Below are 115343 nucleotides of genomic sequence, written 5' to 3' on the forward strand. Positions count from 1 at the left end.
TTTTATAGCTTTTATTTTGATTTTTTTATATTTAAATGCAGATAATTTTTGAAAAAAATTGATTGAAAAGATAAAAGTTAAAACAACTATTAAGAATTATTACAAAATATTATACAATACCCCGATATTTCTAAAAGCGTATCAAATGAGAGAATCATAATGAGCTGGATTGAGAAAATTCTAAGTAAAAATAATATATCGTCAGATCATAAAAAAGCGAATATTCCTGGTGGTGTTTGGACCAAATGTAGTAACTGTGAGCAAATTATTTATCAAGCTGAATTGGATCGTAACTTAGAGGTTTGTCCTAAATGTGATCATCATATGCATATTCCTGCACGTGTAAGATTATATCGGTTTTTAGATGAAGGTTCTGATGTTGAAATTGGATCTGAATTAGCGCCTAAAGATATTCTAAAATTTAAAGATACTAAAAAGTATAAAGATCGCTTATTAGCGGCTCAAAAAGAAACGCACGAAAAAGAAGCTATGGTTGTAATGAAAGGCACTTTATTAGGGATCCCTGTTGTGGTAGCTTGTTTTGAATTTGCTTTTATTGGTGGGTCAATGTCTTCTGTTGTGGGTGCTTTATTTACACGTGCAGCAGAACAGGCGATTGCTGATAAATGTCCATTAATTTGTTTTTCAACTAGTGGTGGTGCTCGCATGCAAGAAGCACTTTTTTCACTCATGCAAATGGCAAAAACAAGTGCAATTTTAGCTAAAATGCAAGATGAAGGTTTACCTTATATTTCGGTGATGACCGATCCTACTATGGGCGGCGTATCAGCGAGTTTAGCTATGCTAGGTGATATTAATATTGCTGAACCTAAGGCATTAATTGGCTTTGCTGGTCCAAGGGTCATTCAGCAAACTGTACGTGAAACCTTACCTGAAGGTTTTCAGCGTAGCGAATTTTTACTTGAAAAAGGTGCATTAGATATGATCATTCATCGTAAAGATATGCGTTCTAAAATTGCCAGTTTATTAGCTAAATTAATGAAATTACCAAGCCCTTTTTATGATGTCACCAATAACGAGACAAATTAAGTGAGCATTCAAAATAAGAAACCTAATGCTAAGTCTGATTTACAATCATGGCTTAGTTATTTAGAGCAACTACACCCTTTGGCCATTGATTTGGGGTTAGATCGTGTTAGAGCCGTTGCTCAAAGGCTTAACTTATTACAACCAGCTCCTTATGTATTTACTGTTGCAGGAACAAATGGTAAAGGCACAACGTGTAAAACACTTGAAATGATATTGCTTGCAGCAAATATGCAAGTAGGCGTGTATAGTTCCCCTCACCTTTTACGTTTTACTGAACGCGTACGAATCAATAATCAAGAATCGACCGAGCAAGAAACAATAAATGCATTTATTGAAATTGAAAATGCTCGAGGTGATATTTCACTGACTTATTTTGAATATGCAACACTTGCGGCTTTATATCAATTTAAGCGAGCCAATTTAGATGTTGTTATTTTAGAAGTCGGGTTAGGTGGGCGTTTTGATGCGACTAATATTGTTGATGCTGATGTGGCTATTATTACTTCGATAGCTATAGATCATGTCGATTATTTAGGTAATACTCGTGAAAGCATTGGTCGAGAAAAAGCAGGTATATTTAAGTCTAAAAGTATTGCTATTGTTGGGGAGCCAGACATTCCTCAATCAATTTTTGATGTTGCAAATGCTGTCCATTGTCCTTTATATGCGGTAAATCAAAATTGGTCTTATCAGCAAACAGATAAAAGTGTTTGGGAATTTTGTTCTGACAAATGTCAATATCCATCTTTAGTGACTCCTCATGTGCCGTTAGCAAATGCAGCCACTGCTATTGCTGCGTTAAATTATTCATCAATTAAGATTTCTCAGCAACAAATAAATGAAGGATTAGGTAAAGCAAGCCTAACGGGACGATTTCAAATCGTAAAAACTAACCCACTTGTTATTTTAGACGTTGCACATAACCCTCATGCTGCGCATTATTTAGCTAATCAGTTAAATTCTTTAAAAGCCGAAAATAAGCATATTGGTCGAGTCATGTTTGTAATTGGTATGCTGAAAGATAAGGATATCAAAGGTACTTTGTCGTTATTAAATGGGGATGCTTGGTATTGTGCATCACTTTATGGCGATCGAGGGTGTAGCTGTGATGTATTAAAACAATATTTAGTAGAGAATAATGCCCATAATGTTTTAACATTTGATCATGTTTGTGATGCTTACCGGGCAGCACTTCAAGATGCTCAAAAAAATGATATTATTGTGGTGTGTGGATCTTTTCATACTGTATCTGCAGTCTTAGCTGAAATTGATGATTAATTTTATGGAAAATAAAAAAAATAATAACAGCACTCCAAATAGGATCCGAAATCGATGGGTCGGTTTTGCCACTTTATTGTTAATTTTAGCAGCAGTTGCTCCATCGATTTTAACCGATAAATCCAATTTACCCACTTCTTCAACGCCTATTTTACAACCAGAAATTGTTAACCAGCAAAATCAAGTTATTACATCACCAACTGAATCTGGAAACCACCTTGATAATTCAAATAATGAGGTTGTTGATATTCCTTATATTCCGGAAGATGACCAAAATTCAAATACGTTATCTTCAAATAATATTTCAACAAGTGATGATAGTGTTTCATCAGTAAATAATAAGCCAGTAGTATCAAGTCAAGAAACTAAACCTTACATGATTCAACTTACTGCGTTAAAAAATAGACAAAAAATAGAAGAGCTTGTAGCTTTATTACGATTGAATAACTATAACGTTAGGCTAATTCCCAAAAATCCTGAACCTAATCAGCTTATTAAATTGCAGGTTGGGCCTTACGCTAAAAGAGAACAAGCAGAACAAGTTATTGTTGATCTAGATACTTTGACAAAACTTAAAGGTATTATAGTGGCGAACTAAATACAGTAACTATAATAAAATAAATTCTTAATATAAGATTGTGAGTGATTATGATGATGAATTGGGTTGATTTTACGATTATTGGGGTCATTGTTTTTTCTGCATTAATTAGCATTGTTCGAGGTTTTGTTCGAGAAGCTTTATCCCTTATCAGTTGGATACTTGCTTTTTTTATTGCTAGCCGATTTTATTCTCATATTACTCAGTATTTGACTTATTTTGATAGTGATGTGGTTAAAATTGCGGTTGCTATTGCTATTTTGTTTATTGCTACATTATTGGTTTGTACTATAGTGTCTTATATTATTGGTCAGTTGGTTCAAAAAACTGGGTTATCAGGTACAGACCGCGTTTTAGGGATTTGTTTTGGTGTGTTACGTGGTATTTTAGTCGTTGCTGCAGTACTTTTCTTTATTGATACTTTTACTCCTTTATCACAATCTCAATATTGGACTCAGTCTCAGCTTATTCCACATTTCCATTTTATTATTCGTTGGTTTTTTGATTATATCCAAAATTCGTCTTCTTTTTTAGCGCATTAGATTTGAGGTGATAGTTATATGTGTGGTGTTGTTGGTATCGTAGGATGTAGTACAGTTAATCAATCAATTTATGATGCTCTAACGGTGTTACAACATCGAGGGCAAGATGCGGCCGGAATTGTTACTATTGATGAGCAAAATCGCTTTCGTTTACGTAAAGCTAATGGTTTGGTTAAAGATGTTTTTCAAGAACATCATATGCAACGGCTTCAAGGTAAACTGGGTATAGGGCATATTCGTTATCCAACAGCAGGTAGTTCTAGCCCATCCGAAGCTCAACCTTTTTATGTTAATTCACCTTACGGTATTGCGCTTGCACACAATGGTAATTTGACTAATACCGACCAATTGCGAGATAAAGTATTTGAACTTGCTCGCCGCCATATCAATACTAACTCAGATTCAGAAGTCCTTTTAAATATTTTAGCTAATGAACTGGATAAATTTCCAACTTACCCGTTAACGGCTGATAATATCTTTCAGGCTGTTCATCAAGTACATAATATTATTCAGGGTGCTTACGCTTGTGTTGCTATGATTATTGGGCATGGGCTTGTTGCATTTCGTGATCCATATGGTATTCGTCCTTTAGTGATAGGAAAACGCGTACTTGATAATGGTAAAACTGAATATATGGTTGCGTCAGAAAGCGTTGCATTAGATATTCTTGATTTTGAATTAATGCGTGATGTTGAACCCGGGGAAGCTATTTATATCACTCAAGATGGTCAATTATATGCGCAACAATGTGCAGATAATCCTCAATACTACCCATGTATTTTTGAATATGTCTATTTTGCCCGACCAGATTCGCTAATGAATGGGGTATCTGTTTATCAATCTCGTATTTTAATGGGGCAAAAGTTAGGTCAAAAAATAGCGAGGGAATGGAAAGATATCGATATTGATGTTGTTATTCCAATTCCTGAAACTTCTTGTGATGCAGCACTCGAAATTGCACGTATCTTAAATAAACCTTATCGACAAGGATTTGTTAAAAATCGTTATATTGGCCGTACATTTATTATGCCAGGACAAAGTGCACGTAAGCTTTCAGTGAGAAGAAAGCTTAATGCTAATCGTATAGAATTCGAAGGAAAAAATGTTCTTCTGGTTGATGATTCAATTGTACGAGGCACTACTTCAGAGAAGATTCTTGAAATGGTACGCTCTTGTGGTGCTAAAAAAGTGTATTTGGCTTCGGCGGCGCCAGAAATAAGGCACCCTAATGTTTATGGCATCGATATGCCCGTTGCCAGAGAGCTTATTGCTTATAATCGTAACGTTGAGCAAATCGCTAAAGATATTGGTGCAGATAAACTTATTTTCCAAAACCTTGATGATTTAATTGCTGCAATACGAGAATTAAATCCTAACATTACTCATTTTGAATGTTCGGTCTTTGATGGCAAGTATATTACTCAAGGTATAAATGATACTTATTTGTCACTTTTAGAAAAAAAACGCAACGATGATAAAAAAGTGTTTTGCCAAAAAGAATCCGAAAATTTAGAAATTTATAATGAAGATCAATCGTATAATTGATTAGTTGAAGATATCTAAAAACAGATAAATTTTTGTTAATTTGTCTGTTTTTTTATTTATTTTCTATTTTTCCCTCTCGATATCTTTTCAATAACAAAAAAGTCATAAAAATAATATCATTATATATCAATTAATTATAACTTAATGTAAAAAAGCCTTTTAATAATTAAATCATATTAATCATTTGAAAAAAAACAATATTTGATATATTTACAAAAAAAAATCAAAAAAAAATAATAAAATCATTTTGATAAATGACAGTTTTGTAATATGATCCTAGCCAATAAGAGGTTTTGTAAAAAAATCCACAATTTTTAAATAAATTTAAGTATAGAAAAACAATAAATTTGAACCATAAGTGTACAAGGTTTGATGACAACTATGCTTATTGAGAATAAAAAAACTTGTTACTTTGTAGCAATGTTGCCGGTGAAATATAAGGAATAATTAAGATGAGAAACAATCTTAATTTAAAAGTTATCTCTGCGCTAATTGTTATAGCTCTAGGTTGTCAAACAACATGGGCTGCGGACAGTAACGTTTCTAGTCCAGTAACTGCTGTTGATAGCAATAAGATAATTGAATTAAAAGATGGTACTAAAGTTCGTGAAATGGTGAATAACCAACAACGTAGCTTATATCAAATTGCTTTGCTAAGTAGTATATCTATTGCTGAATTAAGAGCAATGAATGCTGGTCGTTATGATAAAAAAGATGTGGTTGAGATTGGGGAACGATTGGTTCTTCCTGAAAATTCGCCATTATTACCAGCGATAAAGAAAGTAGATCCTGATAGCCAAAATAAATATGCGAATTTGCCTAAATTAGGATCTGATGACACATATGATCCTAAAGTGGATAAAAGTGCTTTAGCCAGCCAAGTTGCATCAACAATTCAAACTTTAGCGAGTCAAGATTGGAAACAGATAACCTCTCCAGATAATGGCGGTTTGTCAGGTCATATAAAGAGTAGAGCTAAAGATTATGCTGAGGATTATGTCCGCAGTGGTGTTAGAAACCAAGTTGTTGATCCAATCAAAAGTGCAGCACAAGACTTTTTAGGTCGTTTTGGTACTGCGCAATTGCAATTCGATTTAAGTGATAAAGGTACGTTTAATAACGTCAATCTTAAATTGTTTAGCCCTTGGTTAGATACAGAAGATACATTGATATTTACTCAACTTTCTTTTCAAGAATATGAACATAATCGGCGTATTGGTAACTTTGGTATAGGTCAACGTTGGGATGTAGCAGATAAAAAGTGGTTATTGGGTTATAACGTATTTTTCGACCATGATTTTCAACGATCTCATAACCGTTTAGGGGTAGGTGCTGAAGCTTGGACCGATTACATGAAGTTTGCTGTTAACTATTATCATCCATTATCAGATTGGAAAGACTCCAAAGACTTTGATGATTATTTAGAACGAGCAGCTAGAGGATTTGATATCCGTTTCCAAGGCTATTTACCTCAATATCCACATCTTGGTGGTTCTTTAATGTATGAACAATACTATGGTGATAAAGTCGCATTGTTTGGCAAAGATAATTTGCAAAAAGACCCAAGAGCAATCACGGCTAGTATTGATTATACGCCAGTTCCGCTTTTTACGATCAAAGCTGAACATAAGCGTGGACAAGATAATAAAAAGGCAACTAAAGCTGAATTGACGATGAACTATCGTATTGGTACACCTTTAAAAGATCAACTTGATCCTGATATGGTTCAGGCTGCTCGTTCAGTTAAAGGTAGCCGTTATGATCTTGTCGATCGTAATAACTATATTGTGCTTGAATATAAAGATAAAAAAATGAGTGTCGATCTAGGACTTGAAGCACTTCAGTTACTTGAAGGTGAGTCTTACGGCGTTACTATTGGTGTACATAATGCTAAAGGTTTAAATAGCCTTTCATGGTCTGGTGACATGATGGAAATTGATGCTGGAGGCGGATTTTTATGCTCTACTGTTGGAATATGTACAGCTTCTAGTTGGATGACGCCTCCTGCTGATACAAATAATTGGAAGATTGTCGCGCCGAATTATGTTGATGCAAACGGTCAGCGTCACCCAATCAGTACTAATGGTAAATATACTTTATCTGTTACAGTGACTGATGGTAAAGGTAAATCGGCGACATCTAACTCTGTTACTTTCGAAGTTTTGCCTAATCCATCAATGCGCAAAATTGGAGTTTGGGCTGTAGATAAAGGTGGGAATAAAACTGCTTTAGCAATGAATCCAGCAGATGGGCAAAGTGCAATAACCGTATTAGCAACGTTAGTTAAACCAAAGGTTATTAATGGTTCAATTACCTCTGCACAAGATGTAATAGGTTTTAGTGATGATGATTTAATGAATCGTATTCCAGAAACTTTTGATGCAGTATTAAAAGGCTGGACAGCGACTAGTAATGGTAAGAAAATTAGTTTAATTAATGGTGTTTCTGGTAATGTTAGCTCTTGTCCGACACAAGAACCTTGTATTATTGTTAAAGGTTTTGAAAAAGTAAAAATGGGACAAAAAGCTTCTTCCAAGTCAGCAACAGCAGCAGGTACAGAGGTCATAGGTGATAGTTATCTTTTAGATGTTGCTTCTAACATTGAAGGTGTTGTTGAGTTTTCTATCACAATTGATCAGTTTGGGACATCGTTTAATAAAGCGACCGTAGATTTCTCCGGCGGTAAAGCAGGAATAGTAAAAGTTTATCGTAGTGATGGTGTATTAGTAGCAAGAAGCGAAGGTCATCTTCTTCAATTTGACCCAAGCGGCCCAAATGAGTGGAAAGTTGATTCTGAATATTATGTAAAAGCTTATCCTATGGGTTACGAAGATGAAGCACATGAAATTAAAAATCCATTTATAATTTGGTCATTAGTGGGTTCAAATGAGCTTGCATGTCCTGGTAGTAAGGCAACAAGTGCATTACCAGATTTTGTGAAGAACCCTAATGGACCTTGGTTTAATGTCGCTATGGGTGTTGATGCTCATTACACATTAAGAAGTTTAAGAACACAAAGTTATGCGTCTTCAGGGAAGAGTATTGAAAAGAGTGAAGGAGCGCCGACTTATTTGAATTTAGCAACACTTAATGCATCGCCACTAGCTTGTGCTGGGGATCAAGGATTTAAATTGCAAGTCGTTGTTAATTAATAATAGATTTTAGGTTGTCGAAGTTAATCGACAGCCTATTACTGGGAACACCAACCAAAGTGGTGTATTTATATAAATACAACATGTTAATTTAGAAATAAAATAGGAAGTTAAACATGAAAAATTTAACGTTAAAAAAAGTTGCATTCGGCTTATTATTAGCTGGTTATGCTTCAAGTAGTGCATTTGCTGCTGTACTAACAGCAGAGACATCAGCGCCAATTCATGGTAATGCGCCAATACTTTCAAAGACAAGTGCGGATGTAGACCATACTGTGTCCTTAACAATTACAACTGATGCCGCAGGTCAAACACCAATTGCAGATACAGATCAAGTTAAAGTTGGTCAGTATTTTAAAATTTCATATAATTTGAAAGATAAAGATGGTGATGTTGATAATAAAAACATTGAACAAACAGTTACTTTTTTCGTAAGACAAAAAGATGCTGCTGGTAATTTTGGTGATTGGAAAAAAATCAATACACTTGAAGGTTTAACATCAACAGCAACAACAAATGTAAATGGTGTGTCTCAAGGTACAATTATATTCAAGATCAATAGTGAATTTAGTGGTGCTGATGAAATTGGTTTCACCTTACAAGAACAGACAGAATTTGGTTTACCAAATACGAATAAATGGTTGAACGTATCTGATATCTGGTCAAAAGTGCCACCTGAAGTTGATGACAATAAGCCAACAAAACCTTCAGAGGAAAAACATGGTCCTGGTGATACCCCTCCTAGTAAAGGTCCTATCATCGATGATGGCTATAGAGTTGGTATTTTCAAATATGATACTGATGGTAATTTAGATTTAACTGTTAACTATACAGTTAAACCTGCGACAGGTGATGCTCCAACACCTAAATATTATGAAAAATATGGTGCTGTAGTATGGGACGACGCAAACAAGAACAATCTTCCTGATGCAGGCGAGTTAGTGAAAACATCTTCATATACATACACTTGGACGCTATCTAATGATCCAGCAGCAACAGCTGATTATCAGGATGCTGTAACCACTGAAGCTTTAACCGGAACCTCAACTACAACAGGTACGAATGATACAATCTATTTAGGTAGTTCAGACGGTGCCAAGAATAATAATGAGCTTTATAACACTAAATACAAAGCTGGTGCGCAAGGTTACTTGTTGAAAGTTGCAACAGACAGATAATATTATTCGTATTGAATTAATATAGTTCTGTTTTTTAATAGATTAAAAACCACTCTTATGAGTGGTTTTTTTATTAGTTTTTTGTAAGTTACTATCTTTATAGCATGCTATTTCTATTATAGAATAAATATCACAATCACTTATTTGATAATATTATGATCATTCCATGGCAAGAACTAGATTCAAATACGCTGAATAATTTAATTGAATATTTTGTGTTACGTGAAGGTACGGATTACGGTTTGCAAGAAATATCACTTATTGAAAAAGTAGATAATGTTAAATCTCAATTGATTGCGGGAAAAGCGGCAATTTTTTGGTCTGAACTGCACCAAACGATCGACATCAAGCTTGTTAAATAATCACTAAATTCCTTATAGCTTAGTATATAATTTATCGCTCAACTTTGTTATAGTGTGTAAATTGGAAATTGGATTGAGAGGAAGGAATAATGATTGGTAAACAGCACACGGATACAACATTAGAATGGTTTTTATCGCATTGTCATATTCATAAGTATCCCGCCAAAAGCACTCTCATTCATCAAGGCGAAAAAGCAGAAACTCTCTATTACATTGTAAAAGGCTCTGTTGCGGTATTAATTAAAGATGATGAAGGCAATGAGATGATATTATCTTATTTGAATCAAAATCAATTTTTGGGCGAATTAGGTTTGTTTGAAGAAGGTACAGAACGAAGTGCTTGGGTTAAAGCTAAAACAAGTTGTGAAGTGGCCGAAATTTCTTACAAAAAATTTAAGCAACTTGTTCAAGTCAATCCTGATATTTTAATGCGACTTGCAAGTCAAATGGCAAGCCGTTTACAAGTAACATCAGAAAAAGTGAGTAATTTAGCCTTTTTAGATGTTGCTGGTCGCATTGCTCAAACGCTATTAAATCTAGCCAAACAACCCGATGCAATGACTCATCCCGATGGTATGCAAATTAAAATTACCCGTCAAGAAATAGGTCAAATTGTTGGCTGTTCACGTGAAACTGTAGGTCGAATTTTAAAAATGCTAGAAGATCAACATTTAATATCGGCACATGGTAAAACCATTGTGGTTTATGGAACCCGTTAATTGATGATGGCTATATTTGATCAAAAAATTTATAAAAAGCTATATATGGATTGGCATACCTCATGATTCAACAAAGATCTATTCCCAATCATGTAGCAATTATTATGGACGGCAATGGTCGTTGGGCTCAGCAACGAGATCAATTACGTGCAGTTGGGCATAGGGCTGGTTTAAAAGCTGTTCGTAAAATTGTCAGTTATGCATCAACCTTAGGTGTTAAAGCTTTGACTTTATATGCATTTAGTAGTGAAAATTGGAAGCGTCCTCAAAATGAAGTTTCAGCATTACTTTCACTTTTTATTTACGCGTTAAATCGTGAAATGAAAAGCCTGCATAATAATAATGTAAAGTTAAATATTATTGGTGATATTTCGCAATTTAATGAACGATTGCAAACTATGATTATTAAAGCAGAACAACTAACAAAAAACAATTCTGGGTTAGTATTGAATATTGCAGCTAATTATGGTGGGCGATGGGATATTATTCAATCAACTAAAAAAATGGTTAAACGTGTTTTAGATGGTAAAATCACTTTAGATGATATTACCGAAACATACTTTGCTTCACAAATCAGTATGAACGAATTACCCGATGTCGATCTCGTTATTCGCACTGGCGGTGAGTATCGAATTAGTAATTTTTTGTTATGGCAAATAGCATATTCAGAATTTTATTTTACTGAAGTTTTATGGCCGGATTTTGATCAAACTTCATTTGATAAAGCAATTGATGTTTTTAATACCAGAGAACGACGTTTTGGTGGTATTCAAACAGAGGAACATTCATGTTAATTCAACGATTATTGGCTGCAATTGTGCTCATTCCACTGGTGCTAATTATACTTTTTTTTGCTCCATTATCCGTTTTTGTTGTTATTATGATGATAATTGGTGGTATAGCAGCATGGGAGTGGGCTCAATTCTTACACATTACTAACCAACAGAATAAATTGTTTTTCGCTCTTCTAATGGTAGTGATATTGGCTGTACTTTATTTTATCCCAATTTCAATTGAATTAAAATTAACACTCTATAGCGTAATATTATCATTATCCATTGTTTGGTGGTTAATTGCACTAATTTTGGTTATGACTTATCCCAAAACTGCACATTATTGGTTCAATTCTATTACATTAAAATTACTGTTTGCTTTTTTTACATTAGTGCCTTTTTTCCTTGGTATGGTGGGATTAAGGTCGGTCAATTATAGTTCAAATTGTTATACAGGAGCAACTTTGTTGTTATATGTATTTGTTCTTGTATGGGCTACTGATACAGGCGCATATTTTGCTGGACGAAGTTTTGGAAAAAGAAAATTGGCGCCAAAAGTATCACCCGGTAAAACAGTAGAAGGATTTATTGGTGGAGTAAGTCTGGCTGTAGTCATTAGCGTCCTTGCATATTTTTCGAATCTTATTAATATTAAATTTAATGTATTTTTTATTAGTTCATTATTGGCAATTTTGGTTTCAGTATTAGGTGATCTCACTGAAAGTATGTTTAAACGAGAAGCAGGTATAAAAGATAGTGGCAATCTGATACCTGGTCATGGTGGTCTTTTAGATCGAATAGATAGTTTAACAGCAGCAGTGCCTATTTTTACTGTATTATCTTTGCATTTACTATAAAAAGGTTATAGATTTTGCTTTGGTCACTGTTGTTATTTATCATTACTATCAGTATATTAGTGACTATACATGAATTCGGTCACTTTTTTATAGCTCGTTTATGTGGAGTTCGTGTTGAATGTTTTTCCATTGGATTTGGAAAAAAAATATGGTCGCATAAATTTTCAAGTGGAACTGAATTGGTTATTGCTATGATTCCTCTTGGTGGTTATGTTAGAATGCTAGATGGAAGATCGAAAGAATTAGCAACCATTGATAAAAGCTCGGCTTTTGATAATAAAAAACTATGGCAAAGAGCTGCAATCATATTTGCTGGTCCTATGGCTAATTTTGTTCTAGCGGCGGTAATTTATTGGGGTATTTTTTTACTTGGTGTGACAGTTTATCCTGTCAAAATTAAACAAACGATACCCAGCACGCCTGCATCGACAATAAATTTACCTGTCGATGCAGAGTTGAAAAAAGTAAATGATATTCAGATAGACAGTTGGAATGATGTAAATCTAGCTCTGATGTCGGTTATGGGGCAACATAATGTGTCTTTAACCTACTTAGTACCAACTAATAATAGTACAGACGAAATTAGAAAAACTGTCGATATTAGCCATTGGCGATTTGATGTAGAGAAAGAATCAGCAATTACAGCATTTGGTTTTATTCCTAAAGCATTGGAAATTTATCCAATTGTGAGTAAAATTGTGCCAGAATCTGCAGCTGAAAAAGCAGGATTACAAATTGGTGATAAAATTATCAGTTATAATAATAAACTTTATACTGATTGGGATGATTTTTCAGCTGAGATAAAAAAAGCAAATAAACTAACATTGAAGGTCGAACGGAAGAATCACGATGTTGAACTGCTTCTTACACCGACCATTCAAAAAAATGGAGAAGGTGTAGCGGGTTTATATCCTTCTTCAAACGCGGTAGTTAGGCAGTATGGTTTTTTTGAAGGATTAGGTAAAGGCATTGAGCAAACAGTATTAACAACAAAATTAACTGTAGGTTCACTTTATCAGCTAGTGACAGGTGTTATTGGGCTTAAGCATTTATCTGGACCAATAACGATAGCAAAAAGCGCAGGGCAAACAGCAAGTTATGGTTTCACGCCTTACTTATACTTTCTCGCTTTTATCAGTGTAAGTTTAGGGGTTATCAATCTTGTTCCATTACCAATGCTAGATGGCGGGCACCTTGTCTTATTATTATGTGAAAAGATTAGGGGAAAAGCTTTATCTAATATAACTCAGGAACGATTATTTCGTATAGGGTTTTTATTATTGATGGTAATAATGGGAATTGCACTATTTAATGATGTTTTACGATTGTGATGGGATGAGGTTATAAACATTTACAATGAAAATAAATAAATTACTTATAGCATCTTTGCTGTTTAGTACCACAGCGGTATACAGTTCCAACGCATTTTGTGTTGATGATTTTGTGGTAAAAGATATTAAATTCGAAGGATTACAACGGGTTACTCCGGGAGCTGCATTGCTTGAAATGCCTGTTCAAGTTGGTGATTATGTGAATGAAGCCGATCTTGGACGTATCATCAAATCACTTTATGCGAGTGGCAATTTTGATAACATTAGTGTTTCTCGTGATGGTGATCGATTAATTGTTCATGTTCAAGAACGGCCAACTATTGCAAGTATTACTTTTTCTGGTAATAAATCAGTTAAAGATGACATGTTAAAAAAGAATTTAGATAGTTCTGGAATTCGAGAAGGTGAAGCATTGGATCGTACAATGCTTTCAGGAATAGAAAAAGGGCTAGAAGATTTTTATTATAGTGTCGGTAAATATAACGCAAAAATCAAAGCTGTCGTTACACCATTATCTCGAAATCGTGTTGATCTGAAATTAGTTATTGCAGAAGGGAAATCTGCACTAATCGATCAAATCAATATTGTCGGTGCGAAAGCTTTTTCTTCTGAAGAGCTTATTGCCCGTTTTTCTTTGAGAGATGAAGTTCCTTGGTGGAATATGCTTGGTGATCGTAAATACCAAAAACAAAAATTAGCTAACGATCTAGATGAATTACAAAGTTTTTACCTCAATCGTGGTTATGCTCGATTTAATATTGAATCAACTCAAGTAAGTTTAACGCCAGATAAAAAAGGCATTTACGTCACCATTAATATTCATGAAGGTGAGCAGTACAAACTATCCGGTCTTGATTTTAAAGGTAATTTTGCTGGTCATAAAGATGCTATTGCTAAAATGGCAAAAGAAAACGTAACAATTGGTGAGCTGTATAACGGCAAAAAAATTACCGATGTTGAAGATAACATTAAACGTTTACTTGCTAATTTTGGTTATGCTTATCCCCGAGTGGCTATACAACCAGAAATGGATGATGCCAACCATCAGGTCAAATTAACTGTCATGGTTGATGTAGGCCAACGTTATTATGTTCGTAATATTAAAATCGTTGGTAACACTGTTACTAGTGAAAGTGTTGTTCGTCGTGAACTTCGCCAAATGGAAGGGGCTTGGTTAAGTAACGGTTTAGTTGAGCTAGGTAAAGATCGATTAAATCGACTTGGCTTTTTTGATACAGTCGAAGCAAACACTGAACGTGTTCCAGGCGTTGATGATCAAGTTGATATCATTTATAAAGTTAGTGAACGTAACACAGGTAGTATCAAATTTGGTGTTGGTATTGGCTCAGATAGTGGTATAAGTTTTAATGCCGGTATTTCACAAGATAACTGGTTAGGTACAGGTAACAGTGTATCATTTGATGTGAATACTACAGATACTGACAAAACTGCATCCATCTCAATTGTTGACCCGTATTTTACAGTGGATGGTGTCAGTTTAGGTGGAAGTATTTATTATAATACCTATAAAGCTGATGATGATAAAGATGAATCAGAATATTCGAGTAAAACATGGGGAGCCTCTGCTAATTTAGGTTTTCCAATTAGTGAGAATAATTTTGTTCGTTTTGGTACCGAATACGCAAATCATAAATTATCAGATATGAAAGCCCAATATGGTATGTGGCGATATTTTGATAAAATGGGCGAAAACACAAAAGATAAACACTCTATATCGTTTGATACCAATGACTTATTACTAAATGCATATTGGACTTATAATTCGTTAGATCGTGGCTTTTTCCCGACTGATGGTTTAAAAATAACCTCTAACGCTAAAATTTCTGTGCCAGTATTTGATAACCGTTTTTACAAGCTAGTTACTGACGCTTCTTATTATTTACCATTTGATTCTGAACATCATTGGGTCTTTTTAACTCGTGGCCGTTTAGGTTATGGTAATGGTCTCGGCGGTAAAGAATTACCATTTTATGAGAACTTCTATGCTGGTGGTTCAACAGTGCTTCGTGGTTTTAAATCAAATACTGTTGGCCCTAAGGCTGTATATTTCAATAACGGTAAAGGTTGTAGCGGTTTAGATGATACAAGTACATGTACAAGGTCTAAAGATGCGGTTGGTGGTAATGCTATTGCTTTTGCTAGTACTGAATTAATAGTGCCAACACCATTCATTGGTGAAAAATATGTAGATAATGTTCGTACCTCTGTATTTTTTGATGCTGGTACAGTATGGGATACCGAATGGGACTTTAAAGGACATGATATTCCGGATTATAGCTCTGCATCTGATATAAGAATGTCAGCAGGTTTAGCTGTGCAATGGATGTCCCCTTTAGGACCATTAGTCTTTTCTTATGCACAGCCGTTTAAAAAATATAATGGAGACTCGGCTCAACAATTCCAGTTTAATATAGGATCGACATGGTAATGTCATGTCAAAATTAATAAATAGACATAGGTGATAAAAGTGAAAAAAATTATTTCAGTTCTAGGTATAAGTGCTGCATTACTATTTACAGGTATGGCAAATGCAGAAGTAAAAATTGGTGTGGTTGATGTTATGTCAGTTTTACAAAAAATGCCACAACGAGAAACAGTAGGTAAAGCCTTGGATAAAGAATTTGAAGCAAGAGCTAAATCTCTGCAAGAAGAAGAAAAGAAAGCAGGAGATGCTGCTGCTCGTCTCAAGAAAGATGGTCTAACTTTATCTGCTTCTGAAAAAACTAAATTAAACAAAACAATTTCTGATTTTGAAAACAAAGCTAAAGCATTTTCAGCTGATTATCGCAAACGTGAAACAGAAGAAGCTGGCAAATTATTAACTAAAATTCAAGAAGCAGTTAAAGATATTGTTACTACTGAAAAGTACGATATTATTTTAAAAGCTGAAGCGACATTATCAGCATCAGATGCTGTAGATATCACAAATAAAGTGTTGGAAAAGGTTAGTAAATAATGTCAGCTTTTTGTTTAAAACAACTAGCTCAACAGCTTGATGCGAAGTTACATGGTGATGGTGAATTATCCATCACCGGTATTGCTTCAATGCAAAGTGCACAATTAGGGCAAATTACTTTTTTGTCTGATAAAAAATTGCAAAGTAACTTATTAGAATGTAAAGCTTCTGCTGTTGTGATGACAGAAGATAGTCTTGAATATTGGAAGGGGGCTGCTCTAATTGTCAAAAATCCCTATCTTGCTTATGCCAAATTAGCCCAGTTACTTGATACTACACCTGTACCTGCTGAAGGTATAGCAACGACTGCTGTAATAGATCCAACAGCTAAATTAGGTACTAATATTTCGATTGGAGCAAATGCTGTTATCGAAAGTGGTGTTGTACTTGGAAATAATTGTATTATTGGTCCAGGCTGTTTTATAGGAAAAAATACGACGATTGGCTCAGGGACAAAATTATGGGCTAATATCTCTGTATATCATAATTGTATAATTGGTGATAATTGTTTAATTCAATCCGGTACCGTCATTGGTGCAGATGGATTTGGATATGCTAATGATCGCGGTAAATGGATCAAAATTCCACAATTGGGCCGAGTTGTCATTGGTAACAATGTAGAAATTGGTGCTTCAACAACAATTGATCGTGGTGCACTCGATGATACAGTAATTGGTGATGGCGTGATTATCGATAACCAATGCCAAATTGCGCATAATGATGTAATCGGTGATCATACTGCGGTCGCTGGTGGCGTTATTATGGCGGGAAGTTTAACTATTGGTCGTCACTGTATGATTGGTGGAGCGAGCGTCATTAACGGGCATATGGAAATATGTGATCAAGTTACCGTAACAGGAATGGGAATGGTTATGCGACCTATTAAAGAACCTGGTGTTTACTCATCTGGGATCCCATTACAAGAAAATAAAGTATGGCGAAAAACCGCTTCATTGGTATTGCATATTGATGAAATGAATAAACGTTTGAAAGCGCTTGAGAAGAAACTATTAAATGTCTCGACGTAGGCGATTACGGTCGGTATAATGCTTGCCTATTTTATCAATTTTTTTAGCTCAATTATTAAGTTAAACTAATTTTGAGCAGATATTATTTAATAATTTTGAGGTATGAAGATGCAAGTTTCGGTAGAAACAACACAAGGTTTAGGTCGACGTTTATCAATTACAATTAAAGCAGAAGACATTAAAAAAGCGGTTGATAAAGAACTCATTAATACTGCAAAAAAAGTACGTATTGATGGCTTTCGTAAAGGAAAAGTACCTTTAAAAATTGTTGAGCAGCGTTATGGGGCGTCTATTTTACAAGATGCATTAAGTGATTTAATGCAACGAAATTTTGTTGATGCAATTATTCAAGAAAAAATTAATCCAGCTGGCGCACCAACTTATTCTCCTACTCAGTTTAAAGAAGGAGAAGATTATACCTATACAGTTGAATTCGAAGTTTATCCGGATGTAAAAATTAAAGATCTAGATAAAATTGAAGTTGAAAAACCTGTTGCTGAAGTAAATGATGCTGATATTGAGACAATGATCGAAACATTACGTAAACAACAAGGCACTTGGAAAGAGGTAGATCAATCTGCACAAGAACAAAATCGTGTTACTTTAGATTTTGTTGGTCAAGTTGATGGTACTGAATTTGAAGGTGGTAAAGCGGATAATTTTACTCTAGTTTTAGGTCAAGGTCGTATGATTCCTGGCTTTGAAGATGCAATTATTGGTCATAAAGCTGGTGATAAATTTGATATTAATGTCACTTTCCCTCAAGACTATCATGCTGAAAATTTAAAAGGTAAACCGGCTGTTTTTGCTGCAACATTAAACAAAGTTGAAGAGTTAGAATTGCCAGAATTAAATAAAGACGTTATCAAACGATTTGGTATTGCTGATGGTACTGTTGAAAGTTTACGTGCAGAAGTACGTAAAAACATGGTACGTGAGCTTAATGCAACTATTCGTAATAAAATAAAAGCGCAAGTCATTGATGGTTTAGTTAAGAATAATGAAATTGATGTTCCTAATGCGTTGATTGAACGCGAAATTGATGTATTACGCCAACAAGCAGTCTCTCGATTTGGTGGTAATGTGAAACAAGCAATGGAACTACCTAAAGAACTTTTTGAAGCAGAAGCGAAACGTCGCGTATCGGTGGGATTACTATTTGGTGAAATCATTGAAAGTAATAAACTTAAAGCTGATGAAACACGAGTAAAATCATTAATTGATGAAATTGCAACAGCTTATGAAGATCCAAAAGAAGTCATAGAATATTATCATAAAGATAAAAAGGCTATGGATAACCTTCGTTCTGTAGCGTTAGAAGATCAAGTTGTTGATTTATTATTAGCTAGCGCTAAAGTAACAGATAAAAATTACTCATTTTCTGAATTAATGAATCAGCAAGTAGCTTAGTTTTTATTATCTGTTTCATTTAATCAAAAAAGATCACTTTAGAGCCCAAATAAGGATTGTCTGTTTGGGCTATTTTGTTTAATTAGGAGATGAAAATGCCTTTAGAACCATATATGAGCGTTATTCCAATGGTTGTTGAACAAAGCTCGCGAGGAGAAAGAGCTTACGACATATACTCACGATTATTGAAAGAACGCGTTATATTTTTAACTGGTCAAGTTGAAGATAATATGGCGAATTTAATTATTGCTCAGATGTTATTTCTAGAAGCTGAAAATCCTGAAAAAGATATTTATTTATATATTAATTCACCAGGCGGTGTCGTCACAGCAGGCATGGCTATTTACGATACAATGCAGTTTATAAAACCAGATGTAAGCACTATTTGTTTGGGACAAGCATGTTCAATGGGGTCACTACTATTGACAGCTGGTACTAAAGGTAAACGTTATTGCTTACCTAATGCTCGGGTTATGATTCATCAACCATTAGGTGGTTTTCAAGGACAAGCTTCCGATATTCAAATTCATGCTCAGGAAATTTTACAGGTAAAAAGTCGATTAAATAGTATTTTAGCCAAGCATACCGGTCAAGATATCAGCGTGATAGAAAAAGATACCGATCGTGATAACTTCATGTCTGCCGAAAAAGCAGTTGAATATGGTTTAGTTGATGCCATATACAGTAAACGATCATAATAAATAATTTAGGTGGTAAAAGTGAATAAAGAAAGTTCTGAAAAATTACTCTATTGTACTTTTTGTGGGAAAAGTGAACATGAAGTTCGTAAATTAATTGCTGGTCCATCATCTATTTATATTTGTAACGAATGCATAGGATTATGTAATGATATCTTAAAAGAAGAAACTAAGAGCTTCCTTTCTCATGAAGAGTTTGTTAGTAAACCTTTACCGACTCCACATGAAATTCGAAAACATCTTGATGAATATGTGATTGGTCAAGATCGAGCAAAAAAGGTTTTATCGGTTGCTGTTTATAATCACTATAAGCGCTTACGTAGTCATGCTAGCCGTAATGATGTTGAATTAGGTAAAAGTAATATTCTATTAATCGGACCAACGGGTAGTGGTAAAACATTATTAGCTGAAACGTTAGCACGTTTTTTAGATGTTCCTTTTGCTATGGCTGATGCCACAACGTTAACTGAAGCTGGTTATGTCGGTGAAGATGTTGAAAATATCATTCAAAAGTTATTACAAAATTGTGACTATGATGTTGAAAAAGCTCAGCGAGGAATTATTTATGTCGATGAAATCGATAAGATTTCACGAAAATCTGATAATCCATCTATCACTCGAGATGTATCTGGTGAAGGCGTTCAACAAGCACTTTTAAAAATTATTGAAGGAACTATTGCTTCGGTTCCACCTAAAGGTGGGCGTAAACATCCCCAGCAGGAATTTTTACAAGTTGATACTTCTAAAATTTTATTCATTTGTGGTGGCGCATTTAGTGGTTTAGATAAAGTTATCGAAAATCGAGTTTCTACTAACACCGGCATAGGTTTTGGCGCTGATGTTAAAAGTACCAAAAATAAAGCAACTGAATCCGAATTATTGGCGCAAATCGAATCAGAAGATTTAGTCAAATTTGGTTTGATTCCAGAATTTATTGGACGATTACCAGTGATTGGGACATTGTCTGAACTGGATAAAGAGGCATTAATTAGTATATTGACTGAACCGAAAAATGCTTTAACAAAACAGTTTGAAACACTTTTTGATTTAGATGGTGTTGAACTTGAATTCACTCCAGAGGCATTAGCTGCTATTGCAACTAAAGCTTTAAAACGAAAAACTGGAGCACGTGGCTTGCGTTCAATTGTTGAAAATATTTTGTTAGATACTATGTATGACTTACCATCAAACAAAAATATTAAAAAAGTGATAGTTGAAAAAGAAACGGTTGAACAGTCGCAAACACCAAGTTTAGTATACCGAGATAATGTTGAGCTTTCAGCATAATTTTAGATATGCTTGTTAGTTTTTGACTCACAAGCATTAGTTCAAATAATTTAGGTATAATTACGTATAGATCGTATAGATATTGTCAAGATGTTTCAGGAATAGTATGTATTCAAATCATAAATTATAGACTTGAATATCTAAAAACGACCCCAATATCAACATAATAGGTTTTGTACTATTAGAGAGAATAAAATGAAAACAAAACAAACTAACCAAATGATTATGCCTATTTTACCATTACGTGATGTCGTTGTTTTTCCACATATGGTAATCCCTCTCTTTGTTGGTCGTAATAAATCAATACGTTGTCTTGAAAGTGCAATGGAAATGGACAAACAAGTTTTTCTTGTAACCCAAAAAAACCCTTCACAAGATGATCCTGAGATTGATGATTTATATGAAATTGGTACTGTAGCAAATATTTTGCAATTACTTCAACTGCCTGATGGCACAGTGAAAGTGTTAGTTGAAGGCGTCGAAAGAGCAAAAATTGTTGATATTGTCGAGCAAAAAGAAGATGATTTTTTCGTTGCTAGTATTCAACCATTGCATGAAAAAAATAAAGATAGTGATTTGAATGAAGCTTTAATGCGGGTTGTGCTTTCTAATTTTGATGATTATGCAAAACTGAATAAAAAAGTCACACAAGAAGTTGTTGATTCAATTCGATTAATCAAAGAGCCTTCTCAACTTGCTGATTCAATTGCAGCTACGCTATTTTTGAAAGTTGAACAAAAACAAGAGTTACTTGTTACCGCTAATTTAGAAAAGCGTTTTGAATTGCTTATCTCATTAATGGAAGCGGAAATTGATTTATTGCAAGTTGAAAAAAATATCCGCCAGCGCGTTAAACAACAAATGGAAAAAGCGCAAAAAGAGTATTATCTTAACGAACAGATCAAAGCAATTCATAAGGAATTAGGTGATATCGATAATAAACCTGATGAATATGAAGAACTAAAAGAAAAAATTACTAAGGCAAAGATGCCTCAAGAAGCGACTGAAAAAGCATTAGCGGAGCTTAATAAACTCAAAATGATGCCAGCAATGTCTGCTGAGGCAACAGTGGTCCGTGGTTATATTGATTGGATGATACAAATTCCATGGCATAAACGTTCGAAAGTCAAAAAAGATATTGAAGCTGCACAGAAAGTTTTGGATAAAGATCATTATGGTTTAGAGCGAGTTAAAGACCGTATTTTAGAGTATTTAGCCGTACAAGGACGAGTTAATAAAGTTAAAGGTCCAATTTTATGTTTAGTTGGTCCTCCAGGGGTAGGTAAAACATCGTTAGGTCAATCTATTGCTAAAGCAACAGGTCGTCAATATGTACGTATGGCGCTCGGTGGTGTTCGAGACGAAGCCGAGATTCGTGGCCATAGACGTACTTATATTGGTTCTATGCCAGGTAAATTGATTCAACGTATGGTTAAAGTCGGTGTCAAAAATCCGTTATTTTTACTTGATGAAATTGATAAAATGGCATCAGATATGCGGGGCGATCCTGCTTCAGCTTTATTAGAAGTGCTTGATCCAGAACAAAATAATGCATTTAGTGATCACTACTTAGAAGTTGATTATGACTTATCGGATGTGATGTTTGTTGCTACGGCGAATTCAATGAATATTCCTGCTCCTTTATTAGATAGGATGGAAGTCATTCGTCTATCAGGTTATACCGAAGATGAAAAATTGAATATTGCAAAGCAGCATTTAATTTCGAAACAGATTGAAAATAATGGATTAAAATCAAAAGAAATAGAGATTGATGATTCAGCGATTATCGGCATTATTCGTTATTATACTCGAGAGGCTGGTGTACGTAGTTTAGAACGAGAAATTGCAAAAATTTGCCGTAAAGTGGTTAAGCAACTAGCTTTAAACAGTAAGTTGAAAAAAGTAACTATTACGCAAGATAACCTTAAAGATTTCTTAGGTATTCAACGGTTTGATTACGGTAAAACTGATAATGAAAATCGCGTAGGGCAAGTTATTGGCCTCGCATGGACAGAAGTTGGTGGTGATTTATTGACAATTGAATCGGTAAGTGTTCCTGGTAAAGGAAAACTAACATATACAGGCTCGTTAGGCGATGTTATGCAAGAGTCTATACAAACGGCATTGACGGTTGTACGTTCTCGAGCAGAAAAATTAGGCATTAATAGCGATTTTTACGAAAAACGCGATATACATGTACATGTTCCTGATGGTGCGACACCAAAGGATGGGCCAAGTGCTGGTATTGCCATGTGTACATCATTAATTTCTACACTAACCGGTAACCCTGTCCGATCAGATGTTGCCATGACAGGTGAAATAACTTTACGGGGTGAAGTGTTACCTATCGGTGGGCTAAAAGAAAAATTACTGGCAGCACATCGCGGTGGCATTAAAACAGTAATTATACCAAAGGATAATGTTAAAGATTTAGAGGAAATTCCTGATAATGTAAAATCAGAAGTTGATATCAGACCTGTCCAATGGATTGATGAAGTGATCACCATTGCATTACAGAATAATCCATTTGGTATCGAACCACTGAAAAAAAACATTAAATTAAAACCTTCTTCAAAAAAGGCTACAAAAGTAGTGAAAACTAAAATTCCTACACATGCCCAATTGAATTAATAGTCCTTAAAATTAAAAAGATCAACTGATGTTGATCTTTTTTTTATCTCTTATAATTCCGATAATAGCCAATTTAACTAAATATGCTATACTTGCCAAATTAAAACTTAAGGTGTATGGAGAAAAGCAAGAAATGATGGATACAATCCGTAAAGCGGCAAATAATATTGTCGTTAAGATTATTTTTGCAATCATTATTTTATCTTTTATATTTACAGGGATTGGTTTTTTGGGGTTTGGTGGTAGTAACAAAGCTAACGATGCTACACTATATATTGCAAAAGTTGATGGAGAAGGTATTAGTCGAGCTGAATTTGAAGCACGCGCAAAAGAAGTTACCTCAACGTCAATGGGTGATCTTGCATTTATTAAACAACTTCGTCGGAACGTATTTTATTCTGAAATTACCAACTATTTAGCCTATAAATTTTCTCAACAACTTGGTGCAAATATAAGTAATGACCAAGTAAAAGAGTTTATAAGACAGCAAAGAGTATTTTTTGACAATGGTAAATTTAGTAATGAAAAATATTTAGACCTCTTAGCTGCCAATGGTTACACACCAGATACTTATGGTGAAGGTATAAGATCATCTTTACAACAACAACAAGTCATAGACGCTCTAATCAATTCGAGTTTTGTTTTACCTGTGGACTCAGAAATTTCTAAATTGAAGGAGCAAACTCGAACCATTTATACAGCAGCGATTAATCCCAATATTGTTAATCTCGATGATGTGAAAATTACGTTAGAGGATGAGCAAAAGTATTATGACGAACACCAAAGTGAATTTTATAAAAAAGAGAGAGTGAAATTTAATTATATTTTAAATGAAGAATATCAATATAATAAAAAAATTCATGTTAGTGATGATGAGGTAAAACAAGAATTTAATCACAATATTAAAGATTATACTTTTCCTGCAAAAAAATCTTATAGCGTTATTTATATCAAAGATAAACAACAGGCTGATGATATTGTTAATGAATTAGCATCAGGTAGCAGTTTTGAAAGTATTGCTAAAACTGTTAATCAAGATAATGCATCTCCATATGGTAAAAATGGTTCATTAGGTTGGTTTGTTGATGATGATTCTTTACCACAGGCATTTAAAGATGCACACTTGGATACAATAGGACAAATATCTAATCCTATTGCTGTTGATGAAGGATATCTTATTGTCAAATTAGATGATATTCAACCCGCTAAAGCAATGGATTTTGATTATGCTAAGTCTATTATCGAATCAAAAATTAAGCATTCGAAAATAAAAAATGCATTTGAAACTGTAGAACAGAAAATCCAAGCTGCAGTTAACAAAAATCCTAATTCATTAGAATTGATTGCTAAAGAGTCTGATTTACCACTATTTAATTCTGATTGGGCCTATTTTAATGATGTATCAACTATTTTACGTTATCCTGAAGTTAGAGATGTTGCTTTTAGTGATGAAATGATAGTTGATGGTAAAGTAACAGGTAAAGTGTCTGAAATGATAACCGTCGGACAAGGTTTAGATTTGTCTGATTTTGTCATTCAGGTGGTTGATTATCGACCAGAAGGTATTGCACCTTTTGATGAAGTTAAAGATGAAATTAATAAAAAATTACATCAAGATATTGCTAATAGCCGTTTCCAAGCTACTGTTAATAGCACAATGGAACAATTAAATGATAAAGGTAGTTCTGCAAATGTGCAATTTTCCAAAAATTATACCCTGCATCGTAATGACAATGATCTCGATGCGCGTGTTGTAAATATGGTGTTTGATCTGGTACCATCAACAACATCTAAACGCGTGTATGGCGTAGAATATTTAAATGATAAAAGTGCGACAGTTGTTGTGTTAACGGGTGTTAATACTCCTAGCGAATCGAAAGACATATCATCAGAATTATTACCATTATTCATGAATAATACCTATTATTATTTAGCTGAAGATATCCGTTCTAAAGCTAAAATTGAAATAATGCCGGATGCAAATTTGTGATGTAGTTCGTAAAATTACAGAAAATTTGTTTAATTTAGAAAAGTCACTTAGGTGACTTTTCTCATTTTTTAAATGATTAATGCCATATAGTTTTATTCAATGACATAGTAATAAAGCATATTAATTGCATAACTATATTTAAGAGGTTAATCAAATGAAACTATTTTCCCTAGTCTGTCTTTTATTATCGAGTCTAGCATTTTCTAATGTAAGTTTAGCTGATAAGTTACCTAATGAAGCAGCTAAACAAGATCAGCAACAAATAACTCAAGTCAATATCAATACCGCTTCGGCTGAGGAACTCACAAAAGTATTAACAGGAATAGGCGCAAGTAAAGCTAAAAAAATTGTTGAGTATCGTGAAAAATTTGGGCCTTTCGTTTCAGTAGAACAATTAAAAGAGGTATCAGGTATTGGTCAAGCAACATTGGATAAAAATGCTGGTAAAATAGCATTATAAGTTAATTAGGCAGTCGACGGCCAACCTCGTCGGCTGTTTATCTAGATGGCTTCGATTAATTATCTATAGGATCAACATCTATGCTCCACCTAACTTTGCTTGATTCATTCCATTTTTCTATTGCTATAATCAATTGGTCTAAAATCGTTTGAAGCTTTTGCCGATTAGTATGTTGTACTAATAACTGCCAACGATGATAGCCCGCTTTTTTGGCTTGATTTGCTGGCATAGGACCAAGTAACCATAAAGCGGGATCGTCACAATACATTTTTAACCACTCATATATGCGTTGTAAAAATGTTGGTGCATATTGATTATTACGATCTGCTGCACGAATTAATGTTTGGTAACTAAATGGCGGTAATAGGGTTTTTTGACGTTCTAACAACGTCTGTTTGGCAAACTCTTGATATCCTTGATGAAGCAAAATATTTAATAAAGGATGATCTGGATGATAGGTTTGTAAAATTACCTCCCCCGCTTTGGTCTCACGTCCTGCTCTACCAGATACTTGCGTATAGATTTGTGCAAATCGTTCTGTTGCCCGAAAATCACTTGAAAACAATGCACCATCAACATCAACAATACCAACTAAAGTAACATTCGGAAAGTGATGACCTTTAGCTAAAATTTGGGTACCAACTAAAATGTGGGCACCACCTTGCTCAATAGTTTGTAAATATGTATCGAGTGCACCTTTTTTAGATACAGTATCACGATCAATTCGACTAATTTTTATTTCTGGAAATAATATTGCTAATTGTTTTTCAAGTTGTTCTGTACCAAATCCAACAGGTACTAAGTGCGTTGAACCACATTTAGGGCATTGTTTAGGTACACCCCTTGGGGTATCGCAATAATGGCAGCTAAGTTTATTTTGCTGTTGGTGAAAGGTATACGGTCTATCACAACGTGGGCACTCAGCAATCCAACCACAATCATGGCATATCAATAAAGGCGAAAAACCTCGTCGATTTAAAAATAACATGACTTGATTGTTATTGTTTAAATGTTTTTTTATTTGTTCAATAAGTGGTTGAGATAATCCTGCCGATAGGACTAATCCTCTTATATCTAAAATAGATTGTTTTGCTAGCTGCGCATTTCCTGCTCGTTTAGTTAACTGTAATAATTGATAACGATGATTTTGGACATTATTCAAGGTTTCAAGTGACGGTGTTGCAGAACCTAGTAATATAGGAATATTATCGAATTTGGCACGAATAATGGCTAAATCTCTTGCATTATAACGCCACCCTTCTTGTTGTTTGTAAGAGCTATCATGTTCTTCATCAATAATTATTATGCCCAGATCTTTAAACGGTGTAAAAATTGAAGAGCGAGTACCAACGACAATGGCATTTTCACCATTCTTACTCCTTAACCAAACGTTCAATCTTTGCTTATCGGTTAATCCTGAATGTAAAATATCAATCGGTGCGTTAAAGCGTTGTTCAAAACGTCTAATTGTTTGTGGCGTTAAACTAATTTCGGGTACTAATACTAAAGCCTGCTTGCCTTTTGCTAAAATGCCAGTAAGGACATTTAAATAAACTTCCGTTTTACCTGATCCAGTGATCCCTTCTAACAAAAATACTGAAAAATGATCATTTTGTTGATTGATTGTATTAATGGCTTGGATTTGTTCGTTATTTAATACAATAGTATTACGATTAGTTGAAAAATTAGATTGCCATGGAATGTTATTTGGTTGTTGACTGATTTGGGTAATCAATTGTTTTTTTTGTAATTGATGATATATAGTTAAGCTTAAGTCTGAATCATGCAACTGGTTATTTCTAAATAAAGATAATAACAATTTTTGTTTTGGTGCTCTTGATAATGTATTTAAATCAATATTTTGACCTAATTGCGTCAGTTGCCATTGTTTAATTTCATCTTGGCAAGCTTTGCGACCTTGGCGTAACAAAATAGGCATAGCGTGAAATAAAACTTCGCCAACGGGATAATGATAGTAATTAGCTGCCCAATTTAATAATTTCCAAATTGAATTTGTAAACAACGGTTGCTCGTCAATTATTGAGACAATTGATTTTAAGTGTTCAATTTCAATGTCGGTTTGCTGATCTATTTTAACAATAATACCTATAGCAAAACGTTTACCAAAAGGGACTTTTACCCGCATACCCACTTGAGCAGGAGAGGTTAAAAAATAGTCATAAAGTTGGTAAAGCGGTACCGGTAAGGCTACATGAGCGATCAGCATTAAGTGTCACAATTAAAATTAATCAAGGTCAATATTGTACTGAGTTTTTATATAACTCGCAAAAGCTAGCTAACATCATTTGTTTTTTATGGATTTTATCTAATAAGTTATCGATTAAACTTTAAAATTTAAACGGTAACCTATTGATTGACATATGGTATCGTTTTATAAAATTTGTTATCCTCAGATTAGAATAAGTAATATTTTTTAAGGAATACAAAATGCCAGAAAACTTTTCACATATTAATCATAATGGTGATGCACATATGGTTGATGTGTCTAATAAACAAATAACGGCACGAGAAGCAAGAGCTGAATCACAGGTTTTGATGAACTCAGAAACACTAAACATGATTATTGAAGGTAAACATCACAAAGGTGACGTTTTTGCCACTGCTAGAATTGCAGGTATTCAAGCTGCTAAAAAAACTTGGGAACTTATTCCCCTTTGTCATCCGCTTTTACTGAGTAAGGTTGAAGTTAATATTGAAGCTGATATTGTTAATTCTTGTGTTAGAATTGAGTCCGTATGTCGATTGCAAGGTCAAACAGGGGTTGAAATGGAAGCACTGGTCGCCGCATCTATAGCGGCTTTAACGATATATGATATGTGTAAAGCTGTCCAAAAAGATATGGTTATTAGTCAAGTAAGATTATTAACTAAAACCGGTGGTAAATCGGGTGATTTTGCCATCTAATAATAAATTAGTCATAGTATGAATAGAATTATTTTTTTCGCTCAAATAAGAGAGCTCATTGGTGTTGAAAGTATCTTATTAGATGTTAGTCAACTGTCGGTATCTGATCTATTACAAAAATTAAGCCAGCAAGGCAATAAATGGTCAATGGCATTAACAGAAAAAACTGTATTATGTGCCGTTAATCAATCATTGGTCGATTTTGATTATATAATACAGCCTGATGATGAAATCGCTTTTTTTCCTCCAGTGACAGGCGGCTAAAAAAATGGATATTATTCAAGTTGGTGATGAACAAATAGATGTCATCAAATTAAATACTTGGTTATCTGAACTATCACAAGACGGTGCGGTTGTAACATTTATAGGTAAAGTTCGTTCACTTGACGAGCAGCCCCTTAGCCTTTTTTTAGAACACTATTCTGGCATGACAGAAAAAGTACTACGTCAAATTGTTAATCAAGCTCGTGAACGTTGGCAATTAAGTCGTGTGGCGGTTATTCACCGAGTAGGTGAAATAAGTACTAATGAACAAATCGTTTTTGTTGGAGTCAGTAGTGCCCATCGTGCGGATGCCTTTGCTGCGGCTGAATTCATTATGGATGTATTAAAAACTCAAGCGCCTTTTTGGAAAAAAGAACGTACAGGTAATGGGGACAATTGGGTCGAGCCTAAAAATTCTGATATACAAGCATTGAAAAAATGGCTTTAATCTCCATTTAATATATAATAGATAGAGTATGTTACATAATATTTTATAAGAGGTAAAGGATGGCAAATTATTCATCTAATAGTTCAATAATTGAAAAATCGACAAGTCGTGTACAAACCTATATGAGTCATGTTTACGGCTGGATGACTGTTGGACTATTATTAACAGCTTTAGTTGCATGGTATGCATCAACTAATCTGCAATTATTACAGTTATTATATCGAGGTATGTGGGTATTATTAATTGCTGAGTTAGGGCTAGTTTTTGTTATTTCTGGTTTTATCAATCGTTTATCTGGCGCAGCGGCAACCACATTGTTTATGCTCTATTCAGTTTTAAATGGTTGCACGTTTTCTATCTATTTTATAGTTTATACTTCGTCCTCGATTGCTAGTGTATTTTTTATTACAGCAGGCATGTTTGCTGCGATGGCTTTTTATGGCTATACCACTAAACGTGATTTATCAGCCTTCGGTCGCTTTTTATTTATGGGACTAATTGGTATTGTAATTGCCTCATTGGTTAATCTCTTTTTGCAAAGTGAGCCATTAATGTGGGCTGTAACTTACATTGGCGTGTTTGTTTTTGCAGGATTAACTGCTTATGATAATCAAAAACTCAAAGAGTTAGGCGAAAATATATCTTATGATGATCAAAATGTATTTAGACGCTTTGTCATTTTAGGTGCATTAACTTTATATCTTGATTTCATTAACCTGTTCATTATGCTGCTAAGGATTTTTGGCGATCGTCGATAATGGTATTTTTATTGATTTAGAGGGCTCTATTAAGAGCCTTTTTTTGTTAGTTGTTTATTAGTAATTTATTTTTTAGTCTTTTATATTAAAATTTTCGCAGAAAATACTGTGTTTTAATATAGAATACCTTTTTTTATTTCTTATATACTTAGTATTAAGTTTAATATTAGAGAATTACTGTGAAAAAATTATATTCCTTTGTTCTAATAAACATTTTTATTTCATCAATCATTGCCATTCGTTATTTTGTTGTTCCTGGAGCATTATTTAATTGGGCCGGAATTACCTTTTCAATTTTTGCAGTAATTGGACACTTTTTCTCAGTTTATTTATTGCTTTTAATTATTTGTATTCCGCTGCTTTGGATAAAACCATGTTTTCGTAATCTCATTTTGATAGTATTATTTGGTTTTTTTCAAATTGGATTATTTATCGATACTATTGTTTTTCAACAATACCGATTTCACATAAATCTCTCTGTTTTATCAATGGTATTTTCTGGGCAGGTGGTGGATTTTTCTTTATTCACTTATTGCTTAATGTTTGCATTAATTATTGCTTCACTTTGTCTAGAGTGCTTTATTCTTTATTGGATTAATAACAAATTTGCAATAGCACAGACTAAGTCTAAATTTCTACGTTTATCTACTATTTTTCTTATTTTTGCTTTTTTTATTAGCCATATTGTGCATATGATTGCTTTTTATTATGCTTATTCTCCAATTATGGTAGTAAAAGAATATATTCCCTTATATCGTCCGTTTACGTCCAAAAAAATAATGGAATTTTTTGATAAACAAGGGCAACGTAAAGTTATTTATGAAAAAGATGATGAACATACAGGTATCCATTATCCTAAACATACACTTGTTATTAATTCTGATAACAATAAACCTCAAAATATTATGTTTATTGTATTAGACTCCTGGCGTTATGATACGTTTAGTGAGCAAATTTCACCTAATACTTATCGTTTTACACAACAAAATAATGGGGTTATTTTCAATAATCATTATTCAACGGGTAACGCTACTCGGACGGGTATCTTTGGGTTATTTTATGGCATCCCTGGTACTTACTGGGATGCATTTTTGCGTAATAGTGTTCCATCTTTGTTCGTTACGACATTACAAAAAGAAAATTTTAATATTGGTATTTTTACCTCAGCTAAGGTGACTGCCCCAGAATTTGATCGGACAGTATTTGCAACAATTAAAAATTTAAGAATAAGTAGTCACGATGGCCCAGCTTCAAGTCGCGATAAACAGATCACAAATGATTGGTTAGCTTGGTATAAACAACGTGATACCTCTAAACCAAGTTTTTCATTTTTGTTTTATGATGCACCTCACGCTTATGATTTTCCAAATGATTTTGAGGTAAAATTTAAGCCAATTGGCGATCTTGATTATATGACATTAAATAATAATACTGATCCTGTGCCAATTTTTAATCGTTATAAACAAAGCGTCTATTATGATGATTATTTATTGCAAAATGTTTATGATGAACTACTTAAATCAGGAACGTTAGATAATACCTTAATTATTATTACTGGTGACCATGGTCAAGAAATGAATGATAATAAGCTTGGTTTTTGGGGGCACAATGGCAATTATACTGATGCTCAAACCAAAGTTCCGTTTATTATTATTGGCGCTAAAAATTTAGAGCAATTAAAAGATAATGCCGCTAAACTGACTAGTCACGAAGATGTAGTTCCGTCATTAATGAAACATTACTTATATGTGGAAAATGATATAAGTGATTATTCAACAGGGTATGATTTATTTAACCCAATCACTAATCGTAATTGGTTATTGATGTCAAATTATAGTTCCTATGCAGTTCGTACGCCGGATAATATTTATCTTGTTAATAGACTCGGTATTAGTCATTATATGGATTCGCACAATCACGAGATTGATGCAACGCCTAACTATAGCTATATCCAAGCGGCGATAGGTAATATGCGTTATTTTTATCAACCGGCTAATTAGTTAGTTCTCTATCCTTTTATTCAAAAGGATAGAGAAGAATTCTTAACGAACATCAGCGCAGTTTAAACAATAAATATAGCGATTTTGGCTATCGTGAAATTTATTCCATAAAGATACTTGTTGTTTTAACTGTTTAGCTTGTGGTAATTGATCGAAAAATATTTCAGCAGTTGATTTTGGCAGCATTGTTAGCATCTCAGAATAAAAACTATTGAACCAACTTACATCTGGTTTAAGCCAGTCAATTTTATAATCCGTTAAATTAGCTAATGTAACTGCTGTTTCAATAGCGTCATCAAAATCACCAAGTTTATCAACTAAACCAATGTTGCTTGCTTCTGAACCTAACCAAACTTGGCCTTGAGCTATTTTATCCACTTGTTCTGTTGACATATTTCTTGCTTTGGCAACTAATGAAATAAAGGTATTGTATCCATTATCAATATTCATTTGTATTAGTTGGCTCATTTCATCCGGTAGATTTCGAGTAACACTATTATTTGCAAGTGGTGATGTTGTTACACCATCATTGTAAACACCAATGTGAGATAATGATTTTTCAAAGGTTGGAATGATACCAAAAATACCAATAGAGCCGGTGATTGTATTCGGACTAGCAATAATGTAGTCTGATGCTGTCGATATCCAATATCCACCAGATGCAGCCATTCCGCCCATAGAAACTACTACAGGAATTTGATAACTGCGTAGTGCTTCTAACTCACTACGAATCGCTTCAGAGGCATCAACACTTCCGCCAGGACTGTTAACTCGTAATATAACAGCTTGAACATTTTGATTATCCAAGTTGTTACGGATATTTCTAAGCTGTTCAACAATATCTTGGCTGCCCGCTATATCAGTGTTATTTTCACTGTCAGTTATCGTACCATTGACAAAAACAACGGCGATTAATGGTTTATCGTCAGTTTGTTCATTTTTTTCTGTCAATTTATAGTCATAAATACTTAATTGATGTTGATTCTGAACAATATCGAGATCATATTGATAATTGGATGCAACAACGTCAACTAAACCAGTAGATAACGCATATTGACTCATACTTCCTTTAGCTGCTTTTAACTCTGACAACATATCAGTAGGATTTGGAACTAATTGACTAGGGGCTTTTTTACGTTGTACCGAAATATCATTAAGATAATTTTCCCACATGGCTGAAAGCCAGCGCGTCGTATTGCTTTTTGCTGCATCTGACATATCGTCTCGAATGAATGGTTCAATTGCAGATTTGTATGTGCCTACTCGGAAAATATGAGTATTAATTTTTAAGTTATCTAATAAGGTTTTATAATATAAATTATTCGCTGATAGCCCGTATACATTTACTGCACCTAATGGTGTTAAATAAATTTTATTAGCATAACTAGCTAGGTAATATTGGCTTTGGTTAAAATTAGAACCAATTGCATAAATTGGTTTGTTAGCCTCTTTAAATTTGGATAAATATTTACCCACATATTGTAATGAGCTCATATCTGCACCAACAAAATTATCCAATTTTAAAACCATACCATCAATATTAGGATCTGTTGTTGCTTGCGCTATTTTTTGTGTTAATTCAAATAAACTATTTTCACGAGAGGTATTTACTTTTTTGCCATATATTTTATTTTGTAATGCATAAATCTCATCGTCATATCGCGTACTATCAACAATAACACCTTCTAAATCAAGTACAAGCGTGCCATATTGTGGAACGATATCCTGTTTTTTCAAATCTTTTATCAGTTCAATGCCACTAAAAATAAGAATAATAGCAATAAAAAATATTAGATTTAGAAAAATTTGTCTAAAAACGTTGATGGTTTTCCAAATTAATTTTATGACTGATAATACAGATATCATAATTAGCCCTTTTAGTCGTAATGTTAGCTCTTCGCTTCTATATTTCGTTTTTTGAAATATTTTTTATCTTCAAAACGCAAACAGGTTAATTTACCGCCCCAACAACAGCCAGTATCGAGAGCATAGATATTATCAGGAGTACCTTTACCATTTAAAGCGGCCCAATGGCCAAAAGCGATACTGTATTGAGCTGGAATTTTTGAAGGTAATAAAAACCAAGGTTTTAGTTTTGTAGGCGCTTGATCTGGTGATTTTTTGAAATAAAAATCAAGTCGGCCATCTTCATAACAAAACCGCATTCGTGTGAGTGCATTAGCAATGTAACGTAAACGGTCTAATCCTTGTAAATCACAAGACCATTCATCAGGGAAATTACCGTACATTTTATCGAGAAAAAGTGGATATGAATCACTCGATAACATAACATTTAAATCATTAGCACATTTTTTTAATGTATCGAGATCCCATTGAGGTGAAATACCCGCGTGGGTCATAATCAGTTTTAACTTTTCATCTATTTGAACTAATGGTTGTTTACGTAGCCAATTCATTAATTCATCGTAATCAGGCGCATTGATCACACTGTCAAGATTATCTTTCTTTTTTGCTAATGTTACATTGGCATAAATCGATAATAAATGTAAATCATGATTACCTAAAACTAAACGAATTTGACTACTTAAATTTTTTACAAATCTGAGCACGTCTAACGATTTTGGTCCTCTGGCAACCAAATCACCGGTTAACCACAAAGTATCAGATGATGAAAAACCCGCTTTATCAAGCAAACGCATAAACTCATCATAACAACCATGAATATCACCAATGATTAGGTTTGCCATAATATTATTTCCATGCGTTTGCGAGTTTACAATATTGTTGTACTGACAAATTTTCAGCACGTAAATTAGGATCAATATCTAATTCAATTAATTGGTCCGTTGTAAACATATTACTTAAACTATTGCGAATCGTTTTGCGCCTTTGATTAAAGGCTTCTGTAGTGATGCGAGAAAGTATTTTAACATCATCAACTAAATAAGGTTTTTGTTTGTAGGGAATTAACTTGACAACAGCAGAGTTAACTTTAGGTGCCGGTTTGAACGCGGTAGGCGGAACTTCTAACACAGGAATAATTTGGCAATAATATTGTGCCATTACACTTAATCTTCCGTAATCTTTACTATTTGGTGCCGCGACAAGTCGCGTGACTACTTCTTTTTGTAGCATAAAATGCATATCATCAATGATATTGGCATATTCAAATAAATGGAACATTAACGGTGTAGAAATGTTATAGGGTAAGTTACCAAATACTCTTAATGGTTTACCTAATTGTTGATTTAACTCATTAAAGTTAAAGGTTAGAGCATCTTGTTCAATAACAGTTAATTTATTTTTTAACAAAGGATTATCAATCAATCTACTGGCTAAATCTCTATCAATTTCTATAACTGTTAAATGGTCAACATATTTACTGACTGGAACTGTTAATGCAGCTAGACCAGGACCGATCTCTACAAGAGCCTGATCTGATTTAGGTTGAATAGCTGCGACAATACTTTCAATAATATAATCATCATGTAAAAAGTTTTGCCCGAATCGTTTACGGGCAAAGTGACCTTGGTGTACACGGTTAGTCATGTTTTTCTTCACCTGTGATTTTGATATAAGCATCGCCTTTTAATTCTTGGATCCATACTTGCGCTTCTTCACCAAATTTACGGTTGAAAATTAATCGATAAGCTTGATCTTGTTTAACTGCATTTGTACCATCAGTCTGTTTAGTATCGATTAATTGGATCAAATGCCATCCAAACGATGATTTGATTGGTTGACTAATTTCGCCTTTCTTTAATTGAACTAAAGCATTTCTAAAACCAGCGTCATAAACATCGGCTCGACTCCAACCTAAATTACCGCCATTTTCAGCAGAGCCAGGATCTTGAGAATTAGCTTTAGCAGCTGCTTCAAAAGTTGTCGCTCCACTTACTATAGATTTACGGATATCAGACAGTTTTTGTTTGGCAATTTGGTCTGTTACAAGCACATTAGTTTTAATTAAGATATGGCGAGCATTAAATTCATCGATGGTGAATTTTTTCGGTGCTTCAGAACGTGTATCATCAACTTTTAAAATATGTAATCCAACACCGGATCGAATTGGACCAATAATACTTCCTTTTGGTGCTCGAATTAATCTTTCTTCAAAAATGGTAGGTAATTCATTGAGTTTATGCCAGCCCATATCACCACCTTTTAAAGCAAGATCATCATTTGAATATGAGGTCGCTAATTTCGCAAAACTTTCACCTTTTTCGGCTCGACGGATAATGTCGGTTGCTTTGTTAGTCGCATCATCTATTTGTTGTTTAGAGGCTTTTTCTGGAACGGATATAAGAATATGGCTTACTTTAACATCTATATTGTTAGAGGTTTGTTGAGACATATTTTTAGCTAAGTTTTCGACCTCTTTTTCAGAGATTTTAATTCTTGGTCTGACTTCATTCATTCGGGCTTGGTCTATTAACATATCGTTATGTATACGTTCACGATAAGCGCTATAACTTATTCCCATTGTTGAAAGTTTGCTTCTAAGTTGATCGATTGTCATACCATTTTCTTCAGCAATTTTAGCAATCGCATTGCTTACTTGATCATCACTTACTGTAATTTTAGCTTTAGCGGCTTTTTGCAAGATTAGATTTTCAACAATCAAACGATCCAGAATTTGTTGCCTCAATACTTTATCATTTGGCAAATTACGTGGATCGGTGCTTGCTTTTATGGTTTTTAACATATCATTAACGTCACTTTCTAATATGACATTGTTATTAACTACTGCAGCAACTTGCTCAACGACTTTAGCGGCAGCATTAGCTGATAAAGGATTAATCACTGCTATACTTAAACTTAAGTTTAAAGCGATAAGTAATTTAGATATTTTCATATTATTCAACTCATTTTATTTGCTACAGTTGATAATAACTGTAATTAAGTTAATTAGTTATGTTGTGCGTTACTAATATAATTATTCAAATGCTGTTGTATAAGGTAGTTTACCAAAATTCAACATTTTTGCTTTTACATCACGATTATGGCCTAGACCCATTAACTCAAAATTAACTGAAAGTTTATTTTCATATTTACTATCATGGGATATCCAATCCCAATCTGTCAATTTACGTCCATATTGAACAGTCATACCCCAACAGCAGTCACTATAATGTAATCCAACTGAGCCATCTGCGGTTTGCCCCAATTTAATATCATAATAATAAGAACCAACAGCATCTATTGTTTGAGATAATGGCCAAGTAGTCACAATACCTGCTTGGGAAATATCTTGTTTATAGCCTTTATATAACGAACTTTTATCTACCGTATTAATATAGTTATGATTAGCATAACGATAAGATAGCTGTAGTAATTTCTCACTTGAAGGACGATACTCAAGTATCGTGTTGGCTAAAGAAATAGTATCAATACGTGTATCGTATTGTACACCACTTCTAAAAATCACATCGTCAGTAATACGCCAGAAATTATCCGATGCCCAAGTAATACTACCTGTATCAGAATTTTTATCTATTTCGGTATTGTGTTCACTGGTTTTTGATTTAGTAAAATAGGTGATTTGTCCGATTGATAAATTAAATTTTTCTACCTTGCTTTCATCGTAAAAACGAGTCGTCACACCAGTAGCGATATTATTAGCTGATGCAATGCGATCTAACCCACTATAAGGGAGATCTCTAAATAGACCGATATAATCGTATTGTAAGAAAGTAGAATCATAGCTGCCAATATTTGACTGATTGCGATATGGAATATATGTATATTTTACTCGTGGCTCTAAAGTTTGGGTATAACCCTCAATCAGATCAAAATCACGCTCAAAAATCACTTTTCCATCGATACTAAATTTAGGCATAAAACGATTAACACTTTTGTCTAAGTTTTGGTATCTTTCAATAGATTTTTTAATATTATCTTGGTTGTAGTGCGTTGCCATTAAACCACCAGACGCACTTAATGAAGCCCATGTATTGGTGATAGTATAATCAAGAGTAGGTTCAATATGTGCACGCCAAGCTTTCGGGTTATTTTTTCCTGAACTTAAAAAGCGTGATACTTGTGAAAAGGTTTTAAATTTAAATGGACCAAAATCATAATTATAATAGTTCATATTTAATTGTGGTTGAGTTTGGTATAGTGAATCTCTAACTCCATCATGGAATGCTTGGAAGTGTCTATAACCCAGAGTAATATCCCAACTAGGATCATTGTAGCCAATTTTATAAAATTGAGTTAAATATCCAGCTGTTTGTGACGCATATTTAGAGTTCAAATCTGTTAGATATTGATTGTCACTTACGCGTGTAGTATCTGCCTTAAAACGCCAATTGTAATTAATTAACTCATCGTTTTTCCAGTAGAATAACCAACGATGGCGGTTATCATCATAATTTTGACCATTTAATAATCTATCTCGATCATCATCATATTTGTTATCATGTTGTAACCAATCAAAAGCCACCGTGCCTAAACCTAATTGATTTAAATAGCGGAACTCTGTCTGTAACTGAACGCCTCTACGCTGTAATATTCTTGGGGTAAATGTTGCATCATAGTTAGGTGCAATATTCCAATAAATTGGTAACGAAAAATCAATACCATCGACACTATCATAATTTAAATTAGGCATTAGCAAGCCTGAACGGCGTTTATCACCAGTTGGTAACTGTAAATAAGGTGAATATAAAACCGGTACTTTCCCAATACGAAATACTGCATTCCATACTTCAAGTAATTGCTCTTCATTATCATGGATCACTGTGCTACCTTTTACACTCCATGTGCTGTCATCGACAGGACAAGATGTAAAACTACCATTTTTCAAAATAACATAGCGATTTTTTTCAAGCTTCATCTCGTCTGCGTTACCGCGGCCTAGTCGGTTAACCAGATGATAATCACTCGGTGTAATATTCGCATCATTATTATCAAGATTCATCAAGGCATCATTGCCTTTAATTCTTATCAAATTATCTTGATAAGTAATATCGCCTTGCAAAGTAACAAGTCGATTACTTTTATCATGAGAATCAATCGTTACTCTATCTGCTTGTACGGTACGATTCCCTTGTTCGACAACTACATCACCTTGATAAATTATTTTGTCTGGATAAAGTGCTTCAAACTGGTTTGCTTCGGCATCAACAGGCAGTGTTTGGATATCACCCTCAACTAATGGGCGATCGAATTTAGGCACATCGATGAGGCATTGTGGATTATTAATAACAGCTTTAGGTAATCCGATAGCATAACTGCTACTATTATATAGACAAAGAGTAACGGTTATTGCAATAAATGAAGGCGCTAATTTTTTCATTAATGATTAAAAGTAATGATGATTATTTTAATTTAAGCATTATAGCGGTTATTTATAAAAGTGCGAAAGAAAAATTAATGTTTAGCCCTGCGTTTATTTCTTTTACTCAACTGGTTAACCATGCTAATTCTTTTCTCAATTGAGGTATGTTGAAATTCATCCCACCATTTAGCTAAATCTAATAATTCCCCTTTTTCAATAGATGCCCGCATTTCTAATAAATCATAAGCTGCTCGGAATTTAGGATGTTCTAAAATGGCAAATGCACGTTTACCTTCACGCTTTTTCATGCGTAATTGTAGTCGCCAAATATCACCCATTATCGATGTTAAACGTTTTGGAATAGCAATAATTTGACATTGTTCACTTAAAATATCATTGATAGCCATCGAAAAAGCATCATGGAATTGTAAGCCACTTTCAACACACGTTAATTGTGTTTGTTCCATAATTGGATACCAGAAGAAAGCAGCAAATAAAAATGCTGGATTAATACGTTGATTATGATCAATTCGGTAGTCAGTATTTTTTAAAACCTGTTCAATCATCTTTTCTAAATAGCTATTGTTATTTCCGGTAAATAATCGTTGAATAACTGGAAATAATTGTTCAAACAGATGATACTCTTTCAATAATAGGTAGGTTTTGTATCCATGACCTGATTGCAGTAACTTTAATGATTCATCAAATAAACGAGCTGCAGGAATATTTTTTAATAACGGCGCAAGCTCTTTAATTGGTTCTGCTGTTGCTTGCTCAATTGTCATGTTGAGTTTTGCTGCAAAGCGAATTGTTCTTAACATTCGCACAGGATCTTCTCGATAGCGAATTTGCGGATCACCAATTAAGCGAATAATACCATTTTGTAAATCTTTTATGCCTCCACAATAATCGCGCAGTGTAAAATCTTTAACACTGTAATAAAGCGCGTTCATTGTAAAATCACGTCGCAAAGCATCTTGTTCAATCGTACCATAGACGTTATCACGTAATAACATACCGGTTTGCGATCGTTTGGCAACATTACTTTGCTCATCTTGAGAACTATGTTCGCCACGGAAGGTAGCAACTTCGATAATCTCTTTACCAAACATAATGTGTGCAAGACGAAAACGGCGGCCGACTAAACGGCAATTTCGAAATGTTTTTTGCACTTGTTCAGGTGTCGCATTTGTGGTGATATCGAAATCTTTTGGTATTTTTCCTAATAAAAGATCGCGAATACAACCACCGACTAAATAAGCTTCATATCCTTGTTTGTTTAAACGATAAAGAACTTTTAATGCATTTTCACTGATATTTTTACGAGAAATATTATGTTCATTACGTGAAATAGAAATATAGCGAGATTGTTTGTGTTCTTCATGGCGAAACATTTTGCGATAAAAGCGAGAGACTTGTTTAAAAATAGTGCACCTCAAACGTGTATGAACCAAAATGGCAATATAGCGCGCGATTATATAATAATTGCTTATAACTTTCCATTTTTCTTATTATCCGAATTTTAATTGGATGAAAAGCAGGTATTTTCTCATTTTAAATGAATATTCTATTTGATTTTTTGGCAATAATTATCAACAATAGCAGTTTATAGAGTAGAATTAGTCAAATAGCTTTAAAAGGCATCAATACCTGTTTATACATATTTCATGCATTATTTAACAAGCTGATTAAGGTTTACTACAACCTATGCTCAAAACTTCTTTTTTAATTCATTGTAGAAAACAATAGATATAGGAAGCAAATTAAACATTTTGCTTAATTTTGTGAGTAACATGAGTAATAGTAGTTTAACAAATCGCTACTGACAAAAAGTCGATTGAGTATATAACATTAACTGATAACTTATTGGGGGACATTATGAATATTCGTGATTTGGAATATTTTGTTTCGTTAGCTGAATTTCGTCATTTTCGTAAAGCCGCTGATGCTTGCAATGTGAGTCAACCAACATTAAGTGGACAAATCAGAAAATTGGAAGATGAACTTGGTGTAATGTTGCTAGAACGTACTAGTCGTAAAGTACTATTTACACAAACAGGTATGATGCTTGTTGAGCAGGCTAAAGAGATCTTACGCAATATCCAAATCTTAAAAGAGATGGCAAGTCGTCAAGGTGAAGAGATGTCTGGTCCGATGCATATTGGCTTAATACCAACAATTGCACCTTATCTATTACCACATGTAATAACGGTATTACACGAATCTTTTCCGCAGCTTGAACTCTATTTACATGAAGCACAAACTGCCAATATAGTTGCTCAACTTGAGAGTGGTAAGCTCGATTGTGCCATTGTTGCACAGGTTAAAGAAACATCACAATTTATAGAATTACCATTATTTGATGAACCGATGTTTTTAGCGGTTCCGGCTACCGACGAATTAGCCAGTAAAAGGACAATTAAACTTTCTAGTTTAAAAGGGCATAAGTTTTTGATGTTAGAAGATGGTCATTGTTTACGTGAACATGCAATGGGATATTGTTTTCAAGTCGGCATTGATGAAGATAAACAATTTAAAGCGACAAGTCTTGAAACATTACGCAGTATGATTTCTGCTGGGCGAGGTATTACGTTGTTTCCTGAATTAGCAGCACCAAATGAACGTATTCGTGATAATATTTGCTACATTCCTTGTACAGATCCTGTTCCAGTGCGAAGCATTGCTCTGATATATCGTCCGGGATCGCCGTTACGTTCCCGTTATGAAACCATTGCTAAAACAATTCGAGATCACATGCCAAAAGTATTTGCTGAGAAAGAGCGTTTGTTAGAAAAAGCGAATTAATGATTGACTAAGTTAAAATTACCAAAATCGACTGAAATAATGAAAAATGCCAAAACTTCGGGGGTTCGTGCTCAGCAAAAAGAGCGAACTCGTCGTACATTAATAGAAGCTGCATTTAATCAACTTAATGCTGAGCAAGGTTTTGCTAGTTTAAGTTTGCGTGAAGTTGCACGTGAAGCAGGTATTGCTGCTACTTCTTTTTATCGGCACTTTCGTGACATGGATGAATTAGGTTTGGCGATGGTTGATGAAAGTGGTTTAACTCTTCGTCAACTTTTGCGACAAGCACGTAAACGTATTGAAAAGGGCGGAAGTGTGTTACGAACCTCTGTAACAACCTTTATTGAATTCATTGATAAAAATCCTAAAGTTTTTTTATTACTACTGCGTGAAAAAGCGGGTACATCATCGGCTTTTCGTTCTGCTATTGCTCGAGAAATTCAACATTTTATTGTCGAATTGGTTGATTATTTGGATAATGCTAATGACATGCCTCATCAATATAACGAAGCTCAAGCGGAAGCAATGGTTACCATTGCTTTTAATGCAGGAGCCGAGGCTTTAGATTTTGACCTAATACAACGCCAAAAATTAATCGAAGATCTTATATTCCAACTTCGTATGGTTTCGCGCGGTGCCTATTACCTTTATCACAAAGAGTTAATTAAGCAAGAAAATCACTGATTTTAAATTTTTATACTGACATGTAGAGTGAATTTACTGTTTTTAATAAACTAACGTGTCATATTATTTGTTAAATACCTAATTTGATAAATTCAAATATTGATTAACAAATTGTATTATTTATTCTATTGTTAAGTCTTCATATTCATTCCAATTGCAAATAGGCAATTTTTTTAATAGGGATAAATTGAATGACTAAATTCTACATTGGCTTAATTTTTTATTTTATCTTTACCCTTAGCAATTATGCATATTCAGATGTAGGGTTTAAGCAAATCTATTACGATAAACAAAGTAGCCGACCGTTGAATATAGCAATATGGTATAAAGCGAATAATCAACAAGATAGCGTAATGGTTGGCGATAATGCTATTTTTTATGGTTATAAAGTTCTATTCAATGCAACCCCTGTTTTAGATTATCATAAGCATCCCTTAATTGTTCTCTCGCATGGTTATGGCGGCAGCCAGCAAAATTTAAGTTGGCTTGCCTATGAACTGGCCGAAAAGGGGTATATTGTCGCTGCACCAAATCATCCAGGGACTACACTGTTTAATAGAGATATTCATCAATCTTCTAAATTATGGTTACGCCCACAAGATTTGAGTAGAACAATTGATTATTTGAAAGAAGATGAGACTTTAGCAAACTCGATTGATATGAATAATATATCAGCGATTGGGCATTCCCTTGGTGGTTGGACGGTAATTGCACTTGCTGGAGCAAAATTTGATACAGAGCTTTTTAAGCAAGACTGTACAATTCATTCCCATTTGAAAGCTTGTCAATTAGTGACTGAACTCGGCCTTGATAATCCAAAATTAAATCAAAGTTTATTCGATCCAAGAATAAAATCATTTATCTCTTTAGATGCAGGAGTAGCCAGAGGTTTTACTTCGGAAAGTTTAAAAGATATTAGCATCCCTTCTTTAATTATTGGTGCAGGAATTGATGTAGGTGATATGGATGCAGAGCTTGAATCAGGCTATTTAGTGCAGTTCCTGCCAAAATCACTATCTACTTATACGGTGATACCAGATGCGATGCATTTTAGTTTTATACAAGTTTGTAAACCACAGGCAATAGAAATATTAGAGCAAGAAGCTCAAGGCGAAGGTATTATTTGTAAGGATGGTGGGGAACGAACTCGAGCCGAGATTCATCGTGAAATAATTAAACAAATTACTACTTTTTTAGCTCAAATAAATTTAACCCCTTAGCTCTTATAAAATTACTGCGGCTAGGCCGCAGTAATATTTTGTATTCTCTATAAGACTAATTATCATTAAAGATTTTGTAACACTTTTTCAACACTATCTTTGGCATCACCAAATAGCATATAACTATTTTCTTTGAAGAATAGTGGATTTTGAACGCCGGCATAACCGGTATTCATTGAACGTTTAGAAATGATAACCGTTTTAGCTTTCCAAACTTCAAGAACTGGCATACCTGCGATAGGGCTATTTGGATCTTCTTCCGCCGCTGGGTTAACCGTATCATTTGCACCAATGACCCATACAACATCCGTATCAGGGAAGTCGTCATTGATTTCGTCCATTTCAAGCACGATATCGTAAGGTACTTTAGCTTCAGCTAATAATACATTCATATGTCCCGGTAAACGCCCTGCTACAGGGTGAATACCAAATCTTACCTCAATACCCATAGCTCGTAGTTTTTCAGTAATGTTACTGACTGCACCTTGTGCTTGTGCAACCGCCATACCATAACCTGGAACAATAATAACTGAGCGTGCTTCTTTTAAAGTTTGTGCAACTTCAGCAGGTTGAATTTCACGGTATTCACCTTGTTCTTCTTCTGAAGAGCTTGATGAACTGCCATCACTACCAAAACCACCGGCAATTACGCTAATAAATGAGCGATTCATTGCTTTACACATAATGTAAGAAAGAATTGCGCCTGAAGAACCAACTAAAGCACCAGTTACAATGAGTAAATCATTACCTAACATAAATCCTGCCGCAGCGGCCGCCCATCCAGAATAGGAGTTAAGCATTGAAATAACAACTGGCATGTCTGCGCCACCAATTGATGCAACAAGATGGAAACCAAAGACTAATGCTATAAGTGTCATAATGAGTAAACAAAATAGCGCGCCAGCTCCTGTTTGCAGATTGACAAATGTAAACATAAGTATTACAGATACTACAATAGCAGCAAGGTTCCAATAGTGTTTATTTGGAATAGATAATGGTTTTGAACTAATACGACCATTTAGTTTGCCAAAAGCGACAATCGAACCAGAGAATGTAACCGCACCAATAAAAACACCAACAAATATTTCGACCAAATGAACGGTAATTTCACTCGATGAGAAGGTAAAAATATGTGAGTCTAAAAAGCTATTAAAACCAACTAGTACCGCAGCCATACCAACAAAACTATGAAGTAGTGCAACAAGTTCTGGCATTTGTGTCATTTCTACTTTTTTGGCTAAATATAAACCAATAGCCGCGCCAATAATCATCGCAATGATGACCCAATGTAATCCACCATTGATGCTAGCAATCGCGGCAACAAGTGCAATTGCCATACCGATCATGCCATAGATATTACCCGATTTAGCTGATTCTTGATTGGAAAGACCACGTAGACTGAATATAAACAGTAAGGCAGCAATTACATAAGCTGCTTGAATAATTCCATTACTTAACATTATTGATACTCTCCTTTATTTGCCACGTTGGAACATTTTTAGCATTCTTTGGGTAACAAAGAATCCACCAAAAATATTGATACTAGCAATTAAAATAGCAACAAAGGCAATTGCCGTAGTTAAGCCATTATCATCACCGACTTGTAATATTGCACCAACTAAAATGATACCTGAAATCGCATTAGTTACTGACATGAGCGGTGTATGTAAAGAATGAGTTACATTCCATACTACGTAATAACCAACTACACATGATAGAGCAAATACGGTAAAGTGACCTAAAAAGCTTTCAGGAACAGAATTAGCCAACCAGAAGAAAGCAATGATTATTAACGCTAAAATGCCATACTTTTTGCGTGGATCCATTGGTTTAGGTTCTGGTTTAGCAACCGGCGCTGCAACTTTTTTCTGCGGCTGTGCTGATACTTGAATTGGTGGTGCAGGCCATGTTATTTCTTTATCTTTAACTACCGTTACGCCACGAATAACCACATCGTCAAAATTAATGTCGATGTTGCCATCTTTTTCTTTGGCAAGTAGTTTTAATAAGTTAACAATGTTAGTTCCATATAATTGTGATGCTTGAGCTGGCATGCGATTTGCCAAATCAGTATAGCCAACAATTTTTACATTGTTATCTGTTTCATAAACTTCACCTGGCTTAGTTAATTCACAGTTACCACCGGTTAAAGCCGCTAAATCAACAATAACGCTACCTGGTTTCATTGATTCAACCATCTCTTTCGAAATCAGTTTTGGTGCTGGTTTACCTGGAATTAATGCTGTAGTAATGATGATATCAACATCTTTAGCTTGTTCTGCAAATAATGCCATTTCAGCTTCAATAAAGGCAGCAGACATTTGTTTTGCATAACCATCTCCAGAGCCGGCTTCTTCTTCAAAGTCTAACTCTAAAAAGTCAGCGCCCATACTATTAATTTGTTCAGCAACTTCAGGGCGAGTATCAAAAGCTCGAACAATTGCACCAAGGCTAACAGCAGCGCCAATTGCTGCAAGACCAGCAACACCTGCACCAATGACTAATACTTTTGCCGGTGGCACTTTACCTGCGGCAGTGACTTGACCTGTAAAGAATCGGCCAAACTGATTGGCAGCTTCAATCACAGAACGATAGCCAGCAATATTTGACATAGAACTTAGTGCATCTAACGATTGAGCACGAGAAATACGTGGTACACAATCCATAGCCATGACTGTAATATTTTTGGCTGCTAATTTTTCTAGTAGTTCTTTATGTTGAGCTGGATAAATATAACTGATAAGGGTTAAACCCTCTTTCATTAATGCGATTTCATCATCTGTTGGTGCATGAAATTTTAAAATCAAGTCATTTTGCCAAATGTCATGTGTGTTTTGAATTGTTGCTCCAGCATCAATAAATGCTTGATCTTCAAAGTGAGCAGCATGCCCTGCACCCTGTTCTACAGAGACTGTAAATCCAAGTTTTAACAGTTGTCCAACTGTTTGTGGAGTTGCTGCAACTCTAGCTTCATTGGCTAACCGCTCTTTTGGTATACCGATATGCATTTCGTTACATCCTTATGTTTAGTGTTTATTAATGATTTTCGATTTTAGCATAAATTAGCGGCAGTGCGAGTAAGGAATTTATTTTTTATCTACCAAGTCACATTATTATCATAACTAATAAGTAGCTTGTCGATTCTTTCTTAAATGGCGCAATAATCAATTTATTATTTGCCAAGTTGTGTTTGTTAAATATTGATTTCATTAATTATTTAAGTTTTGTTTTTATTTTCTAAATTATGATGTTTATCACTCTTTTTATCATCTAGCTCCGTTATACTGATCAAATAATACTCAAAGAATAAGTCTATTTTTTCGAAAAAATATAAGGTTATTCTGGGATATTTAGATGAACATAAATCTAAAAAAATTTATTTTATTTCAACTGGTTGTAATGAGCTAAAAATAGCAAAGATAAAATGCTAAAAGCAAAAAGAAAGTTATAGAGAAATATCGGTATTTTGTGTTATGTGAATTGTGAATATTGTTATCGCTACACAACTAACTAGAGTGAATATATAAAAGTATAAGTAAAAAAGTATTAATAATTTAGTCAAAACTTAATTGGATTTGATAACTTGATGTAACGAGAACTATTTAGTTAGCGTCCTGATTATTTGCTATCAAGTATGAATTTTTTTGCTTTATCTCATTACGGTAATAAAGCGACCAAAGATACTTTAATTAACTTTGGTAAAGATAATAATCAAATTAAGTGGTTTATTTAATCAAGGATTGATAAAAAATTGTAATGTTAGAAACGAACTTAAAAAAATCTGATATCTTATTAGCGCAACTTGCAAAATCTAGTGATGCTGTTTTTAATGTAATAAAATTAGCTAAAGCTTTAGGCATTGAAGTCATTGTTAATCCTATTGCTTATTTTAACAAGATGATACAACTATTACTTTATATTAATAAAATTACATCTAATAAAATTCAAACAAGTTTAATGTTTGGCATTAACGTAAATAGTTTTGATACGATCAAACTAATTGTTAGTAAAATTCATTCCTTTGATATTCAAACCATTATCACCCTATTCAATAGTAATGGTCCTCTCGCTTTTTATGTTAAAAATTATAGATATATTCAAATTTCTGGATTTGCCTTATTTAGCATGTTCGAAATGGTCAACAATTTTATTTACGCTTTAAGTTTATCACAAGCTGACGGAAAGTTTTTTTACCCGATAGCCGATGGTGCTGTTGCATTTTTAGTGGTTGAACGTGAAGGAACATCAACTATGTCATCTTGTCAAAATGTACTTGATAGAATGGCGAATTAAAAATTTACTAGAGGAAAACGCTTAATGACAAATCAACCTAAAAAAATCATTCTTGATTGTGATCCAGGTCATGATGACGCTATTGCCATTTTATTGGCGCATGGTAATCCTAATATTGAATTATTAGCGGTAACAACTGTAGTTGGGAATCAAACATTAGAAAAAGTGACCCGTAATGCTTTATCAGTTGCCCGTATTGCTAACATAACTAATATTCCTTTTGCCGCTGGTGCTGTTCGACCACTAGTGAGGAATGTTGAAATTGCACCAGATATTCATGGTGATTCAGGTTTGGATGGTCCTGTATTACCCGAACCCGCTATTCAATTGGATTCTAGGCATGCTATTGATTTAATTATCGATACAATTATGTCTCATCCACCCAAAACTATTACCTTGGTCCCAACTGGTGGCTTAACCAATATTGCGATGGCTGCACGCAAAGAACCCAAAATTGTCGAAAGAGTCAAAGAAGTAGTTTTAATGGGCGGTGGTTATCATGTAGGTAACTGGAGTGCAGTGGCTGAATTTAATATAAAAATCGATCCAGAAGCCGCCCATATAGTATTTAATGAAAAATGGCCTGTGACTATGGTGGGATTAGATTTAACTCATCAAGCTCTCGCAACGCCTGAAGTAATTGAAAAAATCTCAGCAATCAAAACAAAACCAGCAACATTTGTACTTGAAATGCTTGAATTCTTTGGAAAAATGTATAAGCAAGCACAAGGTTTTACTTATCCACCAGTACATGACCCTTGTGCTGTAGCTTATGTTATTAATCCGGATTTAATTAAAACTCGACGAGTTCCTGTTGATATAGAGCTTACAGGAACATTAACTTTAGGTATGACCGTTGCTGATTTTCGTTTTCCAGTCGATGAAACTTGCCATACACAAGTGGCAACAAAACTTGATCATGCAGGTTTTTGGGATTTAATCGTTGATGCATTAAAGCGAATTGGTGAGGTAAATGTATGATTGCACAAAGCAACGATAAAAAAAGTATTTTAACATTAATGATTGCGTTACTTGCAGCTTGTGTTGCTTTTCAGCTCAATGCAAGTATGTTAAGCCCTGTATTAGTGACTATAGCCAAAGAATTAGGCACCAATGATGCAGCTGTTGGATTTTCACAAACTGCTTTTTTTACTGCGGCAGCGCTGTTTTCACTTTTTCTTCCGCGCTTGAGCGATATCAAAGGTCGTAAAAAAGTATTAACGGTTATGTTATTGATTATGACAATAGGAACAATATTAGCTGCTGTTGCACCTAATATTGAAGTTTTATATGCAGCGCGCATTATTCAAGGCGTATCTGGTCCTGTTGTTCCACTTTGCTTACTTATGCTTAGTTACGAAGTAAAAGATGTCAAACAATATGGCATGTTAATGGGTATTATCACCGCAGTGAATGGTGGTATTGCTGGTGTCGATGCGATAGCAGGTGGCTTACTTGCTACTTATTGGGGCTTTCGTTCTGTATTTTGGGTAATTGCAGTGGTAGCAGCTATCTCAACTTATCTAGTCTTTCGTTTTGCTCCTGAATCTAAGCCTTCAGCAGGAACTAAAATGGATTGGTTAGGGGTTATATTAATAGTCTTAACGCTTGCTGCATTATTATTGGCACTGAATGAAGCAGGTAATTTGGCTAATGCAAATTGGTTGATTGTTACTGGCTTAACCGTATTTGCCATTGTTTGTTTTATTGTATTTTGGAATGTCGAAAAACGAAATAAACAACCTTTGGTGACAACAACTCATCTGAAAAAACGTGCTACTTGGGCTTTATTGTTAACAACCACCTTAACTATGACAGGTATTTTTGCCATAGTGAATGGTTTAGTTATGTCACTTGCACAAAATCACGATATAGGATTTGGCTTAAATCCTGATTGGGCGTCATTAATTTTGCTGACACCTTATGCTTTAATTGGCTGGTTTGTCGGACCATTTTCTGGTCGCTTAGCACCAACGATTGGATATAACAATGTCCTCAAATTGGGTTTGATTGGTTGTATTGTTGGTATCTTAGTGATCTTATTTTATGGTGTGCATTCCTTACCTATCTTATCAATCGGTGTAATTGCACTAGGCGTCTTTTACGCAGGAATGGCCAATATTATCTTAAATGGTTTAGGTGTTGTCTTATCACCTGCCGATAATCAAGGATTTTTACCTGGAATGAATGCCGGTGCGTTTAACTTAGGTGCAGGATTAAGTTTTGCGTTATTACCCGCAGTTCAAATGATAAATGGTAATACGATGACGGGGTATTTTAATGGTATTTTAGTAGGATTAGTGATTACTATTTTAGCGTTATTTAGTAGTTTCTTAATTCCTCGACCAATCAATGCAGAAGTAACGCATTAATTAAAAAACGGGATAACCCATCCCGTTTTTACTCTTTCAAAAATACCACAATCAAATTCAACTTTATTAGCCTTGTTCTGTGCATAAGTGTAGGCACTAAGCTGTTAAAAATTTGTCTTGCGTGGCTAAATATTTTTTCAAATTGAAAACTAGTTACAGCAACAATGATATTTAACACTCAATTAAATAGCGCGATTATGACTTGTTCTTTATCATTTGATTATTTGCTTTATCTACATTATTCACAATATCAATAATAGTAAGCATGTTGTTGATTAGATTATTCTCTTTTAAAACTATAATAAAAAAGCATCGGTAGATTTTAATTTTGGGGAATGGATAGTTCAGCTATTGGTCATGCTATATCTTAGGCGATTTTAGAGTTATTTATTGACACGTGGTAAACAACAGGCTTACCTTGCGTGTCCTTAATTCAATATCCACAATTAAACCTAACTGCTACAACAAGCAGCTGTATTATCAACGCGCCAATTATCACAAAATTAACGTGCAGGCATTACATGATCAACAATCCTAACTAATCATGATAGTAATGACTGAACTGTCAGAGACTATTTAGTTTATCACCACTATCCAAATGGCTTTCACTTAAAACTCCCTGGTGTTGAACAACACGGTGCGTTGTATCGATTTCGTTTGCAGAAACGGCTTTTGATACAACATATGCAATAAATCCAGCTAACAGTATGTATAATAGACTTTTCATTTGTTTTCTCCCTTATAAAAAAGATAACCATTATTATTAATATAACTATAAGTCAAGAAAATGGTACAATAATTAAACAATTAATTCCATAACATATCAAGATCATTTAAGATTAAAATTCAATCATGATAATTATTTTTTTGTTGTCGTTGATCTTTTCAACGACAAAAATAGGATTAATCGAAAATAAAAAAAGAAAATCTCAATTATTATATGTATTTTTAATTAAATTGACTTTGTTGCTTTTTAATTAAGTTAAATGATAAATCTCAAACTTAGTTATTTTTAACTACTACAAATTGTTATATAATCGATAATATTTTGTCTTTAGCACAATATATTGTGTTTCTCATATTATTTCTAAGATACGTTTAAAAATTTAGTGTCTTTAATTAAGGAACCGCTATGATGGATTTTTCCCAATCAGTGCCAGAATTGGTCTCTTGGGCAAAAAAGAATGATTTTTCAATTAATTTGCCGGTGGAACGGCTTGCATTTTTATTGGCGATTGCCGTATTAAACAGCGAGCGTTTTGATGGTGAAATGACCGAATCTGAATTAATTGATGCTTTCAGGCATGTTTCACAAATTTTTGAACAGAGTGAAGATACCATCACTGTTCGAGCAAATAATGCCATTAATGACCTAGTGCGTCAGCGGCTAATTACGCGTTTTGCTAGCGAAATGACTGATGGATATTCTATTTATCGTTTGACGCCGTTAGGTATTGGTATTTCTGATTACTACATTCGCCAGCGGGAGTTTTCAACGTTACGTTTGTCTATCCAATTATCCATTGTTGCTCAAGAGTTAAAACGAGCCGCTGATGCAGCATTGGAAGGAGGGGATGACTTACACTGGCATCGAAATGTGTTTGCTCCACTAAAATATTCAGTTGCTGAAATATTTGATAGTATTGATATTACTCAACGAGTGATGGATGAGCAGCAAGCCGATGTAAAACAAAATATTTCGGCATTATTAAGTCAAGACTGGCAAGCTGCTATTACCAGTTGTGAAGGACTATTAACCGAAACTTCGCAAACCTTACGAGAGTTGCAAGATACGCTGGCCGCAGCAGGTGATAAACTTCAAGCTAGCCTATTGTTAATTCAAGATGCGACATTAGCTAATCCCGATTTAGATAAAATTAATAACGTGGTAATCGATCTACAAGGTAAGCTAGATCGAATTATTGGTTGGGGGCAAAAAGCGATAGATCTTTGGATAGGTTATGACCGACATGTTCATAAATTTATCCGTACAGCAATTGATTTAGATAAAAATCGTGTATTTTCTCAACGATTACGTAAATCGATTCAGAGCTATTTTGATTTACCTTGGTCCCTGACTTTTGCTAATGCCGACCGTCTACTTGATATGCGTGATGAAGAACTTGCTTTACATGAAGCTGAAGTCACAGGTGAATTACCATCAGAACTTGAATATGAAATGATTGAAGAACTTCAAGAACATATTATTGCGCATATTGAACAAAATTTATTGGTTTTTAAACAACAAAATAAACCACTTGATATAAGTGTTGCCATTCGTAGCTATTTAGCACAGTTCCCACGCGAACAACATTTTGATATTGCAAGATTATTTATCGATCAAGCTATTCGTCTAGGTATTGCCGAAGATGATTTGCTCGGTATCCCTGCCGAATGGAAACCTATCAACGATTATGGAGCTAAGGTACAAGCACATGTCATCAACAGATATTAAAGAATTAGAACAAACTGCTCATCATATTGATGAGGTTATCGGACGTATTGCAGCGAGCTCTCAAGCGTCAATCGATAAATACATGCCGGTAAAATTAGCTCAAGCAATTGCTAATCCTATTTTTCCTGAATTGGATAGTTTGCTTCGTTCTGGGCGTCATATAGGTATTGATGAACTCGATCAACATGCTTTTTTAATGGATTTTCAACTTGAGCTTGAACAATTTTATCAACGCTATAATGTTGAGCTAATACGCGCACCGGAAGGTTTTTTCTACCTTCGCCCTCGATCAACAACATTAATTCCTCGTTCTGTTCTATCAGAGTTAGATATGCTTGTTGGTAAAGTGCTTTGTTACCTCTATTTAAGTCCTGAACGGCTAGCTCACGAAGGTATTTTTACCTTACAAGAGTTGTTTGATGAACTGGTGTCTTTAGCTGATGAAAGCAAACTATTAAAGTTGGTCAACCAGCGTTCAACTGGGTCTGATTTAGATCGGCAAAAACTCTTTGATAAAGTTAAAACGGCCCTAAATCGTCTGCGCAGATTAGGTATGATCTTTTTTATTGTCGGTAATGACAGCAGCCGTTTTCGAATTAATGAATCTATTTTCCGTTTTGGCGCTGACGTGCGCAGTAGTGACGATGCCCAAGAAGCACAATTACGCCTAATTCGGGATGGTGAAGCGATCAAAATTGAATCATCACTTATCTTAGATGATAATAATGAAGAACAAGATGATGAAGTTAACGAGGAGATTGAATAATTATGATTGAACACGGAAAATTTCACTCCTTAACCTTAATCAACTGGAATGGTTTTTTTGCCAGAACATTTGAATTAGATCAACTTGTCACCACACTTTCTGGGGGGAATGGGGCAGGTAAATCAACCACCATGGCGGCTTTTGTTACCGCATTGATTCCTGATTTAACCTTACTACATTTTCGTAACACTACCGAAGCTGGTGCAACTTCTGGTTCTCGAGATAAAGGTTTACATGGTAAATTAAAACCTGGTGTTTGTTATTCGATGCTTGATGTGATTAATTCACGTCATCAACGGATTATATGTGGTGTTCGATTACAACAAGTTGCGGGTCGTGATAAAAAAGTCGATATTAAACCTTTTCTAATACAAGGTTTACCTGTTGAAATCAAACCAACAGAATTAGTAACAGAAAGAGTAAACGACAAACAAGCACGAATTCTATCACTGCCTGAATTAAAAGATAAAATTGAATCAATAGAGGGCGTGATTTTTAAACAATTTAACTCTATTACTGATTATCACTCAGTGATGTTTGATTTTGGTATATTACCAAAACGATTACGTACCTCATCTGATCGAAGTAAATATTACCGATTAATTGAAGCGTCACTTTATGGTGGGATTTCAAGTGCCATTACTCGTTCATTGCGTGATTACTTATTACCTGAAAACAGTGGTGTACGTAAAGCTTTTCAGGATATGGAGGCGGCACTACGTGAAAATCGCATGACATTAGAAGCGATTCGCGTTACGCAATCTGATCGCGATCTATTTAAACACCTCATTACTGAATCAACTAATTATGTGGCAGCGGATTATATGCGGCATGCTAATGAGCGCCGTGTTCATATTGAATCGGTACTTGGTTTGCGTCGAGATATGTTTAAAACACAAGATTTGTTAATCAGTCATCAATATCGTCAAGTTGAAATGGCAAAAGAGCTCAAAGAGTTTCAAGAAGCCCAAAATGACCTAGAAACTGATTTACAAGCGGCAAATGACCATCTTAATCTAGCGCAAACAGCTTTACGCCAACAAGAAAAAATTGATCGCTATCAAGCGGACTTAGATGATCTTAATCTAAAACTTGAAGAACAAAATGAAGTTGTTATTGAAGCGAATGAACAGTACCAAAGCTACCGTGATCAGGCTGAACAAACTGAACAAGAAGTTGATGAAATAAAAACGCAATTAGCTGATTATCAACAAGCTCTTGATGTGCAGCAAACGCGGGCAATTCAGTATCAACAAGCTTTGCAAGCGTTGAAAAATGCACAGTCTTTATGCCATTTACCAAAATTGGGGATCAGTAATATCGAAAATCACTTTGACGTTTTTTCTGAAAAACAAAAAGAGATTACCGAGCAAGTTTTAGAACTTGAGCAAAGATTAAGTGTTTCTGATGCCGCGATTAATCAGTTTGATCGTGCTTATCAACTTGTAATAAAACTGGTTGGTGATGTTGTTCGTAGTGAAGCATTTACTGCTGCTAAAGAAGCACTAAGACAATGGCCTTCACAATGTTATCAAGCTGAACAAGCTGAACATTTACAATTACAACTTGATGAGCTTGAACAACGCTTTTTTGAACAAAAAGAAGCAGAATCACTATTAAACCAATTTTGCAAACGTATTGGTCGACATGTTAATTATGATGAACTTGATGAACTAAAACAGGAACTTGAAGTTCAGTTAGATGAAAATGCGGAACTTGCTAATCAATCTAGTGAAAAACGCATTGAATTTAGACAAGAACTTGAACAAATTCAATCTAAAATAGCGGATTATCGACAAAAAGCACCAATGTGGATAAAAGCACAAGATGCTTTAATTGCCTTACAAGAACAAACCGGACAAAGTTTTACCCACAGTCAAGCTGTCACGCAACATATGCAGCAGCTGCTTGAGCAAGAACGAACATTGGTTACAGAGCGCGATCAGATAACTTTTAAACGAACTCAATTAGATACACAAATAGAACAACTCAATCAACCTAGTGGTGTTGATGACGGCCGTTTATCGGCATTAGCTGAGCGGTTTAATGGTGTACTTCTTTCTGAAATTTATGAAGATGTGACTATTGAAGATGCGCCTTATTTCTCGGCATTATATGGTCCTTCAAGACAAGCGATTGTGGTACCGGACTTATCGTTAGTCAAAACGCAGCTTGAAAATCTTACTGCTAGCGAAGAAGACTACCCTGAAGATATCTATTTTATTGAAGGCGATCCTTCTTCATTTGACGACAGTGTATTTGATTGTGAAGAGATGAATAAAGCGGTATTGGTTAAAACTGGTGATCGTCAATGGCGCTTTTCCAGTTTTCCAACGGTACCATTATTTGGCCGAGCTGCTCGTGAAGTTCATCTGGAAAAATTATCGGCAGAGCGTGATGAACTTCATGAACGTTATGCCACTATCTCGTTTGATTTACAAAAATTACAACGTATAGAACAAAATGTGGGTCAATTTATTGGTGAATATTTATCCGTTGCCTTTGATATTGATCCTGAAGCAGAAGCACAAAAATTATCAACCAGACGCAACGAGATTGAGCGTCAATTATCCTCTCAAGAAGCGATAGATAAGCAGAATCAACAACAAGTAGCTAATTGCAAAGAGCAGTTAGCAACGGTTAATCGTCTAGTTGCGCAAATGCATTTATTAGCTGACGAAGATTTAGCGGACCGGGTTGATGATTTACGTGAACAAGTTGCCGAAGCACAAGATGCTGCACAATATGTTGGTCGCAATCGTCACACTGTTTCTGAGCTTGAGCCTATTGTGGCCGTTTTACAAAGTGACCCAGAACAGAACGAAGCGTTACGTGAGCAATATAATACCGTTAAGTCGCAACAACAGACTATTCGTCAACAAGTGTTTGCACTTACTGAAGTTATGCAACGCCGAGCCCATTTTAGTTATGAAGATTCAGCCGGCATGTTAAATGAAAACGCCGATTTGAACGAAAAGTTACGTGCTCGTTTAGACGTTGTAGAAGCACAGCGAACTGATGCTCGTCGCCAAATGCAGCAGTATCAAGATAAGTATAATCAATACAATCAAACATTAGCTTCATTAAAAAGTGCATTTGAAACTAAACGTGACATGCTTAATGAACTGCATAAAGAGATTGAACAAATTGGTGTTAAAGCTGATGCCATCACGGAAGAGAGGGCTAGGGTACGTCGTGATGAGATCCATCAAAAATTAAACAGCAACCGTCAGCACTGTAGTTCGCTCGAGAAACAACTGATTATGTGTGAAAGCGAAATGACGCAAATGCAAAAACGTTTAGCTCAAACACTCCGTGATTATAAACAATTACGTGAACAGGTTGTTGAAGCCAAAGCTGGTTGGTGTTTAGTTTTACGGCTCGTCAAAGAAAATAGCGTTGAACGACGATTACATCGTCGAGAATTAGCTTATTTAAGTGCTGATGAACTGCGCTCAATGTCAGATAAGGCGCTAGGTTCACTACGTTTGGCTGTGAATGATAATGAACATTTACGTGATGTATTACGATTATCTGAAGATCCAAAACGTCCGGAACGTAAAATTCAATTTTATATTGCGGTTTATAAACATCTTCGTGAACGAATTCGTCAAGATATCGTCAAAACAGATGATCCAATTGAAGCAATTGAGCAAATGGAAATTGAATTATCACGTTTAACTGAAGAATTAACCTCGCGTGAGCAACAATTAGCGATAAGTTCGAAAAGTGTGGCAAACATTATTCGAAAAACTATACAGCGTGAACAAAATCGTATCCGTATGCTTAACCAAGGTCTACAGGCTGTGGCATTTGGACAAGTTAACGGTGTACGCTTAAATGTTACCATTCGTGAAGCTCACTCATCATTATTAGCTGCATTAGCCGATGATCAAAATGAGCATCAAGATCTGTTTAGCAATAATCGTATTACCTTCTCAGAAGCGTTAGCTAAACTTTATCAACGTTTGAATCCACATATTGATATGGGGCAACGAACTGCACAAAATATTGGGGAAGAGCTGTTAGATTATCGAAACTATCTCGAGCTGGATGTTGAAGTTAATCGTGGTGCTGATGGTTGGTTACGCGCGGAAAGTGGCGCATTATCAACTGGTGAAGCAATTGGTACTGGTATGTCAATCCTCTTGATGGTCATTCAAAGTTGGGAAGAAGAATCAAAACGTCTACGTAATAAAGATATTTTACCATGTCGCTTATTATTCTTAGACGAAGCTGCCCGATTGGATGCTAAATCAATTGCCACATTATTTGAGCTGTGTGAACGACTCGAAATGCAACTGATTATTGCAGCACCAGAAAATATCAGCCCAGAAAAAGGGACTACTTATAAACTGGTGCGTAAAGTAATGAATAACCAAGAACATGTACATGTGGTTGGTTTAAAAGGCTTTGCTTAGTTTTTATTTGATATTATCTTAAACAGATTTCGCCGAGTATTATCGGCGAATCTTTCCTTTTCTGTATATTTATCTTCATTAATGTCATTTTATATATCTCGATGATTTACAATGTCTTGTGCGAAAGTTATGACATTGTTGCCCGTTATAGCTGATAATTTTTTGCAGCTATTGTCTGGTCTTGCTGTTAATAATATCGATGGTGATGCAGAAATTGCATTAAACATTTATGTAAAAGGGTGTCCATTGTAAACGAAGGTATCGCTGCTTGTCGTGGTAACAATTTATAGTCGCGTGACTTGTCAAAAAGTTTAAGGAAAGATTAATGCTTATATAAAAACTTGCTTAATCATTTTTTAGATTAGTTGTGAAATAAACTTGTTAAATCATCAATAAAAAATAACCTTCTTTGCCTTAAAAGCTAAGAAGGTATTTACAATCACAATTGTTGGTTGGATTAATCTTGTTCTGAATTGTTACTGGTTTTTTCTTTCATTTTTTTTACGCTTTGTGAGGCTACCGATGCCATTCTACCCATAGTGTCTCTTAAAATTTTTCCATCATCGGTTTTAAACGAAGCTAATTGATCGATACCATTTTCGTCAACTTCAAAATATGAAGCTTCATTAAATCCTAGTTTACTAGCGTAAAATAAATGTGGAATGCTACCACGAGTTGCATTATAGTTTTGCACTGCAGCATTGTAAGCTTCTCGTCTTTCTAGAACAGTATTTTCAATTTCGTCTAATTGAACCATCAATTGTTGATATGTTGTATTTGCCTTTAAATCTGGATATCGATTTGCCAACATTTGAACATTACCTATTATATGAGAGGCTTCTGATGAGGCTGCATTAGCTTGGCTAATACTATCACTTTCAGTAATGGTAAAATGAGTTAATTTTTCATGATCCCCATAGCTTGATGCTATATCTGAAAGGCGTTGTGCTATATCGTGTCTTTTTTTGATTGTTGCATAGATATTTGATTGTTTCTGTTTGACATTTTCGGCTAAACCTCTAAGTTTATTATATGCAAAAAACAGCCAACCAATGATAAGGATGAGAATTATAATCAAAGTTGTAAACATAAATGACCTTTTAAATAATTGTATATTTTTTATTTATTTGAATAAATTTCCCTAATCTTATTAGCATAATATTCACAACTAAGATTAAATGATCACTAACTCGTTTTTGTGAATTTATATCATTTACACTACTCAGGGAGCCTCTATTTTATAGATGTCCAAAACAGTTGTTTTGGTCACAATAGTAAGGGGGCTAATTGCCAATTTATTATTAAATTGGCAAAAGCGATTTGAACGGTATCATATATTTTTAGTTTTTACAACTTATTGTTAATTATAGAATTGTTAAAAATGCTATCTATTTTAAGTTATGATAGACATAATTAATTAGATGATGAAATATAAAAAACCGCCATTTTAGGCGGTTCATTCACTTAACCAACTGGAACGTAAATTCACTATCACTCTTTTGCTATTTTGTTTAAAGCCAATGGCAAGAATTCATTTAATTGACTTTCTACTTTGATATAAGCTTCTAAAGGTTTTTGATAGGGATCAGAAAGATCTTCATTTTTACCTGTAGAAAACTCAGATAATGTGAAGACTTTACCTTTTGCTTGTGGATATTGTTCTAAAATTTTTGCTTTATGTTTTTGTGTCATAGTCAGCAAATATTCTGATTTATCAATATCCGCTTTTGTTAATTGTGTTGCTTTATGTGATGAGATATCAATACCATGTTGTTTTAATACCGTCACTGTCCCTTGTTCTGGTGCGGTTTCTTTAGGATCAACATTCACACCTCTTGATTGCACGATAATATTTAGATTATGTTTTTTTACATAATCATTTGCCAAGGCTTCAGCCATTGGACTACGTCCCGTATTACCAGTACAAACAAATGTAACAATATGATCTAATGCAAAGCAAGAACTACTAAAAAATACAAATAAACAAACTAAAAATTTTTTTAACATAGACATTCTATTTCCTTTATCAATGGCTTATTACAATTTAAGCAAATTTTATACTAAATAACATTAAACACAAGTTTATCATAGTGTTATAACTTATTAGCTTTTGATTTATCAAATAACAATATAATAAAAAACAAGAAACCGATTATGTTTACCTGTTGTTGTTTTGTTTAACTAAATACAAAATATTATTTATGGCGGTTTTAGATTGTTGGCTGTTTTTCCAACAAGTTGAGCCTGTTAATAATGCGCCTTTGCTTAGAATTTCATCTAAAGTGGCGTGGCGTAATTTATCAAAAGAATCAAGTTCCATTTGTTCAAGTCTGTCAATAATTTTGCCACCCACAAATTTTAGTTGTAACAATTGTTGTCGCTCTGTTTCTGAAAAAGCCATATCATTCCTATTTGGATTACATTAATATTAATTTTAATTTATATTTAAACTTGTTCACTTAACTTTTTCCACTTTCTGATTTTGGTTCGAAATGATTTAAACGGTGCCACAGAATTAATATGAATAAAGCGCGCTACGTTCCAAGATTCAGGGAAAGGTTTAGTCCAATTACGTCTGTCTTTAATAAATAACGTATCATCATCCAAAGATTCAATCCAATTATTCCAGATAACAAGTTTCTGGTTAAATAATGTAATTAGTTCTTGTAATGAATAATCCTGATAAATCTTATAAAAGTGTTGATATAATGTGCCTAACTGATTCCATTTGTAGCCTTCTGCTGGTAATGTTGGGGTTTGTCCTGCAAGTTCATCATCATCCCAAGACTTAACAAGATCCAGCCATCCTAACTGATAAGCAATCATTTGCGCAGGAGTACGATCGACACCATGAATTAACTGATCTTTTTGAGATTCTGTTAACGTATCAAATTCTTCAATAAACAATTTAGCGGTTTTGTTTATTTCATTCAATAACTGTTGTTTACTGGTATAAGCCATAGGCAAACTATCCTTATTTCTCTTTATTTTTAAATTGCTTTAATTCTTCATCAATAAAATAACGAACCAAATTAGCATATAACGCTTTAATAATATCGCCATTTAGTCCTAACTCATTGGCCCAAAGCTTTCGTTGCTCAAGCATAGTGTCAACACGGGCTTTGGCTTGTACAGCACTAGCACTTTTTTTAAATTCACTAGCAGCTTTAACATATTCAAAGCGAGCTGCAAATAGCTTAATAACAGTGTAATCAATCTGATCTATCTCTGAACGAATATCGTCCATATTACAGCATTGTTTGGGTGTTAACTTAGGATTATATTGCATGATATTTATCCTGTTAAAAATTAATCAATGACTATCCTAACATTATGCTGTTTTATATAAAACTATTAATCATAATTTTTAATTTTGAATTATATCTTTGTAGCTTTTTGGGGGGATTATTTTTACTATAACTCGTTTTAACTCGTAAATATCTATTCCACTGTCAAACAATGAGTAATTTTTATCGCTAGGCTTGCTTTGGTGTGGCTATCTGTCAAAGGGTGGTTTGAATAGCCACTTTTCACCTTTGGGGGTATCTAATTATAAAGGTACTTTATCCTACCCCAAGATATACTCCCATTATTTTGGTTGTAAATGTGTCCTACTAATGCTTACGAAATAGTAAAACAGGCTATAAGCCTTAATTATACTGGCTTGGATGTGGTTTAAAGGATTTTAAAGAATGTTACTGAATATTGAATTGGTGCCGTGGGCGGGACTTGAACCCGCATGCCCTTAGAGCACTACCCCCTCAAGATAGCGTGTCTACCAATTTCACCACCACGGCGCCGTTTTTATTCTGGAATATCTGATGTTGGGTTCTTATTCTCAGATTTGATAACAGGATCTACTGTCGGTGCTTGACCTGTAGTTTGTTGCGTGGTTACAGGAGCATTATCTTCAATATTATTGAACTCACCACTAGAAGTGATATGGCTGCGACTACCCAAATTAGATAAAATAATACTTAGTATAAAAAATAAAACACCGAGTAACGTTGTTGTGCGAGTTAAAAAATTACCGCTTCCAGATGAGCCAAACAACGTTGCAGATGCACCAGCACCAAAAGACGAACCCATATCGGCGCCTTTTCCTCGCTGGATTAAAACTAAAACGATGATCGCAACTGCGATAATCAAATAACTGATAATCAAAAGTTCGTACATTTCAACCTGTCAATTTTTATGTGTTATACAACAGAATTTAATTTTGCGAAATATTAGCGAAAGACTCGCCAACAAGCAAGTAAAATTTAAGTTATTGTTGGTATAATTTAAGATTTAAGTGTTTAAATCGATGACTACTAATATTTTTTAGCGTTGGTATTAAAATTAATAAAAATCTTTTTTTACTAAAAATTTAAATTAATCTTCATATTTTTTATATAATCAATATAGTAAACAGTTTTCAAAACAATTTTATATTATGGCTAAGTCTAATTTAATGATATTGCCGACCCGTTTAGATTGATATCGCGATATTCGGTTGTGTGTTTTTTGTGAAAATCAGTATAATAGACGCCATTTTTATTTATAGTCCATGCTCGTTTTATGAAATTTATTGTTAAGCTTTTCCCTGAAATTACCATCAAAAGTGATTCTGTACGTTTACGTTTTATTAAAATATTAACCAGTAATATTCGCAATATTCTCAAAAATCATATTAAAGAAGTGGCGGTTATTCGTTACTGGGATTATATTGAAGTTCGCCCAAAAATTGTCGATAGTGAAAATCAAATTTTAGAATATCTAATGCGTATTCCTGGTATTCATCATATCTTAGCGGTTGAAGAGCTCACTTATGTTGACGTCCATGACATCTACGAAAAAGCATTAAATTACTATGCTCCTCTTATTGAAAACAAAACGTTTTGTGTTCGAGTTAAACGTCGAGGAAAACATGATTTTACTTCAATTGATGTAGAGCGTTATGTTGGTGGCGGATTAAATCAACATGTTGCCTCAGCCAAAGTTAAATTAACTCGACCTGATATCACGGTGAACCTTGAAATTGATAAAGATAAATTATTATTAGTTAAAGGCAGATACTGTGGAATAGGTGGCTTTCCAACTGGAACTCAAGAAGATGTCTTATCACTTATTTCAGGAGGATTTGATTCAGGTGTTTCCAGTTATATGTTAATTAGGCGTGGCTGTAGAGTGCATTATTGCTTTTTCAATCTAGGGGGAAAAACTCACGAAATTGGGGTTAAACAGATGGCTCACTATTTATGGGAACGGTTTGGTTCATCTCATAAAGTTCGCTTTATTGCCATTGATTTTTCTAACGTTGTGGGTGAGATTCTAGAAAAAATTGATGATGGTCAAATGGGCGTTATCTTAAAAAGGATGATGATTCGTGCTGCAGCAAAAATAGCTCAGCGTTATAACGTTGAAGCGCTTGTTACCGGCGAGGCGTTAGGGCAAGTATCAAGCCAAACATTAACAAACTTACGTTTAATTGATAATGTTAGCGATAGATTAATTTTAAGACCATTGATAACCCATGATAAAGAAACAATTATTAACTTAGCACGGCAAATTGGCACAGAAGATATTGCTAAAACCATGCCCGAATTCTGTGGCGTAATTTCAAAAAGCCCAACAGTAAAAGCCGTGAAAGAGAAAATTGAAGCAGAAGAGCTAAATTTCGATTTTTCAATACTTGATAAGGCCGTCGAACAAGCTGAAAATATCGATATTCGAGAAATAGCTAAGCAATCAGATACTTCAATTGAGCAAGTTGAGACCGTTTCTACCTTGCACAATAATCATGTTGTTATTGATATTCGTTCATCTGAAGAGCAAGAAGATAATCCTTTACAGTTAGCCGATGTTGAAATTAAGTTAATTCCTTTTTATAAATTGGCAACGCAATTCGGTGATTTGGATCAAAATAAACAATATTTGCTTTATTGTGCAAGGGGTGTCATGAGCAAATTACAAGCACTGTATTTAATTGAACAAGGTTTTCATAATGTAAAGGTGTTAAATTATGCAAATTAACAATTATTTACCATATTATTAACCAGACTATCATTTTTTGCATATATAATAATTGAGTGAAAATACAAATTTTATATTTAATCCAAAAAATAAATGCGATAAATGAATAAAAGAGGATTGTAATGAGTAAATTGCTTGTAGTTGATGATGATCCAGAAATCGCCTCATTATTATGCGAACTACTAGAATTAGAAGGTTTTCAAGTTGAAACAGCAAATAATGGTAAAGAAGCTTTAGAAAAGTTTGATTCAACTTTTGATCTGATTCTACTTGATATAATGATGCCAGAACTGAATGGTCTTAATGTGTTATCCCAACTTAGAAGCAAGTGTACTGTTCCTGTTATATTTTTAACAGCAAAAGACGATGAAATGGATAAAATTATTGGTCTTGAATTGGGTGCCGATGATTATATTTTAAAGCCGTTTAATGATAGGGAACTTATTGCAAGAATAAACGCATTATTACGAAGAACGCGCTGGGATAATATTGCAAATGATGACAGTAATTTACCTTTACAATATACTGTTGATAAACTTACGGTAAATCGTAAACAGCAATCAGCCTATTATGATGATCAATATATCGATTTAACGGGTACAGAGTTTCAAGTTTTACTTAAGCTTCTTGAGAATGGTGGTAAGATAATATCACGAGATACACTGAGCGAAACCGTGTTAGGTAAAGAATTTATTCCACTCGCACGTTCGATTGATGTACATGTATCTAATTTGCGTAAAAAACTTCCACCACGTAGTGATGGATTGCCTTGGATCAAAACGCTACGTTCAAAAGGATATTTATTTATTATTGATAGTCACGATGATTTGTTACAAAATTGACGTAATATTTTAACTTAGGTGTGGTGGTATGTGGATTTTTGATCGTTTAACTATTCGGATATTCACTATCTTCCTACTCACTATCGCATTTTTTTTGGCACTTATTGTATTATTGCCGAGTTTAGATTCGAGAAATTTGACTTATTTATCAAATAGAGAAAAAGAATCAGGTAATATACTTGCTAATCAAATTGAACAAGAGTTTACTCATATCCCTAAGGATAGTTTTCGTTGGTGGATGCGTTTTATTGTTGTGATGGATAATTATCAAAAGCCTGGGCAATTTTTATTCATTCTTACACCTAATGATCAATTTATTACTGCTGATACTAAAAATATTGATTTAGTTAAAAACTTTAGTGAAATATCGCATAATATTGCAGATCCGGCTAAAAAAATTTATGACTCACAAGAAATCATTGGCCCTTTTTTGATTAACTATGCCAATGATCAATATCGATTGTATGTTTTACAACCTTCCTCGGATGCTCAGTCACAATTTGTTAATCTGATTTTTGATCATCCACTTTTGTTATTAACTCTCATGATGTTAATAAGTTCGCCATTTTTACTATGGCTATCTTGGAGTATTGCAAAACCAGCAAGACGATTAAAGCAAGCAGCAGACGAAGTTGCCAAAGGAAACTTGCAACAATGGCCAGAACTTGAAACGATTGGTTCTTCGGAATATAAAGCAACAGGTGCAAGTTTTAACCATATGTTAAGAGAGTTAAAGCGAATGCAGGAATTACAGCAGCGTTTGTTTTCCGATATTTCTCATGAATTACGTACACCATTAACTCGATTACAGCTAGCTGTTTCTTTATTACGTCGTAAACAAGGTGAAAGTAATGAAGTAAATCGAATTAATAATGAAGCGATTAAACTTGATGCAATGATTGGTGATTTATTATCTTTATCAAGACAACAATATAAAAATAATGAAGTGCGAGAATATAAACAAATTAATCTATTGTTTAAGCAAGTTTTAGAAAATGCCGCTTTTGAAGCTGAACAAATTGGTAAGACTTTTTCAATTGCTAAAACGCTTCCTGATGTGGGTATTTTATGTTATCCCATCGCATTATGTAGTGCCGTTGAAAACGTGATTCGTAATGCTTTTCGTTATTCCCATCATCAAATTATAGTCAGTTTTACTGTTCAGCAGGCAGACATAATCATTACTATTGATGATGATGGTCCAGGTGTTGCCGACAATGAGCTGCAACAAATTTTTAGACCATTTTATCGAACAAGTGAGGCCCGTGATCGGGAATCGGGCGGGACTGGTTTAGGTTTATCTATTGCTTCTAATGCTATTACACGAGATAACGGCACAATTAAAGCTGAAAAAAGTCACTTAGGTGGATTAAGAATTGTGATAGTATTGCCAATTCAAAAACAAAAACACTAAAGAGATATTGTTGTGTCTAATGTTGCATTAAATATTGTTTTATTTGAGCCCGAAATTCCAGCTAATACTGGAAATATTATTCGACTTTGTGCTAATACCGGATTCAATCTACATATTATAGAGCCTATGGGCTTTTTTTGGGATGATAAAAAATTAAGACGAGCAGGACTTGATTATCAAGAGTTTGTTGATGTTAAGCGTTATAAAAATTTAAATCATTTTTTAGATAGTAATCAAATTGATTTACTTACTCAAATTTATGCTTTGACAACTAAAGGGCAAAAACCACATAGTGATGTTAGTTATAAACCCAATGATTTTTTGATGTTTGGGCCTGAAACACGAGGATTGCCAGCAACCATTCTTGATGTTTTACCTCAAGATAAAAAAATTCGTATTCCAATGTTAGCTAATAGTCGTAGTATGAATCTATCTAATTCTGTTGCGGTGGTGGTTTATGAATCTTGGCGTCAGCTGAATTATGTTGGTGCTAAATAATCATTTAAAGTTTGATTAAATGTTGTAGCTAATTGAATATTTGAGATTAGTTAGTATATTTAAAATAAAGAGGTCTAATTAGACCTCTTTATTCATTGATTTTATAAAAACAAGTTTTATGTTTAAGTAAATCCGTATTATTTAACTCGTGAAACGTATTCGCCAGAACGTGTGTCTATTTTAAGAACTTCACCAATCTGTACAAATAGTGGTACACGTACTACTGCGCCAGTTGATAATGTTGCTGGTTTACCACCTGTTCCTGCTGTATCACCTTTTAAACCTGGATCGGTTTCAACAACTTCGAGTTCAACAAAGTTTGGTGGTGTGACCGCGATAGGTTGACCATTCCATAAAGTTAAAATACATTCTGCTTGATCAACTAACCATTTTGCATTATCGCCTACCGCTTTAGCATCGGCAGATAGTTGTTCGAATGTTTCATTATTCATAAAATGCCAAAACTCACCATCAGTGTATAGATAAGTTAAGTTCATATCGACGACATCAGCGCCTTCAACCGATTCACCTGATTTAAATGTTTTATCGACAGTTTTACCTGAAAGTAATTTTTTAATTTTAACGCGGTTAATTGCTTGTCCTTTACCGGGTTTATAAAACTCATTTTCAACTATTACACAAGGCTCGCCATCTTGCATTATTTTAAGACCGGCTTTAAACTCATTAGTACTATAAGATGCCATAAAAGCTCCAACTATCATTCTGAATTACAAAAAATGAGCCATATTATACAGCAAAAAGTTGAACTACCAAACAAAGATGACTGGATTTTTGATCTTGCTAATGTCGTAACCGATATCCAAAAGCTTTATCGTTATCTTGATTTGGATCCGAACGCTATTTCGTTATCAATGTTACAGGCGAAAAAACAATTTCCGCTGCGTGTCCCCATGGCATTTATTCATAGAATGAAAAAAGGTGATAAAGACGACCCTCTTTTACTGCAAGTGCTTTGTAGTGACAGCGAAATGTTAAAAGTTGATGGATATAGTGAAGATCCTTTACAAGAACAAAATAATGACATTGCTGGACTCTTACACAAATATCATAATCGTGCGCTTTTAATCACTAAAACGGCATGTGCTATTAATTGTCGGTACTGTTTTAGACGACATTTTCCTTACTATGATAACCAAAGTACTAAAAAAAATGTTAGTACAGCACTAGACTATATTGCTAATCATCCTGAACTTGACGAGATTATTCTATCAGGCGGTGATCCATTAATGGCAAAAGATAACGAACTGGCTAATTTAATCGATGCGTTATCAAAAATTCCCCATATTAAGCGGTTACGTATTCATACTCGGTTGGCTGTGGTTATTCCTTCCAGAATCACTACCACACTTTGTCAATTGTTTATGCAAAGTCGCTTACAAATAATAGTGGTTACTCACATCAATCATCCAAATGAAATAGATAATAATGTTGCTTATGCAATTAAACAGTTAAAACAAAATAGGGTTACGGTACTTAATCAAAGTGTGTTGTTAAAAAAGATTAATGATAATGCAGACATTTTAGCCGAGTTGAGTAATAAACTTTTTGATATCGGTATTTTACCTTATTACATTCATTTACTCGATAAAGTGCAAGGTGCGGCGCATTTTTTAGTTGAAGATAAGCAAGCCAAAACAATAATGAAACAATTAGCTGAAAAAGTCTCGGGTTATTTAGTACCTAAATTAGCGCGTGAAATTGGTGGTGAAAAGAGTAAGCGCGTACTTGCTGTTGATGATTAGTATTTTCCTATTGGTATTTATTCATGATTAAATATCTTTTAGGCTAAATATCATTAATTCAAACCATATTGCCTATGTTATTAACAGGCTAATATTGACATTATGTGCAAAATGAATAAGGCTTAAGTGTTGTTTTACGCTATAGCAAATAGCTATCTTTTTTATTATCAATAATTGTGATAAAAATATCACGATAATATATCATCTATAAAATTCTCTATGAAAATCTCATTGACGATATCCAAAATAGATCCTATAATTCCGACCTCTTTAATTAATGCTGTAGGGTTTAAACTCTACAACTTGTTGATAAATTAGATTTGGATATAAATCGTCATGAAACGCACATTTCAACCATCAGTATTAAAACGCAATAGAACTCACGGTTTCCGTGCTCGTATGGCAACAAAAAATGGTCGTCAAGTTCTTGCTCGCCGTCGTGCTAAAGGCCGTGTTCGTTTAACTGTTGCTAGCTGATTTAAAGTTGAGTGATTAAACTCACTTTTCCTCGGGAGTTACGTTTACTAACTCCCTTCGATTTCAATTATGTATTCCAAGAATCTGTTCGAGCGGGTTCCCCATTCCTTACTTTAGTCGCACGAAAGAATACTTTAAACCATTGTCGTTTAGGTTTTGCTATAGCTAAAAAGCAGATCAAACGATCGCATGAACGTAATCGTATTAAGCGGTTAGCGAAAGAGTATTTTCGTCATCATCAACACCAGTTTCCTAATATTGATTTTATTTTAATGGCTAAATCGCCAGCGATAGAATTAGATAATCAAAAACTTGTTGCAACACTAGAGAAACTATGTCAACGAATCATCGAAAAACAAAGCGTCTAGATAAAATTGTATCAATTATAAAACAACACATTGTTGCATGTAAGATTCTGATAATTAATATTTTTATTTTTTTTATTCGTTTTTATCAGCGTATTATAAGCCCACTATTAGGCCCTAAATGCCGCTTTACGCCAACATGTTCACAATATGCAATAATTGCACTAAGACGCTTTGGAGTGATAAAAGGTGGTTGGCTAACGGTCAAACGTGTATTAAAATGTCACCCTTTACATGAAGGAGGAGAAGATCTTGTTCCTCCAAAAACTAAAACCAATAGAGAAAAACACTAATGGGATCTCAACGTAATATTTTAGTCATTGTTTTACTTTTTGTATCTTTTTTAATTTGGCGAGCATGGGAAGATGATCATGCACCTAAACCGCCGATTACGAATCAATTAACTCAGCAAGTAAGTGAAGAAGATTCCAATACAAATTTTGCATTAGGTAAGACAATTACTGTAAAATCTGATGTACTGTCACTAACTATTAATACCTATGGTGGTGATGTGCAGGCGGCTCAATTATTAAAATATGAGCAGACTTTACATTCAGGTACACCTTTCCAATTACTGACTTCACGACCTGATTTTATTTATATCGCTGAAAGTGGCTTAACGGGTAAAGATGGTCCAGACAATGCATCTCAAGGTTCAAAACGTCCGATATATCAAACTGAGCAAACAGAATATGTTTTAGCTGATGGACAAGATGAATTACGTGTACCACTTACTTATCAAGTCAATGGCGTAACTTATACTAAGTACTACATCTTACATCGCGGTAATTATGCTATCGATGTTCAATACGACATTAACAACCAAAGTGGTTCACCTGTTGAAGTTTCAATGTACGGTCAATTAAAACAAACTATAAAATTACCTGATGATGCAACAACTGAAGGTGGCGGCGGCTTAGGGTTAAGCGCGTTCCGTGGTACTGCTTACTCAAGCTCTAGTACCAACTATAGCAAATACAGTTTTGATGATATTAAAGATAAAGCATTAGCGGTCGAGACTCAAACAGGTTGGGTTGCAATGTTGCAACACTATTTTGCGTCAGCTTGGGTGCCGGCTCAAGATCAGAGCAATCTTTTTTATTCACGTGCTACAGCTAAAAATTCACAAGCAACAATTGGTTTTAAAGGACAATCGACGGTAATTCAAGCGGGTAGCTCTGAATCGATTGCAGCTAAATTATGGTTAGGTCCAGAGATTCAAAGTCAATTGAAACAAACAGCAAATCACTTAGATTTAGTTGTTGATTATGGTTGGTTATGGTTCTTATCACAACCACTATTTTATTTACTAAAATTTATCCATAGTTTTATTGGTAATTGGGGCTTTTCAATTATTGTTATCACCTTTATTGTACGTGGTATTTTATTCCCATTAACGCGTGCTCAATATCGTTCTATGGCAAAAATGAAGTTACTGCAACCTCGCTTACAAGCTTTAAAAGAGCGTTATGGTGATGATAGACAAAAAATGAGCATGGAAACCATGGCACTTTATAAGCAAGAAAAAGTCAATCCATTAGGCGGGTGTTTACCTTTAATTATCCAAATGCCGATTTTCTTGTCATTGTTCTATATGTTAGGTAATACTGTTGAACTGCGTCATGCACCGTTTGCACTTTGGATTTATGACTTATCTGCACAAGACCCATACTATATTTTACCGTTGTTAATGGGCGGAACTATGTTCTTGATTCAAAAAATGTCACCAACACCAGTGACTGATCCATTGCAACAAAAATTAATGACTTATATGCCATTAATCTTTACAGTATTCTTCTTATGGTTCCCGTCAGGTTTAGTTTTATACTATATCGTGAGTAACTTATTTACGATTGCTCAGCAACGTATAATTTACTGGGAACTTGAGAAAAAGGGACTTCACGAAAAGAAAAAGAAATAATATTAATTGTAAGGAGGGGTAAAACCCTCCTTTTTAATTGTTATTTTTGGTGTAATTGATATGAACATTCAGCAACAATTTAAGTTAACTGGTAACGAAAAAGGTTATTGGTTTGTGAGTAAAAATGGACGACTATGGTTACCTAATGGAGAGGTGCCAGTTGGTGGTGCAAATGATTTCTGTTTTAATGGTTTACTTGCCCAGCCGATAGGGGAATGGCAAGGACAAACGGCATGGTTAATTTGCCAAGAAATGAGCCATTCAATGAGTTCAATCAGACCATTGCTGGACAATAGTGATCAGTCATTATTTAACATGGCAGGTCGTGCTGTACAATTGTCCGAATTTTATCGTTCACATAAATTTTGTGGTTATTGTGGACATGAAATGTATATCAGTAAGACCGAATGGTGCTGCTTATGTTCAAATTGTAAAGAGCGCTATTACCCACAAATCTCACCCTCGATTATTGTCGCTATTCGCGATAAAAATAAAATTTTATTAGCTAAGCATGTCAGACATAATCAAGATAATTTATATACGGTATTAGCTGGCTTTACAGAAGTTGGTGAAACGATGGAAATGGCCGTTGAGCGTGAAGTATTTGAAGAATCACAAATCAAAATAAAGAATATTCGTTATGTCGGATCCCAACCTTGGCCTTTTCCTAATTCACTTATGATGGCTTATTTAGCTGATTATGAAAGTGGCGAGATCACCATTGATAAAAATGAACTTGTCGACGCTGCTTGGTATCACTATACCGAGTTACCTAAAATTCCGGAATATGGCACCATAGCTAGAAGGTTGATTGAAGATACTATTGTACTTTGCCGTGAATATGACGAATTTGGTGAAAATTAATCATATTCACGTTAATATCAATAGGCATATTGTCTATTGATATTCAATTGTTCTTGTTAAGTTAATGGTTTTGGATTCTTCACCTGATGTAACGCACACCGCTTTAGTCCAGTCGCTGTTTTCATTATAGTCAGAGTAAGTACATGTTTCAGTTAATTCAACTTCTTGTTGGTTCTTATCGTTAATAATGATGTCACCATTTGATGCTAATTTAAATGTTTTGGTAATCGTTTTTTCAAGTTGATTATTGGCGTTGTAAACGATGTCTTTTTCTTGCGCTAAAACAGGAAATCTTGTTTTGTTATCAACAGGTACATAGGCATTATACAACACGAGTTCGACACGATCGTTTTCATAAACAATTTTACTATTGAAAATAACGTTATTTTCGGCGAAATGTGATAGATTTGTTTCAATCAGATGCCCTTGTTCATCAAATTCAGAACTGGCAACAATATCGCCATCATTGTTTTTCATACCAAGAATATTTTTTTCTGAATCAAAAGTAATATCATATTCATTTTTGGTATTGTTCATGCCATAAATGTATTTAGCTGTATCATAATTGACTTCACCATTAAGACCTTCTAAATTGTAATTGGCCACATAACCTTGCGTATTATAGTTAATGATTTTATTGCTCTTTGCTGAACTTTGGATTTTTTGTTGTTTGAACAGTTTATTGTTGGGTAATAATTCTGGCTCAGTATGAAAAAGATAACTATTAATAATTGCGACCGTTAATTTTGGAGTAGATTGTTGTGATGGCTGGGTTGTTTGTTCATCTGAGTTTACCGTTGAAGGCGCATTGGATGTCGTTACAGTATTTGTGGTATCAGCAGATGTGTTTTTATCGGCATTACTTTTGCTATTGTTGTTAGTCTCAACACTTTTATTGGTTGTTGTGTCGGTTGTTGTGCCATTTTTTTTATCATCACAGCCTATTAATAATGAGGTGCCTAATAAACAAATGGAGATATAAGTTATGTAATTTTTCATATTATTGGCTCTATTTATGTTAATGTTTAAAAGATATTATTTTCTTTAGTTTCAATTGGTAATATTTCAAATCATCTATTCTTTTTAATGGCTTTGACACCAGATCGCCAGAGCATCACAGTTCCATTGTTTCATCATGGTGCACCATGTTGATCGCCAGCTCCTTATTGTGTTATCGGTTAATTTTAGTTTTTTCTCAAGTTGCGCGTTAGTTTCACCAGCAACAAGTAAATCGATAAATTGCAACCATAATTCGGGTTTAGGTAAACGATTTAATTTGGTGCCGTTTAAAATATTAAAACTATGTCGGCATCGCTTGCAACGATAACAAGTTCGATTGCCAACTTTGGTCGTATCGGTTGAACCACAGTGTATACACGTTGGGTTTTGTACATTGAGTAATGTTGTTATTTTTGCATTCACTACTTTATGTTGTTCAATCAAAACCGGATTTAGGCAGCTCTGTTGTTTTTTGGTATACCATTGATACAATGAGTGATAGTGCGATTTTAAATAATCAATCATTGCGTGATCACGTCGCATCACTTTCTCAATTGAACATCCCAAATTGTTAGCTATGGTATTATAGCTTTGATTTTGAATACGGTTAATAAAAATAATTTCTAGCCAATTAAAGGGCGTTAGCCGACTAAAAGGTGTATTGACTGCTACAGTAAAATATTTATAACACGCTTTACATCGATAAGTTGTGGTAGGTTTGGAGCGAATCAAATAAAATTCATTTTTGCCACAAAATGGACAAGCATCAATATGTTGAGATGTTATTTTTTCTAGATCGTGACGAAAAGCATTTAGCTCCTCATGCAATTCTAGTGGTATGAGTTCATCGATCATTGTTTACTCCCTTATCCCTTATCTACCTAAATATTATCAGATTTTTACATAAACATATAGCTTCCCTTAAACTTTTTTACATTATTTAATTTGCTGAAGTCACGAAAGTTATAAATAGCTTGAGCAAGTGATTAAAGAAATAAAATTAGCCTATGCATAGCATATTAGATTGGTAAGTAAATAAAAAGGTAGTATTGAGTATTGATAACGGTAAATTGCTTTAATTTAACCCATAAAACGGCAACTAAAATCGACATTAACATTTGAATATTAATAGTCGATTTTAGTTAATTTGAAAAATTATTGATGATTTAACCATTCTGCTACTTGTTTAGCAAAATAGGTTAATATGCCATCAGCACCTGCGCGTTTAAAGCAAAGTAACGATTCAATTATGGCCGCTCTTTCATCTAACCAGCCATTGTCAATAGCTGCTCTTAACATGGCATACTCTCCGGATACTTGATAAGCAAAAGTCGGTACGGCAAAATTGTCTTTTACTCTTCGTACAATATCAAGATAAGGCATACCGGGTTTTACCATAACCATATCAGCACCTTCACTAATATCTTGATAGATTTCTTGTAGTGCTTCATCACTATTTGCAGGATCAAGTTGATACGTTTTTTTATTGCCACCTTTGATATTTTTGGCAGAACCAACCGCATCGCGAAAAGGCCCGTAAAAGCTAGATGCATATTTGGCGGAATAGGCCATTATTTGTGTATTAACTAATTGCTGTTGTTCTAATGCATCACGTATAGCGCCGATACGCCCATCCATCATATCGCTTGGTGCTATAATATCCGCACCTGCTTGTGCCTGCATTAATGCCTGTTTAACTAAAGCTTCAACCGAGATGTCATTTTGTACATAACCTTGTTCATCAATGATGCCATCTTGACCATGAGTTGTATAAGGATCTAACGCGACATCTGTTAATATACCAAGTTCTGGTACTTCTTTCTTCAAAGCCCGTATCGCTCTTGGCACTAATCCATTTTCATTATAAGCTTCTTCTGCAAGTAAGGATTTTTGCGAAGGGTCAATGGCTGGAAAAAGTGAAACAACAGGAATACCTAATTTAGCAATTTCTTGCGCTTCTTTTAATAAGACGTCAATACTCATACGATTAACTTTAGGCATTGATGAAACGGGTTGTGTAATGTTTTTCCCTTCCATAATAAAAACAGGATAAATTAAATCGTTAACGGTCAGATGATTTTCAGCCACTAAACGTCGACTAAAATCCTGATAACGATTGCGACGTAAACGTCGTTGCGGATATTGACCAGTAAAATATAATGACATAACACTACCTAACTATCTTTGTAAAGAATTGCTTTATTATCGAACTGTGTTACGAGATTAGCAAATTAATTTGTTATGGCGTAATAATTCGATATTTTACTTTACAACATAGTTATATTAGAGGTAAAATTGCGCACTAATTTTTAGTCCTTTGTGATATTAAACAAATTTGAGGTGAGAGGCACATGCCAGTAATTAAAGTACGTGAAAATGAACCTTTCGATGTAGCTTTACGTCGTTTTAAACGTTCTTGTGAAAAAGCAGGAATTTTAGCTGAAGTTCGTAACCGCGAGTTTTATGAAAAACCGACGACAATTCGTAAACGCGCTAAAGCAGCAGCTGTTAAACGTCATGCTAAAAAATTAGAAAGAGAAAACGCTCGTCGCACTCGTCTATACTAATATTTATACAGAAAATTATAATTGATATAAAAATCAATTTTATCTATTTTTGATATAAAGAATTTTTAACAAGCCGTACCCATAGATACGGCTTGTTGTCTTTGTGTAATGCCAACATTGATATCGGTTGAATTTTTATCATGAAAGGTCTTATTCCTCGCGATTTTATTTTAGATTTGATTGCTCGCACCAATATTCTTGATGTGATCGGTAAACGCGTTAAAATGAAAAAGAAAGGAAATAACTACTTTGGTTGTTGCCCTTTCCATGATGAAAAAACAGCCTCTTTTTCACTCAGTGAAAAAAAACAGATTTACTATTGTTTTGGTTGCGGTGCATCTGGCTCTGTTGTTAATTTTTTAATGCAATATGATCGCTTATCGTTTCCTGAAGCGATAGAAGAGTTAGCCAGTATGCAAGGCGTTCGTGTTCCTTATACCGATACGGATAATAAGCAAGATGATCAAGCGAAACACATTGAATCACGTAATGTCCGTAAAGACCTGTATACACTGATGGCAAAAATCACTCATTTTTACCAACAACAGTTAGCATTACCTACCTCGATTGATGCACAACATTATCTTGAGCAACGAGGCCTAAATCATGAAATTATCGCGAGATATAAAATTGGCTATGCACCTAATGAATGGCGTTTAACTTCGCAAAATGTGGTTAAAAGCAATGCAGAGTCAACATTATATAATCAGGCCGGAATGTTAGTTACAAATGATAATGGCAACCAATATGATCGTTTTCGAGGTCGCATTATGTTTCCTATTCGTGATAGGCAAGGTAATGTGATTGCATTTGGTGGGCGAACGATCATTAATGATTCGGCGAAGTACATTAACTCACCCGAAACACCAATCTTTCATAAAGGTTTTCAACTCTATGGACTTTATGAAGCGCAAGAAGTGAACCGAAATCCTGAAAAACTTATCGTTGTTGAAGGATATATGGATGTGGTTTCGCTAGCACAATATGGCATAGATTATGCGGTAGCTGCGTTGGGTACTTCGACGTCGGAAGAGCATATCAAATTATTGTTTAGAGCAAGCGATTCGGTCATATTTTGTTATGATGGTGATAATGCCGGACGAAGTGCTGCTTGGCGGGCATTGAATGTTTTACTACCTTGTCTGATTGATGGTAAAAAGATTACTTTTGCTTTCTTACCACAAGATGAAGATCCCGATAGTTTTGTACGTAAAGTTGGCAAAGATGGATTTGAAGATTATCTGAAAACCGCGCCAACCTTATCTGAATTCTTATTTGATGAATTACTTAAACAAGTTGATTTGAAAACAGCAGAAGGGAAAGCAAAATTAAGTTCTTTAGCGATTCCTTTGTTAGATCAAATTAAAGCAAAAGCGTTTCGATTAAATTTATTGCAACAACTTGGGCGTTATTTGGGATTACTTGATGTATCTCAAATAGAGCAATTACTAGCGGCAAGCCGTCAAAAAAGTGAAGAGAAAGTAACCGAGATAGCGCCCGCATCTCAGATGAAATTAACAACTATGCGTATTTTAATTGGTTTATTGATTCAATATCCGAACCTTGCCAACCAAGTGACTGATATTGCAGTGATGCGCCAAGTTAAATTAGCTGGCATTGATATTTTTATTGAATTGCTTGAATTATGTCAGCGCTACCCAAATATAACTACTGCGCAAATATTGACTGAATGTATTAATAGACCGTTTTATAAGCAATTAAACCGGTTGGCGACATTTGAGTACCATTATCAAGATGAGGAAATAAGCTCAATTTTTTCTCATACTTTAAAAGAGTTGTATGATAATATACTCACCCAAAGACAAGATGAACTTATCGCAAAAGAAAGAGTCTCAGGCTTAAGTACTGCAGAGAAAAAAGAATTAGCGACGCTTATACTTGTTTTATCAAAAAAAGACTAAATATACTGGGTATAGGTAATATAAAACTTTTTAAGTTGCACCTATACAATATACATGACCGAATAACTAAATGTGGACACCTTTTATGGAGCAAAATTCTCAATCACAGTTAAAACTCCTGATCATCCGAGGTAAGGAGCTAGGATACTTGACCTATGCTGATGTCAACGATCACTTGCCAGAAGAAATTATTGATTCAGATCAGATTGAAGATATTATCCAAATGATTAATGACATGGGGATTCAAGTACTAGAAGAAGCCCCAGATTCTGATGAGTTATTACTTTCAGATAATGTCCCTGATGAAGAAGCGGTAGAAGCGGCGACAGCATTGGTATTATCAAATGTTGAGTCAGAAATAGGTCGAACAACTGATCCTGTGCGTATGTATATGCGTGAAATGGGTGCGGTTGAACTATTAACTCGCGAAGGCGAAATTGACATAGCAAAACGCATTGAAGATGGGATTAACCAAGTTCAAACTTCGGTATCAGAATACCCAGAAGCTATCACTTATCTTTTAGAACAATATAATCTAATTGAAAGTGGTGAAGTTCGTTTATCTGACCTCATCACTGGTTTTGTCGATCCTAATGCTGAAGAGTCAACAGAAGAGTTACCTGAAGAACTTGAAGACAGTGAAGCAGAAATCGACCTTGATGATAGCGATGATGAAAACGAAGAAGAGGGAGACTCTTCGGCCGATGATGATGCGTCTATCGATCCTGAAGTTGCTAGGGCTAAATTTGCTGAATTAAAAGAACAGCATGATAAAACATCTGAAGCTATCAAAAAGTATGGCCGTGCGCATAAAAAAGCACAACAAGAGATCGAAAATCTATCTGAAATTTTTAAACAATTCCGTTTAGTTGGCAAGCAATTTGATATTCTTGTTAACAATATGAGAAGTATGATGGATCGTGTCAGAGCGCATGAACGTGCGATTATGAAGATCTGTGTTGAGCAATGCAAAATGCCGAAAAAGCAATTTATGACGCATTTTACTGGCAATGAAAATAATATGAGCTGGTTCAATAAGGCATTAACTGCTAAAGGCGCTTTTGCAGCAAGTTTAAAAGAGTTTGAAGAGCCAATCCAAGCTGAAATTAACTTATTACAGCAAATCGAAATTGAAACCAATCTTTCGATAGAGCAAATTAAAGATATTAATAGACGAATGTCGATTGGTGAAGCTAAAGCTCGTCGTGCTAAAAAAGAGATGGTTGAAGCCAATTTACGTTTGGTAATTTCTATCGCGAAAAAATATACCAATCGTGGATTACAATTCTTAGATCTTATTCAGGAAGGTAATATTGGTTTGATGAAGGCAGTTGATAAATTCGAATATCGACGCGGTTATAAATTTTCAACCTATGCAACATGGTGGATTAGACAAGCGATTACCCGTTCAATTGCTGATCAGGCAAGAACAATTCGTATTCCGGTTCATATGATTGAAACTATTAATAAATTGAACCGTATTTCACGTCAAATGTTACAAGAAATAGGGCGTGAACCAACACCGGAAGAGTTATCAGAGCGCATGCAAATGCCAGAAGATAAAATCCGTAAAGTACTTAAGATTGCTAAAGAACCAATTTCGATGGAAACACCAGTTGGTGATGATGAAGATTCACATTTAGGTGACTTTATCGAGGATACTGCACTTGAGCAACCATTGGATGCGGCAACTTCTGAAAGTTTACGTAGCGCAACACGTGATATTTTATCTGGATTAACACCTAGAGAAGCAAAAGTATTACGTATGCGATTTGGTATTGATATGAATACCGATCATACGCTTGAAGAAGTTGGTAAACAATTTGATGTAACACGTGAACGTATTCGTCAAATTGAAGCTAAAGCTTTACGTAAACTACGTCACCCTAGTCGCTCTGACGTACTTCGTAGCTTCTTAGAATAATTATTTTTACCCATTTATATCGCCACTTTTGTGGCGATTTTTTTTGACTTATTATGCTTAACGTTATGAATATACTACAGCGTTTTAAAATTGATCCTTTTTTGCTAACACTGATTTGTGTTGTTATTACGGCTAGCTTTTTTCCTTGTGAAGGGCAAACAAAAGTTGTGTTTCAATACCTGACCACATTTGCAATTGGTTTGCTTTTTTTTATGCATGGCGCAAAACTTTCATTAGATGCCATCATAACTGGCATAAAAAATTGGCGTTTACATCTATTCATTTTTAGTACCACTTTTATCATTTTTCCTATACTCGGAATAATGATGCAATTTTTAGTTCCCACTTTTTTATCGCAAGAACTTTATCTAGGATTTGTTTACCTTTGTGTATTACCTGCAACGGTTCAATCTGCAATTGCGTTTACTTCAATAGCAAGAGGCAATGTTGCTGCTGCCATTTGTAGTGCATCGGCATCGACATTATTGGGTGTGTTTATTACTCCACTATTAGTCGGTTTATTGATGAATACACAATCATCAGGCTCTATGAATATGCTTGATGCAATTTCATCTATTATGTTAAAGCTAATGTTACCTTTTATTCTTGGTCATTTATCTAGACGCTTTATTGGTAAGTGGGTAGATAAGTATAAAAGTGTCATTTCTAAAACAGATCGTATTTCGATTTTATTGGTGGTGTATGTTGCTTTCAGTGATGCGGTGGCAAATGGTATTTGGTCTGAAATTAGCTTACTATCACTTGTACAAATTATTTTCTATTCAATTGCGTTATTAACAATTGTATTACTTATTACCACGTATGGTTCGCGGTTGCTTGGTTTTAATAAAGAAGATGAAATCACCATTGTGTTTTGTGGTTCGAAAAAAAGTCTAGCAAGTGGTATTCCTATGGCAAGCGTTATCTTTCCTATTTCAGTCATGGGGATAATGATTTTACCATTAATGATTTTCCATCAAGTTCAATTAATGATTTGTGCGGTATTAGCTGCCCGCTATGCCAAACGAAAAATATAAAAATTGTTTTGCTCATTGCTTAATTCTCAAGGATAATAGAAGCGCTATTAACAACAGAAAGATATATTATGTTACATCTATTTGCTGATTTAGAATTTTCCACTATTGTATTATTAGTTTTGGCGCTATTTTTTGTGCTTTTTTATGAAGCAATTAATGGCTTTCATGATACAGCTAATGCGGTTGCAACAGTAATTTATACTAGAGCATTAAAAGAGCAACTTGCCGTTTTTATGGCAGGTATGTTTAATTTTTTTGGTGTTTTGCTCGGCGGTCTTAGTGTTGCTTATGCTATAGTCCACCTATTACCAACTGATTTATTGCTTAATGTAAGTTCATTACATGGGCTTGCGATGGTGTTTTCTATTCTGTTTGCCGCTATCCTTTGGAATTTAGGTACCTGGTATGTCGGTCTTCCTGCATCGAGTTCACATACATTGATTGGCTCAATTATTGGTGTGGCAATTGCAAATGCATTTATTATGGATACCTCAATTATTGATGCATTAAATATTCCGAAAATGCTGCAAATCTTCTTGTCTTTAATTATTTCTCCTGTTGTTGGGCTTGTGCTTGCAGGATTAATGATTTTTTTACTGCGAAAGTATTGGACTCGTAAAAGCCAAAGTAAAAAAAGCAGTAAAAAACGAGAACGTATCTTTATGACACCAGAACAACGTGAAAAACTTTATGGTAAGAAAAAACCTCCATTCTGGATCCGCATAATGCTTATTATCTCTGCCGCTGGTGTGAGTTTTTCACATGGTGCTAACGATGGTCAAAAAGGTATTGGTTTATTAATGCTGGTATTAATGGGCATTGCTCCTGCTGGTTTTATCGTTAATATGGGCGCATCCACTTATGAAATTACCAATACCCGTAATGCGATTCATAATATTCAAGAGTACTTTGTTACACATAATGATGATCTGATGAATGTTATTGGTAAACAACCCGCTTTAGATACCAGTATCCCTGAAGGCGATCTCAATAAATATCATTGTGATTATTCGCGTTCATTTATCACTTTAGGCATTGCAAATAATTTATTTAATAAAATTAATGATTATGAATCCTTAACCGTCGAACAACGTTCACAAACCCGACGTATATTATTATGCTTATCTGATACGGTTTCGCACGTGGCTAAACAACCAAATGTCTCTTCACAAGATAAACAGTATTTAAAATCATTAAATGATGATTTACTTAAAACTATTGAATACGCGCCAATTTGGATAATTATTGCAGTGGCTTTAGCATTAGCGGTTGGAACAATGATTGGTTGGCGACGTGTGGCTATTACTATTGGTGAAAAAATTGGTAAAAAAGGCATGACTTATGCACAAGGCGTATCGGCACAAATTACTACAGCATTATCTATTGGTATTGCGAGTTATACCGGTATGCCAGTATCAACTACTCAAGTGCTTTCCTCATCTGTTGCAGGTACAATGATCGTTGATGGTGGTGGTGTGCAAAGTAAAACAATTAAAAATATTGCATTAACTTGGATATTAACACTACCAATATCGATTTTGTTATCTGGCTCACTTTTTTGGCTTGCTCAAAAATTAATTTAGTAGTAAAAATAGAGTACTGATTTTAACTTAACTAGGACGTTAACAATAAAAAGGAGTAAAGTATCATGGCTTATAAACATATATTAGTCGCAGTTGACTTATCACCTGAAAGTGAGGTTCTTGTCGAAAAAGCAGTCTCTATGGCTAGACCATATAATGCTCAAGTATCCTTAATTCATGTTGGTATTAACTATTCAGATCTTTACACTGGTTTAGTTGATATCAATATGAATGATATGAAAGATCGTATTACTGAAGATGCGCATCTTGCATTGAATAAACTAGCTGATGATGCTGGATACCCGATTGCACATACTCTTTCTGGAAATGGCGAGTTTGGTCAAGTCTTAATTGAAGCTATTCATGAATATGGTATTGATTTGGTGGTTTGTGGTCACCATCAAGACTTTTGGAGCAAGTTAATGTCTTCTGCTCGTCAACTTATCAACAATACCCATATTGATACATTGATAGTTCCTTTAAAAGATGAAGAGCCTTCTGAAGAGACAGCCAAATGAACAGCTAAATATCAACCCGCTTAACTAGCGGGTTTTTTATATTTTAGCAATCCTTTTATTTCAACAAATTATATAAAAATATGGCTTAATCTAGTTATTTAATTGCCACTTTTTGCCTATTCATTTAATTATTTAAAGAATATACTCAGATCCAATATTTAGAATATAAGGAGATTGATTATGAATATCGCATTAGTTACTGGTGCTTCTTCTGGGTTTGGTCAGGCTATTTGTCGTAAATTGATTGACGATGGTTATAAAGTCATTGGTGTGGCAAGGCGCGCAGATAAATTACAAAAGTTAGCAGAAGAATTAGGTGCTAATTTTTGTGCATTGCCTTTAGATGTCACTAAAAAAGATGCCGTAGAATCAATATTGTTACAATTGCCTAAAGAATTTCAACCTATCGATATTTTAATAAACAATGCCGGATTAGCCTTGGGATTAGAACCCGCTTACCAAGCTAATTATGAAGATTGGGAAACTATGGTTCAAACTAACATAGTTGGCTTAATTCATCTGACTCACCATCTTTTACCTGGCATGGTTGAACGAAACTTTGGTTACATAATTAATCTTGGCTCTGTCGCAGGGACTTATGCTTACAAAGGTGGAAATGTATATGGCGCAACAAAAGCCTTTGTTAAACAGTTTAGCGCTAATTTACGTACAGATTTGTTAGGTAAAAAAATTAGAGTCACAAATATAGAACCTGGACTATGTGGCGGTACTGAATTTTCTAATGTCAGATTTCATGGCAATGATGAACAAGCAGCCGCTGTGTATGAAGGGGTTGACTATATAACACCTGATGATATTGCTAACACTGTTTCATGGCTGGTTAACACGCCAACACATTTTAATGTCAATGCACTCGAAATTATGCCAGTTGCTCAAGCTTCTGCTGGATTAGCCGTTTATAAAGAAACCAAATAGATAATTGACGTCGATATTAGATAAACAATATCGACGCGGTTTAATGTTAAAAAAATAGATATGGTTAACAAAATAGACTTGCACTTCTGTCAATGGATTGCTATCCTTTTCCCTTGTAATTTTGATTGAGGTTAATGGTAATGACATTTACTGAAGTAACGAAAACATTTGCGACAAGCTTGCCAGGTACAGATAGTTATGTAAAACTGCGTAAAGCTATGCGTACATTAATTCAAGAAGATCCAAATAATGCTTCAGTTTATTTTTTGATCTTTGGTTTTGCGCGTACTTATGTCATGTTATATGAAGATCAGGAAGTCTCACCAAAATTTGCCGAAGAGAATCAAAAGGTTATGCTATCTTATCTTAATATTCTTGATGAAGCGTTAAAAAAACAAGACGCTAAAACTCTTTATCAAGCTTTAAATAAGGTAGTTAATGAGTACGAAAATAGCAAAAAAGTATTTTAAATAACAGCCTGACATGAAAGTGTCGGGCTGTTTTGTTTAGAGTAAAAACTAATTAGGAAAAATGATGACAATGTTAATGATCATTTCAGGCATTATTGGCACCTTAGGCACTATTATTCACTATAGGGCGGGTTGATTTTTCCTTAAAAAAATATAAAAAACCCGCTGAAATAAGCGGGTTTTTAGTTTATATAAAACATGTTCAAGAGCCTTAAAAATAGGAATTTGAAAAAAATAATATAGTTCAAATTGATACGCCTGTTTTCAAAAACTATTCATTAGTTCAGGTAAACGGGTATTTTGAATTTTAATTGGCATAAATTAGGATAATAAGTAAAGGTGTGATATGAAAGTTTTGAAATTTGGCGGGACCTCTGTCGCTAACGCAGAACGTTTTTTGCGAGTTGCAGAAATTATTGAAAATAATGCTAAGCAAGAACAAACTGCAACAGTTTTATCTGCACCAGCTAAGATTACTAATCATCTGGTTGCGATGGTTGAAAAAACCGTAGCAGGGCAAGATATACAAAATAATATTTATGATGCTGAAAAAATATTTGCTGATCTATTAGCCGGTATCGCAAAAGAACAACCTAATTTTGCCTACGATAAAATGAAAAGTTTTGCTTTAGATGAATTAAATAATATAAAGCAATTATTAGAAGGCATTCGTTTATTAGGGCAATGTCCCGACAGCATTAACGCTTCAATTATTTGCCGAGGTGAAAAACTATCGATTGCTATCATGCAAGAGTTGCTCAAGGCAAAAGGGCACTTAGTCACGGTAATTAATCCTGTTGCAATGCTAATTGCCGAAGGCGGTTATCTAGAATCAACTGTTGATATAGCAGAATCCTCACATCGCATTAGTGAAATGCATATTCCACAAGATCATATTATTTTAATGCCAGGTTTTACCGCTGGAAATGATAAAGGTGAACTTGTTGTGCTTGGCCGTAATGGTTCAGATTATTCCGCATCGGTATTAGCCGCCTGTTTGCGCGCAAGTTGTTGTGAAATTTGGACCGATGTAGATGGTGTCTATACCTGTGATCCGCGAATTGTACCAGATGCTAAATTGCTTAAAACCATGTCTTATCAAGAAGCGATGGAACTGTCTTATTTTGGTGCCAAAGTGCTTCACCCTAGAACTATTTTACCGATTGCGCAATTCCAAATCCCATGTTTAATTAAAAATACCAATAACCCAGATGCACCCGGCACGCTCATTGGTGCAAATGTTGTTGATTCAACAACCCCAGTAAAAGGCATCACTAACCTAAATAATATGGCGATGATCAACGTATCAGGTCCAGGCTTAAAAGGTATGGTTGGTATGTCCGCGCGTGTTTTTTCAGCTATGTCTTACGCGGGTATTTCTGTTGTTCTCATTACTCAATCTTCCTCAGAATATAGTATTAGCTTTTGTGTACCACAAGCAGAGCTCTATCGAGCAGAAGAAGCATTAGGTGATGAATTTTATTTAGAATTAAAAGATGGATTATTAGAACCAATTGAAGTCATTGAAAAACTAGCGATTATTTCAGTTGTGGGTGATGGAATGCGCACTTTACGCGGACTTTCTGCTAATTTCTTTACAGCATTGGCTCGCGCCAATATTAATATTGTTGCCATTGCCCAAGGTTCATCCGAACGCTCAATTTCGGTTGTAGTCGATAATGATGTTGCAGTGATGGGCGTAAGAGTTACTCATCAAATGTTATTTGGTACCGATAAAATGCTAGATGTTTTTGTAATTGGTGTTGGCGGTGTTGGCGGTGCGCTTATTGATCAAATTGAGCGACAACAAAAATGGCTCAAAAATAAGCAAGTTGATCTGCATGTTTGCGGGCTATTTAACTCTAAGCACAGCGTACTTAATCGAGATGGTATCAATCTGACAAATTGGCGAGAGCAAATAAAACAGAGCGAAACAAGCTATACTTTAGATAGTATAATTGAATTTGCTAAGAATAACCGATTACTCAATCCAATTTTAGTTGATTGTACATCAAGTAGTGAGGTTTCTGATAAATATGCTGACTTTTTAGCTAATGGATTCCATGTCGTTACACCAAATAAAAAGGCTAATACCAGTTCAATGGCTTACTATTTACGTTTACGCCAAGAAGCCGCTAAAAGTAAACGTAAATTCCAATATGATACCAATGTTGGGGCAGGACTACCTGTTATTGAAAATTTACAAAATCTACTTAATGCCGGCGATGAGCTAATTAGATTTTCAGGCATATTGTCTGGTTCATTATCCTTTATTTTTGGTAAGCTTGATGAGGGTATGTCACTATCTGAAGCAACAAAACTTGCTAAAGAAAAAGGTTTTACTGAACCCGATCCTCGTGATGATTTATCAGGTACCGATGTAGCAAGAAAATTATTGATTTTAGCCCGAGAAGCGGGTTTGCAGCTTGAGCTTGATCAAATTAATGTTGAATCTGTTTTACCAGAACAATATGCACAAGGTAATGTGGATGAATTTATGGCTAAATTACCGCAACTTGATGCTGAGTTTAAATTAAAAGCTGAGCAAGCAGCTAAACAAGGCAAAGTATTACGTTATGTTGGTAGTATCGAAAATAATCAATGTAGCGTTAAAATCGAAGCTGTTGATAGTGATGATCCACTTTACAAAGTTAAAAATGGCGAGAATGCATTGGCATTTTATACCCGTTATTATCAACCTATTCCACTGGTATTACGGGGTTATGGTGCAGGCAATGATGTAACCGCAGCCGGTGTCTTTGCTGATATTTTACGTACGACATCAGGCAAGATTGGAGGTTAAATGAAACAGCAATCTTTAACGGTTTATGCCCCTGCATCAATGGCAAATATCAGTGTAGGTTTTGATATTTTAGGCGCGGCAATTCACCCAATTAGTGGGGCGATGCTAGGTGATTGTATTACTGTTGCGCCCGCTGAGGAATTTACCCTTACCAGTAAAGGGCAATTTGTAAAAAAATTACCGCGTGATCCAAAATACAATATCGTTTATCAATGTTGGCAACGATTTTGCCAAGCTATGGGTAAAACGTTACCGGTGCATATGACCCTTGAAAAGAATATGCCAATTGGTTCCGGTTTAGGTTCTAGTGCTTGTTCTGTAGTTGGCGCTTTTGTTGCTTTAAATGAATTTTTTGATAAACCATTTAACGAGTTTCAAATGTTGTCAATGATGGGTGAACTTGAAGGTCGAATTTCAGGTAGTGTACATTATGATAATGTAGCGCCTTGTTATTTGGGTGGTTTACAACTTATTATTGATGAAATTGGGACAATCAGTGAGTCGATTCCGCACTTTAACGATTGGTACTGGGTAATGGCTTACCCAGGGATTAAAGTGTCGACAGCTGAAGCTCGTGCGATTTTACCTGCTCAATATCAAAAAGCTGACTGTGTTGCGCATGGTCGCTATGTAGGTGGATTTTTGCATGCTTGTTATACTCAGCAACCAAAATTAGCGGCGGCAATGTTGGTTGATAATATTGCTGAACCTTATCGTAAACAGTTACTACCTAACTTTGATCAGACGCAAAAACGTGTTAAACAGCTTGGTGCGTTAGCATCGGGTATTTCGGGATCGGGTCCAACAATGTTTGTCATTGCTGATAAACTTGAAATTGCTCAGCAAATTGAAGCATTACTCAAAAGTGATTATTTACAAAATGATGAAGGTTTTACACATATCTGTAAAATAGATACACAAGGTGCAAGAGTTATTTAAAATCCTATAAAAAGCGTAATTGAAAAAATTACTTTTTTTTCATTGATAGATAATAAAACGAATAAATTATTACAGCATAAATATAACTGGAACATATTATGAAATTGTACAATTTGAAAGATCATTCGCAGCAAGTTAGCTTTTCCCAAGCTGTGCAACAAGGATTAGGAAGAGGACAAGGTCTATTTTTCCCGCAAGAATTACCAAAATTTTCTGAAAATGAAATTGAAGCATTATTAAAACTGGATTTTATAACTCGTAGCGCCAAAATTTTATCGGCGTTTATTGGCGATGAAATTAGTCAGGATGATATGTATCGATTAGTTAATAATGCTTTTCAATTTCCTGCGCCGGTCAAATCGGTTGAAGCAGATATTGGTTCATTAGAGTTATATCATGGTCCAACACTTGCATTTAAAGATTTTGGTGGACGTTTTATGGCACAAGCGTTAGTGCAAGTGGCTGCGGATAAACAAATTACGATATTAACAGCAACATCGGGTGATACAGGTGCCGCAGTTGCGCATGCTTTTTATCATTTACCTAATATTCGTGTTGTAATTTTATATCCAGAAGGAAAAATTAGTCCATTACAAGAAAAGCTATTTTGCACCTTGGGCGATAATATTCATACTATCGCTATTGAAAGTGACTTTGATGCGTGCCAAGCCTTAGTTAAAAAAGCATTTGATGATGAAGAGTTAAAAGCGCTAATTGGATTAAATTCTGCAAATTCGATTAACATCAGCCGTCTACTGGCACAAATTTGTTACTATTTTGAAGCTTATGCTCAACTGACACCAGCGCAACGTCAACAATTAGTGATTTCAGTGCCTAGTGGTAACTTTGGTGATTTAACAGCCGGTTTATTGGCTAAAACAATGGGATTACCAATTAAACGCTTTATTGCTGCAACGAATGCAAACGACACGGTGCCACGCTATTTAGAAACTGGAAAGTGGGAGCCTCATGCAACAGTTGCTACGCTTTCTAATGCTATGGATGTGAGCCAACCGAATAACTGGCCTCGTATTGAAGAGATCTATCATCGCGAAGGCTGGGTGTTAAAATCACTTGGACATGCGGCGGTGTCTGATGAAGTCGCTTCACAAACGGTAAGAGAATTAGATAAAAAAGGTTATTTGTCTGAGCCTCATGGCGCGATTGCTTATCGTGCATTGCGTGATCAGCTGCAAGCAGGTGAGTATGGATTGTTTTTAGGAACGGCTCATCCAGCGAAATTCAAAGAGGTGGTTGAAGACATTCTTGGTAAATCAATTCCACTGCCTAAAGCATTAGCTGAACGTGCAGATATGACACTACTTTCGCATCATATGCCAAATGATTTTGCCAAATTACGTGATTTTTTAATTAATTTAACTTGGTAAAATTCGTTCCGCTGCCAATCGGTGGCGGATCATTCTTTATCATCAGATATGGTTTAGCTAATTTCAGTTGTTTATTTTGCTATTAAATTTATCTTCACGATTTTTACATTCAATCACATATACATTATTTTAGTAAATGCTAATCAATAGTATTTATTTTGCTGTTTAGACATATCTTGTTTAAATCACTATTTTCAGCTATTGTAATATCAATTAGGCCATTATAAGGATATTGTTATGTACTGTCCGTTTTGTAATGCAGATGATACAAAGGTGATTGATTCGCGTCTTGTTGGTGAAGGTTATCAAGTCCGTCGTCGTCGTCAATGTGTTGAGTGCAATGAGCGTTTTACCACATTTGAAGTGGCAGAATTAATTATGCCTAATGTGATTAAAAGCAATAAAGTTCGAGAACCATTTAATGAAGATAAGTTGCGTAATGGAATAAAACGAGCACTAGAAAAACGTCCAGTTAGCTTTGATGCAATCGAAGATGCAATTACGCGCATAAAATCAAAAATCAGAGCTACCGGTGAACGTGAAGTGCCAGCAAAATTAATTGGTAGTTACGTTATTGAAGAGCTAAAAAACCTCGATAAAGTCGCTTACATACGTTTTGCATCTGTTTATTTTAGTTTTGATGATATAGAACAATTTAGTAATGAAATTGCTAAATTACAACAAAAATAATGACCTTTATGACAGCGCCTTACGATACCGATCAACTTTATATGAATCAAGCCATTGAGCTTGCTAAACTTGGTCGTTTTACCACAACGCCCAATCCCAATGTTGGCTGTATTATCGTTAAAGATAATCAGATTATTGGTAAAGGGTACCATCAAAAAGCGGGGCAACCCCATGCGGAAGTTTATGCTTTGCAAATGGCGGGTGCTAATGCCGTCGGTGCAACTGCATATGTAACATTAGAGCCTTGTAGCCATTTTGGACGCACTCCCCCTTGTGCTAACGCCTTAATTAAATCAGGGATTAAGCGTGTTGTGATTGCTATGCAAGATCCTAATCCTAACGTGGCTGGTAATGGTATTAAACGTTTACAAGATGCTGGTATAGCGGTAACTGTCGGTGTTTTAGCTGACCAAGCGGAAGCGATTAATCAAGGTTTTTTAAAACGTATGCGCACAGGCTTACCTTTTGTCCAACTTAAACTGGCTGCTTCGTTAGACGGAAAAATCGCCATGGCATCAGGCGAAAGTAAGTGGATAACCTCAAATAAAGCCAGAGAAGATGTACAACAGTTTCGTGCTCAAGCCAGTTGTATATTAAGTACCCGTAAAACAGTACAAACCGATAATGCAAGTTTAACCGTTAGATATCACCAATTACCCGATGACATACAGAAAATCTATCCTATCGAAAAGATAAGACAACCCATTAAAGTAATTATTGATGGTCAACATCAATTAACTGGTGATGAAAGTATTTTTCAACAACCCGGTGAAACTTGGGTTGTGCGAAAGCAAAATTTATCGATTGCAATGCCTAATACATCGTTGATTGTAGAGCCTTCAGCTAATCAGTATATTGATTTAAAAATTTTACTCGAAAACTTAGCGCAAAAGCAGATAAATAGTGTTTGGGTTGAAGCAGGTGCACACCTTGCTGGTGCGTTAATTGAACAAAATTTAGTTGATGAACTGATTATTTATTATGCGCCAAAATTGCTAGGTCATAATGCTAAAGATATGTGTATTTTACCCAATTTGCAAAAATTATCCCTAGCTCCTCAATTTCAATTTGAATCAGTTGCAGCAGTTGGTGAGGATATGCGCGTTATTCTAAAAAGAAAATCATCTGCAATTTGATGACAGTTCAATTCCCTATTTTAAAAAAAGGAAAACGTTAATTTGAATAGTGAACGGGGCCTTTTGTATGAAAAAGCTAGCTTTAACAAACTGGATATCGATTGTTTTTTTACTTTAGATGAGTATCAAATTATCGACGATTTTATTTATGCGGATATACCAGGAATAGCAAAAGTTTGTGGTTATCAAATTCTGTTTTTTTATATTTTGGGGCATGTTGAAGTATTATTACTGGAAGATGTGGTGGAGAACACGTTTTTACGTGATAAAGCTAATCAAATTTTAACTTATTTAGGTTTTGATTTTAAAATGGGTCACCCGTTTGAGTTAACAGATGAGTTTAATCATAATTTTAAGTTTAAAGACTCTATTAATAACGATCAGGTGCGTTTTTACTATGACTTTAACGAGATGTTAATTGTTTTAGGTATTAATTGGCAGGGATTTTTAGTCTCATTCGAAATGGTAAAAGATAAGACAATTATCCATAATCGCCTGAAAAATTTTTATTCATAAATGAACTGTATTTTCTATTGCAAAAACGAACTGTGCTCAGTTGAGTAACGGCATCTATTGTTAATAAGATGCCGATACCCCCCATGAGTTAAAGGTGAATACTTCATTCGGTAATTATTATTAATTACCTTGAAGAATGGCTAATAGTTGTTCTGGTGTCTTTACTGCTAAGATGCGCTCAAGTGTATCGTCTGCAATCACGGCACGCGTTAATTTACGTAAGATATCTAAGTGCTCATTTGATTTAGCTGCAATGCCAACGACAACATAAGCAATATTATTATCTTCATCCCATTTTATACCTTGTGGGTAATAAATCACTTTAAGCCCCGTTTCGATAACACTATCACGTTTTTCGGTTGTGCCATGTGGAATTGCTATACCATTACCCAAAAAAGTCGAAATTTGTGCATCACGATCGAACATTGCTTGAGTATAATCATTCTTGACTAATCCCGCGTTAATCATCTTTTCAGATACCGCTCTTATCGCATCTTGTTTAGAAAAAGAGCCATCTATGATTGAAATATCATTTGCATTAAGTTTTAAATCGCTCATTTGTTATCCTTATTTTGTTAGTCTACCGATAATGAGCGGTAGACTAATTTGTTGATTATACTGTTGCTTTAGTTGCTAATTTTCTGTTTTGTGCAATACGAACTAAACCTAATAAAATGGCGCCAACTATTGCACCAGCGAAAATACAACCTACCCATAAAAATGGTTTATTAACCAGTGGTAGCACTAAAAAACCACCATGTGGTGCAGGGACTTGAATTTGGCATAAAAATGTCAATACAGCTGCAATGGCAGACGATAACATCATAATTGGGATCACACGTAATGGATCTTTTGCTGCAAAAGGTATTGCTCCTTCTGTGATATGTGTTGCACCCAAAATATAATTGACCAGTCCAGCTGCACGCTCTTCTTCACTAAAGGCTTTATTGCGGAAGATTGTTGTTGAAAAAGCAATAACAAACGGTGGTGCAATACAAGCTGCAGAAACACCAGCCATAAAATAGAAATTACCTTCACCTAACAACATGGTACCTGTTACGTAAGCGGCTTTATTTACTGGGCCACCAAAGTCGAATGAACACATAGCACCAATAACAATACCCAATAAAACAGGATTAGCAGATTGCAGTGATTCTAGGAAAGACTTCATGGCATTATTTACTGTCGCAATCGGACCACCGAGTAAAAACATACCTGCACCAATCACAAATACGCCAATGAGTGGCATAATGAAAATGGATTTAAGCCCTTCAAATGAGCGTGGAAGTCCATCTAACAATTTTTTGACAAATAGCATTAAATAACCGGCAGCAAAACCAGCAATAATCCCACCAAGGAACCCAGCTCCGGTGATATTAGCAATCAGTCCACCGACAAACCCAGCAACCATTCCTGGTCGGCCAGCTATAGAGTACGCTAAGAAACCCGTAAAGATAGGAACCATAATGCCAAACGCTTGCCCACCAATTTTCATTAATAACGCGGCAAACTCATTATATTGAGCATTATCAGGGTTAGCTGAATATATCCCCCATAAAAACGATAACGCAATCAAAACCCCGCCAGCTACCACAAAGGGTAACATGTTCGAAACGCCGCTCATTAAATGTTTATAAATTTGGCGACCAATGGATTCTTTAACTTCTATCGGGTTAGATGATGAATTGGATTTGTCTGTATTGTTATTTTTGCCTTTACGGATGGGAACAGCGCCAGATGTGATTTGTTCAATAAGTACTTTAGCTTTATGAATACCATCTTTAACAGGTACTTCAATAACAGGTAAACCATTAAAGCGGTCAGGGTTGACATCTTTATCAGCAGCAATAATTACCCCAATTGCCTCGTTAATATCTGCGTCTGTAATGGCGTTATCAACACCGCCAGCGCCATTGGTTTCTACTTTTATTTCAAAGCCTGCTTTTTCAGCTGCGCTTTTTAAGGCTTCTTCCGCCATATATGTATGTGCAATACCAGTTGGACATCCTGTGACAGCTAATATTTTTTTCATAATGCTCTCCTATTTACTTGATTTGGGTAACGACAACTTGATCCATATAAATGTCAATTTTGTCTAATTGACCTAATCCATCTGACTCGGCAACATTAGCGCCTGTTGCTGAGGCTTTTTTCATGGCTTTTTCAATACTTTGTTGTTCAAAAAGCCACTCACTAATAAATGCAGCAAGCGATGCGTCACCAGCACAAGCCGAACTAACTAGATTTATTTTCACCGCATTACAAAACCAAATATGCGTTCCGTCTGAAAAGTACATTCCTTTGTCACCCATTGTTAATAAAATGTTTTGTGCACCTTGTGAATGAACAGTTTCCAGTGCGGTTATGATTTGCTGTTGGGTATTGGTTTCAAGTCCAAAAATTTCTTTTAGTTCATCGTCATTAGGTTTAATTAATAATGGCTGATACTTTAATAATTCACTTAATTTGGGATGACTAATATCAAGAATGACTTGGATATTTTTGGACATACATAAATCTAAGATAGACTGATAATAATCTGGCTCAATATTATTTGGCAGACTTCCGCTGATCACTAAATAACTGTTATTGGCTAGCGAACTAATAATCTCTAGCATTTCGCTTTTTTTGTTATCAGGAACAAACGGTCCTTTCCCCACCAATTTATATTCATTATGCCCATCGTTGACAAAAACATTGATACGCGTGATGTCATCAATAAAGCAAGGTTTGGTTTCAAGTTGCAATTTAGTTAATTCATCAACAATGTACTTACCCGAAAAACCACCAAAGAAACCTAAAGCACAGGTTGGTTTATTGAATTTATGTAATACAATCGATACGTTGATAGCTTTACCATTTGGGCTATATTCAGTATGCGAAGTTCGATTGACGCAATTGGGATAAAGCCCTTGGCAACGAATATTCATATCAATGGCGGTATTGAGTGTTAAGGTATAGATCATCATGCTTAGCCTCTACAATTTTCCTGCACATCCGCATGTTGTGATGATTTTTTTGACGATCTCTTTCATTGCTGCTTTTGCAGGTTTCATATAGTGGCGAGGATCATTTGCATCGGGATGTTCAATAAAATATTGTTTGAGGGCATCAGAAAACGCTATTTTTAATTCTGTCGCTACATTGACTTTACAAATACCGCGTTTAATACATTCACGTACATCTTTATCTGGCACGCCTGATGCGCCGTGTAATACTAGTGGAATATCGACCATTGAACGTATTTCAGATAAACGATCAAAGTCTAGTTTGGGTTCCGATTTATAAAGGCCGTGCGCAGTGCCAATTGCAATTGCCAGTGAGTCAATACCTGTCTTTTCTATAAATTCAACTGCTTGTTTAGCATTAGTGTATAAAGCATCTTTAGCATCAACAACTAAGTCATCTTCAACGCCACCTAGTCGTCCTAATTCTGCTTCTACACTGACATCGTAACGGTGAGCATATTCAACGACACGTTTAACAATGGCAACATTTTCAGCGAATGGAAAATGAGAACCATCAATCATCACAGAACGAATACCCGCATTGATTTTAGTTGTTATATCCTCATAGTCTTCATGGTGATCTAAATGAAGTGCTAAAGGAACATTATGTTTTTTCGACAACTCATAAGCAATGGCGACAATATTTTCTGTTCCTGCATAACTATAGGTTCCTGGGGTTCCTGCTAAAATGACAGGGGACTGTAATTCAGCAACTGTTTCTACAATGACTTGCATTGTTTCTAAATTATGGATGTTAAAGGCGGGTACGGCATAGTGCTCTTTTTGCGCTTTTTTTAACATATTGTGGCTGGAAATAATTGACATATAACTTCTCCTCAAATTTTTATTAACTACTTAATTTTTTAACTTTCGAATTGAAAGTTATTTTTTTAAATTATGATTGCAAAACGAAAGTTATACTAGTGTTAATAGCGTGAGTTGGATCACAAAAATAGATTTTAATATGTCTAACAAGATAAACTTGTTGCTAAAGTTTCATTTTAACGTTTAACTGGTCAAGTCTGATTTAAGACTACTAAATCGCGATAATTAACATTGATTCATGTTTAGGAATAAATTTCTTCACTCAATTGATGTTGACCACTTGTATGATAAATTTTATTATCATCGTTAGATATTTATCAGTTATATAGGAAATAAAATTTGGCTAGAGCGTCTTCAGCCCTACTAAAACGTAGGTTAGATATTGCCGAAATCGTACGTAAACAAGGTGAAGTAAAAGTAGATGACTTATCTGACAAGCTTCAAGTGTCTAATGTTACTATTCGGCAAGATTTAACATATTTAGAACAACAAGGTTATTTAAAACGATCCTTTGGTGGAGCAATTTATATTCCGCCTGAAAGTTTAGCTAACCAAACTTCTTTCGACTCTGTAAATTATAGTAATACCAATTTAAATATCAGTGAAATCGATATCGTTAAAAACTGTTTAGATTATATAAATGATGGCGATACACTTTTTTTAGGTCATGGCACTTTAATTCGAAAGCTCATTCCTTTTTTGCATAATAAAAAATCCCTACGATTGATTATGAATGATATTCAAAATGCTCAATTGGTTAAGGAGTTTTCAGATGCCGAAGTGATATTAGTTGGCGGTATGCTTTTAGAGGGTAATTTTTTGCAAAATAATAATGCGCTAACTGACATTGTTAACCAATTTTCTATTACCCATTTTATTGTCGAATTGGCAGCTATCAATGCTAATAATCATTTAATTATTGCTAATATTGATCAACAAAAAACGTATCAACAAATATTTAAAAATGCTGACCATACAATTGGCCTTTTACCTCAACGATTGGTAATGAATGATGAACACAGTATTGGAAAATTGAAGCATTTAGATACTGTTATATTATCAAGACCTGTTGTCACCGAATATCATCAACAATTATTAGATTCTAATTTTAAACAAGATGCGGTTAACAAATTTTGCGTGATCTATCGTAATGCAAAGGGGATGTAATATGCAATTTAAAATTTGTACTATTGGAGAATTGCTAGTTGAGTTTTTAGCTAAAGAAAAAAATCAACGTTTTGACGAACCGGGTGAATTTGTCGGACCTTTTGTCAGTGGAGCCCCAGCAATATTTGCAGATCAAGTTGCGAAATTAGGTTTTCCCGTTGTTTTTTTTGGTTGCGTTGGCAAAGATGCTTTTGGTCACATGTGCACGAAGCGATTAAAACAAGATGGTGTGATTATTGAGGGTATTACAACGCATTATAAAGCCAATACAGGCAGTGCATTTGTAACCTATAAAGGCTTAAATGAACGTGATTTTATTTTTAATATCCCAAATAGTGCCTGTGGCCTACTTTCGTTCAATCATATAAATGAAAGTTTATTAAAAGATTGTACTCATTTACATGTGATGGGCTCTTCACTTTATTCTTTTCGCGCTATTGATGCTATGCGTAAAGCACTTGATATTATTAAGAGTAAAGGCGGCACAATTTCGTTTGATCCAAATTTACGTAAAGAGATGTTTAATATTCAGGAAATGGAGCAATCGTTTGATTATATCATGGAGTATACCGATATATTTTTACCAAGCGAAAGCGAGGTGAGTTATTTTGCGCATAGCCATGATGAGAGTGAACAACAGACCATGTTTTCATTACTCGAAAAAGGAATTAAACATATTGTGGTGAAAAAAGGTAGTAATGGTGCAGACTATTATGGTCACGATGATAAAAATAAATTATATACACTGCATGTAGACGGTTTTGCCACAAACGTAATTGATCCAACTGGAGCGGGAGACTGCTTTGGTGCAACCTTTGTTAGTTTGATGTTAGCGGGATATTCTGTCAAACACGCTTTACGCTATGCTAATGCGAGTGGTGCTCTAGCCGTATCTAAAAAAGGTCCAATGGAAGGGACATCGACAATAGATGAATTAAAACAATTTATTTCTGAATATAAATAAACCTATTAAATACAATTGGTTGATTAAATTTGCAAAAAAAATCCCAATAACATGGTTATTGGGAAAACATAAGGAATAGGAAAACAATGAAATAAATGCATTGTCGATTCTTAGTATGCACCTTTTTTTTAAAAATGTATGTAAAGATAACTAAATGATTGCTTAAATAGATTGTATCTATCTTGTTAAATAAATGTAAATGTCTTTGTTTTTATTAATAACTCATTATTTTTTAATGTGTTATCTATAAAAAGATCTCTAATAATGAGTTTAAAAACAGCTTGCCGTGCTCGGTTATTTGCCAATTATGTTTATTTTCAATTAAATAGTTTTGCTCGATGGCAAGGTCAATCTGCTTACTTACCGATTGCAAGGGTAAAAAAGTACGTTGTTCAAATTCGTGCTTTGGCGTTGCTTCAAATAATCGGAAACGGTTCATAAAATATTCAAAGGGTAGATCTTGCGACGCTACTTGATAAGAGTTTTCTAAATATCGACCTTCTAAATACCCTTTGGGGTGGCGTGTTTTTACTGTCCGGATAATTTTGCCATTCGATTGTGTAATTTTTCCATGTGCTCCGCAGCCAATTCCTAAATAATCGCCAAACCGCCAATAATTTAAATTATGTTCGCATTGATATCCGGGTTTGGCATAAGCTGAGGTTTCATATTGTTGATAGCCTTGTTCAGTTAAAAGTTGATGCCCTTGTTGATAAATTTCCCATAAATTATCGTCATCAGGTAAAGTCGGTGGTTTGGAACCAAATAAGGTATTGGGTTCAATGGTTAACTGATACCAAGACAAATGCGGAGGGGCTAGCTTAATGGCTTGCTTTAAATCATACAAAGCATCATCAATGGATTGATTCGGTAAACCATGCATTAAGTCTAAATTAAAACTATGTAAATGTAGGCTATGGGCAAGAATGGCTGCATTCATGGCTTCTTCTGGGTTATGTATCCGTCCTAAATTTGCTAGTTTAGTCGATTGAAAGCTTTGTACGCCAATTGAAATACGATTAATTCCTGCTTGCTGATAACCCTTAAACCTCTCTACATCAACAGAATTTGGATTTGCTTCAATCGTTACTTCTGCTTCATTTTCTATTGGAATAATTTTATTAACTTCGATTAATAACTGATTAATCAATTCCGCTGAAAATAGGCTTGGTGTGCCTCCACCGATAAAAATAGAGTGAATTGAGCGATCATGACACAGTTTGGCATCTTGCCGTAAATCTTCAATAAGATGTTGAATATAGGCTTGATAATCAGGTGTTTTTTTCACCGTATGTGAATTAAAATCACAGTAAGGACATTTTTGAACACACCAAGGCATATGGATATATAAGCTAAGAGGAATTTTATAATCAAACATATGCCTTTCCATAAATTTTTGTCAAATACGCAGAATAAGTTTAAATGAGCTGGCTATATTACTCTCATTTATTAAAAAAAGCTTTTTTACCTTTATTCTATTTCTAGAATGTGTTGAAAAAGCGTAAAATAAAAACAATTTTAGATTTAGTTTATGACATTGATTGTCGATCAAATTAAATATTATAGGAGTAATTATGAGTATTTTAAAACAACTATTGGATAGCGCTAAACAATCTCAGTCTTTAAGCCCATCTGTTAAACAAACCACCTATGGTGAATTACCTATTTTAGTCATTAATCACCAAACTTGCACTGCCGCGGTTTCACTACAAGGTGCACATTTATTATTTTGGCAACCTACAACTGAAACTGCACCAGTCGTTTGGTTAAGTAACAACGCTGTATTTAAAAAAGGTACCGCTATTCGTGGTGGCGTACCCGTTTGTTGGCCTTGGTTTGGTAAATTAGGTGATCCTATGCATGGTTTTGCCCGTATAGTGCAGTGGACTTTAGATTCATGCAACGAAAATAATGAGGGTGTTGATCTTGTTTTATCGTTAACCAATAATCAACAAACTGAGCCGTTTTTTTCAAAACCTTTTCATGTTTGGTTACAAATTCACATTGGTACTACTTGCCAAGTCACGTTAACTTGCCAAGGCAATTTTGAAGTAACTAGTGCATTACATACCTATTTTGGTGTAGATAATATTAACAATGTACTTGTTAAAGGTTTAGGAGACAGCTATCAAGAACGTTTAACAAATGAAAATAAACCGACTACCGCAGGTCAGCTGACTTTCAATCAAGAAGTCGATCGTATTTACACTCATGCCGATAATAAGTTAATCATTAAAGATGGGCAACGTACTATTGAGCTAACTAATAATCATTCGACCGATGTTGTAACATGGAATCCATGGATAGATAAAGCAAAAGCAATGGCTGATTTTGCTGATAATGAATATCAATCTATGGTTTGTGTCGAAACTGCGTGTATTACTCAACCCCTAAAACTTTCGCCAACAGAAAAAGTGTCTTATGGTTTTAAGATAGAATTAATAAAGTAAATGGTAAACTGGTGTTACAAACTTAATCGATACTTGGTTTTGATTAATAGTAGTATGATTATTTGATTGCGTTTAATTGCATAACGCTTTATAATCGCTAGCGCTTTTTAAGCAACTATTTGATAGCCAATTACTGGGTCGCCTGTAATTGGTTTTTATTTGAAATTACTAAGAGAAATTAAAATGTTTACATTAAAAGCAGAAGTAAGAAAAGAGCATGGTAAGGGTGCGAGCCGCCGCCTGCGTCACGCTGGTCAATTCCCAGCTATTATCTATGGTGGAAGTGAAGCAGCAGTTTCTGTTGTGCTTGATCACAACCATATTTTTAATATGCAAGAAAAACCAGAATTTTATTCTGAAGTATTAACTATTGAAGTTGATGGCAAAGCAGTTAAAGTAAAAGTACAAGCAGTACAACGTCATCCATTCAAACCAAAATTAGTGCATATGGATTTTGTGCGCGTATAAATTATCCATCAGTTGGGTCGCACCCAACAATTACTAATTCACGCAAAAGGTCGCCTTCATGGTGACCTTTTGTTTTCGTATCAAATAAGGCAAATACCTATTGTTATGATTAACTCCACTAACTGAGTGTACATAGGTAGGACAACGTAATAAAATAGATAATATGCTTTTTTTAGGAGAAAATTATGTCTGATATCCCAGTTTGCGATTTAGTTATTTTTGGTGCTAAAGGGGATTTAACGAGACGTAAATTATTACCGTCTTTATATCAATTAGAAAAATATGGTAAGTTGCCAAAACAAACTAAAATTTTAGGCGTAGGTCGTGCTGATTGGGATCATGCTGCTTATTGCGAAGTAGCCAAAGAAGCATTGTCTACTTTTATGCCAGAACCTATCGACGAGGCGATTTGGCAACGATTTAGTCAACGACTTAATTTTCATAAATTAGATGTCAATAATCTTGCTGGTTTTAGCGCATTAAAGAGTGAACTGGACCAAACTAGACCAACTATTTTTTATTTTGCCATGCATCCTGGTGCGTTTGGTACTATCTGCCAAGGTTTAGCTGAAGCTGGATTAAATCAAATACAAAACCGAATTGTGATGGAAAAACCACTCGGTACCGACTTACAATCATCGCGTGAAATTAATGATTCAGTTGCGAAATATTTCAATGAGTCACAAGTTTATCGTATTGACCACTATTTAGGTAAAGAATCCGTTTTAAATTTATTAGCATTACGTTTTGCAAATCCTGTATTTGCCTCATTTTGGGATCGAAATTCAATAGATCATGTTGAAATTACTGTTGCTGAGCAAGTCGGTATTGAGGGACGTTGGGGATATTTTGATAAAGCTGGGCAAATGCGTGATATGGTACAAAACCATCTATTACAAATTTTAACTATGATTGCGATGTCTCCACCATCTAACCTTGGTGATGATAGCTTGCGTAATGAAAAAATAGCAGTACTTAATGCTCTTAGACCAATTAATAAAACCAATATTCGTGATAAAGTTGTTAGAGGCCAATATACCTCAGGATTTGTTAACGGTATTAATGTACCGGGATATTTAGAAGAAGATGGTGCAACTCCAGACAGCCATACTGAAACCTTTGTGGCTATCCGTGTCGATATTGATAATTGGCAGTGGGCGGGAGTCCCTTTCTATTTGCGTACAGGTAAGCGTTTACCAAGCAAATGCTCTGAAGTGGTTGTTTATTTTAAACCATTACCACTGAATTTATTTAGTGAATCTTATCCTGAACTGCCACAAAATAAGTTAACCATTCGATTACAACCTGATGAAGGTATGGATATTGAAATCCTCAATAAAGTGCCAGGGTTAGATAGTACCCATACTTTACAAACAACTAAACTTGATTTAAGTTTTAGTGAAACTTTCCATCAACATCGTGCCGATGCTTATGAACGCTTGCTACTTGAAGTGATGCGAGGACGACAAGCACTATTTGTTCATCGTGACGAAGTCGAAGCTGCTTGGAAATGGGTTGATTCTATTATCAATGCATGGGATGCTGATAATGACACACCAAAAACTTATCAAGCTGGTACTTGGGGACCGGTTGCATCAGTCGCTTTAATTACTAAAGATGGCTATTCATGGCATGAATTTGAATAAAAGGAATATCAAATATGGTTACACTAAATAAATATGCAACAAGTGAGTTATTAGTTGAAGACCTGACTTCACACATCGTGAATGAACTTACCAAAGCGATTGAAATTAAAGGACAAGCTTCGATAGCCGTATCAGGGGGTAAAACGCCTATTCCTTTATTTATTTCTCTTAGTGAGCAAAATTTAGATTGGAGCCGAGTATTTATTACTCTGGTTGATGATAGATGGGTTGATGATACTGATGATGCCAGTAATGAAAAATTAGTCATGACTTACTTATTACAAAATAAAGCAAAGTTGGCTAATTTCGTCGGTTTAAAAAATAGCTGTAATAATCCATTTGATGGCGCGTCAATTACTGAAAAACAGTTAGACAAAGTACCAATGCCATTTGATGTATTAATTCTAGGTATGGGGGAAGATGGTCATACTGCGTCATTATTCCCTGGCGCTGCGAATTTAGCTGCCGGTTTAGATATGAAATCAGGCCATAAAGTTGTCGGTATGACACCATTAACAGCGCCTCTAGATCGAATTACTTTAACGCTGCCTACTATTTTAAATAGTCACAATATCTATTTACATTTAGTTGGTGATAGTAAAATGTCAGTATTAGAACAAGCCGAACAAGGTAAAGATATTAACCAAATGCCTGTTAGAGCAATTTTACAGCAAGATAAAGTCAATGTGACCATATTTTGGACTGCTGCGTAAAAAACTATTGATTGTGCCGACTTATGTCGGCCACAATCCTTATTTAAAGCCTCAATCATTATTCATCCATTATTAGTAATATTTAATCTCATTACTTTATTCACAACACCTCTTAATCATATTTTTTACTATTTTAGTACGAGCGTTATTAAAAAAATAACGATTTAACAAATTGATTTAAAACAATATTTTTAATATTTAAAGTTGGAGCTATTTTTAATAAAAATAGCGTGCACTTATTTTTATGCGTATTTGCGAAATTAATTGATTAAATACCTATTATTTTTGTAACTTTTGTGGTAAAAAGTGGGTTTAAGTGGTAAAAAAGTAAGAATTATTTAACCATCTGATTTTAATCAATAAAAAAATAATAAAAATTTAAAGAAAACGGTGCTTTCATGTTCAGTGGTGCAACTTCAGTCAATTTAGATAGTAAAGGGCGGATGGCTATTCCTACTCGCTATCGTGATTCTTTGTCTGAAGGCATGGTTTGTACAATTGGTTTATATCATTCTTGCTTGTCACTTTACTCAATTTCTGAATGGAAAAGTATTGAAAAGCAACTATCAACACTTTCTACTATTGTTGAGTCAGAGCGTCGAATAAAACGATTATTATTAGGCTATGCAATTGAGTGCCCTATGGATAATTCAGGTAGGATTCTATTACCGCCTACATTACGCACATACGCAAAATTAGAAAAACATGTCATGTTTGTAGGTCAATCTAATAAATTTGAAATTTGGGATGAAGTCATCTGGTATCAACAAATTAGTGAAGATATTGCTGAGCTATCGGCTGATATTACAAACTTATCCGATAATTTAAAAAATTTAACGATTTAACTAAATAATAGAGTACAAGACTAATGAGCTATCTACATACAACTGTTTTACTAAATGAAGCTATTGCAGCATTAAATATAAAAAAAAACGGTATTTATGTTGATGGGACTTTTGGTCGAGGCGGTCATTCTCGTTTAATTCTCGATCATCTAGGTAATCAAGGAAGATTAATTGCCATTGATCGCGATGCCAAAGCTCAACAGGCAGCGAGTGAAATAATTGATCCGCGATTTACCTTTATTCGTGGTGAGTTTTCTAATGTATATCAATATATTGATAATTTAGGCTTACTTGGTAAAGTTGATGGTTTTTTATTGGACCTTGGGGTTTCTTCTCCGCAACTTGATGATCCACAAAGAGGATTTTCGTTTATGCGCGATGGTCCGCTTGATATGCGGATGAATAATCATCAGGGCATGACAGCAAGTGAGTGGCTATTAAATAGTGATGAAGCCGATATAGCATGGGTATTAAAAACATTTGGTGAAGAAAAATTTGCTAAACGTATTGCGCGAGCTATTGTCGAAAAAAACAAAATTATGCCCATTACTCGCACATTAGAGTTAGCCAATTTAATTGAACAAGCAACACCTAAAAAAGATAAACATAAACATCCAGCAACACGGAGCTTTCAAGCAATTCGTATATATATTAATAGCGAACTTGAAGAAGTTGAACAAGCGTTGAACGCCAGTTTGTCGATACTTGCCAACCAAGGACGGCTTGCCGTAATTAGTTTTCATTCTTTAGAAGATCGAATAGTTAAGCAATTTATTAGCAAACAGAGTAAAGGACCTGAGTTGCCAGCAGGATTACCACTAACTGAACAACAAATTAAACAATATGGTGGTGCCCAGTTAAAATCACTTGGCAAAGTAAAACCAAGTATGGATGAGATTAATCACAACCCGCGTTCAAGAAGCGCAATATTAAGGGTAGCTGAAAGGAAAAATGAACAGTAATCAAGCAAATGATAGCGAAAATTTTTATGCTGAAATCGACAATCAAAAGCGGCCAAGTAAAAGTTTATTTGGCTTAATTGTTGGTGATTTGCTAGGCCATCAAAAAATTTCATTATTATTACTTATACTTATCATTATTACAGCTGGAGCAGTATTAATCACAACGCAACAAGTTCGTAAGCAACTATTTGAACGTGAGCAACTTTTACTAGAACAAGATGTTTTAGAGAGCGAATGGCGTAATTTAGTTATTGAAGAAAATGTACTTGCAGATCCGAAACGTGTTGAAGATAAAGCTAAAAATCAATTGGGTATGTCATATGTGACGCCTCAAAATGAAACCGTTATTGTGATAAAGAGTAAATAATGAAACCTGTAGTGAAAAATAATAAAGATAAAACTAAAAAGGTTGTAAAAACAAACAAAGCAAATAAACCGAACAAAAAACAGTTTTTTACACCTAACCGTTTTTATGTTGTCTATGGTTTTATTATATTTGCTATTGTGTGTTTAATTATTCGAATGGCAATATTGCAGATAATAGAACCAGATAAGCTTATTGCTGAAGGTAATAAACGCTCCATTCGCCATCAAGAAATGGATGCACCGCGTGCCATGATCACTGATCGTAATGGTCGAGCGCTTGCTGTAAGTGTACCAATGTTTGATGTATGGGCAGATCCTAAAATTGTTGTACAAAAAGGTGGTGTAAAGGCTGATGATATAAGGTGGCAAGGTTTAGCCAAAACGCTCAATATTTCAATGTCAACCTTACAGCAAAAATTGAGTAATCCATCTATGCGTTTTGTGTATTTAACTAAGCAAATTACACCAACAATAGCGGATTATTTAAAACAGTTAAAATTACCGGGTATTTCGTTTGCTAAAACATCCAAACGTTATTATCCCGCTGCTGAAAATATTGCGCAGCTAATTGGTTTAACCGATATTGATGACAATGGAACCGAACGGGGTTCTGAAGGGATAGAAAAAAGCTTCAATAAATGGTTAATTGGTGAATCAGGACAACGAATCGTAAGGCGTGACCGAGTAGGTCGGGTTATTGAAGAGTTAGAACGAACTGATAGTGAAGCCGCATCCGATTTAACGTTAAGTATTGATGAACGCTTGCAATCTTTAGTGTATAGCGAATTAAGCCAAGCGGTTGAATTTAATAAAGCAGATAGTGGAACGGCTGTTTTAATTGATGTACATACAGGTGAAATTTTAGCGATGGCAACTAGCCCATCTTATAATCCTAATAATCGTTCTTCTATTGATTATAACTTATTACGTAATAGAGCTGTCACTGATGCGTTTGAACCTGGTTCAACAGTTAAACCATTAGTTGTTATGGCCGCATTAGAGAAAAAAATTGCAGATGTAAATACTATCATTGACACCCGACCATTTTTTGTTAATCGGTACGAAATTAAAGATGTGTCGTATCAAAAATCATTAAATCTAGCGGGCATTTTAGAAAAATCAAGTAATGTTGGGGTCAGTAAATTAGCATTACAAATGCAGCCAGGCGAGTTAGTTGAATTTTATAGTCGTTTTGGTTTAGGTCAGCCAACGGGATTAGGATTAGGTGGTGAAGTTAGTGGATCTATTGCTGCTGATCGTACCAGAAAATGGGCGGATATTGAGCGAGCCACCTTTGCATTCGGGTATGGTTTAAGTGTCACACCGTTACAATTAGCCAGAGCTTATGCAACTATTGGTAGTTACGGTATATATAGACCTGTTTCAATTTTAAAAATAACAGAACCGGTTAAAGGTGAACGCGTAGTACAAGAAAAAATAGCCAAAACGGTAGTGCAATTGATGGAAGCTGTGGCTGTGACAGGTGGGGGAACTAAAGCTTCGGTACCTGGTTATAGTGTGGGTGTTAAAACAGGTACTGCAAAAAAATTATCGGGTGGACGCTATGTCAATCAATATCTAGCTTATACCGCAGGAATTGCACCGGCAACCGGCCCTAAATATTCATTAGTTGTCGTTATTGATAACCCGAAAGCTGGTCAATATTATGGTGGTTCAGTATCCGCACCAGTTTTTAGCCGAATTATGGGGGGCGTTCTTCGAACAATGAATGTGAAGCCAGATCGTCAAGTTGATGGGCAAATGATTATTTATTAACAGGTGGTAAATGATGTCTACAAGCACATTTAAAACATTATTTGAATTATTAGGTGGAACTAGCAAATTAGAATTAGCTGATTTTCCGCTTAATCATTTACGTATCGATAGTCGTCAAGTGGAAAAAAACGATGTGTTTGTTGCGATCAAAGGGAATGCCGTAGATGGTCGTAATTTTATTGAACAAGCTATTTTGGCGGGTGCCGTTGCGATACTTATTGAAACTAATCGGAAATCAAATAATTTAAAAATTGATTATCTTAAGCAAGATGATAAGTCTGTAATACCACAAATAAGTATTTTTCAATTGTCACATCGTTTGTCGATGATTGCTAATGATTTTTATCATTCACCTTCCAAAAAATTGTCAGTGATTGGGGTAACCGGCACTAATGGTAAAACCACAGTGACACAACTTATTGCTCAATGTACTACATTATTAAATGAAAAAACCGCTATTTTAGGTACTATTGGCAATGGTATTTATAATAATCAGCTTGAACCATCAAACAATACCACGGCGTCAGCTATCGATGTACAAACTTTATTAGCGGATTTTGTGAAAAAGCATGTCAAAGTTGTAGCAATGGAAATTTCTTCACATGGTTTAGCCATGGATCGCGTTAAAAGTTTAAATTGTGTCGCAACCGTATTTACCAATCTTAGTCGAGATCATCTTGATTATCATAAAACTATGAGTAAATACGCGAAAGCAAAATGGTCATTATTCACTCCAGAAGAAAAGCAAAAGCAAGTGCTAAATTCGGGCAAATCAATTGTTAATTATGATGATAAATATGGCAAGCGATGGATTGAAAAACTGACACAAGTAACAGCGGTATCATGCCAGCCTAAATCGTTACGTCGTTTAAAAGCATTAAATATACCTTATGCTGGCGTATCGATGATTGAATACCACGATAAAGGTGCCAAAATTCATATGGAATCAAGTTGGGGAAATGCCATTATCAATAGCCGATTATTAGGTGAATTCAATGTTGCTAATCTGCTTTTGTCTATTGCAACCTTATTAACTTTAGATTACCCATTTTTTGCTGTCGTGAATATGGCCTCTTTTCTTAAACCAATTTGTGGACGAATGGAAGTTCTGCACGAAAAAAATAGTCCTACAGTCATTGTTGATTATGCGCATACGCCAGATGCATTACAAAAAGCGTTACAAGCTAGCCGAATTCACTGCAAAGGAACGTTATGGGTGATTTTTGGTTGTGGTGGTGATAGAGATAGTGGAAAGCGTCCATTAATGGCTGAAGTGGCTGAACAATTTGCTGATCAAATTGTACTGACTAATGATAATCCGCGCACTGAAGATGAAATGAACATTATTCATGATATACAACAAGGGTTACATGATGGTACCCATGTAAAAGTCATCCCTGATAGAAAACAAGCGATTACTTATACACTAAAACAAGCTAAATCTAATGATGTAATATTAATTGCAGGCAAAGGGCACGAGGATTACCAAATTGTAGGTAAAACCAAATATCACTATTCCGATCAAGAAACAGTGAAACAGCTTTTAGGAGTAGCGAATCAATCATGATTCCATTACAAATTAAACAAATCAAAAAAGTCGTAAATGGTGAATCTTATCATATCTTAAATGAAGATATGATGATTGACGCTATTTGTACAGACTCCAGAAACATTATCAAAAATGCAGTATTTATTGCCTTAGTGGGTGATCATTTTGATGGACATGTTTTTGTTGAACAAGCAATAGAACAAGGCGCTAGTCTGGTTATTGTTGATCATAAAATTGACAATAATGCTATTGCTCAAATTGTCGTTAAGGATACAAAAATTGCGCTTGGGCTTATTGCGGCGGCCGTTCGTCAGTTAAGTCATGCTAAAATTGTTGCGCTCACAGGTTCCTCGGGTAAAACCTCAGTTAAAGAAATGACTGCCGCAATTTTACAACATTGTGGTCAAACACTTTATACTCAGGGCAATTTTAATAATGATATTGGTGTACCATTAACGTTATTTCATCTAACTGAGCAAGATCAATATGCAGTAATAGAATTAGGCGCGAATCACATTGGTGAAATTGCGTATACAACTAATATTGTTAAACCCCAAAGTGCTTTAATTAATAATATTGCACAGGCGCATCTTGAAGGCTTTGGTTCGCTTGATGGAGTAGCAACCGCTAAAGGTGAAATTTTTGCAGGATTAGCGAATAATGGTATTGCTATCATCAACTTAGATAGCTGTAGCGATAAGTGGTTTAATTCGTTAGGTAACAAAACGGTCTGGACTTTCTCATTATCTAATCCATCTGCTAATTTTTATGCCAGTAATATTCAAATCGCTCAGACCACTTCATTTATCTTACATACGCCTAATGGTCAATGTGAACTAGAACTTCCCTTGATTGGTGAACATAATGTTTCTAATGCGGTTGCGGCGTCAGCTTTAGCAATTTCTGTAGGCGCAACGTTTAATCAAATTAAGCAAGGTTTAGCTACCTTAAAACCGGTAAAAGGTCGCTTGTTTCCAATACAATTAAATCAAACCCAGTTAATTTTGGATGATTCTTATAATGCCAATGTTGGTTCAATGTCGGCTGCTATTAAGGTTTTAGCAAAACAACCTGGCTATCGAATTTTAGTCGTTGGTGATATGGCTGAATTAGGCGAAGATGCCGAAAAATATCATCAGCAAATAGGTGAACTTGCTCATCACGAAAAGCTTGATTGTGTCATTAGTGTCGGTAATTTAAGTCAATTTATTAGCCAGTATAGTGGTGTCGGCCACCATTTTAATCATAAACAAGATGCAGTAAATTATCTGTTAATGTTACTACGTCAGCATCCAATTTTAACCATGCTAGTTAAAGGATCACGTAGCGCTAAAATGGAAGAGCTCATCGAAAAAATTCAAATTGAACAATGTTGATTCAGGATTAAAATTATGTTGTTTTTAATATCAGAATATTTAGTTAAATATTTTACTTTTTTTAATGTTATTTCTTATTTAACGGTCAGGGCTATCTTAGCGCTGTTAACTTCATTAGCCATTTCATTAATTATGGGGCAAAAGGTCATTGATTGGCTACAAAAATTGCAGATTGGTCAAGTTATTCGTAATGATGGACCAGAATCGCATTTAAGCAAAAAAGGGACGCCAACAATGGGGGGAACCCTTATTTTGGCATCAATATCGATTTCAGTTTTTTTATGGGCAGATCTACGTAATCCTTATGTTTGGGTAACCTTATTTGTTTTAATTGGTTACGGCATTGTTGGTTTTGCTGATGACTATTTAAAAGTTATTCGTAAAAATACAGCCGGCCTTATTGCTAGATGGAAATACTTTTGGCAATCGGTTATTGCCTTAATTGTTGCGTTTGGCCTTTATGCCTATGGTAAAGATACTGCGGTAACCGTATTAGTCGTTCCTTTTTTCAAAGATGTGATGCCACAATTAGGATTGTTCTTTATTTTGCTAACCTATGTGGTCATCGTTGGTGCCGGTAATGCAGTTAATTTGACGGATGGACTTGATGGACTTGCAATCATGCCAACAGTATTTGTTGCAGCGGGTTTTGCTTTGGTATCTTGGGCTACAGGTAATGTTAATTTTGCAGCTTATTTACATATTCCCTATATTAAATTCAGTGGAGAACTCATGATTGTTTGCACTGCAATCGTCGGTGCAGGGCTTGGCTTTTTATGGTTTAACACGTATCCGGCAATGGTATTTATGGGCGATGTCGGTTCTTTGGCTTTAGGTGGTGTGTTTGGCATCATCTCAGTGTTATTACGCCAAGAATTTTTATTACTGATAATGGGCGGTATATTTGTTATTGAAACATTATCGGTAATTTTACAGGTTGGTTCCTATAAGTTGCGTGGTAAAAGAATTTTCAGAATGGCGCCAATACATCATCATTATGAACTTAAAGGTTGGCCAGAACCTCGGGTGATTGTTCGTTTTTGGATTATTTCATTAATGTTAGTATTAATTGGGTTATTAACATTGAAATTACGTTAATTAATAAGATCAGGATTAAATCATGATTAGCTATCAGGGCAAAAACGTTGTAATTATTGGCTTAGGCATCACAGGGCTCTCTTGTGTTGACTATTTTCTTGCTCAAAATGTGATTCCCAAAGTCATTGATACACGTTTAAAGCCACAAGGATTAGAACTATTAGACAGTCGTATTGAATACCATTTAGGTGATCTAAAGCTTGATTGGTTGTTAGATGCTGATTTAATTATCGCAAGTCCTGGTATAGCTTTATCTACGCCACAATTACAGCAAGCGGCAAATCAAGGTGTTGAAATTATAGGCGATATAGAACTTTTCTGCCGCGAGGTTAACAAGCAAGCCAATAAGCAAGTAGTTGCCATTACTGGAGCCAATGGTAAAACAACCGTCACAACATTGGTTGGTGATATTGTTAAATCATCAGGTATTAAGGTTGGTGTTGGCGGTAATATTGGTGAGCCGGCATTATCACTTTTAAAACAAAATGCTGATGTGTATGTGCTTGAACTGTCAAGTTTCCAATTAGAAACAACTTATAGTTTACAAGCAACTGTAGCGACGATTTTAAATATATCCGAAGATCACATGGATCGCTATCCGCTAGGTTTAATGCAATATGCTCAAGCTAAACAACGCATCTATCATAATGCAAAATATTGCGTATTTAATCAAGATGATAAATTAACAATACCCGAGTCTAATGAGCAAAATTGTGTCTCATTTGGGGTAAATAAAGGCGATTACCATTTAGATAATAATTGTGAACACTTAATTGCACAAAACGAAGTGGTTTTATCGACTAAAGAGATGAAACTAATTGGGCGTCATAATTATTTAAATGCGTTGGCTGCGTTGGCTATTAGTGATCGATTAGGTATTCCCAGAGCATCAAGTTTAGCAACCATAGCTACCTTTCAAGGTTTAGCTCACCGATTTGAATTGGTATATGAACAAAATGGTGTGAAATGGATTAATGATTCAAAAGCGACCAATGTTGGAAGCACTGAGGCAGCGTTAAATAGTGTAGTTTGTCAAGGTAAGTTATATTTATTATTAGGTGGTGATGGAAAATCTGCCGATTTTACCCCTTTAATTCCTTACTTACAAAATAACCAGATTGAAGTTTTTTGTTTTGGACGAGACCGTCAGTTACTTGCAAAATTAGCTCCGAGTAAAACTACAATGACAGAAACCATGGCAGATGCAATGCAACTAATCGCTAATAAAGTTAAGGTGGATGATGTGGTATTGCTTTCTCCTGCGTGCGCCAGTTTAGATCAATTTAAAAATTATATTGAGCGCGGTAATCAGTTTGCTCAACTGGCAAAGCAATATGCTCAAAGGAGTGAAAAATGACGTTTTTTTGGATAAAAAAACAGGTAAATCCAAATATACCGTTTGATAATTCATTACTATGGACAGTATTTGGTTTAATGATTTTTGGTTTAATTATGGTGACATCTGCATCGATGTCATTTAGTGAAACTAATCCTTTTTTCTATACCCAGCGTGAATTAATTCAGTTGGCTATGTCCCTGTTTTTAATGTTTGTGACATTGTATATTCCTATGCAGCGCTGGCAACAATTTAGTACCGCTCTTTTAATTGTTGCTATTATTATGTTAGTTATTGTTCTAGGCATAGGCTCTTCAATCAATGGTGCATCGCGTTGGATCCCACTGGGCGTTTTTAATTTCCAACCGGCTGAGTTAGCCAAATTATCTTTATTTATTTTTCTAGCAGCCTATCTTTCACGCAAATCAGATGAAGTGCAAAATCGTTTTTGGGGATTTTTTAAACCCATGGTGGTGATGGCTGTTTTATCAATTCTACTCTTAAAACAACCCGATTTAGGTACCGTGATTGTGCTGTTTATGGTAACCATTGGTATTTTATTTATTGCCGGTGCTCAGTTGTGGCAATTTATCGCTATTTTGTTAACGGGTGTTGGTGCTGTGATATGTTTGATTTTATATGAAGCTTATCGTTTAACCCGTTTATTAACTTTTCTTGATCCTTGGCAAGACGCAACAGGATCGGGTTATCAGTTAGTTGCCTCATTGATGGCCATTGGTAGTGGTGGTATTACCGGTCAAGGAATGGGCAATTCAATTCTTAAATTGGGCTATTTACCCGAATGTCATACAGATTTTATTTTTTCCATTATTTCTGAGGAATATGGTTATATTGGGGTTGTTGCTTTATTGATGTTGTTATTTTTTCTCACATTTAAAGCATTAGCTATTGGATATAGAGCACTTAATGATGGTTCGCAGTTTTCAGGTTATTTAGCTTGTGAAATTGGTATTTGGTTTGGCTTTCAAACTTTCGTTAACATAGGCGTAACATCAGGTATGTTACCAACTAAAGGGTTAACATTACCATTTATTAGCTACGGTGGTTCAAGTCTTATTGTAATGAGCATTGCTGTTGCTATATTACTGCGAATAGACTATGAGTTTAGACAAAAACAAGCACAAGCAAGAATAAGGTCAATAAAGTAATGAAAAAATTATTAGTGATGGCTGGTGGCACAGGCGGTCATGTATTTCCAGGTATTGCCGTTGCACATTATTTGATGAAACAAGGGTGGCAAGTTAGGTGGCTTGGTACGGCAGATAGAATGGAAGCGCATTTAGTTCCTGAAAATGGTATTGATATTGATTTTATCCAAATATCAGGTTTACGCGGAAAAGGGATAAGCGCTTTATTAAAAGCGCCTTATAAAATTGTTAAAGCGGTTTTGCAAGCAAGAAAAATTTTGAAAGCTTATCGTCCTGATGTAGTGCTTGGTATGGGCGGATATGTATCTGGTCCAGGTGGCATTGCAGCTAAAACTTTAGGTATACCTATTGTATTACATGAACAAAATGGTATTGCTGGTTTAACTAACAAATGGTTAGCGAAAATAGCAACTAAGGTGCTTCAAGCTTTTCCTACAGCTTTCCCCCATGCTGAGGTTGTGGGTAATCCGGTTCGCAATGATTTATTACAACTAGCTGATCCTATTGAAAGATTGAAAGATAGACAAGGCCCAATTCGAGTATTAGTAATGGGCGGTAGTCAAGGTGCTAAAGTGATTAATGATATTGTGCCTAAAGTGATAACCAAATTGTCCGATAAATATGTAGTTTGGCATCAAACAGGAAAAGGAATGCTAGATTCAGTTTCTCAGTCTTATCAAGATTGTGATATGACAAACAATAAAATTACTGAGTTTATTTCTGATGTTGCCGAGGCTTATAATTGGGCGGATATTGTCATTTGCCGAAGTGGGGCACTAACAGTGAGTGAAATTGAAGTGGTCGGAATAGGGGCGATTTTCGTGCCATTTATGCATAAAGATCGCCAACAATATTGGAATGCCAAATCTTTAGCTGATATTGGTGCTGCAACCATTATTGAACAACCCGATTTTAATGTTGCGTCGCTTTCTCATTTACTTGAAAATTTAAATCGATCTGAGTTAATAGATATGGCCGTTAAGGCTAAAAGTTTAGCTATTGTGAATTCGACAGAAAGAGTGGCTCAAACCCTGTGTTCAGTAGTAAAATGATTAATTTTTTATATAATGTGATGTAATCATCTTACTTAAGGTGTGTAAGGTTAATAATATCGTTATGTCCTATCAATCATTGAGTTAATTAATAATAAGCATAATAGCATGCTCAATAAAGTTATGACATAACACGTAAATAAAAACAGAATAATTAGGAGTTAGATTGTGAATACGAAGGAATTAGCTGAATTAAGAGCAATTATTCCCGAAATGAAACGTGTCAAACATATCCATTTTGTTGGGATTGGTGGCGCTGGCATGGGAGGAATTGCCGAAGTTTTGGCTAATGAAGGTTATCAAATTAGTGGATCGGACATTGCAGAAAATGCAGTAACACAACATTTAGAGACATTAGGCGCAAAAATTGTTATTGGGCATGCGGCTGAAAATATACTCGGTTCAAGTGTTGTTGTGATATCTTCAGCTATTTCGCAAGATAACATAGAGGTTGTTGCGGCGCGTG

101 protein-coding genes and 1 tRNA gene (1 of these 102 running past the window's edge) are annotated in these 115343 nt (G+C 34.9%); 77 read left to right on the top strand and 25 right to left on the bottom strand.

The window, feature by feature from the left end:
* Positions 1-159 precede the first annotated feature (159 nt).
* From accD to A9G03_RS03070, 21 genes are all read left to right on the top strand, one after another.
* Positions 160-1050 carry an acetyl-CoA carboxylase, carboxyltransferase subunit beta gene (gene accD / locus A9G03_RS02970; protein WP_065634214.1) on the top strand — a complete coding sequence of 297 codons (891 nt, stop codon included), beginning with the start codon at positions 160-162 and terminating at the stop codon, positions 1048-1050.
* Between the two features lie 6 nt (positions 1051-1056).
* Positions 1057-2328, top strand: coding sequence for a bifunctional tetrahydrofolate synthase/dihydrofolate synthase (gene folC / locus A9G03_RS02975; protein WP_065634278.1), 1272 nt, complete (start codon positions 1057-1059; stop codon positions 2326-2328).
* A gap of 4 nt (positions 2329-2332) precedes the next feature.
* Positions 2333-2926 carry an SPOR domain-containing protein gene (locus A9G03_RS02980; RefSeq protein WP_176700961.1) on the top strand — a complete coding sequence of 198 codons (594 nt, stop codon included), beginning with the start codon at positions 2333-2335 and terminating at the stop codon, positions 2924-2926.
* 56 nt (positions 2927-2982) lie between these two features.
* The gene (locus A9G03_RS02985; RefSeq protein WP_065634277.1) at positions 2983-3468 is read left to right on the top strand and encodes a CvpA family protein; all 486 of its coding nucleotides are present in this window, start codon (positions 2983-2985) and stop codon (positions 3466-3468) included.
* An 18-nt stretch (positions 3469-3486) separates the two neighbouring features.
* Positions 3487-5013, top strand: a complete 1527-nt coding sequence (gene purF, locus A9G03_RS02990) for an amidophosphoribosyltransferase (protein ID WP_065634212.1) — start codon at positions 3487-3489, stop codon at positions 5011-5013.
* A gap of 452 nt (positions 5014-5465) precedes the next feature.
* Positions 5466-8165: an inverse autotransporter beta domain-containing protein gene (locus tag A9G03_RS02995; protein ID WP_065798373.1), complete on the top strand. Its 2700-nt coding sequence runs from the start codon at positions 5466-5468 to the stop codon at positions 8163-8165.
* 116 nt (positions 8166-8281) lie between these two features.
* A complete protein-coding gene (locus tag A9G03_RS03000) occupies positions 8282-9343 on the top strand; it encodes a hypothetical protein (RefSeq protein WP_065798374.1) in 1062 nt (353 codons plus the stop codon).
* Positions 9344-9498: 155 nt separating this feature from the next.
* Complete coding sequence (locus A9G03_RS03005) at positions 9499-9705, top strand: YheU family protein (protein WP_065634209.1); 207 nt, start codon at positions 9499-9501, stop codon at positions 9703-9705.
* An 89-nt stretch (positions 9706-9794) separates the two neighbouring features.
* Positions 9795-10424: a cAMP-activated global transcriptional regulator CRP gene (gene crp, locus A9G03_RS03010; RefSeq protein ID WP_416379580.1), complete on the top strand. Its 630-nt coding sequence runs from the start codon at positions 9795-9797 to the stop codon at positions 10422-10424.
* 62 nt (positions 10425-10486) lie between these two features.
* Positions 10487-11218 carry an isoprenyl transferase gene (locus A9G03_RS03015; RefSeq protein ID WP_065634207.1) on the top strand — a complete coding sequence of 244 codons (732 nt, stop codon included), beginning with the start codon at positions 10487-10489 and terminating at the stop codon, positions 11216-11218.
* Positions 11212-12054, top strand: coding sequence for a phosphatidate cytidylyltransferase (locus A9G03_RS03020; protein WP_065798375.1), 843 nt, complete (start codon positions 11212-11214; stop codon positions 12052-12054). The genes A9G03_RS03015 and A9G03_RS03020 overlap by 7 nt, the downstream gene beginning before the upstream one ends.
* Before the next feature lie 14 nt (positions 12055-12068).
* Positions 12069-13385, top strand: coding sequence for an RIP metalloprotease RseP (gene rseP / locus A9G03_RS03025; RefSeq protein ID WP_179854734.1), 1317 nt, complete (start codon positions 12069-12071; stop codon positions 13383-13385).
* Positions 13386-13410: 25 nt separating this feature from the next.
* Positions 13411-15834 carry an outer membrane protein assembly factor BamA gene (gene bamA, locus A9G03_RS03030; protein ID WP_065798377.1) on the top strand — a complete coding sequence of 808 codons (2424 nt, stop codon included), beginning with the start codon at positions 13411-13413 and terminating at the stop codon, positions 15832-15834.
* A gap of 39 nt (positions 15835-15873) precedes the next feature.
* Entirely contained in the window at positions 15874-16362 is a 489-nt protein-coding gene (locus A9G03_RS03035; RefSeq protein ID WP_065633954.1) for an OmpH family outer membrane protein, read from the top strand.
* Positions 16362-17390 (top strand): UDP-3-O-(3-hydroxymyristoyl)glucosamine N-acyltransferase, encoded by a 1029-nt coding sequence (gene lpxD / locus A9G03_RS03040; RefSeq protein ID WP_065798378.1) that lies wholly within the window; start codon positions 16362-16364, stop codon positions 17388-17390. Before A9G03_RS03035 ends, lpxD begins: the two co-directional genes overlap by 1 nt.
* Positions 17391-17498: 108 nt before the next feature.
* Positions 17499-18800 carry a trigger factor gene (gene tig / locus A9G03_RS03045; protein WP_065633952.1) on the top strand — a complete coding sequence of 434 codons (1302 nt, stop codon included), beginning with the start codon at positions 17499-17501 and terminating at the stop codon, positions 18798-18800.
* Positions 18801-18895: 95 nt separating this feature from the next.
* Entirely contained in the window at positions 18896-19498 is a 603-nt protein-coding gene (gene clpP / locus A9G03_RS03050) for an ATP-dependent Clp endopeptidase proteolytic subunit ClpP (protein WP_304364024.1), read from the top strand.
* 21 nt (positions 19499-19519) lie between these two features.
* Complete coding sequence (gene clpX, locus A9G03_RS03055; protein ID WP_218837070.1) at positions 19520-20785, top strand: ATP-dependent protease ATP-binding subunit ClpX; 1266 nt, start codon at positions 19520-19522, stop codon at positions 20783-20785.
* A 195-nt stretch (positions 20786-20980) separates the two neighbouring features.
* Positions 20981-23416 (top strand): endopeptidase La, encoded by a 2436-nt coding sequence (gene lon / locus A9G03_RS03060; RefSeq protein ID WP_065798380.1) that lies wholly within the window; start codon positions 20981-20983, stop codon positions 23414-23416.
* 133 nt (positions 23417-23549) lie between these two features.
* Positions 23550-25406, top strand: a complete 1857-nt coding sequence (locus A9G03_RS03065) for a SurA N-terminal domain-containing protein (RefSeq protein ID WP_179854735.1) — start codon at positions 23550-23552, stop codon at positions 25404-25406.
* 154 nt (positions 25407-25560) lie between these two features.
* Entirely contained in the window at positions 25561-25866 is a 306-nt protein-coding gene (locus tag A9G03_RS03070; RefSeq protein WP_065798382.1) for a ComEA family DNA-binding protein, read from the top strand.
* 55 nt (positions 25867-25921) lie between these two features.
* Here A9G03_RS03070 and priA read toward each other — a convergent pair whose 3' ends face one another.
* On the bottom strand, positions 25922-28093 hold the full coding sequence (priA, locus tag A9G03_RS03075) for a primosomal protein N' (protein WP_065798383.1): 2172 nt from the start codon (positions 28091-28093) through the stop codon (positions 25922-25924).
* Between the two features lie 221 nt (positions 28094-28314).
* Between priA and moaC the strand changes: the two genes are divergently transcribed.
* The 5 genes from moaC (at position 28315) to A9G03_RS03100 (ending at position 32261) form a co-directional block, all read left to right on the top strand.
* Positions 28315-28791, top strand: coding sequence for a cyclic pyranopterin monophosphate synthase MoaC (gene moaC / locus A9G03_RS03080; protein ID WP_065798384.1), 477 nt, complete (start codon positions 28315-28317; stop codon positions 28789-28791).
* A gap of 18 nt (positions 28792-28809) precedes the next feature.
* Complete coding sequence (gene moaD / locus A9G03_RS03085; protein WP_065798385.1) at positions 28810-29055, top strand: molybdopterin synthase sulfur carrier subunit; 246 nt, start codon at positions 28810-28812, stop codon at positions 29053-29055.
* A 4-nt stretch (positions 29056-29059) separates the two neighbouring features.
* On the top strand, positions 29060-29503 hold the full coding sequence (gene moaE, locus A9G03_RS03090; RefSeq protein WP_065798386.1) for a molybdopterin synthase catalytic subunit MoaE: 444 nt from the start codon (positions 29060-29062) through the stop codon (positions 29501-29503).
* A gap of 59 nt (positions 29504-29562) precedes the next feature.
* Entirely contained in the window at positions 29563-30261 is a 699-nt protein-coding gene (locus A9G03_RS03095) for a Bax inhibitor-1/YccA family protein (protein ID WP_065633942.1), read from the top strand.
* A 179-nt stretch (positions 30262-30440) separates the two neighbouring features.
* Positions 30441-32261, top strand: a complete 1821-nt coding sequence (locus A9G03_RS03100) for a sulfatase-like hydrolase/transferase (protein ID WP_065798387.1) — start codon at positions 30441-30443, stop codon at positions 32259-32261.
* Between the two features lie 42 nt (positions 32262-32303).
* On the opposite strand, the gene sppA is transcribed toward A9G03_RS03100, so the two are convergent.
* The 6 genes from sppA to pcnB all read right to left on the bottom strand — a co-directional run bounded on the left by sppA (position 32304) and on the right by pcnB (position 40898).
* The gene (gene sppA, locus A9G03_RS03105; protein WP_065798388.1) at positions 32304-34127 is read right to left on the bottom strand and encodes a signal peptide peptidase SppA; all 1824 of its coding nucleotides are present in this window, start codon (positions 34125-34127) and stop codon (positions 32304-32306) included.
* 23 nt (positions 34128-34150) lie between these two features.
* The gene (gene apaH / locus A9G03_RS03110) at positions 34151-34969 is read right to left on the bottom strand and encodes a bis(5'-nucleosyl)-tetraphosphatase (symmetrical) ApaH (protein WP_065798389.1); all 819 of its coding nucleotides are present in this window, start codon (positions 34967-34969) and stop codon (positions 34151-34153) included.
* Between the two features lie 4 nt (positions 34970-34973).
* Complete coding sequence (gene rsmA / locus A9G03_RS03115; RefSeq protein ID WP_065633938.1) at positions 34974-35771, bottom strand: 16S rRNA (adenine(1518)-N(6)/adenine(1519)-N(6))-dimethyltransferase RsmA; 798 nt, start codon at positions 35769-35771, stop codon at positions 34974-34976.
* Positions 35764-37077 (bottom strand): peptidylprolyl isomerase SurA, encoded by a 1314-nt coding sequence (gene surA / locus A9G03_RS03120; protein ID WP_065798390.1) that lies wholly within the window; start codon positions 37075-37077, stop codon positions 35764-35766. The genes rsmA and surA overlap by 8 nt, the downstream gene beginning before the upstream one ends.
* A gap of 81 nt (positions 37078-37158) precedes the next feature.
* Entirely contained in the window at positions 37159-39522 is a 2364-nt protein-coding gene (gene lptD, locus A9G03_RS03125) for an LPS assembly protein LptD (protein ID WP_065798391.1), read from the bottom strand.
* Positions 39523-39596: 74 nt separating this feature from the next.
* On the bottom strand, positions 39597-40898 hold the full coding sequence (pcnB, locus tag A9G03_RS03130; RefSeq protein ID WP_065798392.1) for a polynucleotide adenylyltransferase PcnB: 1302 nt from the start codon (positions 40896-40898) through the stop codon (positions 39597-39599).
* 484 nt (positions 40899-41382) lie between these two features.
* On the opposite strand from pcnB, the gene oxyR reads away from it, so the two are divergent.
* The 3 genes from oxyR to A9G03_RS03145 all read left to right on the top strand — a co-directional run bounded on the left by oxyR (position 41383) and on the right by A9G03_RS03145 (position 44213).
* Positions 41383-42309 (top strand): DNA-binding transcriptional regulator OxyR, encoded by a 927-nt coding sequence (gene oxyR / locus A9G03_RS03135; RefSeq protein WP_065633934.1) that lies wholly within the window; start codon positions 41383-41385, stop codon positions 42307-42309.
* A 39-nt stretch (positions 42310-42348) separates the two neighbouring features.
* Positions 42349-42993: an HTH-type transcriptional repressor FabR gene (gene fabR / locus A9G03_RS03140; RefSeq protein WP_065798443.1), complete on the top strand. Its 645-nt coding sequence runs from the start codon at positions 42349-42351 to the stop codon at positions 42991-42993.
* Between the two features lie 191 nt (positions 42994-43184).
* Positions 43185-44213: an alpha/beta hydrolase family protein gene (locus tag A9G03_RS03145; protein ID WP_065798393.1), complete on the top strand. Its 1029-nt coding sequence runs from the start codon at positions 43185-43187 to the stop codon at positions 44211-44213.
* Between the two features lie 65 nt (positions 44214-44278).
* Here A9G03_RS03145 and pntB read toward each other — a convergent pair whose 3' ends face one another.
* A complete protein-coding gene (gene pntB / locus A9G03_RS03150) occupies positions 44279-45673 on the bottom strand; it encodes a Re/Si-specific NAD(P)(+) transhydrogenase subunit beta (protein ID WP_065633931.1) in 1395 nt (464 codons plus the stop codon).
* Between the two features lie 15 nt (positions 45674-45688).
* Positions 45689-47221, bottom strand: a complete 1533-nt coding sequence (gene pntA, locus A9G03_RS03155; protein ID WP_065633930.1) for a Re/Si-specific NAD(P)(+) transhydrogenase subunit alpha — start codon at positions 47219-47221, stop codon at positions 45689-45691.
* A gap of 748 nt (positions 47222-47969) precedes the next feature.
* Between pntA and A9G03_RS03160 the strand changes: the two genes are divergently transcribed.
* From A9G03_RS03160 to A9G03_RS12520, 7 genes are all read left to right on the top strand, one after another.
* The gene (locus tag A9G03_RS03160) at positions 47970-48506 is read left to right on the top strand and encodes a hypothetical protein (protein ID WP_065798394.1); all 537 of its coding nucleotides are present in this window, start codon (positions 47970-47972) and stop codon (positions 48504-48506) included.
* A gap of 24 nt (positions 48507-48530) precedes the next feature.
* Positions 48531-49487: a uridine-preferring nucleoside hydrolase UriH gene (gene uriH / locus A9G03_RS03165; RefSeq protein ID WP_065633928.1), complete on the top strand. Its 957-nt coding sequence runs from the start codon at positions 48531-48533 to the stop codon at positions 49485-49487.
* The gene (gene uriT / locus A9G03_RS03170; protein WP_065798395.1) at positions 49484-50878 is read left to right on the top strand and encodes a uridine transporter UriT; all 1395 of its coding nucleotides are present in this window, start codon (positions 49484-49486) and stop codon (positions 50876-50878) included. The genes uriH and uriT overlap by 4 nt, the downstream gene beginning before the upstream one ends.
* 1132 nt (positions 50879-52010) lie before the next feature.
* On the top strand, positions 52011-53333 hold the full coding sequence (mukF, locus tag A9G03_RS03175) for a chromosome partition protein MukF (protein WP_065633926.1): 1323 nt from the start codon (positions 52011-52013) through the stop codon (positions 53331-53333).
* Complete coding sequence (gene mukE / locus A9G03_RS03180; RefSeq protein ID WP_081297492.1) at positions 53314-54099, top strand: chromosome partition protein MukE; 786 nt, start codon at positions 53314-53316, stop codon at positions 54097-54099. The genes mukF and mukE overlap by 20 nt, the downstream gene beginning before the upstream one ends.
* Positions 54100-54101: 2 nt before the next feature.
* Entirely contained in the window at positions 54102-58520 is a 4419-nt protein-coding gene (gene mukB / locus A9G03_RS03185) for a chromosome partition protein MukB (RefSeq protein ID WP_065798396.1), read from the top strand.
* Positions 58521-58631: 111 nt separating this feature from the next.
* On the top strand, positions 58632-58772 hold the full coding sequence (locus tag A9G03_RS12520; protein WP_179854736.1) for a hypothetical protein: 141 nt from the start codon (positions 58632-58634) through the stop codon (positions 58770-58772).
* A gap of 205 nt (positions 58773-58977) precedes the next feature.
* Here A9G03_RS12520 and A9G03_RS03190 read toward each other — a convergent pair whose 3' ends face one another.
* The 7 genes from A9G03_RS03190 to secG form a co-directional block, all read right to left on the bottom strand.
* Complete coding sequence (locus A9G03_RS03190) at positions 58978-59610, bottom strand: LemA family protein (RefSeq protein ID WP_065798397.1); 633 nt, start codon at positions 59608-59610, stop codon at positions 58978-58980.
* A gap of 401 nt (positions 59611-60011) precedes the next feature.
* Positions 60012-60533, bottom strand: a complete 522-nt coding sequence (locus A9G03_RS03195; protein ID WP_065798398.1) for a low molecular weight protein arginine phosphatase — start codon at positions 60531-60533, stop codon at positions 60012-60014.
* A 145-nt stretch (positions 60534-60678) separates the two neighbouring features.
* Positions 60679-60921: a hypothetical protein gene (locus tag A9G03_RS03200; RefSeq protein ID WP_065798399.1), complete on the bottom strand. Its 243-nt coding sequence runs from the start codon at positions 60919-60921 to the stop codon at positions 60679-60681.
* 44 nt (positions 60922-60965) lie between these two features.
* Positions 60966-61481 (bottom strand): ClbS/DfsB family four-helix bundle protein, encoded by a 516-nt coding sequence (locus A9G03_RS03205; RefSeq protein ID WP_065798400.1) that lies wholly within the window; start codon positions 61479-61481, stop codon positions 60966-60968.
* A 13-nt stretch (positions 61482-61494) separates the two neighbouring features.
* Entirely contained in the window at positions 61495-61809 is a 315-nt protein-coding gene (locus tag A9G03_RS03210) for a chorismate mutase (protein WP_065633920.1), read from the bottom strand.
* A gap of 422 nt (positions 61810-62231) precedes the next feature.
* Positions 62232-62317: transfer RNA gene (locus A9G03_RS03215), tRNA-Leu, on the bottom strand.
* A 7-nt stretch (positions 62318-62324) separates the two neighbouring features.
* Complete coding sequence (gene secG, locus A9G03_RS03220; RefSeq protein WP_065633919.1) at positions 62325-62696, bottom strand: preprotein translocase subunit SecG; 372 nt, start codon at positions 62694-62696, stop codon at positions 62325-62327.
* A 384-nt stretch (positions 62697-63080) separates the two neighbouring features.
* On the opposite strand from secG, the gene thiI reads away from it, so the two are divergent.
* The 4 genes from thiI (at position 63081) to trmL (ending at position 67289) form a co-directional block, all read left to right on the top strand.
* Complete coding sequence (gene thiI / locus A9G03_RS03225) at positions 63081-64535, top strand: tRNA uracil 4-sulfurtransferase ThiI (RefSeq protein WP_065798401.1); 1455 nt, start codon at positions 63081-63083, stop codon at positions 64533-64535.
* 122 nt (positions 64536-64657) lie between these two features.
* Positions 64658-65377 (top strand): response regulator, encoded by a 720-nt coding sequence (locus A9G03_RS03230; protein WP_065798402.1) that lies wholly within the window; start codon positions 64658-64660, stop codon positions 65375-65377.
* 34 nt (positions 65378-65411) lie between these two features.
* Positions 65412-66791 (top strand): envelope stress sensor histidine kinase CpxA, encoded by a 1380-nt coding sequence (cpxA, locus tag A9G03_RS03235; protein ID WP_065798444.1) that lies wholly within the window; start codon positions 65412-65414, stop codon positions 66789-66791.
* Between the two features lie 12 nt (positions 66792-66803).
* Entirely contained in the window at positions 66804-67289 is a 486-nt protein-coding gene (gene trmL, locus A9G03_RS03240) for a tRNA (uridine(34)/cytosine(34)/5-carboxymethylaminomethyluridine(34)-2'-O)-methyltransferase TrmL (RefSeq protein ID WP_065798403.1), read from the top strand.
* Between the two features lie 137 nt (positions 67290-67426).
* Here trmL and efp read toward each other — a convergent pair whose 3' ends face one another.
* Positions 67427-67993: an elongation factor P gene (efp, locus tag A9G03_RS03245; protein ID WP_065633915.1), complete on the bottom strand. Its 567-nt coding sequence runs from the start codon at positions 67991-67993 to the stop codon at positions 67427-67429.
* A 33-nt stretch (positions 67994-68026) separates the two neighbouring features.
* Here efp and epmB point away from each other — a divergent pair, with 33 nt between their 5' ends.
* From epmB to nudC, 6 genes are all read left to right on the top strand, one after another.
* Positions 68027-69052: an EF-P beta-lysylation protein EpmB gene (epmB, locus tag A9G03_RS03250; RefSeq protein ID WP_065798404.1), complete on the top strand. Its 1026-nt coding sequence runs from the start codon at positions 68027-68029 to the stop codon at positions 69050-69052.
* 336 nt (positions 69053-69388) lie between these two features.
* A complete protein-coding gene (rpmH, locus tag A9G03_RS03255; protein WP_025314679.1) occupies positions 69389-69529 on the top strand; it encodes a 50S ribosomal protein L34 in 141 nt (46 codons plus the stop codon).
* A gap of 11 nt (positions 69530-69540) precedes the next feature.
* Positions 69541-69897: a ribonuclease P protein component gene (rnpA, locus tag A9G03_RS03260; RefSeq protein WP_065633913.1), complete on the top strand. Its 357-nt coding sequence runs from the start codon at positions 69541-69543 to the stop codon at positions 69895-69897.
* Complete coding sequence (gene yidD / locus A9G03_RS03265; RefSeq protein ID WP_081297491.1) at positions 69864-70187, top strand: membrane protein insertion efficiency factor YidD; 324 nt, start codon at positions 69864-69866, stop codon at positions 70185-70187. The genes rnpA and yidD overlap by 34 nt, the downstream gene beginning before the upstream one ends.
* Positions 70187-71815 (top strand): membrane protein insertase YidC, encoded by a 1629-nt coding sequence (yidC, locus tag A9G03_RS03270; RefSeq protein ID WP_065633912.1) that lies wholly within the window; start codon positions 70187-70189, stop codon positions 71813-71815. The genes yidD and yidC overlap by 1 nt, the downstream gene beginning before the upstream one ends.
* A gap of 60 nt (positions 71816-71875) precedes the next feature.
* Complete coding sequence (nudC, locus tag A9G03_RS03275; RefSeq protein WP_065798405.1) at positions 71876-72679, top strand: NAD(+) diphosphatase; 804 nt, start codon at positions 71876-71878, stop codon at positions 72677-72679.
* 33 nt (positions 72680-72712) lie between these two features.
* Here nudC and A9G03_RS03280 read toward each other — a convergent pair whose 3' ends face one another.
* From A9G03_RS03280 to hemB, 3 genes are all read right to left on the bottom strand, one after another.
* Complete coding sequence (locus A9G03_RS03280) at positions 72713-73678, bottom strand: hypothetical protein (protein ID WP_065798406.1); 966 nt, start codon at positions 73676-73678, stop codon at positions 72713-72715.
* An 84-nt stretch (positions 73679-73762) separates the two neighbouring features.
* A complete protein-coding gene (locus A9G03_RS03285; RefSeq protein ID WP_065798407.1) occupies positions 73763-74533 on the bottom strand; it encodes a hypothetical protein in 771 nt (256 codons plus the stop codon).
* Positions 74534-74833: 300 nt separating this feature from the next.
* The gene (gene hemB, locus A9G03_RS03290) at positions 74834-75844 is read right to left on the bottom strand and encodes a porphobilinogen synthase (protein WP_065798408.1); all 1011 of its coding nucleotides are present in this window, start codon (positions 75842-75844) and stop codon (positions 74834-74836) included.
* 185 nt (positions 75845-76029) lie between these two features.
* On the opposite strand from hemB, the gene rpsU reads away from it, so the two are divergent.
* The 14 genes from rpsU to A9G03_RS03360 all read left to right on the top strand — a co-directional run bounded on the left by rpsU (position 76030) and on the right by A9G03_RS03360 (position 92107).
* Positions 76030-76245 carry a 30S ribosomal protein S21 gene (rpsU, locus tag A9G03_RS03295; protein WP_024495180.1) on the top strand — a complete coding sequence of 72 codons (216 nt, stop codon included), beginning with the start codon at positions 76030-76032 and terminating at the stop codon, positions 76243-76245.
* 140 nt (positions 76246-76385) lie between these two features.
* On the top strand, positions 76386-78167 hold the full coding sequence (gene dnaG, locus A9G03_RS03300) for a DNA primase (protein WP_065633907.1): 1782 nt from the start codon (positions 76386-76388) through the stop codon (positions 78165-78167).
* Between the two features lie 85 nt (positions 78168-78252).
* Entirely contained in the window at positions 78253-80091 is a 1839-nt protein-coding gene (gene rpoD, locus A9G03_RS03305) for an RNA polymerase sigma factor RpoD (protein ID WP_065798409.1), read from the top strand.
* Positions 80092-80156: 65 nt separating this feature from the next.
* Entirely contained in the window at positions 80157-81128 is a 972-nt protein-coding gene (locus tag A9G03_RS03310; protein ID WP_065633905.1) for a bile acid:sodium symporter family protein, read from the top strand.
* 68 nt (positions 81129-81196) lie between these two features.
* On the top strand, positions 81197-82711 hold the full coding sequence (gene pitA, locus A9G03_RS03315) for an inorganic phosphate transporter PitA (protein ID WP_065633904.1): 1515 nt from the start codon (positions 81197-81199) through the stop codon (positions 82709-82711).
* Positions 82712-82776: 65 nt separating this feature from the next.
* Positions 82777-83229, top strand: a complete 453-nt coding sequence (uspA, locus tag A9G03_RS03320) for a universal stress protein UspA (protein ID WP_065633903.1) — start codon at positions 82777-82779, stop codon at positions 83227-83229.
* Positions 83230-83409: 180 nt separating this feature from the next.
* Positions 83410-84165: an SDR family oxidoreductase gene (locus A9G03_RS03325; protein ID WP_065633902.1), complete on the top strand. Its 756-nt coding sequence runs from the start codon at positions 83410-83412 to the stop codon at positions 84163-84165.
* A gap of 140 nt (positions 84166-84305) precedes the next feature.
* A complete protein-coding gene (locus A9G03_RS03330) occupies positions 84306-84635 on the top strand; it encodes a hypothetical protein (RefSeq protein ID WP_065633901.1) in 330 nt (109 codons plus the stop codon).
* A 346-nt stretch (positions 84636-84981) separates the two neighbouring features.
* Entirely contained in the window at positions 84982-87438 is a 2457-nt protein-coding gene (gene thrA / locus A9G03_RS03335; protein WP_065633900.1) for a bifunctional aspartate kinase/homoserine dehydrogenase I, read from the top strand.
* A complete protein-coding gene (thrB, locus tag A9G03_RS03340) occupies positions 87439-88377 on the top strand; it encodes a homoserine kinase (RefSeq protein ID WP_065633899.1) in 939 nt (312 codons plus the stop codon).
* A 98-nt stretch (positions 88378-88475) separates the two neighbouring features.
* The gene (gene thrC / locus A9G03_RS03345; RefSeq protein ID WP_065633898.1) at positions 88476-89765 is read left to right on the top strand and encodes a threonine synthase; all 1290 of its coding nucleotides are present in this window, start codon (positions 88476-88478) and stop codon (positions 89763-89765) included.
* Between the two features lie 237 nt (positions 89766-90002).
* Positions 90003-90455 (top strand): transcriptional regulator NrdR, encoded by a 453-nt coding sequence (gene nrdR / locus A9G03_RS03350; protein WP_065633897.1) that lies wholly within the window; start codon positions 90003-90005, stop codon positions 90453-90455.
* A gap of 8 nt (positions 90456-90463) precedes the next feature.
* Entirely contained in the window at positions 90464-91591 is a 1128-nt protein-coding gene (gene ribD, locus A9G03_RS03355) for a bifunctional diaminohydroxyphosphoribosylaminopyrimidine deaminase/5-amino-6-(5-phosphoribosylamino)uracil reductase RibD (RefSeq protein ID WP_065798445.1), read from the top strand.
* Between the two features lie 42 nt (positions 91592-91633).
* Positions 91634-92107 carry a hypothetical protein gene (locus A9G03_RS03360; RefSeq protein WP_065798410.1) on the top strand — a complete coding sequence of 158 codons (474 nt, stop codon included), beginning with the start codon at positions 91634-91636 and terminating at the stop codon, positions 92105-92107.
* 120 nt (positions 92108-92227) lie between these two features.
* Here A9G03_RS03360 and A9G03_RS03365 read toward each other — a convergent pair whose 3' ends face one another.
* Genes A9G03_RS03365 through A9G03_RS03380 form a run of 4 tightly spaced genes read right to left on the bottom strand, consistent with a single transcriptional unit; the run spans position 92228 to position 95940 of the window.
* The gene (locus tag A9G03_RS03365; RefSeq protein ID WP_065798411.1) at positions 92228-92665 is read right to left on the bottom strand and encodes a PTS sugar transporter subunit IIA; all 438 of its coding nucleotides are present in this window, start codon (positions 92663-92665) and stop codon (positions 92228-92230) included.
* Positions 92666-92720: 55 nt separating this feature from the next.
* Entirely contained in the window at positions 92721-94139 is a 1419-nt protein-coding gene (locus A9G03_RS03370) for a PTS fructose transporter subunit IIC (protein ID WP_065633894.1), read from the bottom strand.
* 13 nt (positions 94140-94152) lie between these two features.
* Entirely contained in the window at positions 94153-95073 is a 921-nt protein-coding gene (gene pfkB, locus A9G03_RS03375; RefSeq protein WP_065633893.1) for a 1-phosphofructokinase, read from the bottom strand.
* A gap of 12 nt (positions 95074-95085) precedes the next feature.
* A complete protein-coding gene (locus tag A9G03_RS03380) occupies positions 95086-95940 on the bottom strand; it encodes a tagatose bisphosphate family class II aldolase (protein ID WP_065633892.1) in 855 nt (284 codons plus the stop codon).
* A gap of 339 nt (positions 95941-96279) precedes the next feature.
* On the opposite strand from A9G03_RS03380, the gene A9G03_RS03385 reads away from it, so the two are divergent.
* Positions 96280-97107: a DeoR/GlpR family DNA-binding transcription regulator gene (locus A9G03_RS03385; RefSeq protein WP_065633891.1), complete on the top strand. Its 828-nt coding sequence runs from the start codon at positions 96280-96282 to the stop codon at positions 97105-97107.
* A gap of 1 nt (position 97108) precedes the next feature.
* Positions 97109-98071, top strand: a complete 963-nt coding sequence (locus tag A9G03_RS03390; protein WP_065633890.1) for a sugar kinase — start codon at positions 97109-97111, stop codon at positions 98069-98071.
* Positions 98072-98315: 244 nt separating this feature from the next.
* Here the strand turns inward: A9G03_RS03390 and hemW are convergent, their stop codons facing one another.
* Positions 98316-99449, bottom strand: a complete 1134-nt coding sequence (hemW, locus tag A9G03_RS03395) for a radical SAM family heme chaperone HemW (protein ID WP_065798412.1) — start codon at positions 99447-99449, stop codon at positions 98316-98318.
* A gap of 196 nt (positions 99450-99645) precedes the next feature.
* Between hemW and A9G03_RS03400 the strand changes: the two genes are divergently transcribed.
* The 15 genes from A9G03_RS03400 to murC form a co-directional block, all read left to right on the top strand.
* The gene (locus A9G03_RS03400; RefSeq protein ID WP_065633888.1) at positions 99646-100521 is read left to right on the top strand and encodes a D-hexose-6-phosphate mutarotase; all 876 of its coding nucleotides are present in this window, start codon (positions 99646-99648) and stop codon (positions 100519-100521) included.
* Positions 100522-100704: 183 nt separating this feature from the next.
* Positions 100705-100989, top strand: coding sequence for a 50S ribosomal protein L25 (gene rplY, locus A9G03_RS03405; RefSeq protein ID WP_065633887.1), 285 nt, complete (start codon positions 100705-100707; stop codon positions 100987-100989).
* Positions 100990-101174: 185 nt separating this feature from the next.
* Positions 101175-102635 carry a glucose-6-phosphate dehydrogenase gene (gene zwf, locus A9G03_RS03410; protein ID WP_065633886.1) on the top strand — a complete coding sequence of 487 codons (1461 nt, stop codon included), beginning with the start codon at positions 101175-101177 and terminating at the stop codon, positions 102633-102635.
* 14 nt (positions 102636-102649) lie between these two features.
* Positions 102650-103348, top strand: coding sequence for a 6-phosphogluconolactonase (gene pgl / locus A9G03_RS03415; protein ID WP_065633885.1), 699 nt, complete (start codon positions 102650-102652; stop codon positions 103346-103348).
* 398 nt (positions 103349-103746) lie between these two features.
* Positions 103747-104193, top strand: a complete 447-nt coding sequence (gene mraZ, locus A9G03_RS03420) for a division/cell wall cluster transcriptional repressor MraZ (protein ID WP_065633884.1) — start codon at positions 103747-103749, stop codon at positions 104191-104193.
* A gap of 23 nt (positions 104194-104216) precedes the next feature.
* Positions 104217-105155 carry a 16S rRNA (cytosine(1402)-N(4))-methyltransferase RsmH gene (gene rsmH, locus A9G03_RS03425; RefSeq protein ID WP_065633883.1) on the top strand — a complete coding sequence of 313 codons (939 nt, stop codon included), beginning with the start codon at positions 104217-104219 and terminating at the stop codon, positions 105153-105155.
* Entirely contained in the window at positions 105145-105522 is a 378-nt protein-coding gene (ftsL, locus tag A9G03_RS03430) for a cell division protein FtsL (protein WP_065633882.1), read from the top strand. The genes rsmH and ftsL overlap by 11 nt, the downstream gene beginning before the upstream one ends.
* Positions 105522-107297, top strand: a complete 1776-nt coding sequence (gene ftsI / locus A9G03_RS03435) for a peptidoglycan glycosyltransferase FtsI (protein WP_065633881.1) — start codon at positions 105522-105524, stop codon at positions 107295-107297. The genes ftsL and ftsI overlap by 1 nt, the downstream gene beginning before the upstream one ends.
* Before the next feature lie 13 nt (positions 107298-107310).
* Positions 107311-108864 carry a UDP-N-acetylmuramoyl-L-alanyl-D-glutamate--2,6-diaminopimelate ligase gene (murE, locus tag A9G03_RS03440; RefSeq protein ID WP_065798413.1) on the top strand — a complete coding sequence of 518 codons (1554 nt, stop codon included), beginning with the start codon at positions 107311-107313 and terminating at the stop codon, positions 108862-108864.
* Entirely contained in the window at positions 108861-110222 is a 1362-nt protein-coding gene (gene murF, locus A9G03_RS03445) for a UDP-N-acetylmuramoyl-tripeptide--D-alanyl-D-alanine ligase (protein ID WP_065798414.1), read from the top strand. Before murE ends, murF begins: the two co-directional genes overlap by 4 nt.
* Before the next feature lie 15 nt (positions 110223-110237).
* Positions 110238-111320 carry a phospho-N-acetylmuramoyl-pentapeptide-transferase gene (mraY, locus tag A9G03_RS03450; protein WP_065633878.1) on the top strand — a complete coding sequence of 361 codons (1083 nt, stop codon included), beginning with the start codon at positions 110238-110240 and terminating at the stop codon, positions 111318-111320.
* A gap of 22 nt (positions 111321-111342) precedes the next feature.
* Entirely contained in the window at positions 111343-112677 is a 1335-nt protein-coding gene (murD, locus tag A9G03_RS03455) for a UDP-N-acetylmuramoyl-L-alanine--D-glutamate ligase (protein ID WP_065798415.1), read from the top strand.
* A complete protein-coding gene (gene ftsW, locus A9G03_RS03460) occupies positions 112674-113825 on the top strand; it encodes a cell division protein FtsW (RefSeq protein WP_065633876.1) in 1152 nt (383 codons plus the stop codon). Before murD ends, ftsW begins: the two co-directional genes overlap by 4 nt.
* The gene (gene murG / locus A9G03_RS03465; protein ID WP_065798416.1) at positions 113825-114877 is read left to right on the top strand and encodes an undecaprenyldiphospho-muramoylpentapeptide beta-N-acetylglucosaminyltransferase; all 1053 of its coding nucleotides are present in this window, start codon (positions 113825-113827) and stop codon (positions 114875-114877) included. The genes ftsW and murG overlap by 1 nt, the downstream gene beginning before the upstream one ends.
* Positions 114878-115045: 168 nt before the next feature.
* Positions 115046-115343, top strand: partial view of a UDP-N-acetylmuramate--L-alanine ligase gene (gene murC, locus A9G03_RS03470; RefSeq protein ID WP_065798417.1) — the 5' portion only. The gene runs 1148 nt beyond the window's last position; the window shows 298 of its 1446 coding nt (coding positions 1-298); the start codon lies at positions 115046-115048; its stop codon lies off the right edge, out of view.

Origin of the sequence: Gilliamella sp. wkB171, from assembly GCF_001693755.1 — a bacterium.
GTDB lineage: Bacteria > Pseudomonadota > Gammaproteobacteria > Enterobacterales > Orbaceae > Gilliamella > Gilliamella apicola_F.

What these genes read in the sequence shown, in the direction of transcription:
- A9G03_RS03095 (WP_065633942.1), top strand. Translation starts at nt 29,563, where the DNA reads ATGGCAAATTATTCATCTAATAGTTCAATAATTGAAAAATCGACAAGT.
- yidC (WP_065633912.1), top strand. Translation starts at nt 70,187, where the DNA reads ATGGGATCTCAACGTAATATTTTAGTCATTGTTTTACTTTTTGTATCT.
- clpP (WP_304364024.1), top strand. Translation starts at nt 18,896, where the DNA reads ATGCCTTTAGAACCATATATGAGCGTTATTCCAATGGTTGTTGAACAA.
- lon (WP_065798380.1), top strand. Translation starts at nt 20,981, where the DNA reads ATGAAAACAAAACAAACTAACCAAATGATTATGCCTATTTTACCATTA.
- A9G03_RS03330 (WP_065633901.1), top strand. Translation starts at nt 84,306, where the DNA reads ATGACATTTACTGAAGTAACGAAAACATTTGCGACAAGCTTGCCAGGT.
- A9G03_RS02995 (WP_065798373.1), top strand. Translation starts at nt 5,466, where the DNA reads ATGAGAAACAATCTTAATTTAAAAGTTATCTCTGCGCTAATTGTTATA.
- sppA (WP_065798388.1), bottom strand. Translation starts at nt 34,127, where the DNA reads ATGATATCTGTATTATCAGTCATAAAATTAATTTGGAAAACCATCAAC.
- A9G03_RS03160 (WP_065798394.1), top strand. Translation starts at nt 47,970, where the DNA reads ATGTTAGAAACGAACTTAAAAAAATCTGATATCTTATTAGCGCAACTT.
- A9G03_RS03370 (WP_065633894.1), bottom strand. Translation starts at nt 94,139, where the DNA reads ATGAAAAAAATATTAGCTGTCACAGGATGTCCAACTGGTATTGCACAT.
- A9G03_RS03310 (WP_065633905.1), top strand. Translation starts at nt 80,157, where the DNA reads ATGAATATACTACAGCGTTTTAAAATTGATCCTTTTTTGCTAACACTG.
- thrA (WP_065633900.1), top strand. Translation starts at nt 84,982, where the DNA reads ATGAAAGTTTTGAAATTTGGCGGGACCTCTGTCGCTAACGCAGAACGT.
- rpmH (WP_025314679.1), top strand. Translation starts at nt 69,389, where the DNA reads ATGAAACGCACATTTCAACCATCAGTATTAAAACGCAATAGAACTCAC.
- A9G03_RS12520 (WP_179854736.1), top strand. Translation starts at nt 58,632, where the DNA reads ATGTCTTGTGCGAAAGTTATGACATTGTTGCCCGTTATAGCTGATAAT.
- rsmA (WP_065633938.1), bottom strand. Translation starts at nt 35,771, where the DNA reads ATGACTAACCGTGTACACCAAGGTCACTTTGCCCGTAAACGATTCGGG.
- lpxD (WP_065798378.1), top strand. Translation starts at nt 16,362, where the DNA reads ATGTCAGCTTTTTGTTTAAAACAACTAGCTCAACAGCTTGATGCGAAG.
- secG (WP_065633919.1), bottom strand. Translation starts at nt 62,696, where the DNA reads ATGTACGAACTTTTGATTATCAGTTATTTGATTATCGCAGTTGCGATC.
- nudC (WP_065798405.1), top strand. Translation starts at nt 71,876, where the DNA reads ATGAACATTCAGCAACAATTTAAGTTAACTGGTAACGAAAAAGGTTAT.
- efp (WP_065633915.1), bottom strand. Translation starts at nt 67,993, where the DNA reads ATGGCATCTTATAGTACTAATGAGTTTAAAGCCGGTCTTAAAATAATG.
- murE (WP_065798413.1), top strand. Translation starts at nt 107,311, where the DNA reads ATGTCTACAAGCACATTTAAAACATTATTTGAATTATTAGGTGGAACT.
- hemW (WP_065798412.1), bottom strand. Translation starts at nt 99,449, where the DNA reads ATGTTTGATTATAAAATTCCTCTTAGCTTATATATCCATATGCCTTGG.
- A9G03_RS03365 (WP_065798411.1), bottom strand. Translation starts at nt 92,665, where the DNA reads ATGAGCGATTTAAAACTTAATGCAAATGATATTTCAATCATAGATGGC.
- uriH (WP_065633928.1), top strand. Translation starts at nt 48,531, where the DNA reads ATGACAAATCAACCTAAAAAAATCATTCTTGATTGTGATCCAGGTCAT.
- epmB (WP_065798404.1), top strand. Translation starts at nt 68,027, where the DNA reads ATGAGCCATATTATACAGCAAAAAGTTGAACTACCAAACAAAGATGAC.
- A9G03_RS03325 (WP_065633902.1), top strand. Translation starts at nt 83,410, where the DNA reads ATGAATATCGCATTAGTTACTGGTGCTTCTTCTGGGTTTGGTCAGGCT.
- A9G03_RS03205 (WP_065798400.1), bottom strand. Translation starts at nt 61,481, where the DNA reads ATGGCTTATACCAGTAAACAACAGTTATTGAATGAAATAAACAAAACC.
- moaE (WP_065798386.1), top strand. Translation starts at nt 29,060, where the DNA reads ATGGATATTATTCAAGTTGGTGATGAACAAATAGATGTCATCAAATTA.
- pcnB (WP_065798392.1), bottom strand. Translation starts at nt 40,898, where the DNA reads ATGTTTCGCCATGAAGAACACAAACAATCTCGCTATATTTCTATTTCA.
- A9G03_RS03020 (WP_065798375.1), top strand. Translation starts at nt 11,212, where the DNA reads ATGTTAATTCAACGATTATTGGCTGCAATTGTGCTCATTCCACTGGTG.
- rpsU (WP_024495180.1), top strand. Translation starts at nt 76,030, where the DNA reads ATGCCAGTAATTAAAGTACGTGAAAATGAACCTTTCGATGTAGCTTTA.
- A9G03_RS03065 (WP_179854735.1), top strand. Translation starts at nt 23,550, where the DNA reads ATGATGGATACAATCCGTAAAGCGGCAAATAATATTGTCGTTAAGATT.
- A9G03_RS03285 (WP_065798407.1), bottom strand. Translation starts at nt 74,533, where the DNA reads ATGATCGATGAACTCATACCACTAGAATTGCATGAGGAGCTAAATGCT.
- apaH (WP_065798389.1), bottom strand. Translation starts at nt 34,969, where the DNA reads ATGGCAAACCTAATCATTGGTGATATTCATGGTTGTTATGATGAGTTT.
- lptD (WP_065798391.1), bottom strand. Translation starts at nt 39,522, where the DNA reads ATGAAAAAATTAGCGCCTTCATTTATTGCAATAACCGTTACTCTTTGT.
- A9G03_RS03230 (WP_065798402.1), top strand. Translation starts at nt 64,658, where the DNA reads ATGAGTAAATTGCTTGTAGTTGATGATGATCCAGAAATCGCCTCATTA.
- purF (WP_065634212.1), top strand. Translation starts at nt 3,487, where the DNA reads ATGTGTGGTGTTGTTGGTATCGTAGGATGTAGTACAGTTAATCAATCA.
- bamA (WP_065798377.1), top strand. Translation starts at nt 13,411, where the DNA reads ATGAAAATAAATAAATTACTTATAGCATCTTTGCTGTTTAGTACCACA.
- A9G03_RS03280 (WP_065798406.1), bottom strand. Translation starts at nt 73,678, where the DNA reads ATGAAAAATTACATAACTTATATCTCCATTTGTTTATTAGGCACCTCA.
- murD (WP_065798415.1), top strand. Translation starts at nt 111,343, where the DNA reads ATGATTAGCTATCAGGGCAAAAACGTTGTAATTATTGGCTTAGGCATC.
- ftsL (WP_065633882.1), top strand. Translation starts at nt 105,145, where the DNA reads ATGAACAGTAATCAAGCAAATGATAGCGAAAATTTTTATGCTGAAATC.
- A9G03_RS03380 (WP_065633892.1), bottom strand. Translation starts at nt 95,940, where the DNA reads ATGTCAATTATTTCCAGCCACAATATGTTAAAAAAAGCGCAAAAAGAG.
- rplY (WP_065633887.1), top strand. Translation starts at nt 100,705, where the DNA reads ATGTTTACATTAAAAGCAGAAGTAAGAAAAGAGCATGGTAAGGGTGCG.
- mukF (WP_065633926.1), top strand. Translation starts at nt 52,011, where the DNA reads ATGATGGATTTTTCCCAATCAGTGCCAGAATTGGTCTCTTGGGCAAAA.
- A9G03_RS03015 (WP_065634207.1), top strand. Translation starts at nt 10,487, where the DNA reads ATGATTCAACAAAGATCTATTCCCAATCATGTAGCAATTATTATGGAC.
- rsmH (WP_065633883.1), top strand. Translation starts at nt 104,217, where the DNA reads ATGAGCTATCTACATACAACTGTTTTACTAAATGAAGCTATTGCAGCA.
- A9G03_RS03190 (WP_065798397.1), bottom strand. Translation starts at nt 59,610, where the DNA reads ATGTTTACAACTTTGATTATAATTCTCATCCTTATCATTGGTTGGCTG.
- ftsW (WP_065633876.1), top strand. Translation starts at nt 112,674, where the DNA reads ATGACGTTTTTTTGGATAAAAAAACAGGTAAATCCAAATATACCGTTT.
- moaD (WP_065798385.1), top strand. Translation starts at nt 28,810, where the DNA reads ATGAATAGAATTATTTTTTTCGCTCAAATAAGAGAGCTCATTGGTGTT.
- surA (WP_065798390.1), bottom strand. Translation starts at nt 37,077, where the DNA reads ATGAAAATATCTAAATTACTTATCGCTTTAAACTTAAGTTTAAGTATA.
- hemB (WP_065798408.1), bottom strand. Translation starts at nt 75,844, where the DNA reads ATGTCATTATATTTTACTGGTCAATATCCGCAACGACGTTTACGTCGC.
- zwf (WP_065633886.1), top strand. Translation starts at nt 101,175, where the DNA reads ATGTCTGATATCCCAGTTTGCGATTTAGTTATTTTTGGTGCTAAAGGG.
- A9G03_RS02985 (WP_065634277.1), top strand. Translation starts at nt 2,983, where the DNA reads ATGAATTGGGTTGATTTTACGATTATTGGGGTCATTGTTTTTTCTGCA.
- fabR (WP_065798443.1), top strand. Translation starts at nt 42,349, where the DNA reads ATGAAAAATGCCAAAACTTCGGGGGTTCGTGCTCAGCAAAAAGAGCGA.
- A9G03_RS03210 (WP_065633920.1), bottom strand. Translation starts at nt 61,809, where the DNA reads ATGCAATATAATCCTAAGTTAACACCCAAACAATGCTGTAATATGGAC.
- uspA (WP_065633903.1), top strand. Translation starts at nt 82,777, where the DNA reads ATGGCTTATAAACATATATTAGTCGCAGTTGACTTATCACCTGAAAGT.
- mukB (WP_065798396.1), top strand. Translation starts at nt 54,102, where the DNA reads ATGATTGAACACGGAAAATTTCACTCCTTAACCTTAATCAACTGGAAT.
- pfkB (WP_065633893.1), bottom strand. Translation starts at nt 95,073, where the DNA reads ATGATCTATACCTTAACACTCAATACCGCCATTGATATGAATATTCGT.
- A9G03_RS03070 (WP_065798382.1), top strand. Translation starts at nt 25,561, where the DNA reads ATGAAACTATTTTCCCTAGTCTGTCTTTTATTATCGAGTCTAGCATTT.
- accD (WP_065634214.1), top strand. Translation starts at nt 160, where the DNA reads ATGAGCTGGATTGAGAAAATTCTAAGTAAAAATAATATATCGTCAGAT.
- tig (WP_065633952.1), top strand. Translation starts at nt 17,499, where the DNA reads ATGCAAGTTTCGGTAGAAACAACACAAGGTTTAGGTCGACGTTTATCA.
- thiI (WP_065798401.1), top strand. Translation starts at nt 63,081, where the DNA reads ATGAAATTTATTGTTAAGCTTTTCCCTGAAATTACCATCAAAAGTGAT.
- A9G03_RS03195 (WP_065798398.1), bottom strand. Translation starts at nt 60,533, where the DNA reads ATGTCTATGTTAAAAAAATTTTTAGTTTGTTTATTTGTATTTTTTAGT.
- murF (WP_065798414.1), top strand. Translation starts at nt 108,861, where the DNA reads ATGATTCCATTACAAATTAAACAAATCAAAAAAGTCGTAAATGGTGAA.
- A9G03_RS03390 (WP_065633890.1), top strand. Translation starts at nt 97,109, where the DNA reads ATGCAATTTAAAATTTGTACTATTGGAGAATTGCTAGTTGAGTTTTTA.
- rpoD (WP_065798409.1), top strand. Translation starts at nt 78,253, where the DNA reads ATGGAGCAAAATTCTCAATCACAGTTAAAACTCCTGATCATCCGAGGT.
- uriT (WP_065798395.1), top strand. Translation starts at nt 49,484, where the DNA reads ATGATTGCACAAAGCAACGATAAAAAAAGTATTTTAACATTAATGATT.
- A9G03_RS03200 (WP_065798399.1), bottom strand. Translation starts at nt 60,921, where the DNA reads ATGGCTTTTTCAGAAACAGAGCGACAACAATTGTTACAACTAAAATTT.
- murG (WP_065798416.1), top strand. Translation starts at nt 113,825, where the DNA reads ATGAAAAAATTATTAGTGATGGCTGGTGGCACAGGCGGTCATGTATTT.
- thrB (WP_065633899.1), top strand. Translation starts at nt 87,439, where the DNA reads ATGAAACAGCAATCTTTAACGGTTTATGCCCCTGCATCAATGGCAAAT.
- pgl (WP_065633885.1), top strand. Translation starts at nt 102,650, where the DNA reads ATGGTTACACTAAATAAATATGCAACAAGTGAGTTATTAGTTGAAGAC.
- moaC (WP_065798384.1), top strand. Translation starts at nt 28,315, where the DNA reads ATGCCAGAAAACTTTTCACATATTAATCATAATGGTGATGCACATATG.
- oxyR (WP_065633934.1), top strand. Translation starts at nt 41,383, where the DNA reads ATGAATATTCGTGATTTGGAATATTTTGTTTCGTTAGCTGAATTTCGT.
- A9G03_RS03400 (WP_065633888.1), top strand. Translation starts at nt 99,646, where the DNA reads ATGAGTATTTTAAAACAACTATTGGATAGCGCTAAACAATCTCAGTCT.
- dnaG (WP_065633907.1), top strand. Translation starts at nt 76,386, where the DNA reads ATGAAAGGTCTTATTCCTCGCGATTTTATTTTAGATTTGATTGCTCGC.
- pitA (WP_065633904.1), top strand. Translation starts at nt 81,197, where the DNA reads ATGTTACATCTATTTGCTGATTTAGAATTTTCCACTATTGTATTATTA.
- priA (WP_065798383.1), bottom strand. Translation starts at nt 28,093, where the DNA reads ATGCTGATCGCTCATGTAGCCTTACCGGTACCGCTTTACCAACTTTAT.
- crp (WP_416379580.1), top strand. Translation starts at nt 9,795, where the DNA reads ATGATTGGTAAACAGCACACGGATACAACATTAGAATGGTTTTTATCG.
- ftsI (WP_065633881.1), top strand. Translation starts at nt 105,522, where the DNA reads ATGAAACCTGTAGTGAAAAATAATAAAGATAAAACTAAAAAGGTTGTA.
- mukE (WP_081297492.1), top strand. Translation starts at nt 53,314, where the DNA reads ATGTCATCAACAGATATTAAAGAATTAGAACAAACTGCTCATCATATT.
- pntB (WP_065633931.1), bottom strand. Translation starts at nt 45,673, where the DNA reads ATGTTAAGTAATGGAATTATTCAAGCAGCTTATGTAATTGCTGCCTTA.
- A9G03_RS03005 (WP_065634209.1), top strand. Translation starts at nt 9,499, where the DNA reads ATGATCATTCCATGGCAAGAACTAGATTCAAATACGCTGAATAATTTA.
- mraZ (WP_065633884.1), top strand. Translation starts at nt 103,747, where the DNA reads ATGTTCAGTGGTGCAACTTCAGTCAATTTAGATAGTAAAGGGCGGATG.
- nrdR (WP_065633897.1), top strand. Translation starts at nt 90,003, where the DNA reads ATGTACTGTCCGTTTTGTAATGCAGATGATACAAAGGTGATTGATTCG.
- A9G03_RS03000 (WP_065798374.1), top strand. Translation starts at nt 8,282, where the DNA reads ATGAAAAATTTAACGTTAAAAAAAGTTGCATTCGGCTTATTATTAGCT.
- pntA (WP_065633930.1), bottom strand. Translation starts at nt 47,221, where the DNA reads ATGCATATCGGTATACCAAAAGAGCGGTTAGCCAATGAAGCTAGAGTT.
- thrC (WP_065633898.1), top strand. Translation starts at nt 88,476, where the DNA reads ATGAAATTGTACAATTTGAAAGATCATTCGCAGCAAGTTAGCTTTTCC.
- ribD (WP_065798445.1), top strand. Translation starts at nt 90,464, where the DNA reads ATGACAGCGCCTTACGATACCGATCAACTTTATATGAATCAAGCCATT.
- A9G03_RS02980 (WP_176700961.1), top strand. Translation starts at nt 2,333, where the DNA reads ATGGAAAATAAAAAAAATAATAACAGCACTCCAAATAGGATCCGAAAT.
- yidD (WP_081297491.1), top strand. Translation starts at nt 69,864, where the DNA reads ATGTCAACGAATCATCGAAAAACAAAGCGTCTAGATAAAATTGTATCA.
- A9G03_RS03145 (WP_065798393.1), top strand. Translation starts at nt 43,185, where the DNA reads ATGACTAAATTCTACATTGGCTTAATTTTTTATTTTATCTTTACCCTT.
- mraY (WP_065633878.1), top strand. Translation starts at nt 110,238, where the DNA reads ATGTTGTTTTTAATATCAGAATATTTAGTTAAATATTTTACTTTTTTT.